This is a genomic window from Psychrobacter piscatorii (assembly GCF_043641605.1).
Lineage (GTDB): Bacteria > Pseudomonadota > Gammaproteobacteria > Pseudomonadales > Moraxellaceae > Psychrobacter > Psychrobacter piscatorii_C.
The window spans coordinates 1-115,343 of record NZ_JBHZRK010000008.1 but is presented as its reverse complement, the minus strand read 5'-3'; the positions used below and the strand labels follow the sequence as shown (position 1 = coordinate 115,343).

Annotated in this window: 102 protein-coding genes, 3 tRNA genes and 1 other RNA gene (1 of these 106 running past the window's edge); 53 read left to right on the top strand and 53 right to left on the bottom strand. The window is 43.7% G+C overall.

Annotation, left to right across the window (positions count from 1 at the left end; all coding sequences use genetic code 11):
- Positions 1 to 101, bottom strand: partial view of a crossover junction endodeoxyribonuclease RuvC gene (ruvC, locus tag ACHUET_RS09130; RefSeq protein WP_071001968.1) — the 5' portion only. 484 nt of this gene lie to the left of the window's left edge; 101 of the gene's 585 nt are visible here — the first part of the coding sequence; the start codon lies at positions 99 to 101; its stop codon lies beyond the left edge, outside the window.
- A 153-nt stretch (positions 102 to 254) separates the two neighbouring features.
- Here ruvC and ACHUET_RS09125 point away from each other — a divergent pair, with 153 nt between their 5' ends.
- Positions 255 to 878 (top strand): FxsA family protein, encoded by a 624-nt coding sequence (locus tag ACHUET_RS09125; RefSeq protein WP_394212302.1) that lies wholly within the window; start codon positions 255 to 257, stop codon positions 876 to 878.
- A gap of 113 nt (positions 879 to 991) precedes the next feature.
- Here the strand turns inward: ACHUET_RS09125 and ssrS are convergent.
- A non-coding RNA gene (ssrS, locus tag ACHUET_RS09120) (6S RNA) lies at positions 992 to 1,187 on the bottom strand.
- A gap of 234 nt (positions 1,188 to 1,421) precedes the next feature.
- Here ssrS and gpmI point away from each other — a divergent pair.
- The gene (gene gpmI / locus ACHUET_RS09115) at positions 1,422 to 3,086 is read left to right on the top strand and encodes a 2,3-bisphosphoglycerate-independent phosphoglycerate mutase (RefSeq protein WP_394212301.1); all 1,665 of its coding nucleotides are present in this window, start codon (positions 1,422 to 1,424) and stop codon (positions 3,084 to 3,086) included.
- A gap of 232 nt (positions 3,087 to 3,318) precedes the next feature.
- Positions 3,319 to 4,794: a S41 family peptidase gene (locus ACHUET_RS09110; protein ID WP_394212299.1), complete on the top strand. Its 1,476-nt coding sequence runs from the start codon at positions 3,319 to 3,321 to the stop codon at positions 4,792 to 4,794.
- Positions 4,795 to 4,879: 85 nt separating this feature from the next.
- Here ACHUET_RS09110 and ACHUET_RS09105 read toward each other — a convergent pair whose 3' ends face one another.
- The 3 genes from ACHUET_RS09105 to ACHUET_RS09095 all read right to left on the bottom strand — a co-directional run bounded on the left by ACHUET_RS09105 (position 4,880) and on the right by ACHUET_RS09095 (position 9,133).
- The gene (locus ACHUET_RS09105) at positions 4,880 to 6,541 is read right to left on the bottom strand and encodes a sigma-54-dependent transcriptional regulator (RefSeq protein ID WP_394212298.1); all 1,662 of its coding nucleotides are present in this window, start codon (positions 6,539 to 6,541) and stop codon (positions 4,880 to 4,882) included.
- 171 nt (positions 6,542 to 6,712) lie between these two features.
- Positions 6,713 to 8,461 (bottom strand): sensor histidine kinase, encoded by a 1,749-nt coding sequence (locus ACHUET_RS09100; RefSeq protein WP_394212297.1) that lies wholly within the window; start codon positions 8,459 to 8,461, stop codon positions 6,713 to 6,715.
- A gap of 36 nt (positions 8,462 to 8,497) precedes the next feature.
- The gene (locus ACHUET_RS09095; RefSeq protein ID WP_058025905.1) at positions 8,498 to 9,133 is read right to left on the bottom strand and encodes a response regulator; all 636 of its coding nucleotides are present in this window, start codon (positions 9,131 to 9,133) and stop codon (positions 8,498 to 8,500) included.
- 435 nt (positions 9,134 to 9,568) lie between these two features.
- Here ACHUET_RS09095 and ACHUET_RS09090 point away from each other — a divergent pair, with 435 nt between their 5' ends.
- Positions 9,569 to 10,645, top strand: a complete 1,077-nt coding sequence (locus ACHUET_RS09090; RefSeq protein WP_394212294.1) for a serine hydrolase — start codon at positions 9,569 to 9,571, stop codon at positions 10,643 to 10,645.
- A gap of 87 nt (positions 10,646 to 10,732) precedes the next feature.
- Positions 10,733 to 11,404, top strand: coding sequence for a thiamine phosphate synthase (locus ACHUET_RS09085; protein WP_394212292.1), 672 nt, complete (start codon positions 10,733 to 10,735; stop codon positions 11,402 to 11,404).
- Between the two features lie 26 nt (positions 11,405 to 11,430).
- Here ACHUET_RS09085 and ACHUET_RS09080 read toward each other — a convergent pair whose 3' ends face one another.
- The gene (locus ACHUET_RS09080) at positions 11,431 to 11,760 is read right to left on the bottom strand and encodes a TraR/DksA family transcriptional regulator (protein ID WP_160020822.1); all 330 of its coding nucleotides are present in this window, start codon (positions 11,758 to 11,760) and stop codon (positions 11,431 to 11,433) included.
- Positions 11,761 to 12,202: 442 nt separating this feature from the next.
- On the opposite strand from ACHUET_RS09080, the gene ACHUET_RS09075 reads away from it, so the two are divergent.
- The 5 genes from ACHUET_RS09075 (at position 12,203) to ruvB (ending at position 17,374) form a co-directional block, all read left to right on the top strand.
- Positions 12,203 to 13,417 (top strand): phosphoglycerate kinase, encoded by a 1,215-nt coding sequence (locus ACHUET_RS09075; protein WP_394212290.1) that lies wholly within the window; start codon positions 12,203 to 12,205, stop codon positions 13,415 to 13,417.
- Between the two features lie 254 nt (positions 13,418 to 13,671).
- A complete protein-coding gene (locus ACHUET_RS09070; protein ID WP_058025900.1) occupies positions 13,672 to 14,058 on the top strand; it encodes a hypothetical protein in 387 nt (128 codons plus the stop codon).
- A 399-nt stretch (positions 14,059 to 14,457) separates the two neighbouring features.
- Positions 14,458 to 15,495 (top strand): class II fructose-bisphosphate aldolase, encoded by a 1,038-nt coding sequence (gene fba / locus ACHUET_RS09065; protein WP_071001960.1) that lies wholly within the window; start codon positions 14,458 to 14,460, stop codon positions 15,493 to 15,495.
- A gap of 98 nt (positions 15,496 to 15,593) precedes the next feature.
- Complete coding sequence (gene ruvA / locus ACHUET_RS09060) at positions 15,594 to 16,214, top strand: Holliday junction branch migration protein RuvA (RefSeq protein WP_394212287.1); 621 nt, start codon at positions 15,594 to 15,596, stop codon at positions 16,212 to 16,214.
- 179 nt (positions 16,215 to 16,393) lie between these two features.
- On the top strand, positions 16,394 to 17,374 hold the full coding sequence (gene ruvB / locus ACHUET_RS09055) for a Holliday junction branch migration DNA helicase RuvB (protein WP_394212358.1): 981 nt from the start codon (positions 16,394 to 16,396) through the stop codon (positions 17,372 to 17,374).
- Between the two features lie 75 nt (positions 17,375 to 17,449).
- Here ruvB and ACHUET_RS09050 read toward each other — a convergent pair whose 3' ends face one another.
- The 5 genes from ACHUET_RS09050 to ACHUET_RS09030 all read right to left on the bottom strand — a co-directional run bounded on the left by ACHUET_RS09050 (position 17,450) and on the right by ACHUET_RS09030 (position 23,400).
- Positions 17,450 to 18,877, bottom strand: coding sequence for an FAD-binding oxidoreductase (locus ACHUET_RS09050; protein ID WP_394212285.1), 1,428 nt, complete (start codon positions 18,875 to 18,877; stop codon positions 17,450 to 17,452).
- A 96-nt stretch (positions 18,878 to 18,973) separates the two neighbouring features.
- Positions 18,974 to 20,632 carry an ABC1 kinase family protein gene (locus ACHUET_RS09045; RefSeq protein ID WP_394212283.1) on the bottom strand — a complete coding sequence of 553 codons (1,659 nt, stop codon included), beginning with the start codon at positions 20,630 to 20,632 and terminating at the stop codon, positions 18,974 to 18,976.
- A 118-nt stretch (positions 20,633 to 20,750) separates the two neighbouring features.
- On the bottom strand, positions 20,751 to 21,455 hold the full coding sequence (locus ACHUET_RS09040; protein ID WP_394212281.1) for a ubiquinone biosynthesis accessory factor UbiJ: 705 nt from the start codon (positions 21,453 to 21,455) through the stop codon (positions 20,751 to 20,753).
- A gap of 86 nt (positions 21,456 to 21,541) precedes the next feature.
- A complete protein-coding gene (ubiE, locus tag ACHUET_RS09035; RefSeq protein ID WP_394212279.1) occupies positions 21,542 to 22,591 on the bottom strand; it encodes a bifunctional demethylmenaquinone methyltransferase/2-methoxy-6-polyprenyl-1,4-benzoquinol methylase UbiE in 1,050 nt (349 codons plus the stop codon).
- Positions 22,592 to 22,686: 95 nt separating this feature from the next.
- Complete coding sequence (locus ACHUET_RS09030) at positions 22,687 to 23,400, bottom strand: FFLEELY motif protein (RefSeq protein WP_201598444.1); 714 nt, start codon at positions 23,398 to 23,400, stop codon at positions 22,687 to 22,689.
- A 357-nt stretch (positions 23,401 to 23,757) separates the two neighbouring features.
- On the opposite strand from ACHUET_RS09030, the gene ACHUET_RS09025 reads away from it, so the two are divergent.
- Together ACHUET_RS09025 and ACHUET_RS09020 are read left to right on the top strand one after the other, a co-directional pair.
- A complete protein-coding gene (locus tag ACHUET_RS09025; protein ID WP_394212276.1) occupies positions 23,758 to 25,440 on the top strand; it encodes an ATPase in 1,683 nt (560 codons plus the stop codon).
- A 624-nt stretch (positions 25,441 to 26,064) separates the two neighbouring features.
- Positions 26,065 to 27,672 (top strand): inorganic phosphate transporter, encoded by a 1,608-nt coding sequence (locus tag ACHUET_RS09020; protein ID WP_394212275.1) that lies wholly within the window; start codon positions 26,065 to 26,067, stop codon positions 27,670 to 27,672.
- Between the two features lie 100 nt (positions 27,673 to 27,772).
- Here the strand turns inward: ACHUET_RS09020 and ACHUET_RS09015 are convergent, their stop codons facing one another.
- Entirely contained in the window at positions 27,773 to 29,314 is a 1,542-nt protein-coding gene (locus tag ACHUET_RS09015; RefSeq protein ID WP_394212356.1) for an aminotransferase class I/II-fold pyridoxal phosphate-dependent enzyme, read from the bottom strand.
- Between the two features lie 484 nt (positions 29,315 to 29,798).
- On the opposite strand from ACHUET_RS09015, the gene msrB reads away from it, so the two are divergent.
- The 12 genes from msrB (at position 29,799) to ACHUET_RS08955 (ending at position 36,737) form a co-directional block, all read left to right on the top strand.
- Positions 29,799 to 30,224, top strand: a complete 426-nt coding sequence (gene msrB, locus ACHUET_RS09010; protein ID WP_201598436.1) for a peptide-methionine (R)-S-oxide reductase MsrB — start codon at positions 29,799 to 29,801, stop codon at positions 30,222 to 30,224.
- A gap of 143 nt (positions 30,225 to 30,367) precedes the next feature.
- Positions 30,368 to 30,853, top strand: a complete 486-nt coding sequence (locus tag ACHUET_RS09005) for a glutathione peroxidase (RefSeq protein ID WP_394212273.1) — start codon at positions 30,368 to 30,370, stop codon at positions 30,851 to 30,853.
- Positions 30,854 to 31,217: 364 nt separating this feature from the next.
- A tRNA-Val gene (locus ACHUET_RS09000) sits at positions 31,218 to 31,293 on the top strand.
- Positions 31,294 to 31,330: 37 nt separating this feature from the next.
- Positions 31,331 to 31,407: transfer RNA gene (locus tag ACHUET_RS08995), tRNA-Asp, on the top strand.
- Between the two features lie 348 nt (positions 31,408 to 31,755).
- On the top strand, positions 31,756 to 32,025 hold the full coding sequence (locus ACHUET_RS08990; protein WP_394212271.1) for a YrhK family protein: 270 nt from the start codon (positions 31,756 to 31,758) through the stop codon (positions 32,023 to 32,025).
- 50 nt (positions 32,026 to 32,075) lie between these two features.
- Positions 32,076 to 32,603 carry a hypothetical protein gene (locus tag ACHUET_RS08985; RefSeq protein WP_394212269.1) on the top strand — a complete coding sequence of 176 codons (528 nt, stop codon included), beginning with the start codon at positions 32,076 to 32,078 and terminating at the stop codon, positions 32,601 to 32,603.
- A 12-nt stretch (positions 32,604 to 32,615) separates the two neighbouring features.
- Positions 32,616 to 32,837 carry a hypothetical protein gene (locus ACHUET_RS08980; RefSeq protein WP_394212268.1) on the top strand — a complete coding sequence of 74 codons (222 nt, stop codon included), beginning with the start codon at positions 32,616 to 32,618 and terminating at the stop codon, positions 32,835 to 32,837.
- Positions 32,838 to 33,039: 202 nt separating this feature from the next.
- The gene (locus tag ACHUET_RS08975; RefSeq protein WP_394212266.1) at positions 33,040 to 33,402 is read left to right on the top strand and encodes an ArsR/SmtB family transcription factor; all 363 of its coding nucleotides are present in this window, start codon (positions 33,040 to 33,042) and stop codon (positions 33,400 to 33,402) included.
- A 47-nt stretch (positions 33,403 to 33,449) separates the two neighbouring features.
- Complete coding sequence (gene arsC / locus ACHUET_RS08970) at positions 33,450 to 33,857, top strand: arsenate reductase (glutaredoxin) (protein ID WP_394212265.1); 408 nt, start codon at positions 33,450 to 33,452, stop codon at positions 33,855 to 33,857.
- Positions 33,844 to 34,617, top strand: coding sequence for an arsenical resistance protein ArsH (gene arsH / locus ACHUET_RS08965; RefSeq protein ID WP_394212263.1), 774 nt, complete (start codon positions 33,844 to 33,846; stop codon positions 34,615 to 34,617). The genes arsC and arsH overlap by 14 nt, the downstream gene beginning before the upstream one ends.
- 68 nt (positions 34,618 to 34,685) lie before the next feature.
- A complete protein-coding gene (locus ACHUET_RS08960) occupies positions 34,686 to 35,993 on the top strand; it encodes an arsenic transporter (protein ID WP_394212261.1) in 1,308 nt (435 codons plus the stop codon).
- Between the two features lie 123 nt (positions 35,994 to 36,116).
- Entirely contained in the window at positions 36,117 to 36,737 is a 621-nt protein-coding gene (locus ACHUET_RS08955; protein WP_394212260.1) for a DUF411 domain-containing protein, read from the top strand.
- A 189-nt stretch (positions 36,738 to 36,926) separates the two neighbouring features.
- On the opposite strand, the gene ACHUET_RS08950 is transcribed toward ACHUET_RS08955, so the two are convergent.
- A tRNA-Asn gene (locus ACHUET_RS08950) sits at positions 36,927 to 37,002 on the bottom strand.
- A gap of 258 nt (positions 37,003 to 37,260) precedes the next feature.
- Positions 37,261 to 38,463: a pyridoxal phosphate-dependent aminotransferase gene (locus ACHUET_RS08945; RefSeq protein ID WP_394212259.1), complete on the bottom strand. Its 1,203-nt coding sequence runs from the start codon at positions 38,461 to 38,463 to the stop codon at positions 37,261 to 37,263.
- 523 nt (positions 38,464 to 38,986) lie between these two features.
- Here ACHUET_RS08945 and ACHUET_RS08940 point away from each other — a divergent pair.
- From ACHUET_RS08940 to ACHUET_RS08925, 4 genes are all read left to right on the top strand, one after another.
- Positions 38,987 to 39,724 (top strand): SDR family NAD(P)-dependent oxidoreductase, encoded by a 738-nt coding sequence (locus ACHUET_RS08940; RefSeq protein ID WP_394212257.1) that lies wholly within the window; start codon positions 38,987 to 38,989, stop codon positions 39,722 to 39,724.
- A 66-nt stretch (positions 39,725 to 39,790) separates the two neighbouring features.
- A complete protein-coding gene (locus tag ACHUET_RS08935) occupies positions 39,791 to 41,518 on the top strand; it encodes an NAD(P)/FAD-dependent oxidoreductase (RefSeq protein ID WP_394212255.1) in 1,728 nt (575 codons plus the stop codon).
- Between the two features lie 60 nt (positions 41,519 to 41,578).
- Positions 41,579 to 42,667, top strand: coding sequence for a DUF1365 domain-containing protein (locus ACHUET_RS08930; protein WP_394212253.1), 1,089 nt, complete (start codon positions 41,579 to 41,581; stop codon positions 42,665 to 42,667).
- An 82-nt stretch (positions 42,668 to 42,749) separates the two neighbouring features.
- Positions 42,750 to 44,204, top strand: a complete 1,455-nt coding sequence (locus tag ACHUET_RS08925) for a class I SAM-dependent methyltransferase (protein WP_394212251.1) — start codon at positions 42,750 to 42,752, stop codon at positions 44,202 to 44,204.
- A gap of 116 nt (positions 44,205 to 44,320) precedes the next feature.
- On the opposite strand, the gene ACHUET_RS08920 is transcribed toward ACHUET_RS08925, so the two are convergent.
- The gene (locus ACHUET_RS08920; RefSeq protein WP_463556411.1) at positions 44,321 to 45,613 is read right to left on the bottom strand and encodes an MFS transporter; all 1,293 of its coding nucleotides are present in this window, start codon (positions 45,611 to 45,613) and stop codon (positions 44,321 to 44,323) included.
- On the opposite strand from ACHUET_RS08920, the gene ACHUET_RS08915 reads away from it, so the two are divergent.
- The 4 genes from ACHUET_RS08915 to ACHUET_RS08900 all read left to right on the top strand — a co-directional run bounded on the left by ACHUET_RS08915 (position 45,599) and on the right by ACHUET_RS08900 (position 48,901).
- Complete coding sequence (locus ACHUET_RS08915; RefSeq protein WP_394212249.1) at positions 45,599 to 46,489, top strand: LysR family transcriptional regulator; 891 nt, start codon at positions 45,599 to 45,601, stop codon at positions 46,487 to 46,489. The genes ACHUET_RS08920 and ACHUET_RS08915 overlap by 15 nt on opposite strands.
- 39 nt (positions 46,490 to 46,528) lie before the next feature.
- A complete protein-coding gene (locus ACHUET_RS08910; RefSeq protein WP_071001940.1) occupies positions 46,529 to 46,939 on the top strand; it encodes a DUF2177 family protein in 411 nt (136 codons plus the stop codon).
- Between the two features lie 154 nt (positions 46,940 to 47,093).
- Positions 47,094 to 47,639, top strand: coding sequence for an acyl-CoA thioesterase (locus tag ACHUET_RS08905; protein ID WP_394212247.1), 546 nt, complete (start codon positions 47,094 to 47,096; stop codon positions 47,637 to 47,639).
- 173 nt (positions 47,640 to 47,812) lie between these two features.
- On the top strand, positions 47,813 to 48,901 hold the full coding sequence (locus ACHUET_RS08900; protein ID WP_394212245.1) for a cation diffusion facilitator family transporter: 1,089 nt from the start codon (positions 47,813 to 47,815) through the stop codon (positions 48,899 to 48,901).
- A 171-nt stretch (positions 48,902 to 49,072) separates the two neighbouring features.
- Here ACHUET_RS08900 and dps read toward each other — a convergent pair whose 3' ends face one another.
- Positions 49,073 to 49,555 (bottom strand): DNA starvation/stationary phase protection protein Dps, encoded by a 483-nt coding sequence (gene dps / locus ACHUET_RS08895; RefSeq protein ID WP_201598413.1) that lies wholly within the window; start codon positions 49,553 to 49,555, stop codon positions 49,073 to 49,075.
- Between the two features lie 457 nt (positions 49,556 to 50,012).
- Between dps and uvrB the strand changes: the two genes are divergently transcribed.
- The 3 genes from uvrB (at position 50,013) to ACHUET_RS08880 (ending at position 53,018) form a co-directional block, all read left to right on the top strand.
- Positions 50,013 to 52,124: an excinuclease ABC subunit UvrB gene (gene uvrB / locus ACHUET_RS08890; protein ID WP_238036877.1), complete on the top strand. Its 2,112-nt coding sequence runs from the start codon at positions 50,013 to 50,015 to the stop codon at positions 52,122 to 52,124.
- A 92-nt stretch (positions 52,125 to 52,216) separates the two neighbouring features.
- Positions 52,217 to 52,378, top strand: a complete 162-nt coding sequence (locus ACHUET_RS08885; protein ID WP_394212242.1) for a hypothetical protein — start codon at positions 52,217 to 52,219, stop codon at positions 52,376 to 52,378.
- A 262-nt stretch (positions 52,379 to 52,640) separates the two neighbouring features.
- Entirely contained in the window at positions 52,641 to 53,018 is a 378-nt protein-coding gene (locus tag ACHUET_RS08880) for a hypothetical protein (RefSeq protein WP_394212241.1), read from the top strand.
- 155 nt (positions 53,019 to 53,173) lie between these two features.
- Here ACHUET_RS08880 and ACHUET_RS08875 read toward each other — a convergent pair whose 3' ends face one another.
- On the bottom strand, positions 53,174 to 53,563 hold the full coding sequence (locus tag ACHUET_RS08875; protein WP_394212239.1) for a hypothetical protein: 390 nt from the start codon (positions 53,561 to 53,563) through the stop codon (positions 53,174 to 53,176).
- Between the two features lie 173 nt (positions 53,564 to 53,736).
- Positions 53,737 to 54,252, bottom strand: coding sequence for a hypothetical protein (locus tag ACHUET_RS08870; RefSeq protein ID WP_394212237.1), 516 nt, complete (start codon positions 54,250 to 54,252; stop codon positions 53,737 to 53,739).
- A gap of 313 nt (positions 54,253 to 54,565) precedes the next feature.
- On the opposite strand from ACHUET_RS08870, the gene recJ reads away from it, so the two are divergent.
- Positions 54,566 to 56,407 (top strand): single-stranded-DNA-specific exonuclease RecJ, encoded by a 1,842-nt coding sequence (gene recJ / locus ACHUET_RS08865; RefSeq protein ID WP_394212235.1) that lies wholly within the window; start codon positions 54,566 to 54,568, stop codon positions 56,405 to 56,407.
- Positions 56,408 to 56,485: 78 nt separating this feature from the next.
- Here recJ and ACHUET_RS08860 read toward each other — a convergent pair whose 3' ends face one another.
- The 6 genes from ACHUET_RS08860 to ACHUET_RS08835 form a co-directional block, all read right to left on the bottom strand.
- Positions 56,486 to 57,151, bottom strand: a complete 666-nt coding sequence (locus ACHUET_RS08860; RefSeq protein ID WP_394212234.1) for a trimeric intracellular cation channel family protein — start codon at positions 57,149 to 57,151, stop codon at positions 56,486 to 56,488.
- A 67-nt stretch (positions 57,152 to 57,218) separates the two neighbouring features.
- The gene (locus ACHUET_RS08855) at positions 57,219 to 57,854 is read right to left on the bottom strand and encodes a trimeric intracellular cation channel family protein (protein WP_201598401.1); all 636 of its coding nucleotides are present in this window, start codon (positions 57,852 to 57,854) and stop codon (positions 57,219 to 57,221) included.
- Positions 57,855 to 57,959: 105 nt separating this feature from the next.
- A complete protein-coding gene (locus tag ACHUET_RS08850) occupies positions 57,960 to 59,072 on the bottom strand; it encodes a multidrug resistance efflux transporter family protein (RefSeq protein ID WP_394212232.1) in 1,113 nt (370 codons plus the stop codon).
- An 86-nt stretch (positions 59,073 to 59,158) separates the two neighbouring features.
- Entirely contained in the window at positions 59,159 to 59,890 is a 732-nt protein-coding gene (gene queE, locus ACHUET_RS08845) for a 7-carboxy-7-deazaguanine synthase QueE (protein WP_394212230.1), read from the bottom strand.
- A 245-nt stretch (positions 59,891 to 60,135) separates the two neighbouring features.
- Positions 60,136 to 60,957, bottom strand: coding sequence for a 2,3,4,5-tetrahydropyridine-2,6-dicarboxylate N-succinyltransferase (gene dapD, locus ACHUET_RS08840; RefSeq protein ID WP_394212229.1), 822 nt, complete (start codon positions 60,955 to 60,957; stop codon positions 60,136 to 60,138).
- A 224-nt stretch (positions 60,958 to 61,181) separates the two neighbouring features.
- Positions 61,182 to 62,138 (bottom strand): alpha/beta fold hydrolase, encoded by a 957-nt coding sequence (locus ACHUET_RS08835; protein ID WP_394212227.1) that lies wholly within the window; start codon positions 62,136 to 62,138, stop codon positions 61,182 to 61,184.
- A gap of 411 nt (positions 62,139 to 62,549) precedes the next feature.
- Here ACHUET_RS08835 and ACHUET_RS08830 point away from each other — a divergent pair, with 411 nt between their 5' ends.
- The 6 genes from ACHUET_RS08830 to ACHUET_RS08805 all read left to right on the top strand — a co-directional run bounded on the left by ACHUET_RS08830 (position 62,550) and on the right by ACHUET_RS08805 (position 68,441).
- On the top strand, positions 62,550 to 63,713 hold the full coding sequence (locus ACHUET_RS08830; protein ID WP_394212225.1) for an FAD-dependent oxidoreductase: 1,164 nt from the start codon (positions 62,550 to 62,552) through the stop codon (positions 63,711 to 63,713).
- Between the two features lie 207 nt (positions 63,714 to 63,920).
- On the top strand, positions 63,921 to 64,916 hold the full coding sequence (gene arsS, locus ACHUET_RS08825; protein WP_394212224.1) for an arsenosugar biosynthesis radical SAM (seleno)protein ArsS: 996 nt from the start codon (positions 63,921 to 63,923) through the stop codon (positions 64,914 to 64,916).
- Between the two features lie 106 nt (positions 64,917 to 65,022).
- Positions 65,023 to 65,844 (top strand): DUF547 domain-containing protein, encoded by an 822-nt coding sequence (locus ACHUET_RS08820; protein ID WP_394212222.1) that lies wholly within the window; start codon positions 65,023 to 65,025, stop codon positions 65,842 to 65,844.
- 42 nt (positions 65,845 to 65,886) lie between these two features.
- Positions 65,887 to 66,594 (top strand): TIGR04283 family arsenosugar biosynthesis glycosyltransferase, encoded by a 708-nt coding sequence (locus ACHUET_RS08815; protein ID WP_394212221.1) that lies wholly within the window; start codon positions 65,887 to 65,889, stop codon positions 66,592 to 66,594.
- Between the two features lie 53 nt (positions 66,595 to 66,647).
- The gene (locus ACHUET_RS08810; RefSeq protein WP_394212219.1) at positions 66,648 to 67,325 is read left to right on the top strand and encodes a TIGR04282 family arsenosugar biosynthesis glycosyltransferase; all 678 of its coding nucleotides are present in this window, start codon (positions 66,648 to 66,650) and stop codon (positions 67,323 to 67,325) included.
- A gap of 72 nt (positions 67,326 to 67,397) precedes the next feature.
- Positions 67,398 to 68,441, top strand: a complete 1,044-nt coding sequence (locus ACHUET_RS08805; RefSeq protein ID WP_394212218.1) for a methyltransferase domain-containing protein — start codon at positions 67,398 to 67,400, stop codon at positions 68,439 to 68,441.
- A 167-nt stretch (positions 68,442 to 68,608) separates the two neighbouring features.
- Here the strand turns inward: ACHUET_RS08805 and mtnP are convergent, their stop codons facing one another.
- On the bottom strand, positions 68,609 to 69,502 hold the full coding sequence (gene mtnP / locus ACHUET_RS08800; protein WP_394212216.1) for an S-methyl-5'-thioadenosine phosphorylase: 894 nt from the start codon (positions 69,500 to 69,502) through the stop codon (positions 68,609 to 68,611).
- Between the two features lie 453 nt (positions 69,503 to 69,955).
- On the opposite strand from mtnP, the gene ACHUET_RS08795 reads away from it, so the two are divergent.
- Genes ACHUET_RS08795 through ACHUET_RS08785 form a run of 3 tightly spaced genes read left to right on the top strand, consistent with a single transcriptional unit; the run spans position 69,956 to position 73,527 of the window.
- Entirely contained in the window at positions 69,956 to 70,975 is a 1,020-nt protein-coding gene (locus ACHUET_RS08795) for a TAXI family TRAP transporter solute-binding subunit (protein WP_075106641.1), read from the top strand.
- Complete coding sequence (locus tag ACHUET_RS08790) at positions 70,953 to 71,513, top strand: DUF1850 domain-containing protein (protein ID WP_394212214.1); 561 nt, start codon at positions 70,953 to 70,955, stop codon at positions 71,511 to 71,513. Before ACHUET_RS08795 ends, ACHUET_RS08790 begins: the two co-directional genes overlap by 23 nt.
- On the top strand, positions 71,485 to 73,527 hold the full coding sequence (locus tag ACHUET_RS08785) for a TRAP transporter permease (protein ID WP_394212213.1): 2,043 nt from the start codon (positions 71,485 to 71,487) through the stop codon (positions 73,525 to 73,527). Before ACHUET_RS08790 ends, ACHUET_RS08785 begins: the two co-directional genes overlap by 29 nt.
- 126 nt (positions 73,528 to 73,653) lie before the next feature.
- Here ACHUET_RS08785 and lipA read toward each other — a convergent pair whose 3' ends face one another.
- Together lipA and ACHUET_RS08775 are read right to left on the bottom strand one after the other, a co-directional pair.
- On the bottom strand, positions 73,654 to 74,697 hold the full coding sequence (gene lipA / locus ACHUET_RS08780) for a lipoyl synthase (protein WP_394212211.1): 1,044 nt from the start codon (positions 74,695 to 74,697) through the stop codon (positions 73,654 to 73,656).
- A 148-nt stretch (positions 74,698 to 74,845) separates the two neighbouring features.
- Entirely contained in the window at positions 74,846 to 75,241 is a 396-nt protein-coding gene (locus ACHUET_RS08775) for a carboxymuconolactone decarboxylase family protein (RefSeq protein ID WP_201598380.1), read from the bottom strand.
- A gap of 335 nt (positions 75,242 to 75,576) precedes the next feature.
- On the opposite strand from ACHUET_RS08775, the gene acnB reads away from it, so the two are divergent.
- The 3 genes from acnB to ACHUET_RS08760 all read left to right on the top strand — a co-directional run bounded on the left by acnB (position 75,577) and on the right by ACHUET_RS08760 (position 79,465).
- The gene (gene acnB, locus ACHUET_RS08770; RefSeq protein ID WP_371532429.1) at positions 75,577 to 78,180 is read left to right on the top strand and encodes a bifunctional aconitate hydratase 2/2-methylisocitrate dehydratase; all 2,604 of its coding nucleotides are present in this window, start codon (positions 75,577 to 75,579) and stop codon (positions 78,178 to 78,180) included.
- A gap of 206 nt (positions 78,181 to 78,386) precedes the next feature.
- The gene (locus ACHUET_RS08765; protein WP_394212209.1) at positions 78,387 to 78,815 is read left to right on the top strand and encodes a DUF805 domain-containing protein; all 429 of its coding nucleotides are present in this window, start codon (positions 78,387 to 78,389) and stop codon (positions 78,813 to 78,815) included.
- 206 nt (positions 78,816 to 79,021) lie between these two features.
- Positions 79,022 to 79,465, top strand: coding sequence for a PACE efflux transporter (locus ACHUET_RS08760; protein ID WP_394212207.1), 444 nt, complete (start codon positions 79,022 to 79,024; stop codon positions 79,463 to 79,465).
- Positions 79,466 to 79,584: 119 nt separating this feature from the next.
- Here ACHUET_RS08760 and ACHUET_RS08755 read toward each other — a convergent pair whose 3' ends face one another.
- A complete protein-coding gene (locus ACHUET_RS08755; RefSeq protein WP_394212205.1) occupies positions 79,585 to 80,382 on the bottom strand; it encodes an enoyl-CoA hydratase/isomerase family protein in 798 nt (265 codons plus the stop codon).
- Between the two features lie 372 nt (positions 80,383 to 80,754).
- On the opposite strand from ACHUET_RS08755, the gene ACHUET_RS08750 reads away from it, so the two are divergent.
- On the top strand, positions 80,755 to 81,567 hold the full coding sequence (locus ACHUET_RS08750) for an alpha/beta fold hydrolase (protein WP_394212203.1): 813 nt from the start codon (positions 80,755 to 80,757) through the stop codon (positions 81,565 to 81,567).
- 134 nt (positions 81,568 to 81,701) lie between these two features.
- Here ACHUET_RS08750 and ACHUET_RS08745 read toward each other — a convergent pair whose 3' ends face one another.
- From ACHUET_RS08745 to ACHUET_RS08735, 3 genes are all read right to left on the bottom strand, one after another.
- Positions 81,702 to 82,766, bottom strand: coding sequence for an HpcH/HpaI aldolase/citrate lyase family protein (locus ACHUET_RS08745; RefSeq protein ID WP_394212202.1), 1,065 nt, complete (start codon positions 82,764 to 82,766; stop codon positions 81,702 to 81,704).
- A gap of 69 nt (positions 82,767 to 82,835) precedes the next feature.
- Entirely contained in the window at positions 82,836 to 84,017 is a 1,182-nt protein-coding gene (locus ACHUET_RS08740) for a cysteine protease StiP domain-containing protein (protein WP_394212200.1), read from the bottom strand.
- A 142-nt stretch (positions 84,018 to 84,159) separates the two neighbouring features.
- Positions 84,160 to 84,990: an HAD hydrolase family protein gene (locus tag ACHUET_RS08735; protein WP_394212198.1), complete on the bottom strand. Its 831-nt coding sequence runs from the start codon at positions 84,988 to 84,990 to the stop codon at positions 84,160 to 84,162.
- 112 nt (positions 84,991 to 85,102) lie between these two features.
- Between ACHUET_RS08735 and ACHUET_RS08730 the strand changes: the two genes are divergently transcribed.
- The gene (locus ACHUET_RS08730) at positions 85,103 to 86,125 is read left to right on the top strand and encodes a leucine-rich repeat domain-containing protein (RefSeq protein WP_394212196.1); all 1,023 of its coding nucleotides are present in this window, start codon (positions 85,103 to 85,105) and stop codon (positions 86,123 to 86,125) included.
- A gap of 4 nt (positions 86,126 to 86,129) precedes the next feature.
- On the opposite strand, the gene ACHUET_RS08725 is transcribed toward ACHUET_RS08730, so the two are convergent.
- The 4 genes from ACHUET_RS08725 to ACHUET_RS08710 all read right to left on the bottom strand — a co-directional run bounded on the left by ACHUET_RS08725 (position 86,130) and on the right by ACHUET_RS08710 (position 91,106).
- Positions 86,130 to 87,464 carry a phosphoribosyltransferase domain-containing protein gene (locus tag ACHUET_RS08725; protein WP_394212194.1) on the bottom strand — a complete coding sequence of 445 codons (1,335 nt, stop codon included), beginning with the start codon at positions 87,462 to 87,464 and terminating at the stop codon, positions 86,130 to 86,132.
- Between the two features lie 57 nt (positions 87,465 to 87,521).
- Positions 87,522 to 88,610 carry an NYN domain-containing protein gene (locus ACHUET_RS08720; protein ID WP_394212192.1) on the bottom strand — a complete coding sequence of 363 codons (1,089 nt, stop codon included), beginning with the start codon at positions 88,608 to 88,610 and terminating at the stop codon, positions 87,522 to 87,524.
- 60 nt (positions 88,611 to 88,670) lie between these two features.
- Positions 88,671 to 89,894: a S1 family peptidase gene (locus ACHUET_RS08715; RefSeq protein ID WP_394212190.1), complete on the bottom strand. Its 1,224-nt coding sequence runs from the start codon at positions 89,892 to 89,894 to the stop codon at positions 88,671 to 88,673.
- A 66-nt stretch (positions 89,895 to 89,960) separates the two neighbouring features.
- Positions 89,961 to 91,106 (bottom strand): ATP-grasp domain-containing protein, encoded by a 1,146-nt coding sequence (locus ACHUET_RS08710; RefSeq protein WP_394212188.1) that lies wholly within the window; start codon positions 91,104 to 91,106, stop codon positions 89,961 to 89,963.
- Positions 91,107 to 91,399: 293 nt separating this feature from the next.
- On the opposite strand from ACHUET_RS08710, the gene ACHUET_RS08705 reads away from it, so the two are divergent.
- A complete protein-coding gene (locus ACHUET_RS08705; RefSeq protein WP_394212352.1) occupies positions 91,400 to 92,668 on the top strand; it encodes a TerD family protein in 1,269 nt (422 codons plus the stop codon).
- A gap of 151 nt (positions 92,669 to 92,819) precedes the next feature.
- Here the strand turns inward: ACHUET_RS08705 and ACHUET_RS08700 are convergent, their stop codons facing one another.
- The 12 genes from ACHUET_RS08700 to queC all read right to left on the bottom strand — a co-directional run bounded on the left by ACHUET_RS08700 (position 92,820) and on the right by queC (position 106,197).
- Positions 92,820 to 93,428 (bottom strand): TerD family protein, encoded by a 609-nt coding sequence (locus ACHUET_RS08700; protein ID WP_371532441.1) that lies wholly within the window; start codon positions 93,426 to 93,428, stop codon positions 92,820 to 92,822.
- Positions 93,429 to 93,485: 57 nt separating this feature from the next.
- Positions 93,486 to 94,238, bottom strand: coding sequence for a TIGR00266 family protein (locus tag ACHUET_RS08695; RefSeq protein ID WP_394212186.1), 753 nt, complete (start codon positions 94,236 to 94,238; stop codon positions 93,486 to 93,488).
- Positions 94,239 to 94,446: 208 nt separating this feature from the next.
- Complete coding sequence (locus ACHUET_RS08690; RefSeq protein WP_394212184.1) at positions 94,447 to 95,022, bottom strand: TerD family protein; 576 nt, start codon at positions 95,020 to 95,022, stop codon at positions 94,447 to 94,449.
- 472 nt (positions 95,023 to 95,494) lie between these two features.
- Positions 95,495 to 96,415 (bottom strand): glutaminase, encoded by a 921-nt coding sequence (locus tag ACHUET_RS08685; protein ID WP_394212182.1) that lies wholly within the window; start codon positions 96,413 to 96,415, stop codon positions 95,495 to 95,497.
- A 229-nt stretch (positions 96,416 to 96,644) separates the two neighbouring features.
- On the bottom strand, positions 96,645 to 97,706 hold the full coding sequence (locus tag ACHUET_RS08680) for a DUF475 domain-containing protein (protein ID WP_371532443.1): 1,062 nt from the start codon (positions 97,704 to 97,706) through the stop codon (positions 96,645 to 96,647).
- 222 nt (positions 97,707 to 97,928) lie between these two features.
- Complete coding sequence (locus tag ACHUET_RS08675; RefSeq protein WP_058024753.1) at positions 97,929 to 98,504, bottom strand: TerD family protein; 576 nt, start codon at positions 98,502 to 98,504, stop codon at positions 97,929 to 97,931.
- 267 nt (positions 98,505 to 98,771) lie between these two features.
- Entirely contained in the window at positions 98,772 to 101,057 is a 2,286-nt protein-coding gene (gene rlmKL / locus ACHUET_RS08670) for a bifunctional 23S rRNA (guanine(2069)-N(7))-methyltransferase RlmK/23S rRNA (guanine(2445)-N(2))-methyltransferase RlmL (protein WP_394212180.1), read from the bottom strand.
- A gap of 159 nt (positions 101,058 to 101,216) precedes the next feature.
- The gene (locus tag ACHUET_RS08665) at positions 101,217 to 102,401 is read right to left on the bottom strand and encodes a mechanosensitive ion channel family protein (RefSeq protein ID WP_394212178.1); all 1,185 of its coding nucleotides are present in this window, start codon (positions 102,399 to 102,401) and stop codon (positions 101,217 to 101,219) included.
- A gap of 147 nt (positions 102,402 to 102,548) precedes the next feature.
- Positions 102,549 to 104,039, bottom strand: coding sequence for a dihydrolipoyl dehydrogenase (locus ACHUET_RS08660; protein ID WP_394212176.1), 1,491 nt, complete (start codon positions 104,037 to 104,039; stop codon positions 102,549 to 102,551).
- 115 nt (positions 104,040 to 104,154) lie between these two features.
- On the bottom strand, positions 104,155 to 104,652 hold the full coding sequence (locus ACHUET_RS08655) for a peroxiredoxin (protein WP_238036973.1): 498 nt from the start codon (positions 104,650 to 104,652) through the stop codon (positions 104,155 to 104,157).
- A gap of 187 nt (positions 104,653 to 104,839) precedes the next feature.
- Positions 104,840 to 105,169, bottom strand: a complete 330-nt coding sequence (locus ACHUET_RS08650) for a hypothetical protein (RefSeq protein ID WP_201598334.1) — start codon at positions 105,167 to 105,169, stop codon at positions 104,840 to 104,842.
- 245 nt (positions 105,170 to 105,414) lie between these two features.
- On the bottom strand, positions 105,415 to 106,197 hold the full coding sequence (gene queC / locus ACHUET_RS08645; RefSeq protein WP_394212174.1) for a 7-cyano-7-deazaguanine synthase QueC: 783 nt from the start codon (positions 106,195 to 106,197) through the stop codon (positions 105,415 to 105,417).
- Between the two features lie 279 nt (positions 106,198 to 106,476).
- Between queC and ttcA the strand changes: the two genes are divergently transcribed.
- The gene (gene ttcA / locus ACHUET_RS08640) at positions 106,477 to 107,619 is read left to right on the top strand and encodes a tRNA 2-thiocytidine(32) synthetase TtcA (protein WP_394212172.1); all 1,143 of its coding nucleotides are present in this window, start codon (positions 106,477 to 106,479) and stop codon (positions 107,617 to 107,619) included.
- Positions 107,620 to 107,744: 125 nt separating this feature from the next.
- Here ttcA and ACHUET_RS08635 read toward each other — a convergent pair whose 3' ends face one another.
- The 6 genes from ACHUET_RS08635 to ccoN form a co-directional block, all read right to left on the bottom strand.
- The gene (locus tag ACHUET_RS08635; RefSeq protein WP_057760810.1) at positions 107,745 to 108,326 is read right to left on the bottom strand and encodes a FixH family protein; all 582 of its coding nucleotides are present in this window, start codon (positions 108,324 to 108,326) and stop codon (positions 107,745 to 107,747) included.
- Between the two features lie 218 nt (positions 108,327 to 108,544).
- Positions 108,545 to 109,954 (bottom strand): cytochrome c oxidase accessory protein CcoG, encoded by a 1,410-nt coding sequence (ccoG, locus tag ACHUET_RS08630; protein ID WP_394212170.1) that lies wholly within the window; start codon positions 109,952 to 109,954, stop codon positions 108,545 to 108,547.
- Between the two features lie 526 nt (positions 109,955 to 110,480).
- Complete coding sequence (locus ACHUET_RS08625) at positions 110,481 to 111,626, bottom strand: c-type cytochrome (protein ID WP_394212350.1); 1,146 nt, start codon at positions 111,624 to 111,626, stop codon at positions 110,481 to 110,483.
- Entirely contained in the window at positions 111,626 to 111,805 is a 180-nt protein-coding gene (locus ACHUET_RS08620) for a CcoQ/FixQ family Cbb3-type cytochrome c oxidase assembly chaperone (protein ID WP_057760804.1), read from the bottom strand. Before ACHUET_RS08620 ends, ACHUET_RS08625 begins: the two co-directional genes overlap by 1 nt.
- Complete coding sequence (ccoO, locus tag ACHUET_RS08615; RefSeq protein WP_296211607.1) at positions 111,805 to 112,443, bottom strand: cytochrome-c oxidase, cbb3-type subunit II; 639 nt, start codon at positions 112,441 to 112,443, stop codon at positions 111,805 to 111,807. The genes ACHUET_RS08620 and ccoO overlap by 1 nt, the downstream gene beginning before the upstream one ends.
- A 9-nt stretch (positions 112,444 to 112,452) precedes the next feature.
- Positions 112,453 to 113,934: a cytochrome-c oxidase, cbb3-type subunit I gene (ccoN, locus tag ACHUET_RS08610; protein ID WP_394212168.1), complete on the bottom strand. Its 1,482-nt coding sequence runs from the start codon at positions 113,932 to 113,934 to the stop codon at positions 112,453 to 112,455.
- Positions 113,935 to 114,800: 866 nt separating this feature from the next.
- On the opposite strand from ccoN, the gene ACHUET_RS08605 reads away from it, so the two are divergent.
- Positions 114,801 to 115,190 (top strand): SCP-2 sterol transfer family protein, encoded by a 390-nt coding sequence (locus ACHUET_RS08605; RefSeq protein WP_394212166.1) that lies wholly within the window; start codon positions 114,801 to 114,803, stop codon positions 115,188 to 115,190.
- Positions 115,191 to 115,343 lie beyond the last annotated feature (153 nt).

Here is a 115,343-nt window from a genome sequence, read left to right as displayed (position 1 = left end):
ATCGTGCCTGCATCGATATAAGTGAGCTTATCACCCGTCTGCTGGACTATTCCATAACCCGTCATGCGTGACCCTGGGTCGATCCCGATAATAATTGCCATAGTATTCCGTCTTGCTTACATTTTGTTTTATGGCTTAAAAATCAGCCGTAAGTTTGATAGTATAGCAACCAATCCCCATATACATCATATGTTAGCCATTTTAATTTGCATGGCGCTCAATTTATTGGTTTTTATTTTATAGGACGACACTTTATGGGTCAGATAGTTGGTATAGCCATCGTTTGGTTTATTATCGAGATGCTACTGTGGTATTTGCTTGCTCAATTCATGAGCGGCTGGTGGGTGTTCATGTGGTTTATTGTCGCAGCAGTGATCGGTATTTCTCTTGTGCGTAAAGGTATGGCTTCTTTGAATCCAATGGCTCAGCAGATGAAAGCAGGTGGTATGATGAACCCTGCAATGCGTCCACCAGAGTCCACCATGATTAAGAGCATTGCCATGGCAGTCGCTGGTATTTTGCTACTTATTCCAGGTGTGCTGAGTGATGTGCTCGCGCTACTCGTGATCTTGCCACCAGTACAAAAGAAACTCAAAGACTTTGCCAATAACTATGTCATGAATAATCAGCAAAAAATGATGGAAATGATGGCAAAACAGATGGGTGGTCAAATGGGCGGCGGCCAAAATCCGTTTGGTGGTATGGGTAGACAGAATCCATTCGGTGGCGCAGGTGGTATGAATAACCAAAATCCATTTGGTCAACAACAGCAAAACCCGTTTGGTGACGTGTTTAAACAACATACGACTGTTGATGGTACGGCCAAAAACATCCCTAAAGATGTGAAAAAAATTACCAAATCTGCTAATGATGAGTAACAGTGATTTAGTCATTCATTAGGCATAGAAAAAGCCCCTTCCGTCATTAACGAAAGGGGCTTTTTAGTGGCAGTAAATATATTAATTATAAAGAACATATTTACAAACCGAATAAAACAACCGAAGTGCCGCTGTAAGATGGTGACCCATGAACCGTGAAGTTCAGGGCGGATGCGTCATCATCTCTGCAGGTTTCCTGATACACCGCAAGCGGTGCAGGCATACACAATGAGACGATAGGTACCACATCCTGGTAAAGCATTATCGGCTCAGGGAATAAACATCTACTAGCCAACACTTCAGAATAGATTCATCTTAACCAATGAGATGAATGATTGCAAGTATGATTTACAGATTGATACGCAGTATTGTTACCTGATATATGTGGTAGGTTTTGGGCTTTTGATAACGATACAAACCTCATCATTTTTTAGTGAAAAATTGTCAGTTTTTCAGCTATTTTAAGATATGTGTTAATATAGAGGGCTTTCCATACCCTAACATAGCATTAAAGGCGTTCATTCACTCGAGGAGCGGTAATATATGACCAGTACCCAGCAAGCATCAGAATCTATTGACGAAAATCAGGCGCAGCAGCTCAGCAGTAAAAAAGAAGGCGGCGCACAGAATAAAAAAACGCCGCATGTCTTAATGATATTAGATGGCTTCGGTCATCGTGAAGAAGATAAAGATAACGCCATTGCTGCGGCAAATATGCCAAATCTAGATAGAATTTACCAAAAATACCCTCATGGACTGATTTCTGCTTCAGGAGAAGATGTGGGTCTGCCAGATGGCCAGTTTGGTAATTCAGAAGTCGGGCACATGAATTTGGGTGCTGGCCGTGTTCTTTATCAAGACTCGACTCGCATCTCAAGTGAACTTGCCAATCGCGAATTTTACAAAAATGAAGCATTGGTTGACGCAGTGAAAGCGGCTAATGAGCTTGGCGGTAATGTACATATTATGGGTCTGCTCTCTGATGGCGGTGTTCACTCACATCAAGACCATATCGAGGGCATGTGCCATTCAGCATTGGTTCATGGTGCCAAGAACGTCTTTATCCATTGCTTCTTAGACGGCCGTGATACTCCGCCTAAATCCGCTGATAAATACATCAATCGTTTGCGTGATTACATTGATAAGCTTAATGCTCATTATGAAGGCGGGCGCGTACAGATTGCCAGCATCATCGGTCGCTACTATGCGATGGACCGAGACAACCGCTGGGATCGCGTACAAAAAGCTTATGAGTTGATTACTGAAGGCAAGGCAGATCGCTTGTCGACACGTGCGGACGGTGCTGTCCAAGCCGCTTACAAAGCACGTGAAACTGACGAATTTATCAGCCCGACGACTGTCATTGGACGTGATGAAGTGCCTTATACCGTCGAAGACAATGATGCGCTGATCTTTATGAATTTCCGTGCCGACCGTGCTCGTGAGCTTGCTCAAGCGTTTGTTTTACCTGATCATGAGTTTTCAGGATTTGCCCGTCAAAAGCAGCCAAAACTTGCTGCCTTTGTGATGTTGACCAAGTACTCAGACGTTTTAGCGGACAATGCAAAAACCAGCATCGCTTACTATCCAACGTCTTTGGCCAATACCTTGGGAGAGTACCTGCAGGATCAAGGTAAAACCCAGCTACGTATCGCGGAAACTGAGAAGTATGCGCATGTGACGTTTTTCTTTAGCGGTGGCCGTGAAGAAGAGTATGAAGGCGAGACGCGTATTTTGGTACCATCTCCAGATGTCGCAACTTATGACTTGAAGCCTGAAATGAGCGCGCCTGAAGTGACGGATAAGTTAGTCGAAGCGATTGAATCTGGCAAATATGACGTGCTAGTAGTCAATTATGCCAATGGGGACATGGTAGGGCATACAGGTATCTTTGACGCTGCGGTCCAAGCCGTAGAAGCCTTGGATGTCTGTGTGGGCCGTGTCGAGTCGGCAGTAAAAGCTGCTGGCGGTGATATGCTTATTACAGCTGATCACGGTAACTGTGAGCAAATGCAAGACTACGAAAGTGGTCAAGTACATACTCAGCATACGACAGAGCATGTACCGCTGATTTATGTAGGCGCACAAAAACTACAGGTACGTCGTGGCGGTAAGCTCAGTGATGTCGCACCGACTATTTTGGCACTAATGAATGTTGATGCACCTACTGAAATGACTGGTGAGAGTTTATTGGTTTCAGCATCGTAAGCCAGTTGTCTCAAGTTATCCATACATCGGATAATCTGTAAAGACATGGCTCATTAGATGAATGATATAAACTAGAAAAGGGAAGGGTAGCTATTACCTTTCCCTTTTTTTATGATGTATTTTGCTTGATGATTTGCAAAACTGCCCTAGTTTGAGAGAGGCCTTTGGTGTTAACTTATACGGTAATACATAACAATAACTTTATACATCCTATTATTTAAATGAGTTTTTTATGCATCCTATCTCTTTTGTGCGCTCATCTTTGTCTAAACAATTAGACCAACGAGTGATGAATTCGTCGCTAGCGACGATTGTGTCTAAATCTGCATTTTTTAAATCTTTATGCTTCAAGCCCACTCTAGCAATGGGTTTACTTGGATTATGTGTTGTCAGTATGGACGCGCAAGCAGCAGTGACCTCAGCCGATGATGCTAGTCCGACATCAAGCCTACAGCTTATCAGTTTGAATGCCGATGATATAGTGGCTGAAGATGACACTGAGATGTTGAATGCGGCAGACGAATCAGATGATTCAATAGATAGTATTCCAGACGAGAGTGCGTTAATAGACGATGATGATAATATCGATACCAGTATTCCATCAGAGGTTTCGCAAGTATCATTGAATGCAATTTCTCCTGAGACATTAAAGACCTTTGTTGCTGTTGTTGATTTAGTGCGCCGTCAGTATGTTGACGCGGTCAATGATGAGGAGTTATTTAATAATGCAATGAGCGGTATGCTAACTAAGCTTGATAGCCATGCCGAGTTTTTGGATGCTGAAGCCTATGAAAATCTACGCGCTTTTACCGAAGGGGACGTAGGTGATATCGGTATCCAAGTGACTTATCAGCCAGAGGTGGGCTATTGGGTCATCACAGAAGTTATCGATGATTCGCCTGCAGATAAAAAAGGCATCGCAGTGGGCGATTATTTACACCAAGTTGGTGAATTCAAACTTGACGAAAATCGGCAAAGTAATGACGTTGAGCAGCTATTAACAGGGATTGCTGGTACCCAAGTAGATATCATCACTTCTAAAGCGGGACGCCGCAAGCATACGACGACATTACAGCGGAATAATAGTCACCCTCAAATTGTTGAGACAAAACTCGTCGATGGCATTGCGATTGTTAAACTACCTGCATTCCAGAACAATAGCCGTGAAAAGCTGTTAGAGGGTTTGATTAATTTAGATGCACCTATCTCAGGCATTCTACTAGATATGCGTGACAATCCGGGCGGTGTACTTACATCAGCGGTGAGCGTTGCCAGTTTATTTATGAATGATACTGATGTGGTACAAGTACAGGCACGTCAAGACAAATCGCGTGTACTAACCACCCAAGGGGATGCGATACTCAAACCTCTACCTATGGTTGTTCTACAAAATCGCTACTCGGCATCCGCGGCCGAGGTTTTGGCCAGTAGTTTACAGGCACAAAAACGCGCTACTATCATCGGCGAAGTGAGCTATGGTAAAGGCTCAGTACAGTCAGTCATACCACTCAATGACGAGCAAGCAGTCAAGCTGACGGTAGCTAACTATATGACAGCATCAGGCAGACAGATCGACGGCATCGGCGTTGAGCCTGACATTGCTTTGTCAGGAATTGAGAGCTCATGGGAGCAGCAGGCGCTGGATTTACTAAAACCCCGTGCTCTCGATTCTGGCATCCGCTTCATTCGAAAGGCGACTGCAAATTAGTATACTGTTGATAGACTAAGACTTAATAATATACCGCCAGACAGCCATTGAATCTCTGAAATAAAAATTCAATGCTCTGATAGACCTACTCAGATTGGTCTTCTGCAATTTCTAGCTTTTTCATACGATAACGTAATGAGCGAAAAGTCGTCCCAAGTAGTTCTGCTGCTTGGGTTTTATTCCAGCCAGTTTGTTTGAGGGCTGTGATGATTAATTGCTTTTCTTGTTCCTGTAGATAATGCTCCAACCCTTGGGCTGGCAATTGACCATTAAGCGGTTCTTGCAGGTTTGCAGGCTCATTCTTTTCTGGTTGAATAGAACGATTGAGCGGTGCTTCCTGATTCGTATCACTTGGACTAATGGATGATTCTGTATGATTAGGCACTGAGCGCTGTGTCATTGAAGGGTAGTGTTGGGTATTAGTACGATAAGGGTGCAAGTTAGTTGTTTCTTGCTTGTGCTTTACAGCCGTTATCTCACTGTCGGATTGAAGCGCCTGTTCACGGTTTTCTGGGGTTTTAGATATTGTTTGGGTGGTTGGTTGAGATTGGCTTTGCTCATCTTCAAAGTCGAGATTAACATCAGGTAGGCCTAAATGACTGATATCAATGTCCGAAGTCTCTGCCAACGTCACTGCACGCTCAAGTAAATTACGTAGTTCACGAACGTTACCGGCAAAGTCATGACGCTGCAAACGTTCGCTGGCTTCGCGCGTTAGAGATGGGGGTGTCTCTAGCTGCCATTCAGCAGAAATCATGGCTAAAAAGTGCTCTGCTAACACAGGGATGTCATCACGTCGATCATTCAGTGTCGGCAGCTTAAGCTCAATCACATTGATACGATAATACAAGTCTTGTCGAAACGCACCATCCTGTACCAAGCGGCTCAAATCTTTATGAGTGGCGGATAAAATGCGGATGTCTACTGGTACTTCTTTGGTGTCACCAATGGCTCTCACAGTCTTTTCTTGGATGGCACGCAATAGCTTCACCTGCATGGCTAATGGTAAATCTGCCACCTCATCCAAAAATAAAGTACCGCCATTGGCTTGCTGAAACAATCCTTGCTTGTCAGCCACAGCCCCTGTAAAACTGCCTTTTTTGTGACCAAAAAACTCTGACTCCATCAGCTCAGAAGGTATTGCGCCGCAGTTCACTGGTACAAAGCTGCCATCTCGCCGTGGACTTAAATCATGAATCAGTCTAGCGACGACCTCTTTACCTGTACCAGATGCGCCAGATAAAAAAACAGGTGCTTGTGAGCGTGCCAATTTTAATATGGTGTTTTTAAGAGGGTGCATGACCGCAGAATCGCCGATTAGCCTAGCGTCCAGCATCTTTTGCTCAGGTGAGGATTCAGGAGTGGCCTGTGCCTCATTATCCTGATGAATAACCTTTAGCGCGTTTTCTACCAATTGACGTAATCTTGGTAGCTCAAGTGGTTTATTGACAAAATCAAAAGCACCAAGCTTCAGTGCTTCAATGGCCAGATCCATACTTCCATGAGCAGTGATGACGGCTATCGGCGTATTCGAGCTGTTGCTGATTTCTTTGACCAGCTCCAACCCTGAGCCATCAGGTAGTTTCAAGTCAGTGAGGCAAAAATCATAAGTATTGTCTTGCCAGTATGATCTTGCTTGCGCCAAAGTATAGGCCACATCACTTTTGATGCCCATCTTAGTCAAAGTGATTTGCATCAATCGGCATAGATCCACTTCGTCATCAACGACTAGCGCGCTTGTTGTCATACATTATCTCGTCAAGTTCAATGGCTACAAAGTATTAATAGCTAGGTCTAAATAGGGGTAAACTTCTTTTACAAAGAAATGTGTAAATCAATCAGGTATGGTGGCTATTAGCTACCAATATATAATGTTCAAAAATTTGTGATTAAGTAGTATCTTGATTCATGACTGGGATTAATAAAGCTTTTCTTCAACGGCTTGAAAAATATTGTCAGAGTCAATAGCAGGCGAAATTAAACGAAAACACGTTTTTTCATGTTCAGGAATATAGAGCAGACGTGCCTGATTGGCTTCACAAAAGGCTTGCGATAAATATAGTCCTAAGCCGGTGCCAGCTTTGTCTGTTGTAAAAAATGGATTAAACAAATGTTTTAAATCTTCAGTCTTGATACCATCACCATTATCCAATATGTCAATTATAACATCGTTGTCTGCGCAGTAAATCTCGATTTCTACATAAGCATGAGGGTGGCTATAACTGCTATAACGCAAGCCATTGTTGATCAAATTAATCAAAATTTGCTCTAACTGGTGAGGATCAAATGATATGGTCGGTTGGGTTTTTACATGTAGAAAAATGTCGTGCCCTTGAAAATAGTTATCCAAAAATGCTGGCATCCATTCAGCCAAAACAATGGCTTGTTGAGAGGCCGCTTGCTGGCGAGACAGTTTTAAAATATCTTCAATAATACGGTTGACGCGTTTGGTTTGTGAAAATATCATCTCATAGAGTTCATGATTGCCACTCATGTCGACGTTTGATGCATTTGCCTCAATTTCGGTCAAGTCTTCCATCAGTAGTTGGCTGGCTTGTGAGATAGCGGCTAGAGGATTTCTAATTTCATGAGCAATACTGGCAGTGAGTTGTCCTAACGACGCCAGTTTTAATTGTTGGGCGCTGGCCTGCTCACGGCGTAAGTCTTCTAATAGGACTAATTTGCTCTCATCTTTTAGCGGGATGATTTGTACGCGTAGCTTACCAAATATCGAAGCGTTTGCCACCTCAGGCACATCGTACGTAAACGTACGCGTTTGTCCTGCAGCCACTGACAAGCAAGCTTGGAGTAGCTGAGAATGCTGTTTACTAAGTTGGTGTTTAAAGTTAAAGAGAGTGGCATGAGGCGTATCGCCTCTCATCTTTTCTGTATCAGTTGAAGTGCTAGATGCACGCAATGATGAGTCCTGTGTGACACTAAGCAGTTGGTGGGCTGCTAGATTTGCAAGGACGATATCCTGTTTATCGATGACAATCACACCATTGACCATTTGTGTAATCACTTCTTGATTGATGACATTGAGTCGTTCAACCTCTTTGGCATGACTTTGTGCAACTTTCTCAAGCTGTACCAAGCGTTGTGAGATAGACCAACTCAAACCACCTACTGCCAAGAAGCTTGCTGACATCAGCAAAGCATCCCCTAGATTGGCCAAATTCATACTATTGGCAATGGCATAAAAAAACTGCTGATAGATAACAAAGATAATAGCCAGTAAGGTGATAACTAGCGCTTGTGAACCATGCAATAGCATAAAGCTGGCGGCGACAACGACCATATAGAGCATGGTCAGTTGTAAGTCCGGCTCACCTGCTGTATACAGCAATAAGCTTAATATAATGACGTCTAATACTAGCCCAAACGCTAACTGTCGGCGCATCTGCTTTGTGACAACATAAAACAACCCAAGCAAAATTAAGCTTAGCATCACATAAAAGCTCAGGGCTGTCTGCTGCAAAAAACTGGGGAGAGAGGCGCTATCACCGGTGCGTGCAGATATATATATCATCAGCATAGAAAATATACTGACGACAAAACGATAACTGCTATAAATAATGCCTAGTCTGCGCAGCTGCGGCAAAGGAAGCGTATCATCGTGGTGTATATAGCGACTAATAGCAGAAATGATGGTGGTAGCAGGTTTCATAAATTGACCGTGATGACAAATGAGATACTAAGCAACTTATGGTTGAATCAAACCATGGCGAATGGCCAAATGGGTTAATTTTACATCACTATCAACCCCGACTTTTTCATAAATACGGTAGCGATAGGTATTGATGGTTTTGACGCTGACAAATAACTGATCAGCAATCTGCTGCGGGCTTTGGCAATTGACCACCATCATAGCCACTTGCTTTTCTCTATCACTCAATAAATCAAAAGGCGAGCTGGCATTATCAGACAATAAGACGTCCGCCAATTGTTCAGCAACGTCTTGGCTAAAGTAACGACCACCTTGATAGATTTTTTTGACCGCGCGTATCATCTCATCAAGTGGCGTGCCTTTCGTGATATAACCATTGACACCAGCTTTGATGAGCATTGAGGGATAGGGCTGTGCAGACATACTACTAACCGCTAAAATCTTGATACCCATATCGAGTTGAATCAAGCGTTTGGTCGCTTCAAGACCACCAATATTAGGCATGTTGACATCTAGCAATACCACGTCAGGACGTAACTGCTTGGCTTGCTTGATAGCCATATCACCACTATCTGCTTCGCCCACTACTTCGATATCGGGGCTGTCTGACAACATACGGCTAATACCCATCCGTACTAAATCATGATCATCGACCACCAACACTTTAATCATAACCATACTCTTTATCGTTTGTCAGAATGAATGTTTTTATAAGGGTTAAATAATAGAAAAAACAAAGTTAACATAAGCCATTTTTTGATTCTAAATACAGTTTTTTGATTTTAAATGCATAGGATACGGCTAATGTGCTGTATCAATATCTTCATTTAATATAATAAAGTACAAAGAATCATAACATTCTAAGTTAAGTTATATTGCTGTATTGTTAATCAGTGTTTCTAAAATATAAATCAGTTGTATCAAAGTTTGAATGAAGCCAAAAAAAACCATTAAATCAGTTTGATAGATTAGACTTAAATGTAAACCATGATACACTAAAAATACAAAAGCTCTATGTGAGTACTTACAAACACATCTATAAACGCTACGTACGTTCTTGACGTCAGGCAGTATGTAACTGGCGTGATAGCGACAGCAGGAGGCATAATGAAGCAACTACCATTAACCAAACAGCAATTGATCGCTGCTATGATTTCATTGAGTTTGGGCAGTGTTGCACAAGCCGCACTTACGATTAATGGTAGCACTGAGACAGCTTCTAGTGCACGCTTGAGTTGGGGCGGTGCGGATAGCTTGTCTGAAGCGCGTAACATCATGTACAAGTCCAATGGCTCTGCTATCAAAAAAGTCGACAATGGCTATGGTACGACCAATATCACGAATAGCAACAGTTTTGCTAGCAGTAACAATACTGCTCGATACAATACGACTTATCGCGGTGCGTTTGGTAGCAGTGATATGATCCCAATCAGTACTGACTCGCGCAGTGTCGCGGTGATTGATGCTGAAACGGGCGAATCTATCTACGAAAAAGACGCCGATATTGCACGTCCTATGGCCAGTATTACCAAAATAATGACAGCCATGGTTGTGCTAGATGCAGGTCTTGATATGCGTGAAGAAATCACGCTTGATCCAGAAGACTTTGTTGGACCGAAACGTGCAAGTTCACGCTTGAAAGCAGGCGATCGCATGAACCGTGCCGAAATCCTATTGATGGCTTTGATGAAGTCTGAAAACCCAGCCGCAAAGAGCTTGGCGCGTAACTATCCAGGTGGCTACAATGCCTTTATCCGTGCCATGAATAGAAAAGCTCAGGATTTAGGTATGACCACGGCGTTTTTCGGTGATCCAACGGGTCTTGATAAGCGTAACGTCGCCTCATCGAATGATCTTGTTAAAATGGTTCGTGCGGCTGGCAACTACGATGTCATTCGTCGCTTCTCTACTACCAAGAGCTATGACTTCTTTGTTTCAAACTACTCAAGTGGCAACCGCACTTATAAAGCCAACAACACTAGTAGCTTGGTTCGTGCAGGTGATTACCCAATCGGCATCTCAAAAACAGGTTTTATTAATGAAGCTGGGCGCTGTGTTGTGATGGAAACGCGAGTTAATAATCGTCCTGCAATTATCGTTATCCTAGGGGCAAACAGCTCAGCCACGCGTTGGGGCGATGCTAAAAACATTCTAAACAGCTTGGCGACACGTCGTACCGTATAAACACGCTGTTCTAAATATATAAAGAAGGCTGTTATATCATATAACAGCCTTTTTATTGTGTTGAGTTTAAGATTAAGGATTTGCCTTATGAACCAGTCACCAATCTCATCTGCGATACCCAAGCTATATTTGCTGACTAATGATGATGAATTTGAATTGTTATATCAAAAGTTAGATGCCGCCTTATCGACAGGACTGATCGCACTATTACAGATTCGGCGCAAGCAAACGCTTAGTCTGCCAGACGGCAAGGTAGCGCTTTATGAAGAAGCCAAACGGATTGTTGATCTGGCCAAAGCGTATAACGTTGCAGTCGTTATGAATGATGATATCGCACTAGCAGCCAAGCTTGGTATTGGTGTGCACCTTGGGCAAGGAGATGGCAAAATTGGTGATGCCTTGCAGTCTCTTGAATCGACTCAAATCATTGGTCGAACTTGCCATGGAAATGTTGAATTGGTTAAAGAGGCGAAGGTTGATGGCGCAAGCTATGCTGCGATGGGTGCCATATTTACATCTACCACAAAACCGAGTGCTGACATTATCTCACGTCAGAACCTAATTGAAGGCTGTCAGCAAGACATACCTATATGTGTGATAGGCGGATTGACCGCAGAAAATATTTCAGAGCTGGCAGACATACCAATTGCGCTTGTGGCGGTAGTAGGCGATATTATGGACTTGCCTGTAGAAAAAATCGCCGAGCGTTGCTATGAATGGCAACAGGCATTTTCTAAATGGAAAACACCTGCTGTATAAAATGTGTTTTAAACAAGGTCTATTAGCTATTCAGCATGTTCCATACATAAAGTAGCGTAGGGCAGCGCTTCTAAACGTTGCTCTTCGATTGGCTCACCGCAGACCTCGCACTCGCCATAAGTACCGTTTTCAATCCGACTTAAGGCATTTTCGACATAGATTAGGCTCTGACGTGCTTCGCTCATTAAATTTTTGCGCATATCATTTTGACGATAGGATATAGCCTGATCTTCCCAGTGCTCATTGAGATCATCTTGTGGGTTTTGGATATGATCTTCGATTTTGTCAATGCGAGACTCGTACTCATCTTTTAGTTTTAATAGATTTTGCTTGGCAGTGTCTAAGTTGATACTCATTGTGTTCTCCTAAAAAGTTATTGTTATTGTCAACGCTTCTATCATAAAGAGCCTGACTGCTGAGTACCACCACGAAATGTTACTGTTTATTGAATGAGTTCAAAGCTAGCAGTTACAACCGTTCCTTATCAATGCTGGGATAAAATTACCCACTCAATATTTTCATGTTTTTAAGAATCGTGAAAGTTTGCTTGTGAGCATCTCATAGAAAACTGATAGAATACACCGCCACTGATTTCTACTCACTTATCTGTTCCAGTAGCTTGGTGTGATAGTTAGTATAAAGGCTCAGTGATAAAGACATAGAAAGATAGCAAGTGTGCAGTCTAATAAGGCTCATTGTTAGAGCGCATATAGTAGATGATTGTTAAAAAATTATTCGTCATATCAATCATGATAGTAATCGTAAATTAATAGATATATTGATGCATAGGAGCAGGTAATGAATTTTTTGCGTATGAGCGAGCTGAACTTAACCGACAAAGTAGTATTGATCCGAGAAGATTTAAATGTTCCTATTAAAGACGGTAAAGTCACGAGTGATGCCCGCTTACAAGCAAGTCTACCTACTATTGAGATGGCGCTAGAGAAGGGTGCCGCTGTTATTGTTTGTTCACATCTGGGACGCCCAACAGAAGGCAATCCTGAGTCTATTTATTCATTGGCACCAGTTGCTGATTATTTGACAGACAAATTGGGCTCGCAATTAGCGTCACCAGTGCGCCTCAATAATGATTACCTAACTCAAGGCGCTTCTGTAAAATCTGGCGAAGTCGTACTACTAGAGAATGTGCGTTTTAACGATGGTGAAAAGAAAAACGATGCGACGTTAGCAAAAAAATACGCGGATTTATGTGATGTCTTTGTCATGGATGCATTTGGTACCGCGCACCGTGCGCAAGCATCAACAGAAGGCGTGACCCAATTGATGCGTCAAGCAGACAAAACTGTTTGTGCAGGGCCTTTATTGGCAGCGGAGCTTGATGCCTTGAGTCTAGCGCTCGAAACACCAGCTCAGCCTATGCTTGCCATCGTTGGTGGCTCAAAAGTGTCTACCAAGTTGGAAGTTTTACATAGCTTGGCTGAAGTCTGTACACAGATTATCGTTGGTGGTGGTATTGCCAATACTTTCTTAGCGGCGCAGGGGCATAGTGTGGGCGCGTCGCTATACGAAGCAGATTTAATCGATACTGCGCGCGATATCATGACCAAGACTGAGATACTACTGCCTGAGTATGTGGTTGTTGCTGATAAGAATGATATCGATTTTGCTGACTTTACTGGCTCGTTGCAAAGGGCAGTTGCGACAATCAAGTCTGTTGATGCCATTGGTGATAATGACATGATATTGGATATCGCGCCACAAAGTGCAAAGCAACTTGCTGATGCCGTTATTCATGCAAAAACGATCTTGTGGAATGGTCCAGTGGGTGTTTTTGAAGTTGATGCTTTTGGTCAAGGGACGCAAATACTGGCAACAGCCGTAAGAGACAGCGACGGTTTTTCAATTGCGGGTGGCGGTGATACATTGGCTGCTATTGATAAATACCAAGTCGCTGATGGTGTCAGTTATATGTCAACGGGCGGCGGTGCATTTTTAGAGTTTGTAGAAGGTAAGGTGCTCCCAGCAGTTGCTGCGTTGCAAATTAATGCTTAACTACTTAACGTTACTCAGTATTTTCGTAACATTAGACGTACAACTAATAGTAAACATCTAAGGTAGTCTGTGAAAATAATATTTTGACTTTTATTTGGCCTATTTATATTGGTATAGCTAAAGTTTATAGTCATTGATTATTAAGCAGTAATTATTTGTTTCTACACTGAAAATTATTATTGCATGTCTCATTCGTACTCTATAAAATAGCGCGACCATGTATCTTGACATGCATTATTTACGAGAGGTTTATTATGTTAAAACGTCATTTGTTACTTGCTAGCATACTTGCTGGTACTTTTGCAGTTACTGCATGTAGCCAACAAACAGAAGAGAACACTGAAGCTGCTGTTGAATCAGCTGGCGATGATGCTGCTGCAAATGCTGATGCCGCTGCTGCTGAAACGGATGCTGCTGCTGCTGAAGCTGAAGCTGCTGCTCAAAACGCTGGTGCTGAAGTTGCTGAAAGTGCAGACACTGCTGGTGCAGCTGCAACAGACGCTCTAGAAAACACTGGTGATGCTATCGCTGAAGGTACTAATACAGCAGTTGAAAATACTGCTGAAGCAGTTGCTGACGGTGCCAATGCTGTTGCTGATGGTGCTAACGATGTTGCAGTTGATGCAGAGCAACAGTACTAAGCTACGCAATAACTATGCGATATAATGGCTGAAATTTTTGAATGCTTTACATTGTAAGTCATTCATTATAATAGCCATTGCTTTATAAGCCTCGAAATATTAAAAAAGCCTTGGTGATTGCCAAGGCTTTTTGCGTTCTATATTATGAGTATAAGAGATAAAACGGTTCAGTTGTCGTAGACACCAATAAGAGAAAGAGACTGATTAGACTGACAAATAGTCAGGCAACCGCTACGAAGACAGCACAATTTTTGCTATAATCACCGCGTGATAATCATATCCCAAATGAGTCAGACTTTGACTGTTATATACATAGTCAGTATGGTCGAGCAGATAGTGGAATGATTGTTACAAAGCTGCATTTAAAATACTATTCAAAATCCAATCAGAGAGCGTCTTATGGCCCTAATATCCTTACGTCAACTTCTAGATCATGCCGCTGAACACAACTACGGTGTTCCTGCCTTTAACGTCAATAACTTAGAGCAAATGCGCGCAATCATGATGGCTGCGGATGCTTGTGATTCACCTGTTATTGTCCAAGCCAGTGCGGGCGCACGTAATTATGCAGGGTCGGCATTTTTGCGTCATTTGATTATTGCTGCTATTGAAGAATGGCCACATATTCCAGTGGTTATGCATCAAGATCACGGTATGTCACCAGCTATCTGCCAGCGCTCGATTCAGCTTGGTTTCTCATCAGTCATGATGGACGGCTCGCTCGGTGAAGATGGCAAAACGCCAATGGATTATGATTACAATGCTAGCGTCACTCGTGAAGTGGTCAAAATGGCACACGCGTGCGGTGTTTCTGTAGAAGGCGAAATCGGTTGCCTAGGTAGCCTTGAGACCGGTATGGCAGGCGAAGAAGATGGTTCTGGCGCAGAAGGCGTATTAGATCATGAGCAGCTTTTGACCAGTGCTGATGAAGCTGAGCAATTTGTCAAAGACACTAATGTTGATGCGCTAGCAATCGCTATCGGTACGAGCCACGGTGCTTACAAATTCACGCGTCCACCGACAGGCGATATTTTATCGATTGAGCGAGTGAAAGAGATTCATGCTCGTATTCCTAACACCCATCTTGTCATGCATGGCTCTTCATCAGTGCCGCAAGAATGGCTAAAAGTCATCAATGAAAATGGCGGTGATATTGGCGAAACTTATGGTGTGCCTGTCGAGCAGATCGTCGAAGCGATCAAGCATGGTGTGCGTAAAGTAAATATCGATACCGATTTGCGTCTAGCATCAACAGGCGCTATCCGTGAGTTTTTGGCAAATAATCCAAGCGAATTTGACCCACGTAAATACTTTAAAGCGTCTATGGTCGCGATGTCAGATATCTGCACCAATCGTTTTGAAGCGTTTGGTTCTGCTGGTCAAGCGCATAAAATTCGTCCAATTAGCCTCGAAGGCATGGTCGATTTTTATCAGTAAGGCTAGGCCAATATTAGCATGAGGCTGTATTGGTACAGGCGTTCTTGTGCAATAAATGGCAGCAGATTTAACTTTATAATAACCGACAGAGGTGAGTGATGATTGGATTGATTACCGGACAGGTGCAATACTTAATGGCGCCAACAGCCTGTATCATGACAACCTCTGGTGTGGGTTATGATATCGAGCTGCCATTGCCGTCATTTTGTCAATTGCATCTCAACGAGCAGGCGAGTATTTGGACACATTTTCATGTACGTGAAGATGCGCAACTGCTCTACGGTTTTATTGACCGTAAAGAGCGCGATGTCTTTCGCCAATTGATTAAGATCAATGGCGTTGGGGCAAAAATGGCATTGGCGATGCTGTCTGCAATGTCAGCGGCTGAGTTAAAAATGCATGTTGAGCAAGAGTCGGAAACGGCATTAACTCGCATCCCCGGTATTGGTAAGAAGACGGCTCAGCGCTTATTGATTGAGCTAAAAGACAAGCTAAAAAATATCGAAGTAGATAACGGCTCGTTTGAGCTTATGCCTCAGCAAACCGCCGTTTCTCACGAAGGCAGTATCATTGCTGAAGTAGAAGGTGCGCTGATCAGCTTGGGCTACAAAGAAAAAGAAGCTCAGCTAGCCATCAAAGCGGCTAAAAGTAAAGGTGATACCTTTGTAGACACTCAGGGCTTGTTAAAAGCAACCTTACAGCAGTTGTCTGGTTTCTAAGATCACGTTCCAAAGTCATCTATCGATAATAACAAAATAGTGCATTTAACAGATAAGCGACATTGAGTGTCGCTTATTTTCGTTTTGGTGCCTGTTTAATGAGGTTTTGCATGACTTATGCGCAGCGTTTGGTTATGCTATTTATTACCTAATTTTTTAATATAATGATAAATTCTATGATGCAAGATCGCTTAATTAATCCGCTAGAAGGCGCGAACGATGCTCCTGACGCCAGTATCCGACCAGCATTATTGGCTGAGTATATTGGTCAGCCAGTGGTGCGTGAGCAAATGGAGGTGTTCATCGGTGCTGCCCGTGGCCGTGATGAAGCGTTAGATCATACGCTCATATTTGGTCCCCCAGGACTGGGTAAGACGACCCTTGCCAATATTATCGCGCGCGAAATGGGTGGTAACCTGCGCTCCACTTCAGGGCCTGTGCTTGAGCGTCCAGGTGATCTAGCTGCTATGCTGACCAATCTAGAAGCGGGTGACGTGCTGTTTATTGATGAGATTCACCGTTTGAGCTCGGTCATTGAGGAGATACTCTATCCAGCGATGGAAGATTTTCAGCTGGATATTATGATTGGTGAAGGGCCCGCTGCGCGCTCTATTAAGCTTGATCTACCGCCTTTCACATTGGTGGCAGCAACGACGAGAGCAGGGCTATTGACCTCACCGTTGCGTGATCGTTTTGGTATCGTACAGCGACTCGAATTTTATAATATTGCTGATCTCACAACAATTGTAAGCCGAGCAGCGCGCTTAATGCGCGTGCCTATGAGCGAGGATGGCGCTATTGAGATTGCTCGCCGTGCACGCGGTACACCAAGGATTGCTAACCGCCTGTTACGCCGTGTGCGTGATTATGCTGAGGTAAAAGGCGATGGTAGTATCAATGGTGCGATTGCAGGTAGTGCGCTAGACATGTTGGCAGTGGATAGACGTGGTCTCGATCATCTAGACAGGCGCTATATAGAGATATTACACGAGCGCTTCGATGGTGGTCCTGCTGGGGTGGAAGCCGTGGCAGCGGCAATGGCAGAGGATAGAGGTACGTTAGAGGACGTGATTGAACCTTATCTTATTCAACAAGGATATGTCCTGCGTACCGCTCGTGGACGGGTACTGACACAGATGGCCATTGATCAAATGTTATAACAATAAATATTGAAAAATCGCCTACTTTCAATCAAAAGTAGGCGATTTTTTTCGGCTATCGCTTTAATAAGGCTATTAGGAAGGAGATAAAGCCTCAGGCCATATTTTTCCTGGGTTGAAAATATTTTTGGGATCAAGGGCTGACTTGATAGCTTGCATCAGCATTAGCGCGTTACCATGCTCTTGCTGCATGTATTTTTGTTTGCCTTGCCCGATGCCGTGCTCGCCCGTACAAGTACCATCCATCTCGATAGCGCGCGTGGCTAAGCGTCCGATAATGCCCTCAGCGGTGGCGACTTCCTCAGGGTTGCCCGCATCGACCAATAACAAGACATGAAAATTGCCATCACCAACGTGACCGACGATAGGACCAATCATACCAGCATCTTCAATATCTTTTGCGGTGGCGCTAACGCACTCAGCTAGACGTGAAATAGGCACACAGGCGTCAGTAGATAACGCGCTAGCTTCAGGTCTCAGAGCAGAACTGGCATAATAAGCATTGTGCCTTGCTTGCCAAAGGCGCTTGCGCTCAGCTTCATTGGTATCCCAAGCAAAATCACGACCACCAAACTCTTCGATGATATCGCTAAAGAGCTTGGCTTGCTCAGCAACGCCTGCTTCTGTACCATGAAATTCGACAAACAACGTCGGTGTTTCGGTTAAATCAAGATTATCATATTGGTTACATGCTTTGATTTGCATGGCGTCAAGCAGCTCGATACGAGCAATAGGTAAGCACATCTGAATGGTCAGCATCACTGCCTGACAGGCATCTTCGATGGTCGAAAAATGACAAATACCACTACCTATACATTCGCTAATGCCAGACAGTTTCAGCGTGATTTCAGTGACAATTCCCAGTGTCCCTTCCGAACCAATCATCAAGCGCGTCAGATCATAGCCTGCGGCAGATTTTTTGGCGCGCGTACCTGTACGTACGATATCGCCGTTCGCAGTCACCACCTCAAGCGCGAGTACCACATCTTTCATGGTGCCATAACGCACCGCATTGGTACCTGAGGCGCGAGTGGCGACCATGCCACCGATACTAGCATTAGCGCCGGGGTCTATCGGAAAAAACAGCCCTGTATCACGTAAGTAGTGATTTAACTGCTCACGCGTCACACCAGGTTGTATCGTAACGGTCAAATCTTCGTTATGAACCTGCAAAATGGCATCCATTGCGTGCATGTCTATGCATAACCCACCATAAGGTGCATTGAGCTGGCCTTCCAAAGACGAACCGATACCAAATGCGATTACTGGCATCTCATACTGATTACAAATCTCGACCGCCGCTGCTACTTCCTGTTTATCCTGTACCGTTAATACTGCATCTGGGGGCTGATTAGTCAGCCACGTCATTGTATGGCCATGCTGCTCACGTACTGTCGAATTCACACTCAGTTTTTTGCCAAAACGTTCCTGTAAGGCTGTAATAGCCTTACTATAGTCTGGCTTGATAGTGTTATGAGTCTGTGACAATGGTAGTGATGACATGATGAATCCTATAGATAATGCGAGTATTTGGCATTAAGTTAGCATATTCAATATCCATTTAATATACTTTAATGACAGGCATTTGTTCTATTTTAACTAAGCTAGGATACGCCATACAACGGCTAAAACAGCTAACAAATAAAACAATGGCGCAAACCAGCCTACTTGAGTTGCAATACCAATATTTATTCCGAATCCAGCCAATGCCAGCCAATCGCGGCGACGGTCGTTGAGCATATCAGCACGAATTTGTTGTATTTCACGCAGTTGGCTGTCTTGCCGTGATCCTTGTGAGGCGAGGCTTTGTAGCCCTTGATCCAGTAGCTTGGGAATATCAGTGGTAGACAAGAGTAGCTCAGGTAACTGTTGGCGTAGCTGTTGTAGATTGCGCATCGGGTCTAACTGTTCTTTAATCCAGCTACTTAGGATTGGTTTGGCAAGTGACCAGATATCAAGATCAGGATACAAGTCACGACCGAGACCCTCTACATGTACCAAGGTTTTGAGTAATAGCATCAGCTGCGGCGGGATACTCATATGATGGCGACGAGCAATGTCTAAAATCTGCATCAGTACACCAGCAAAATCGATATCATTAATTGATTTTTGTAGCATAGGGCCAACAGTGCGCTTCATATCACGCATTAGGGCATGTTTATCAGCATTTGGTGGTATCCAACCTGCACGGCTAACGATGTCAACGACCGCAGTAAAGTTGTTATTCATGACCGCAAGTAGCATACGTGCCACGATAAGCTGATCATCTTTTGACAGGGTACCCATGATGGCGCAATCAAGCCCGATATAGCGTGGCTGATGACCCAAATCAACCGCTGCCATATCTGCATGCAATGTTTTGACAGGCGGTGTTTCTACGAAGACATTACCTGGATGCATATCGGCATGAAAAAAGTTATCACGAAAGACTTGGGTAAAAAATATCGTCAAGCCTTTCTCTGCCAGTGCGGCACGGTCATAACCCAGCTGATCAAACACCTCAACTTGTGAGATAGGAACGCCTTGAATACGTTCCATGACCATCACGTTTTTGGCAGCATCATACACTTCAGGCACATACATCAATGCAGAACCCAAAAAGTTGTTGCGCATCTGCGTAGTATTGTCCGCCTCAAGCGTCAAATCCAGCTCATTGAGCATCACTTGTCGATAGTCTTCGACAATATCGATAATATGGACGGCACGTGCCGCTTCGATACGAGCTGATGCCCAACTTGCCAATTCCCGCAGTAACTCAAAGTCAGAGACAATCACAGTACGAATATCGGGACGCACGACTTTAACCACGACTTCACGCCCATCATGCAAGGCCGCAGTATGGACTTGGGCGATAGAAGCGGCTGCCAGTGGTTTAATATCAAATCGTGCAAACAATGTATCGACGGACTGACCGAGACCATGTTTGGGATGCTCAATTTGGGCGACAGCAATATCAGCGTCAAAAGGTTTAACTTTATCCTGTAGCTGTACTAATTGAGCGATGATCTCAGGCGGTACCAAGTCTCGACGCGTTGATAGCAGTTGGCCTAATTTGAGAAACAGCGTACCCATATCTTCAAGCGCGTACTTGAACCCATTCGGCTGATGCTTTTTACCCCATGCTGCTGGATGCGTACGAATTAATCGTGCTAAAGGTTGCAGCTGCGGCGCTTCTTCGACAGATAAATGGGTATCAAGGCGATAAGTTGCGGCGATACGCCAAAGTTCAAGTAGACGGGCGCGGTGAGATAGTAGCATGGGATTGGGTACTCTGGACAAAAACGAAAATAGGGTAGGCGCTGTGCGTCATTATAGACAATGCTATAAATAATAGCGTGTGCTCATCATTGATAAGATGAGCTACTAGTAAAACAAACTATTGATGAAAAGAATTGTTAAGGAAACGTGCTTGCTCTTCTTTGATAGCCGCAAGCTTGGCCTCTTCACGTTCGACATCAGCACGCAACTTTAGAATCTGCTGTTTGAGATCGTTTACTTCAGCGACTTCGATAGGGTCAGGCGCGCTATTGCCTGCCACATCATTGGCCCAATCGCTGACATCGTCAAATGCACGTTTGGCACTATGACGCCAGCTACCTTTAAGCTGAGAGATAAGAAGATGTAATTGGCTGGCCATTGGTTTGCCGATTAATGGCTCAAGCTGCCCAGCCAAATCAGGATCAAAGCCAGCCACCAGCTGTTTGAGCTGCATCAGTACTTTGTAATCGCCTGCGATTGGTAGGTTACCCTCGGCGCCGCGCATCAGATTGAGAAGTTGAGCTGGATTATCGACAGTAATGGTACAGTCCGGACGGCTATGACCCAAACGGGCACGCTCCATACTGGCTTTTTGGCGCTCACTCATCTGACCACTTGGCTCAAATACGCTGTCTGTCGTGACTGGCTCAAAACGCAAACGTTCATGAGTGAACAATATGTCCAAATGAATGTCAGGCATGCCCATGTTGAGACGCAATACTTTACCAGCAAGCGGCGCTAACCCTGCCTTGGTAATCTCGTCGCTAGCAATGGCAATGTTAATCAGCTTTTCGGCACCAGCCAATAGTAAGACAGTCAGCATAAGGCTCTCGCATCATTAAGTGAGCGCCTTTTCATCAGCGCATAAGTGGTTATCATCAATATGGTTTCACCAAGTGTACTTTGATTTTAAGCTTTAAAACCGCGGTGTACAGCGACAATGCCAGCAGTCAGGTTATGATAATCACAGTTCTCAAATCCTGCTTGTTGCATCATCTGTTTCAGTGTTTGCTGATCAGGATGCATACGAATCGACTCAGCCAAGTATTGATAGCTTTCAGAATCATTCGCAATCAGCTTACCCATGACTGGCAAAGCAGTGAATGAATACAGATCATAGGCTTTAGATAGTGGCTCAAACACGGGTTTTGAAAATTCCAAAATTAATAAGCGACCACCTGGTTTTAGGACACGGTACATCGCACGCAGCGCTGCATCTTTGTCGGTGACATTACGTAAGCCAAAGCTGATGGTGACCAAATCAAAGCTGTTGTCATCAAATGGTGCCAAGGTTTCAGCATTTGCTAATACAAAATCAACGTTATTGCAGCCAGCATTGATTAAGCGCTCGCGGCCCACTTCTAGCATGGCAGCATTGATATCAGATAATACAACATGACCATTTCTACCGACTTCACGGCTGAATACTTTGGCTAAGTCGCCCGTACCGCCAGCGATATCTAATACATGCTGACCCGCACGAACGCCTGATAGACTAATAGCATAGCGCTTCCATAGACGATGAATACCAAATGACATGAGATCATTCATGATATCGTATTTTTTGGCGACAGAGGTGAATACATCAGCCACACGTGCTTGTTTTTCGGCTTTGTTGACCGTCTTATAGCCAAAGTGGGTTTGCTCATTGCCATCAGTTTCAGGCGTATGTGGGTTATTGATATCATCACGCTGATTGAAAAGCGCTTGCCTTTCTGTCCGTACTGAAGTATCCGTGCTGGTTGGTCTTTCGGTATTTGGCATAGTCGTTTGTTGGCCTTGTGGCGTTCCAGTTGGTAGGTCTTGGACTTTAGTAAAGTCATTATTGCTATCATCTTTATTAGATGCAGCTGTCTGCGCGCGTAATATTTGTGCGCTGATATTTTGGTTGTGATCGATACTGTCTTTTACCAATTTGTCTTGCAAATGAGCGTTGTTATTACTTGAAGTGTCGGTCATCACATTGTCCTAGGATTTGTTTTTATGATTGTCTTTATTGAGTGGTTTATAAACTGATTTATCAAAAATTTGATTATTTATCGAAAGTATTAGCCCTATGATACATCAAATGCTACTGGCTTACCGCCATTATGAGTATCGTGAACCTGATCAATAATTGACAGCTCACGCTCACAAAACGGTTCGATAAAATCGCTGACACTACTCAGAGGTTTCATAGCCTTAAAGCCTGTATCAATAAAGTCATACAGCGGTTGATAACCATGACGATAGGCAGTGTTTTTTGCTAGTGAAAAAGCTTTTTTGAGCATGAATGAGTTTAGGTGTTTATCAGTACGATAGCAGACATCTTTTAGGTTGGCTATCTGTAGGCGGCGCTCACCCTCTTCATTGACAGCGCGGTAAGCGACTAGCATATTATCTTCATTTACGGGTAAATTTTTAGCAAGTAGCCACTCAGCCAAATGTAGATCCAGCTCAATCGCAAAAATCGCTGCCTGAATACCCATGCTGCCCGCCTCTAATGCAGACTCCTTAGCAAGACGTTCTAGCTTCTTAGCTTTCGGCAGGATACGGGCCAACTGTTCTGCCAATAGTTTGAACTCTTCGCCTCCATATAGTTGCGTCAAAAAATAATCTGCCATCAACTGGTTTTTGGGTTGTTCAAATAACGCACGATGAGTTTGCTGAAGACGTGCCTGTTGCCATGATTGTACTGCTTTGAGACTAGTGTTTAAAGCTTCATCTTGGTGATGCGGCAATGCCCAAAAGCGAGTCAAATGCTGTTGCAAGTCAGCTAAAGCGGTCATGGTGGTTAGTCCTATAGAAATAGATATCTTTTTGAATTGAATATGAAATAGCTAAACTTACTCAACATACTGGACATTGTAATAGAATTTTAGTTATCTATCTTGGTAAGTGTGCAAAATGGTCCTCACCATAAAAGAAAATAAATGAGAATACAAATGTCAAACTGTTACATAGCAATATTATTTACTCGATTATCGCAATGCTATGATGAAATAGCGTCAAGATTTCTGACGAAATCACTCTAGCATAAAACGCAGTGTCAAAAAGAGTCTGCCAAGCCAGAGTATCTAATATCGTTCAATGGCAAAGCAGTGTAATAACAATATCATTCAATAACAATAAAAGTGAGTCCAATCATGTCCCAGAAAAATGATACTACTGAACCAGAGGCACCACAAGCGGTCAGTTCGCAGTTTAGTGAGCAAGTCGTCGAGGAGCGCCTAACGCCCAATCCTTTGAGTCAGTTTTCTATGGACAAGGATGCACTTAGGCTCGCCTTGGTTACAGCACAGTACGCACTAAGAGCCACCCGGCAACAGACACCGCCAACGCTTAATAAACCAACAGGGCTGCTGGTACTCGTCAATGGGATGGAGCAGGCAGGCAAGGGTACTGCCGTTAAGCAATTGAGGCAATGGGTTGATCCAAGATTGCTTAAAGTTGAGGCAACCGTTGGTCATGCGCCGCTAAGCTATCAGCCTATTTGGCAAGTTCATACTGGCGCAATGCCGCGCCATGGTGATGTGATGGTTTATTTTGGTAATTGGTATGCTGACTTGTTATACAACGTCATGCGCATAGCAACATCAAATACTGAAGATAAAAAGAAGCAATCGAAAAATCAAAAACATATCGATAAAAATGCGCTTCCTATTGCGAAATGGCAAGCTTATTTACAGCAGCAATTAGCTGAGCTCAAAGCATTTGAGCAGGACCTTGTAGCCAATCACACTAGGCTACTGAAATGCTGGTTCCATGTGGATATAGAAACACTGCATAGCCGCCTACAAGATAGTGAGGCTGATCCGCAGTTTTTGTATCAAATTGACTGGAACAGCAAAAAAGTGATCGAAAAGTTTAATGAGGTTGCAGCCACTCTTTTACGGCAACAAGATGACTGGATCATCATTGATGGTGATGATAAATCGGCAGCGGCTGATAATTTTTGTCATGAAGTCCTACATGCGATGCAAATGGCGCTCGTTAGTAGTCGTACCAGTACAACCGAATCTACAGGAAAAAAACCACCGTCCAAGACAAAAAAATCCAAACTAAAAGTTGAACAGGCGCCGTTTGAACCGGTAAAGATACCGAAAAGCTTGACCAATATTGATGATTCAAAGATCAGTAAGTCTGAATATAATGACGCTTTGGCAAAGAAGCAAACACGTCTCGCTGAATTACTACGGGCGCGTCAAGGTCGTCACGTTGTCTTTGCCTTTGAAGGTATGGACGCGGCTGGGAAAGGAGGCGCAATTAAAAGGTTAGTTGCCGCACTCGATCCACGTGAGTATCAAATTTACAATATCGGCGCACCGATGTTATACGAGACTCAGCACCCTTATTTATGGCGTTTTTGGACAAAGTTACCTAATGAGCAAACAAACCATGTTAGCCGTATCGCTATCTTCGATCGCACTTGGTATGGCCGCGTGCTGGTTGAACGTATTGAAGGGTTTGCCACCGATGAAGAGTGGCAGCGTGCCTATGATGAAATCAATCGTTTTGAATCAGACTTAGTGGAGGCTGGGACACTGGTCATCAAATATTGGTTAGCTATTGATAAAAAAGAGCAGCTAAAACGCTTCGAAGCCCGCCAAGAGACGCCGCACAAGCAATTCAAACTCACTGATGATGATTGGCGCAACCGTGATAAATGGTCAGATTATGTGCAATCTGCAGCAGATATGTTGGCACGCACCGATACAAAAACAGCGCCATGGTGTATTATCGCGACCAATGAAAAGCGACAAGCGCGTTTAGATGTCTTAGATCATGCTATACAGCAGTTATCAGAGGCATCTGACAGCAACAAATAGCTATCAGAAAATAATGAAGGTTTACAGGTTATTCATAATTTTAAAAAACCATCTTTTCCCAATTTTGCTTAGGGAAACATACGAAATCTAATCTGTCATTGATAAACAATGAATTCTGTGGACACGCTCACAGTTACAAATCTTGCAATATCATTATGCATTATGTGATTATATTTAATATAATAGGGCCGCAATTGTCTTTACCCTGTCATAAAATGTGCTGACAGATGCATATTTTATGATGAGTACAGATATTTAAAAGACATTATCGCCGTATCTAAGTATTGATAAACACTGTATTGATAAAGACCGTAACATCACCAGAAAGATAAGCCGCAAGATGCTGTAATCAAATGATTGGGCAATATACTTTGCGGCTTTTTGATATGTGATGTGTTTTTACAGAGAAGCGTATCAACGCCCGAATCAAGCGTAGATGAATGATTCTAAGGTACGGCAGCAAAATCCGCTAAAGATTATTGTTTAGCATTCATTGTTTAAAAAGCACGTTGCGCATTTATCATCATGCTGCTTTATTGTGTGATCTTAAAACTCACATGTATAGCTGCGCAATGTTACTAATTGCATATAATTTCAATCAGCTTACGCAGGACGTATCAACGTATGGGTATTAGCAACAGTTCTACAGGGCCAACCCAATCAGTCGGCTCTATGAAAGTAAATCTATTTTTTGCCATTTTATTGATTGCGATGACCATCTACTTTTTGTGGTGGGGTTTAGATTACACCATGCGTCAGCAAACGACGCTGTTTATTGTAGCGACCGCGTTTGGTGTCTTTATGGCATTCAATATCGGTGGTAACGATGTCGCCAACTCCTTTGGTACTTCAGTGGGTGCAGGGACGTTGACTATCCCGCAAGCATTGGGTATTGCAGCGATATTTGAGGTATCGGGAGCTGTATTGGCAGGTGGTGAAGTAACCGATACTATCCGAAGCGGCATTGTCGATTTAGATGGCCTCTCAGTCGAGCCCAACCAGTTTATTTATGTCATGCTCTCAGCGCTGATTGCTGCTGCGTTTTGGTTGTTATTTGCTACCAAAAAAGGTCTGCCAGTGTCTACCACCCACGCGATTATTGGCGGTGTGGTTGGTAGTTCCATCGTATTGGGTATCACGTTAGGTGGTACTGAAATGGCGTTATCGACGGTAAATTGGGGTAAGATTGGTACTATCGCTATCTCTTGGGTTCTATCACCGTTACTAGGCGGCGTTTTGTCTTATATACTATACGGACAAATTAAGAAAAATATTATTGAATATAACGATAGAACAGAAGCGCATATTGGTGAGCTAAAAGCCAATAAAAAAGTATTAAAGCAAAATCATAAAGAGTTTTTGGATGGCTTGACAGAGTCAGAGCAGTTGGCTTACACGTCAGCGATGCTACGTGATCAAGAAATCTATAAAGATGATGATTGCTTGGTTGAAGATTTAGAGACGGATTATTACAAAGAACTTTATAAGCTTGAAAACGAGCGTAGCAACCTCGATACCTTAAAAGCATTGAAGCAATGGGTGCCTATTATTGCGGCTGCGGGCGGTGCAGTCATGGCCTCACTGGTTATCTTTAAAGGTTTGAAAAACGTCAATAACGGTATGACGACGTTGCAAGGCTTTTTAATCATGGGGATGATAGCAGCGTTAGTATGGCTTGCGACTTATATTTATACTAAGAGTATCCGCGGTAAGCACAAAGAAGATCTGACTAAAGCCACCTTTATTATGTTTAGCTGGATGCAGGTCTTTACCGCGTCAGCATTTGCTTTTAGTCACGGCTCAAACGATATTGCCAATGCAGTTGGTCCTTTTGCTGCGATTATGGATGTCATTCGTACCAATAGCATCTCTACGGAGGCGGCTGTACCACCAGCTGTCATGTTGACTTTTGGTGTGGCGCTGATTGTTGGTCTTTGGTTTATTGGTAAAGAAGTGATTCAAACCGTCGGTACCAATCTAGCTAAAATGCATCCAGCTTCTGGATTCTCAGCTGAGCTGGCCGCTGCTGCTGTCGTTATGGGCGCATCAACGATGGGTCTACCTGTATCAAGTACGCATACCTTGGTTGGGGCTGTACTGGGTATTGGTATGGTCAATAAAGATACCAATTGGGCGCTCATGAAGCCAATCGGTTTGGCATGGGTCATCACCTTGCCAGTCGCTGCTGGTTTATCAGCGATCAGCTATATTATATTGAGCAATATTTTTTAATCCTAAGGCGATAGAGTTCTGCACTAAAGCCTATTCTAGAGCCATAAAAAACGCTTATCAGCATCATGCCGATAAGCGTTTTTTAATGTCATATGAGAATTTACTCAGTACCAAACTGCTGGCGTTTTTTTGCAAAAAATCGGTCTAATCTATCCATCGCATTTTCTAAATCAAGCAAGTTAGGTAAAAAGACCAAACGAAAATGATCGGGTTTGTCCCAATTAAAGCCTGTACCTTGTACCATCAGCACGTTTTCTTCGACGAGTAAGTCCATCATAAAGTCCATATCATCCGTGATGGGGTAAACCTCTGGATCCATTTTTGGAAAACAGTAAAACGCACCTTGTGGCATGGTACAAGAAATGCCTTTAATCGCATTGAGACGTGACACCGCCATTTCGCGCTGTTTATATAGGCGACCTGATTCAGAGGTCAAGTCTTGCATACTCTGATGACCGCCCATTGCTGTTTGAATAGCGTATTGTCCTTGAACATTAGAGCATAGGCGCATGGATGCCAGCATATCCAAGCCTTCAATAAAGTCAGCCGCGTGTTGTTTGCGTCCAGACACCATCATCCAACCTGAGCGAAATCCGGCAATACGGTGCGATTTTGACAAGCCGTTGTACGAGAGTACCAATACTTCATCGGTCAAGGTGCTCATCGGGGTATGTACATTATCATCATAGAGAATACGATCGTAAATCTCGTCCGCCATGATGATTAAGTTGTGCTCTTTCGCGACTTCGATAATTTGTTTTAGTAACTCGTCGCTATAAAGGGAGCCTGTCGGGTTATTGGGGTTGATAACGACGATGCCTTTTGTTTTACTGGTAATCTTAGATTTGATGTCCTCAATATCAGGATGCCAGTTGTCTTCCTCATTACAGCGATAGTGCACAGCTGTACCACCAGCGAGGTTAGCCGCTGCTGTCCAAAGCGGATAATCTGGCATCGGGATCAGCACTTCGTCACCATCGTTCATCAGTGCTTGCATAGTCATAACAATCAGCTCAGACACACCGTTGCCCAGATAGACGTCACGTACATCAACTGCTGATAACAAACCTTTGGACTGGTAATATTGCAAAATGGCTTTACGCGCTGAAAAAATCCCTTGTGAGTCTGAATAACCCGTTGCCTCAGATAAATTCATCGCCACGTCACGTAAGATTTCATGAGGCGCTTCTAAACCAAACGGCGCTGGATTGCCGACGTTTAGTTTTAATATACGCTTACCCTCTGCTTCCATTTTATTGGCAGTTTGTAGTAGGGGGCCGCGAATGTCATAGCAGACGTTTTGTAATTTATCGGATTTTTTTATGGTGTTCATAGCGTGACCATTTATCGAGTGGTTGTGTGAAGTTTTATCATGATTAAAAGATGTCGTATTAGGAGATAAAATCGGTTGAGCCGTAGTTGCTTTAGGGCTCGTCGAACTGAGCTCGCTTTGCTTTGTAGATGATGCTAAATCATCGGAATCAGCAGCAGCTTCATTTTTAAGCTCACCGCGCAATAGGTAGCCTTCGCTACAACCCAAAATGCGTGCGAGTGTGGGCAGCTTCGATGAGACGATACCATTAGTGCCGCGCTCCCAGTTGGAGATAGCGCCGCGACTCACCTTTGCACCAGCGGCTGTCATTGCTTGTGCTAGCTGCTCAGCAGTAAATCCTTTGTCTCGGCGCAACTGCACCAGTCGCTGCGCTTGTGTGCTTTTACTATCGTCATCAGACATTGTTATTTGAGCCTTTATCAATCAGTGAACGTGTAGTAGATGATGCAAAATTGAGTATTGTTTTTATAATTTATCAATGCAAGATATTATTGCATTGCAAGTCATATTGCAAGAGATAGAAACGGTTTTTATAAAATGCAAGAATAACTTGCAATATTGTGTCTTTTTCCCTTTCCCTTGATGCTCATATCTATAGATAAGCGAATATTATTGGCTGTATTCTATTCAAAAGGTGCTGCTCAAAGCACTACAAATCACATAGCATTGGCAGTACTCTTTTTGAACATGCCTTGAATAGTGAGTTGTGAACCTTCACATATAACCCATCGTTTTTACAATAATATGGCGATAAAATAGTTATCAATAATAAATAATCGAATGAGGGTAAATTATGCAAGACAATCAATTAAGTAAAGAAGAAATCAGCCAATTGACCGAAGCTGACTGGAAAGAGCGTTTGAGCGCTGACGAGTATCATGTGATGCGTGAAAAGGGCACAGAGCGTCCGTTTACAGGCGTTTATAACGATGCAACTGATGATGGTGTTTATCGCTGCAAAGGCTGCGGAGCCAGTTTGTTTGATTCAAGCAATAAGTTTGATGCGGGTTGTGGTTGGCCAAGTTTCGATCAAGGGGTTGATAACAGTGCGATAGACGAGCATGTCGATAACTCATTGGGTATGACTCGTACCGAAGTCACCTGTAGCAACTGCGGCGCACATTTAGGCCATGTATTCCCTGATGGGCCACGTGAGACAACAGGCATGCGCTATTGCATCAACTCAGTATCTATTGATTTAGATAAATCTGAGAAGTAAGTTCTTTGTCTGATTTTAGAAGTGTGAGAGGGGAAGTACAGAGTGCTTCCTTTTGAAAGGCTTCTAATATTCATATGATAAAGAAAACAGCGTTATTGAAACAGATAATCAAAATAATAAAATTCTCAATTTAAGGATAGATGATGAGTACTATTTATGACTTCACCGCTGAGCGTATGGATGGCAGCTCGCAAGCGTTTTCTGAGTATAAAGATAAAGTATTGCTAATCGTTAACACGGCAAGCAAATGTGGCTTTACCCCGCAGTTCGAAGGATTAGAGTCGCTATATCAACAATATAAGGATCAAGGGCTGGTCGTTGTTGGTTTTCCTTGTAATCAATTTGGTGGTCAAGATCCCGGTAGCAATGATGAGATAGGGGCGTTTTGCCAAAAGAACTATGGTGTCAGCTTTCCTATGATGGCAAAGATTGATGTCAATGGCCCAGACGCTCATCCTATCTATGACTGGCTTAAAGACCAAAAAGGCGGTCTATTGACAGATGGTATCAAATGGAATTTTACTAAGTTTTTAATTGATAGCCAAGGTCAAGTTATCGATCGTTATGCGCCAACGACAAAACCAGAAGCCATCAAAAAAGACATTGAACAAGCATTAACTAATAAGTAAGTATCGAGTCTGAAAAAAATTGATTTTTTATGAAAGTATAAAATCAATAAAAACATATGCTTGCTAAAAATTTCGATATAAAAGTGAAAAATATTCAAAAAAGTGGAAAATAGCGTTTGACAGCCAAGTGTAAATCTATATAATACACACCCACAGCAAGGGGACTTACTTAAATAAGCCCAGCTGATTAAATTAACATTGAGTGTGACAGCTGATGTTAATGAAGCAATACAGAAATTCTATTTAAAGAATTTCTCTTGTAGTAGAAGTTATACCTTATATTGGGTACTGAGCTTCTAGAATTTACGAAAATGTAAATTCTCTTGCGCTCGGACGAAGCAGTGCTTCGTTTGCTCCTCGCTCAGGGTGATTAGCTCAGTTGGTAGAGCGTCTGCCTTACACGCAGAATGTCGGCGGTTCGAATCCGTCATCACCCACCACTTCTTAGCAAGTGGCTAAACAAGCTAAGAGACCTAAGCAGCGGTAGTTCAGTTGGTTAGAATACCGGCCTGTCACGCCGGGGGTCGCGGGTTCGAGTCCCGTCCGCTGCGCCATATTTAAAACGAATTTAGACCTTTGGGTTTAAGCAAGTTTCGCCTCAAACATTAGATTGTTTGGGGTTTTTTTGTGTCTGTAGTTTTTGCTCAATACCATCATGTTTTAGTATATTGCAGATGAGCCCGCCACGATAGCACGATCATCAATCGAAAATCCTTTTTGCCACTATTTTCAATGATATAAAATATAAGTAAAAATTAGTCGTAAAATTATTGGATGAATAAGTCATAGCAGGCATAAATCTCTTTATTTTCGTACGCCTTACACCGCCCATTGTTGACAGTAGTGCTGGCTGACTGATATATCTAATGGCCTAATATACATAGGTAAGTGAGGAATAAGTTTTGGGTGATAGTAAAAAATTGGATATTGATATTGGACAAGATCATATTGTGATACAGCGACGCTACGATGCGTTGGGCGCAGTAAATGACTTACTTATCGCTATTTGGTTTTTGATCGGTAGCTTTTTCTTTTTAAAGGAATCACTGACAACGGACGGTACTTGGCTATTTATCCTTGGTAGTGCGCAGCTACTTATAAAGCCACTGATCAAGCTGGTCAGCTTGATTCATGTCGGTAGGGTATACAAACGATCACAAAATAACAAATAGTAATGCATACATAATCATTTTAGTCAGTGATAGAAAATGAGAAATATAATATGGAAAAAGAAAAGGTTTGGTTATGTGATTCGGTATTGGATTGGTCTGCAAAGATAGAGAGCTATAGTTATACAAACGAGGTAGATCATCTAAGGGCATGCGATCTTTGGAAACATGCTGAGCTAATTTCGACAGGGGGTACAAATGAGTTTGATCGGGTTGATGTCATTTCTAATTTAAAACGCTGCCTCAATCAAAGGCTGAAGTTTATAGAACACGTATATTCGCTCAAGAAAATTGCTGTATCTGATTCACCAAAAGGATATTTAGAATACTTAGAGTCTTTGGGCTTAGTTCGACCTTACATGTTAAAACAGTTAATGCTTATCAGGAACGATATTGAACATAATGATGCTCCACCGCCTAATATTGAGCGTTGTCGAGAATTGTTGGATTTGACTTGGTATTTCTTAAAATCCACGGATAGTTTTATTCTTTGGTATAAAAATAATTTTACATTGAGTTATTTAACAAATAAGGGCGAGGAAACTCAATATTGGTTAAATTTCGATATCGACTTTGAGTAAGGTCATACAACTATGGTTAACGGTTGGGTTCCTGAAGCACTACTCAGCAAAGAGGAAAAGCAAGGCTTTACGTTAATTGAATTAAAGGATTTTGGTTCTAAAGAATCACGCTGGGGAAGCTCTGAAAAACATACAGATAAGCTAGATAACGAATTTTGGATAAATGGTAGCCTCAAACCATCAGAAAAAGTCAGACTCAAAATTGTTAAGCGCTGTCTGCACGCAAACATGTAAGGTACCTACTTGAGAATACGCAATAGTTAATATCATATCGGTAAGAAGGTCAATTACTAAGCATATATTTGGCAGATATGAGTGTTAACTATTTAGATATTCTACTTATCGTCGCATTTTGAGTAAGCTCTGGCACTCCCAAAAGAAAAAAATTCATCCAAAAACCATTGAATTATTTCCATATGTCTGTATTATTGGACATATGGAAATAACTACTGCTACTGCAAGCTTTGCTGCACTCTCTCAAGACACTCGTTTAAAGGCTTTTAGATTGCTAGTCAGCCACGAGCCTGACGGTCTCCCTGCGGGTGAAATAGCTCGTCAGCTCGGTGTGCCACACAACACGATGTCAGCGCATCTAGCGGTGCTGGCACGAGCAGGGTGGGTGGTCTCACAACGACAAAGCCGGCAAATTATCTATCGGGCATCGCTCTCACATATGGATAGTGTCATTCAGTTCTTACTACAAGACTGTTGTGCAGGACATCCAGAATTGTGTGCTTCACTCATCGATAGCTTAAGTGGATGCAGGGTAAATGAATCTGCTGAGCAAAGTAATGATTAACCAATGCTCGATTCAATAAACATACTTATAAAATAGGTAAAATGACGATGAAACCTTTAATTTTTCATAACCCTAACTGCGGCACTTCTCGTAATACCCTTGCCATTATGAAAGCCTCAGGGGAGATGCCTGAAATAGTGGAATATCTAAAAACGCCACCAACGCGAGCGCGTTTAGTTGAATTGTTAGCCCAAATGCAAATCTCTCCAAGAGAATTATTAAGAAGTAAAGAGGCGATCAATGATGAGCTTGGTCTAGACAACCCTGAACTCTCTGATGATCACATTATCGATGCGATGATTGCACACCCTATTTTGATCAATCGTCCGATCGTGGTGACTAATAAAGGTACGGCCTTATGTCGTCCTTCAGAGCGAGTGTTTGAACTGCTGGCAAATCCAGTCAACAGCTTTACCAAAGAAGATGGAGAGGTCATTTATCATGACAAGCACTAAGGCTGAACAAGCAGATGCGCAGGAGTCTACTGTTTCAGCAGCCGCTAGCTTTGCTGATCTATCCAATATCGATGTAGACCAAATTCAACCTATTGATGTTGAGTCGTTGATTGCCCCCAATGATCCACGTCATGCGCCCAAAATACTGGTGTTGTATGGCTCTGTCCGCGCGCGCTCATTCTCCAGATTGGCCGCGGAAGAGTCGAGCCGACTGTTACGTTGGTATGGTTGTGAGGTGCGGATGTTTGATCCCTCAGGCTTGCCATTGCCTGACGATGTAGACTCAGACCATCCCAAAGTACAAGAGCTACGACAGTTGGCACAGTGGTCAGAAGGGATGCTTTGGGTGAGTCCAGAGCGTCATGGCAGTATTACCAGTATTATGAAAGCGCAAATCGATTGGATTCCGCTGTCTTTAGGTGGCGTCCGTCCGACACAGGGTAAAACCTTAGCACTGATGCAAGTCAGTGGCGGTAGTCAGAGCTTTAATACGGTCAATCAAATGCGTATTCTTGGACGTTGGATGCGGATGATTACTATCCCCAATCAGTCCTCTATCCCCAAAGCTTTTTTGGAATTCAATGACGACAATCGCATGGATATGTCTCCGTTATATCTGCGTCTTGTCGATGTCTGCGAGGAGCTGGTGAAGTTTACTTGGCTCACCCGCGGGCGCTCAGCGTATCTCACCGATCGTTATTCAGAACGCGTCGAGAGCGCTGAAGAACTATCCAACCGCGTCAATCAAAAGTCGCTTTGATACGGTTACGCTAATACTGTCCCCCTAATACAATTACATTAACATTATTATATCAGTAAGGCTGTGCCATGCTTGCGTTCGCTATTTTTGTTGTCACTCTGGTGCTGGTCATATGGCAACCGAAAGGGTTGGGTATCGGCTGGAGTGCGCTGGGCGGCGCGTTGGTCGCGTTGGTGCTTGGTGTGGTGCAGCTCTCAGATGTCGGCATCGTTTGGGATATTGTCTGGGATGCGACCTTTACTTTTGTGGCGCTGATTATCATCTCGCTTATCTTAGACAGAGCAGGATTTTTTGGCTGGGCAGCGCTGCATGTAGCAAGGCTTGGTAATGGGCAAGGGCGACTGCTTTTTCCGATGATTGTCGTATTGGGTGCGTTTATTTCTGCCTTTTTTGCCAATGATGGGGCGGCGCTATTACTGACGCCTATTGTGATTGCGATCTTGTTGCGCCTTAATTTTTCGCCGCCATCCGCTTTAGCCTTTATCATCGCGACGGGTTTTATCGCTGATACGGCAAGTCTGCCCTTGGTCACCTCAAACTTAGTCAACATCGTCAGTGCCAATTATTTTGATATTGGTTTTGGTCGTTATGCGGCGGTCATGGTGCCTGTGAATATCGTGTCCGTATTGGCGACGCTACTGGTATTGTGGATGGTCTATGCCCGTCATATTCCCAAGCACTATCCAGTCGATAATCTAAGCGTCCCAGCGTCCGCTATTACCGATCCATTGGTCTTTCGTGCCGCTTTTCCATTGTTGGGTTTGCTATTGGTTGCTTATTTTGCGACCGAGCCGCTAGGGTTGCCTATTTCCCTTGTCACTGGTGCGGCGGCTCTCTTACTGATGGTCATCGCTGGACGCTTGTGGCAAGGCGGACGCGGCGCGGTGATATCTGTCAGTGAGGTCGTACGCAAAGCCCCTTGGCAAATCGTCCTGTTTTCGATCGGCATGTATCTGGTGGTATATGGTTTGGGCAATGCAGGTCTTACCGCCTATGGCGCGCGCGTGCTTAACTGGCTAGGAGGGCAGGGCGCAGTCATTGCCACAGTAGGGACTGGGTTTTTATCTGCCATTGTCGCGTCTATTATGAATAATATGCCAGCCACCCTAGTCGGCGCGCTCGCGATTGATCAGGCACAAGTGCCTGCCGCGACGCGAGAGCTGATGATTTACGCCAATGTGATCGGCAATGATTTGGGGCCTAAGTTTACACCGATTGGCAGTCTTGCGACTTTATTGTGGTTGCATGTGTTGGCAGAAAAAGACTATAAAATCAGTTGGGGACAATATATAAAAATAGGCCTGCTGATTACGCCTCCTGTGTTATTGGTGACGCTTTTGGCCTTGGTTGTTTGGCTGCCTATGCTGCCAAGCTAATCAAAGCATTAGCAAGCTTGATTTGCTAGGACGGCAATTTGATAATAGTATTGATGTTCAGCTTTATTCTGACATGATAAGGTCTAAATGCGATCAGTGTTTTACCAAAAATGAGGCCATAAAATGACAATGCTAACTGTAAAACCTACCGGTAGACCTCGTAATTATCTACTCATGCCAACACGAGGGGCAGCCGTATTAGTGGCTGCGCTCCTATTATCAGCGTGTGCACAGTCTGATAATACTGATGACTTAAGTGTCAACACCAATGCTAAAGAGGCAAACGTTGAAGCGGTGTCAGAATCTACAGCCCAGACGCAAGCGAGCCAAACTGGTATCTTGAAAAATGTATCCGCAACCGTCTACAAAGATGCCAATTGTGGTTGCTGCAAAGAGTGGATAGATCATGCACAGACACATGGCCTAAGCTCGACAGTAAAGCACCCAGCTGATTTATCATTGATTAAAGACCATCATAGCGTGCCTGATGAGCTACGCTCTTGCCACACGGCAGTGACGAGCGATGGCTATGTGTTTGAAGGTCATGTCCCTGCTAAGTATGTGGCAGAGTTTTTGCAGAATCCACCAGAGCAAGCCATTGGTCTCGCTGTACCGGGCATGCCAGTTGGTAGTCCAGGCATGGAGTATCAAGACAAGTTCATGCCGTATCAGATTATGCAAATAAACAAAGACGGGACAAACCAAGTATATGCGGAGGTTGAGTCTATGGCTCAGCAGCTATAATTTGCCAATGATATTATTAAAGCCCAAAAACGCGAGATAAAAGAAATGCAGGCACTTATCAAAGAATTAGAGTAAGTGTAGAGTTTTCTTCAAATCTAAGCCATAAAAAAACCCCCATCAAACTGATGAGGGTTTTGGCAAATGCCATAATTGAATCTATAGTGACTCAAAAGGTTTACTACTAAAATGTGGCTCTCCAACCTGGGCTCGAACCAGGGACACACGGATTAACAGTCCGTTGCTCTACCAACTGAGCTATTGGAGAATAGGTTGTAAGTAACTAATTGCTTACAACGAGCCTTAGAAGTCTCTAACGAGTTCTTGCTAAGTGGGGCGTATTCTAGCAAAGATAAAAAATACGTCAAGCATTTTTTTTGATAATTCGTAAAAAATATCACTTTAATGATGAGACAGAGGGCTTTTGGGGATAAATAGCGAGAATGGGTACAAAAAAGACGCCACATAGCAACTACGCGGCGTCTTTTTTATTAAAGCACTTATAAAACTAACGATGCTGTGTGACTTACTCAGCAACGTCCAAGTCCGCAACGGCTTTTTCGATACGTGACAAGGCATCTTTCAATGTGGCTTCATCAGTCGCGTAAGAGATACGCATATAACCACCAAGACCGAAAGCATCACCAGGTACGACTGCGACACCGACTTTTTCTAGCAACCATTCTGAAAATTCAGTACATGATGATAGGCCAGCGGCTTTGATGAGTGGCACGATATTCGGATAAACATAAAAAGCACCATCAGGGCGCAAGCAAGTGATACCTTTGATGGCGTTTAGGCCATCAACAACTAGGTCGCAGCGCTTCTCAAACGCCGCTACCATTGGCTCTAGTACGCTCTGATCGCCGCTGATTGCTGCTGTCGCAGCCACTTGACTGATGGATGTTGGGCATGAAGTAGACTGTGACTGTACTTTTTTCATTGCGCCGATGAGTTTGGCAGGGCCACCAGCATAGCCAATACGCCAGCCTGTCATCGCATAGGCTTTAGACACACCGTTTAGGATAATGGCACGCTCTTTTAGCTCAGGCGCGGCATTTAGAATATTGTAGAACTTATCACCCGTCCAGCGAATGTGCTCGTACATGTCGTCTGATGCCACATAAACGTGTGGATGCTTTTTCAATACTTCAGCGATGGCTTTTAGCTCGTCCAGTGTATAAATCATACCTGTTGGGTTAGATGGGCTATTTAATACCAACAGTTTGGTTTTTTCAGTGATGGCGTCTTCTAGCTGCTCAGCGGTAATTTTGAAGTCTTGCTCAGCTGGGCACTTTACGATAACTGGTACGCCTTCTGCGATGATAACCATATCAGGATAGCTCACCCAGTATGGTGCTGGGATGATGACTTCGTCGCCAGGGTTGATAAATGCTTGGGCTAGGTTAAAGAATGACTGCTTACCACCGACCGACACTAGGATTTCGTTTGGCTCGTAGCTGATGTCATTGTCACGCTTGAATTTCTCTATGATGGCGGTTTTTAGCTCTGGCGTACCATCAACAGCGGTGTATTTGGTGAAGCCGTCATTAATGGCATCGATTGCAGCTTTTTTGATGTGGTCAGGGGTATCAAAATCAGGCTCGCCTGCGCCCAAACCGATAATGTCTTTGCCAGCGGCTTTTAGTTCTTTTGCTTTATTAGTAATCGCTAGCGTAGGAGAGGGTTTGATGCTATTGACGCGGTCAGACAGTTGCAACTCGCTCATGAGAGATCCTTTTTTATATGGGAGTGGGATTGGTGAAAATCTAATATTAATTATATAACGCTTTTATCACTATCAGGACAAGATATCAGGCAGTTTAGATAATCGCCTCATTTTATCGTGAAGATAGCCACAATTCGATCATAAATGAGACGCTCATCCATGTCTGCGCGGCTATTTTAATATTGTAGCATGCTGATATAGCGCTGTCTTATTACCCCGATAACAAAACATTGCGGACTGTCTTGCAGCATGACTCACTGTAGTAATATGAAAACCACAGTAAAGATAAGATGCTTTTGCTGTGGCAATTGCGAAGTCACAACAATAAACCTATAGCCGACCACTATAATTATTTAGGTTTGTTAAATAAGATGGCGTATAGGTTAATAAAAACAAGCCATATAACAGAGCACAAATACGCTCAGATGAAAGCTTGCATCCGAATTTAAAGACAGATCTATTCAGCTCTTTGTTGAGCGATACGCTTTTCATATTATAAGAACATTTAAAAAGGATATTTACGATGACAGACGCTACTAAAAAACGACATATTCTCATTACTGGTGCGACCTCTGGTATTGGCAATCAATTGACCAAGGATTATCTGCTAGAGGGTCACACGGTTTATGCTGTTGGGCGTGATGATGACGCGCTGGCTGAGCTCAAGTCGCTCGGCGCAGAAACGATTGATTTGGATCTCATGGATCGGGATAAAGTTATTGAAGCTTTTGAAAAGGTCGACAACGTTGATTTGGCGATTTGCGGTGCTGGCATGTGTGAGTATTTAGATATGCCAAACTTTGATAGCGAAGTATTTATGAAAGTGATGTCAGTCAATATGGGCACGTTGTCTCATGCCATCGAAGGCATATTGCCAAAGCTCATTGCGTCTAAAGGTCGCTTAGTCGGTATCGGTTCAGCGTCTGCTTATGTGCCGTTTGCCCGTGCTGAAGCTTATGGTAGCTCAAAAGCTGCGATTCATTATCTGATGAAAACACTACAGATTAGCCTTGCACCACACGATGTGTCGGTGAGCTTGGTCGTACCGGGTTTTGTTGAAACGCCTATGACCAAACAGAATGATTTCCCTATGCCGTTTATCCAGACGCCAAAGCAGGCCAGTCAAGCCATCCGTGATGGCATAGAAAGCGGTCATGAGGTTATCGAGTTCCCCAAAAAACTAACGATGCCTTTGAAAGCATTGGGCACACTACCTGACTTGGTCTGGCAGCAAGTCAGTGAAAAGCTCAATAAAAAGTAATTTATCATTATTAACAAACCTATTGTCCACTATAAAAACAGCAAAAATATAGAAGGGAATGCTTTTATGCCGTTTATTCGTTTCAAGCGTGTAAATAACCAAAAAACTGCAGATAGCAATGATGCCAAAAATGCTGACCATCAGGCAGCACAAAAACGTATCGCTATCATCGGCTCAGGTGTATCAGGACTGACATGCGCGCATTATCTAGGTACGCAACATGAGGTAACCGTCTTTGAGGCCAATGATTATATCGGCGGGCATGTAAACACCATTGATGTGGCACTACAGGACGGCAAAAAAGCAAAGAGTAGTAACGTAGAGAGCAGCGCCATAGACACCGGTTTTATTGTTTTTAATGAACGTACTTATCCCAATTTCTTCCGTTTGCTCCACGATCTGCAAGTGCCATTTCAGGCGACAGATATGAGCTTTTCTGTCAAAAATACCGCACGTCATTTTGAATATAATGGTCATACCCTAAACACCTTATTATCGCAGCGCAAAAACGTACTCAATCCGAAGTTCTGGCAATTTATCAAAGATGTCTTGCAGTTTAATAAGCACATCAAGCAGCTACGTCAAGATTATGATAGTGCGCGTGCTGCGGGGCAAGACATTAGCGGACTTACTGAGCAGACACTCGGTGGTTATCTAGCACAAAAAAACTATGGTCAGCTATTTACCAATAATTATCTGCTACCGATGGTCTCAGCTATTTGGTCAACCAGTCTGGATGAAGTGCAAGATTTCCCATTGGTGTTTTTTGCGCAATTCTTTGACAATCATGGCTTGCTCGATGTGGTCAATCGTCCGCAATGGTTTACGATCAAAGGTGGCTCAAAGCAATACGTTAATAAACTGATTCCACGCTTTATCAAAGCGGGTGGCAAAGTGCGAGTCAACAGCCCAGTACAGTCTGTAACGCGTGATGGTGAGCAAGTGATTTTGACGGTGAAGAATGCTTTGACAGTGCAGGATAAAGGTAACGCTGACAACCGTAGCGAGAACCTTGTATTCGATGAAGTCATTTTTGCCTGTCATGCAGACACCGCACTGAAGATTCTAAAAGATGCCAGTACCGATGAGTCTGAGGTGCTGAGTCACTTCCGCTTTACCAAGAATACGGCTGTATTGCACACCGATACGAGCGTCTTGCCTAAGAAACCACTGGCATGGGCAAGTTGGAATTACCTTATCGATGAAAAAATTTCAGGCAATGTGACAGACAAGAAGCAAGCTGGCGTAAATACACAATCACCTGAAAAACCGGTGCTAACATATCATATGAACATCTTGCAGCGCCTGACCAAGAAGCACAATTATTTGGTGACGCTTAACCATGAAGTCGATGATAAGCAAATCGTCAAAAGCATTGATTATAGCCATCCAGTGTTCGATCTAAAAATGATTGAGGCGCAAACCAAATGGTCAAGCATCTCTGGCGCTGGTTTGCACACGCATTTTTGCGGGGCATATTGGTTTAATGGCTTTCATGAAGATGGTGTACGTAGCGGTCTACGTGTGTGTCAGGCGCTCGGTCATGACATCGATATAAAAGATGAGGTTGATCCTACTCATTTGCCTAATGCGGATAGCGCACATACGCCGTTTCGTTATAAAGACTTACCGATAAAGGCTGACATAAAGGCGCGCAAACTTGAGAAGCGTCAAATTATCACTGCGATCACCAATCAGGAGCTGGTTGAGTATGCTGAGCGCTTACAGAGTGCGACTGATGATAGTAACCAAAGCAAAAAACGTGGTTTATTTGGTCGCCGTAAAGCCAAATAGCCTTGCGAGCAATATTGCAAATTGTTCTATCATCATGTGCCGTTACCGAAGAGAGTGTCTATGACCGTGTCCACCAAACCTACTAATGATATGTCACGTCATGAGTTAGCTTGTGATAATACTGCTTTACCGCATCAATTGCTTGAGGGCACGACATGGCATAGTCGGTTGCTTCCTAGTGTGAATAAATTTGTCTATCCGTATCGTTACTGGGGTATCAATATCAGTGCGTTGGCCGCAGGACAGGATATTCCAGAGGTAGACACGGCAGCTTTGGGGGATCATAAGGTTTTAGGCGTATCACACCTGAGCAAGATATTACCAAAGAAGTTATTAGCAAAAGGGTTGCCTCTATTTTCAGCCAAGACAAAGGCGCTACAACGATTCTGCCCTGATGATTATCTAGAGAGTTTCAATAGCCTAAGTAATAACGAAAGCCTAAATGACAATGAGAACATAAGTGACAATGAGAGCATAAGTGACAATAAAGGTATTGATAGCAATTTACGGTCTAATCAAGCGCTAAAGCAGCGTCTGAGCCAAGCATTTATTAAACATGCAGGAAGTGCACCTGAAGGCGATATGGTGGGATTACTTGTCTGCCGTAATGCAGGTATGTATTTTAGCCCAGTCAATTTTTACCTAGGGTTTGATGAGCAGCAGATGCCTACGCACTTACTGGCTGAAGTTTCCAATACACCTTGGGACAAGCGTCATTACTATGGGTTTTTGTTAGAGGGAGAGAACACTGAGTTTTGTCATGATAAAGACTTTCATGTGTCACCCTTTAATCCTATCGATCAGCTATACCGTTGGCAGGTGACGGTAAAACGTACACAACAAGATACGGCAGATAAGCAATCAAGTACGGGCTTGCAAGTTCGTATTGCTATTGATATCAGTGATGAGCGTGGTGACGTCCTAAAAACGGGTATAAAGATATCAGGAGTGCCGCTGACAAAAACTACTGTTCGCAATAGCTTACGAAAAAACCCACTGATGAACATGACATCGTTAGCGCGTATTTATGGGCAAGCCTTTAAGCTCTATGCGATCAAAAAAGTGCCTTATGTCAATTATGATGAAAAGCTAGCCGACAGTAATCAGAAAACACCTGCCTCTTTAAAAAGCGAAGCTTTAAACGATTGATAATCTAGAAATGCAAAAACCAGCAACACATTTTATATAGTCAATTTCAAAATAAAAGAACCTAAACAAGGACAACCATACGATGTCAGTACGACCGACCGACCGAGCACCAGTGACAAGATTAGAGAAGTTAACCGCTCGCATGAGTAAAGTAGTTAACGAAAGTGCCGTACTACAACCAGTGAGTGATGGCGTGAATCATTTAGCCAGAAAGCTTATATTTCGTGCACTGCAGCATATCCAGTTTGGCAGCCTTACTTTGATTGAGACCTTTGGTAAACAAGAATCTAAGACAACTCGCTTTGGTATTGTCGCCCCTAGCGCAGCAAGTAGTTCAGCGGTTGGTCGTCACCCTCTGCATGTCACACTGCGTATTCATGATAATGCTGTCTATCGTCAACTGCTGTTGGGTGGCTCTATCGCTTTAGCAGACAGTTATATCGATGGCGAGTGGGAGACGGATGATTTGACGGGCTTGATTCGCTTGGCGGCGCGTAATTTAGCAGTGCTCAATAAACTAGAAAATCGTTTTGCTGGTATTAGTAAAGCATTTGAAAAAGCGAAGCATCAGCTACGTAGCAATGATAAATCTGGTTCTAAATCTAATATCCTAGCGCATTATGACTTGGGCAACGATATGTATCAGCGTTTTTTGGACGATACGATGATGTACTCGTCAGCCGTATATCCGACGCCTGATGTGACGCTTAGCGATGCTCAGCAGCACAAGCTGTCGCTAATCTGCCAACGCCTGCAACTCGATGCAGACGATCGTGTGATTGAAATTGGTACAGGGTGGGGCGGATTCGCTATCTATGCAGCTACTCATTATGGCTGCCATGTGACCACCACGACTATCTCTGATGCTCAGTATGATGAGGCGCAGAGACGAGTCGAAGCGGCAGGATTGTCTGATAAGATCACGCTACTCAAACAAGATTACCGCGAGTTGACGGGGCAATACGACAAGCTGGTCAGTATCGAGATGATTGAAGCGGTGGGACATGAGTACTTACCAACATTCTTTGCCAAGTGCAATAGCTTGCTAAAACCGACGGGTCTTATGGTATTGCAGGCCATCACTTTTAATGATCAGAATTATCAAGACTATATCGACTCGGTTGATTTTATCCAAACGCATATTTTCCCAGGTGGCTGTTTGCTTTCCAACCAAGAGCTGACGACACAGTTTACTGAGCAGACTGACATGGTCGTCAAGCAATTACATGATTATGGCTTTGATTATGCATACACGCTGCGTGATTGGCGTGCTGCGTTTATGGCACAGCGTGCAGAGATTCAAGCGCTTGGCTATGACGATGCCTTTATCCGCCTATGGGAGTTTTATTTCTGTTACTGCGAAGGGGGATTCTTGGAGCGTACGATTGGTGTGGTCCAAGTCACTGCGGTGAAGCCTAACAATATCGACACGCTACATTTTTCTGATTTGCCAAGTGCAGTCTTGAAGAACGAAACGGTTTCGAACGATGAGACGGCCTTTCATGACGCAGATATGGCAGACACCGTGTCGGTATAAGTCTGATGATATAGATATGGTTTGTTCATAACATTCATAGGGTCTCATACTGCATAAACAGTTTGAGACCCATATATTGAGAGGTTGTACGTTGAAAGGTTGTATATTTAAAAGTTCTAGGATGTTTTCAGGGCACGCTTATCACGCAGACCGGAATAGCGTGTCACCGCTAATGCCATTAAAGAGATGACAGCACCGATCCAAGCTGTGTCTTGTAATGACATATTTTCAACCACGCTACCACCGATGATTGAGCCTAGTGCAATACCGATATTGAATGCAGCAATGTTCAATCCAGAGGCGACATCGACGGCGTTTGGCGTATACTTTTCAGCTTGTTTGACCACGTAGATTTGTAGGCCCGGTACATTACCAAAGGCGAAAGCACCCCATGCCAAAATAGTGAGTACAGCAGCAATTTTGGATTGCATGGTAAAGGTGAACAGTAAAAGAATGACACTTAAGGTGCTAAATATAATGCTAAGCGCACTAATAGGGCCACGTTTATCTGCAAGTTTGCCGCCCCAGATATTACCGATCGCAACGGACACGCCATATACGAGCATGATAAGACCAATGGCTGATGGCGCAAATTTGGTTTGCTGCTCTAAGATAGGTGCTAGATAAGTAAATGCCGTAAACGTACCACCATAGCCAAGGATAGTCATTAGATAAACCAGTAGTAATTGTGGTTTTACAATGACTTGTAATTGCTCTTTGAAGGTTGCAGGGATAGATTTTTTTAGGTTTTTTGGTACTAATATGGCGCTACCGATTAAAGCGAGTAAACCCAGTGCTGAGACGACTAAAAACGTAGCGTGCCAACCGAAATGCTGTCCAATCCATGTACCAAGGGGTACACCAGTGACGAGTGCCACGGTAAGTCCGGTAAACATAATGGCAATTGCGCTGGCTTCTTTTTCTTTACTGACAAGGCTGGTAGCAATCATGGAACCAATAGAGAAAAATACGCCATGCGCCAGACCGGTCAAGATACGGGCAAGTATTAAGGTTTTATAACTGGGTGCTTGCCAAGCCAGCAAGTTGCCGATGACAAATAAACCCATTAGGCTCATCAGTACTATTTTACGATTCCAGCGGCCAGTGAGTGCGGTAAGTATAGGGGCACCGATAGCGACACCAACGGCATATAGGCTGACGAGCAACCCTGCTGAAGGCAGGCTCACGCCCAGATCGGCGGCAATAGTTGGTACCAATCCAACGATGACAAATTCGGTTGTCCCAATTGCAAATGCGCTTAGAGTAAGCGCCCATAAAGCGAGTGGCATAACGACATCCTGATAATTAAATGATGCACGTAGTTTGACCGATTTATAGTTTGCAAAAAACAGCACAAATGACAAAATACCTTTGTCGATTTTGTAAAGGTCATCATGATGATGGGACATGCTAAAACAGAAGACATAGAGATATTTTTGACCGTATTGGATACGGGCAGCTTTACTGGCGCGGCCAACGTGCTGAATCAGCAAGTCGCTAAAGTATCTCGTGCTGTGTCCAGACTCGAAGATACGCTGCAATGCACGCTGCTAAACAGAACAACACGGCGCTTGGAGCTGACGGAGGAAGGGCATGTCTTTATTAGATATGCGCGTGAGAGTTTAAATACGTTATATACTGGTGAAGAGGCGCTTAAGCTGTTAAAACAAGCGCCGAGTGGGCATCTACGAATTGACGCTGCGAGTCCGTTTGTATTGCATCAGCTGACGCCTTTGGTTGGTGAGTTTGTGCAGCAGTATGCGCATATCACGCTGGATTTGACCTCGCATGACAACATCATCGACTTACTCGAGCACAAGACGGATCTGGCCATCAGAATTGGCGATTTAAAAGACTCAAATTTGCATGCGCGTTTATTGGGTAAAAGTAAGCTGCGGCTAGTAGTCAGTCCTGAATATTTACATCAGCATAATGAGGTAACTCATATTGATGACTTGAGCACTCATAAATTAATTGGCTTTAACGATGCGTCGAAGCTAAATAGCTGGCCACTAAAAACACCAGTGAAACTGAACTTTCATATGACTGGCAGTAGCGGCGAGACCTTGCGTCAGCTGTGTTTAAATCATCAAGGTATCGCTTTACTGTCACATTTTATGATTGGTGAAGACTTGAAATCTGGACGATTGGTTGAGGTGTTGCCTGAGGCGATAGTAACACCAAACAATCGCGAAGCCATACAGGCGGTCTATTACAAAAACAGCGCGGTATCATCGCGTATTTTAGTATTTTTAGACTTTATTCAGCCACGACTGACATTATAAGTTTTATCCGTTTTTATTCATTTTATAAGGGGTATTATCATGGGTTATGTTTTTATTTATCTCGCTGCTGTGGTCATCTTTTTGGGCGTGGACGCTGTTTGGCTAACGACCATGAAAGGGGCTTTTTATGAGTCGCGTATCGGTCATCTATTGGCGGATGAACCAAATATGATGGCCGCTGGTATCTTTTATATGTTTTATATCTTGGCACTCTGCATATTGATTCTATATCCACAAATCAAAGCAGGCGCATCGGTGGGTCATATTTTCTTACTCGGTGGACTGATTGGCCTGATGGCTTACGGTACATATGACTTTACTAACTTGGCACTATACAAGGGCTTTACGTTAGATACAGCGCTCGTTGACTTTGTATGGGGCGGTGTTTTAACGGGTTCGGTTAGCGCGATTGTCGCTTGGCTGGCTTATCGTTTTCACTGGTTAAGCTAACCAAGATCGCCCTTTTTCATAAAAGCTGGCCCTATATAACTCTGATTTACAGAACCCAGACCGATTAGAGACACAGGGCTGTTTGCGCTATTTGGTGTCCTACTGTATAAATGGTAGGCACAACAAATAAGTGTCAAACCATTTAAGGAACGTTATGCCGCAATACAATACCAGCTCGACTGCCAAAAAAGCCCCATTGAACCATGAGCTGTACATGTCGATTTTGATGACGCCTGATATGGCAAACTTCATTGGTAACGTACATGGTGGTGACTTGCTCAAGATGCTCGATCAGGTCGCTTACGCTTGTGCCAGTCGCTATAGTGGCAACTATGTGGTGACATTATCGGTGGATCAGGTCATGTTCCGTGAGCCAATATATGTGGGTGAGCTGGTTACCTTTGCGGCTAGTGTCAACTATGTCGGCACTACGTCAATGGAGATAGGCATTCGCGTCGAAGCAGAAGACGTACGTGCTCGAAAAGTCCGCCACACCAATAGCTGTTACTTTACGATGGTTGCTATCGATGATAATGGTAAGCCAACCGCTGTGCCGCCACTTGATATAAAAAATAATCTACAGCAGTGCCGTGCCGATGCTGCAAAAGAGCGAAAAAAACTGCGGATAGATAGCTCACATCGCCCCAGTTGTGACCTCGAAACAATGAATGGCAAGTTTGATGAAGATAATGCTAAATAAGCTAGCAATTTTGATTATCAAATGCTAGCTGGTTAATAACCAATACCTGATGCAACGACTCACTAAAAAGACACTGATATTGTAAAGCGCTTACTTTAAGCTAATGGGTATTTCAAGCCATTCTTCTATGGTGAATATATTCACTATTAACGTGTTATTCCAGTGAGTTCAGTATGAGTCTAAAGCCATCCGTTGGTAATCCCCAACATCATTCGTCAGCTTCTTCTAAAGTGCCGAGTCATCGTGCGCGTGGAGCTGGCAACCTGACAACCTTCAATGATCCTGAATTAAAGCATACCCTTAACCAAAGTCCCGAAACCAACGATGAGCACTCAGGCTCGCTCATTACGGTGTTGATTGCCGTTGGTGCCAATCTCATTATCGCCATTGCAAAAACAGTGGCCGCTTTTATGACAGGATCTGCTTCCATGATTGCTGAAGCAGCTCATTCATGGGCGGATGCGGGCAATGGTACGTTGCTGATTGTCGCAGAAAAAAAATCTGTTAAACCTGCTGATAAGAGCCATCCATTAGGCTATGGCAAAGAGTCATACGTCTGGTCAATGATTGCTGCTTTTGGTGTATTTACGGCAGGCTCGATTGTGTCTATTTATACGGGTATTAAAGAGTGGAATGCTACTGAATCTGAGACCAATTATACGATTGCTTTTATCGTTTTAGCGGTAGCGTTTATACTTGAAGGATTTTCATTGATTCAAGCATATAGACAAAGTAAAAAGCATGGTGAGGCGCTCGATATTAGCGCGCTTGGCTATGTGGTAGATACCTCTAATCCTACCTTGCGCGGTGTGTTTTTTGAGGATTTAGCTGCCGTTATTGGCTTGGTGGTTGCCGCCGCCGCTATGGGCATGCATGCCTATACTGGAGAGGCATACTGGGATGCGCTTGGTTCTATCATTGTAGGCTTATTACTGGGGGTGGTCGCGATATTTTTGATTAGCCGTAACCGTGATTTTTTGGTGGGGTATAGAGTCACTGACCGTATGCACGAATACGTCTTGAGCGAATTACTCAATCATCCAGATATCGATAGTGTGTCCTATCTACACTTAGAGTGGGTTGGTCCTAAAAAGATCTTTATGGTCGCCGCAGTGGATATCGCAGGCAATCAGAAAGAAGAGCATATCGCTCAAAAGTTTGAAGAGATTGAAAACTTGTTCCGTGATAATGCTGTTTTTCAGGAAGCTATCTTGACATTATCGGTGCCAAATGCTGATATTCTGAAATTAGAAGATATTTGATCTATAAAGCCAGTCAATAAAAGAAAATACAGTAAACGGATTCATTGACAGTAAGCAAATTGTTAGAGATTCAATACGTCATTCGTTGTGTTAGACACAAAAAAGCCGTCAACAATGACGGCTTTTTCTGTTCGTAATTATGAATCTAAAAATCCACTAATTTACGGATACTTATTTCTTTGGCGCATTCGCACCGATGAACCAAGCATCTTTATCGATGATACGGCTAGCTTCTGTAAATAGGTCAGCGGTATCTTCATCACCAGCGTCGCCAGCAGTAGCGATAGCTTCTCTTAATGCTTCTGCTACTTTTTTGTAGCGGCTAGTTAGCTCGCGTACATGCTGATCTACCTCAGTAATATCAGTTGGGTAATCATCTAAGATAGACTCTTTTACCACACGACTTGCTAAGCCGTTTGGTTGGCCGCCCAAAATCACAATACGCTCAGCGATAGTATCTGATACTTCAAGGATACGATCTGACGTTTCGTCTAATAACTGATGTACACCGATGAAACCAGTACCTTGTAGGTTCCAATGGCACTGTTTGCCATCTAAGGTTAGATCAATAACGTTTGCTAGGTTAGCATTTAGCAAATCAATCATTTTTTTGGCGGTATCGTCTGAAATTCCACTTGCGTAACGTTCTCTCATGTTTTACTCCGTTATTTATTTAAAATTATTATATTGAATGAAATGTTCAATGTATTGTTATTAGTCTTTTACTCTTATCTGATGACAATCAATCCAAAATAAACGATATAAAAAATATCTCTATCAATCGGCTGATAATCACCTGCTTGTTAATTCATGATCGATAATAGCAGCTTAAATCAATGTTGGAACCCCTGAGTGTTAGGCTTTGTTAGGTGGTCGTGTAACGGGTTTGTTAACCGTGAAAATCTTTGTAAATTTATCAAAGTCTGTGTGCGTTTTTTATAACAACAGCAGGTTTATTTATCGATAAATAGTATCTTTACGGACTTATATTTTGCGTAGCGCGATATGGCAATATGTATGAGATAAGACTCGTCATTATCCGTTAAAAAGCCTTTAAAAACCGCTGCTCAGACCCCATATTGTTATAAACTTTAATAAGAAGAAAATCATTATGAGAATGCCTGAACCGCGCTCATCGCGTCAGTTAAACCAATTGGCCACTCAGCTCCAAGGCGAAGCTGAAATCAGTGGTGTTAATGCATCGGGGACGCAAATCTCAAGCCGTGCCTTTGAGATGGTCACAGATTTTGAGCCAGCAGGCGATCAGCCGCAAGCCATTGAAAAGCTGGTCAAAGGTATTGATTCTGGGATGGATGAACAGCTATTGCTAGGTGTGACTGGCTCTGGTAAGACTTATACCATGGCCAAGGTCATCTCTGAGTGTCAGCGCCCAACCATCATTATGGCACACAACAAGACGCTTGCTGCTCAGCTATATGGTGAGTTTAAGTCGTTTTTCCCGAACAATGCGGTTGAATACTTCGTTAGCTATTATGACTATTATCAGCCGGAAGCCTATGTCGCCGCCAGTGATACCTTTATCGAAAAAGACAGCGCCATTAACGATCACATTGATCAGATGCGTCTGTCTGCCACTCGTGCACTACTTGAGCGTCGTGATGCGATTATCGTTGCATCGGTATCGTGTATTTATGGTCTGGGTGATCCGGAAAGCTATCTAAAAATGCTGCTACATGTAGTTGTTGGTGATCAGATAGACCGTACGGCAACTATTAAGCGTTTGGTTGAGATGCAGTACACCCGTAATGAGTTAGATTTCGGCCGTGGTACCTATCGTTTGCGTGGTGAGCTGTTAGACATCTATCCTGCTGAGTCGGAGCAGTTGGCGGTACGCGTGCATTTGTTTGACAATGAAGTGGAGAAAATTACTTGGTTTGATCCATTGACGGGCAAAACTGTACGCAGCGTGCCACGTATTACCATTTATCCAAAATCGCATTATGTAACGCCGCGCAATAAGTTAGAAGCGGCCAGTGAAACCATACGCGCTGAGCTGGAGCCGCGTTTGGAGTATTTCCGTGAAAACAATAAGCTGATTGAGGCACAGCGTCTCAAAGAGCGTACCCAGTATGATCTTGAGATGATTCAGCAGCTTGGCTACTGTAATGGTATCGAAAACTACTCACAGCATCTATCTGGTCGTCCATCAGGGGAAGCGCCACCGACGTTGTTTGATTATATTCCAGAAGATGCGTTACTGTTCCTCGATGAATCACACGTTACGGTCTCTCAGATTGGCGCGATGTACAAAGGAGATAGATCACGCAAAGAAAACTTGGTCAACTATGGCTTTCGTCTGCCAAGTGCGATGAATAATCGCCCAATGAAGTTTGAAGAGTGGGAGCGCATCAAACCCAAAACCATTTACGTCAGTGCCACGCCAGCGTTGTATGAGCTGGAACACAGCGAGCAGGTGGTTGAGCAGGTCGTACGTCCAACGGGTTTGATTGACCCTGAGATCGAGATACGTCCGGTCTTGACACAGGTCGATGATGTGCTGTCTGAGATTACCAAACGCCGTGAAAAAGACGAGCGTGTACTGATTACCACATTGACTAAGCGTATGTCAGAAGACTTGACCAGCTATCTAAAAGAGTATGGTGTCAAGGTCGCCTATCTGCATTCGGATATCGACACGGTAGAACGCATGGAGATCATTCATGAGCTACGTACTGGCGTGCATGACGTGCTAGTCGGTATCAACTTGCTGCGTGAAGGTTTGGATATGCCTGAGGTCTCATTGGTGGCGATATTTGACGCTGATAAAGAAGGCTTCTTGCGCTCTGAGCGTTCACTTATTCAGACCATTGGTCGTGCCGCACGTCACTTGAACGGTAAAGCCATTCTCTATGCTGATCGTATTACACCAAGTATGCAAAAGGCGATAGATGAGACCGACCGTCGCCGTGATAAGCAAATCGCCTTTAACCTTGAGCATAACATCACGCCAAAAGGCGCACGCCGTAGTATCACGGATAAAATTGATACGGGTGATGACCACGATGCCAATGACAATCAAGTGATACCAATCAAGAGCAATTTGCCTGATGTGGATATCAATATCTTGCGTAGTCCGGATTTACTTGCCAAAGAAATCAAACGCCTTGAGAAACAAATGCAGCAAATGTCGCGTGACTTGAAGTTTGAGGAAGCAGCAAAGACTCGTGATAAGGTGCTAGAGCTAAAAGCGCATTTGATCTGATAGGTTGGGTATAGCAAAGGTGAGGTGCTTAGGAAGTGCTTCACCTTTTTTCATGGTTGACTCTATAGTAGAGCGTCTAAAAAGATTACGATGTGAAAACCTATATCCACAGAATGCGCGAGCATGGTATTGCTGTTGATTGTGAGTTTGTGTCTATCACGGGCTTTAATCGCTTAACACTGGGCAGGCCTGATGAGATGGCAATATTCGTGGAGGTGCTCAAGTTGTTTCGTGAGAAAGGTTGGTTTAATTAAGTCAGCTAGTATTCAAGACAAGAAAAAATGACGTTGCTCATTGGTCGCTTTTTTTGTTACCTCTATATTGAATATAAAGCCAACCTGCCTTCTTACCAACATCAAACGCAGTTTTACATATCGCACCTTAAAAAACCGCTCTATATCTTATAAAATACTTGTGTAAAGCATGACCCACTAAGCATTTATATAAATGCTGTGCAATAACTATAAAGTTAGGCATGCTCACGTATCTGATAATTATAAAGTTAGGGATGTACTTATGTTTGATATCAAGTCGTTTTTTAAGAGAGAAGTAGAAAAAAAGCTCATCAACGTAGATGATTATATTTTTATGCCTGAGCGCGTAGAGATGGAGCTCGAAGGTGGTCAACTGAACTGTGTATTGAATAGTGATGGTCGAGTAGATATTTTTTATAGTAAAGAAGGCGTGACTGAGGTCGGTTCAGCATCGCGTAAGCATCCGTTTACTGCATTCGAAAAAGAGCTATACCACGGTATCTATGACGACGTTATCAGTGATTTGGTTAAGGAAGTGGATAAAATCATCGACGGCTCTTCTAAGTATTTCCGCCGTGGCCAGTTATTGCCTTTTACCGCTGCTTTGTCACAGAATCCATCGGACTCCAATAAGTTCTAGGCTGCTGAGCTGAACTAGACTGAAAGTATGGTAAAAAAAGGTATGGTAAAAAAGCAAGCGAATAAAAAAGGTGCGTTATAAACAACGCACCTTTTTTATTCGCTTGCTTTGACGTGTAACGATAGAGTGATGCATATCGTTATATAGGTTACGGCTTATTTGACAAAACTGGCATAGCAGCTTTGTAGAGATTTTGCGACAACTCTAGTGACCAGTTGGGTACGATACTGTGAGTCGATAGCGGCGTTGCCCAGTTCAACGATAGTCACTTGCTGCGGCGCTTGCTCACTCACGCAACCACAAACGTTACTTTTGACAGACTCTTGCTGCGCTTCCGTCATGGCGACGCTTGCAACACGCCAAGCGGTTTGTTTTTCAATTTGGCTACGGCATTGGTTGTCGATCGCAGCTCTGAAGACATTCATGCCAATTTCATTTGCGGTACCGATTGCTGTGCCTGTGCCGTTATTTGTAGCACCTGTCGTGGTGCAGCCTGCTAGCGCAAAAGTAGCCAACATAACTGTCGAAGCCAAAAGTTTTTTCATAAATGAATCCTGTAAGGTATTTGATAATCTCTAAAGCTGTATATTATCAGTAAAACATAGCAATGGCATCATTAACCAGTCGCTTGAGACAGTCTGCAATACTGTCACTCACAAAAAAGCCAGCTAAAAAAACTCATAGCTGGCTTTATAGATATGGCATTGCCTAATTTTTATTAGACATTTTTACCATGTTCTTTTTGCTGGATGTCTTTTGCTAGCTTGTAGCATTCGTTGATATGATCAGTAGCGATTTTCTTAAAAATCGTATAACCCATCGTTGCAGCAACCAGTTGACCGCCTAATGGGATAAATTTGGTGACTTGTTTTGCCGCGATACGACCACCAAAGCCTTGAATGGTTTTCTTAACGATACCACGTGTCGCCATCAGCCCTGCAAAATCGACGGTACGGTCTTTGACAGCGCTCCAATGCACTTCGCGTGATTGTAGGTTAATGGCTGATTGACGGTCTTCGATCAGACCAAAACGTTCGCTAATCTCAGGAATCAATTGCGTCAGCATACCAGCATCAACCGCCACATCAAAGAACGGTACAGGAACGATGGCAACACCAGCAGAGACTCTGGCACGTTTTTTTACCATGCCAAGGCATTCTTTTTTAACTTGATCAAGATCCAAGCTAGGATCAATCGTATTTGGTAGTTTTTCAGCAGCTGGTGTGGTTTTCATAAAGTATCCTTATAAATAATTAAAACATTAATAATGTAAAACTCAATAATTAGCAAGTCTCTCAGTTGCTTACTATTCTATGGATTTATAAGCGCCATACAATCATTGCTTTGTAGCAAAATGCAGAAAAATACGGTCACTATGCATCCTTTTTGTAAATAAAGAGCCGTATGCGATGAGTGCCCACTGAACATATTCCTTCAAAGTATTATTTCAGCCAATCCCTTTGGTAAATAAATGCAATATTAGCTAGTGTACAGATACACTATAAATTGTCGTTGTGACCCCGCTTTAAAGGCAGTAAAATACGCTCATGCTAAATTTAACCCCCCGTAATACCAGCACTCGCATTGACGAGTTGCCCGCCGCGTTGCAACCACTGGCCGCCCAATCATTGACGCTCGCTCGCTTATATGCGGGTCGAGGTATCACTACGCCTGATGAGCTGGAGACTGGCTTGTCTGGCCTGTTGCCTGCTGACATGCTGCACGGTATCGCTGAAGCCGTGCGTCTATTGGACATCGCTATCGATGACGGTCAGCGCATCCTGATCGTTGGTGACTTTGACTGTGATGGCGCAACCAGTACCGCGCTGATGATGCGCGCACTCACAAAGATGGGTGCAGTCGTCGATTTTTTAGTGCCCGATCGTTTTAAATACGGTTATGGGCTAACGCCAGAGATCGTCGAATTGGGCATCGCAACCTTTCAGCCAGACATGATAGTGACGGTCGATAACGGTATCTCCAGTCATGAAGGTGTGGCGCGCGCCCAAGCGGATGGTATTACGGTAATTATCACGGACCATCATCTCACGACCAAAGAGACGCCACCCGCTGAAGCCGTTGTCAATCCCAATCAGCTTGCTTGTAATTTCACCAGTAAAGCACTGGTCGGGGTAGGGGTCGCGTTTTATGTGCTCGGACGATTGGCAAAGCTGCGCCGTGACGCTGGTAAGTCTACGGTACAGGTTAGTCAGTATTTAGATTTGGTCGCGCTTGGGACGATTGCTGACGTTGGCGTGCTCGATAAAAACAATCGTATCTTAGTGCATCATGGGCTATCTGCTATTCGTCAAGGTCGCTGCTGTATGGGTATTTTGGCGTTGCTTGAGCAAGCAGGCCGTGACCCCAAGCAATTACACGCGCAGGATTTTGGCTTTGTCTTAGGGCCACGTATCAATGCAGCTGGACGTATGGATAATATGCGTATCGGAATTGAGTGCCTATTGACTGAAGATTGGAGCACCGCCCAGCGTTTGGCGCAAGAGCTTGAGCAACTAAACCGTACACGCCGTCATGTAGAAGGCGAGATGCGTGCGCAGGCAGATAGTATCGTACAGGCATTGGCTACTGAAACTGATATTGAGATCGATGAAAATACAAGTGACAGTGGCGATGACCTCATTACTCAGGAAGTTAATACTCAATTCGCCACTACTCATAAAACAATCCATACAGACACTCGTAGTATCGTTCTGTATCAGGATGATTGGCATCAAGGCGTGATTGGTATTGTCGCTGGACGTTTAAAAGAAAGTCATTACCTACCTAGCATTGTCTTTGCGCCAGCGGATACGGAGCAGACTGGTGAAGACGATGCGATTAAAGGATCAGCCCGGTCGATTGCTGGTGTGCATATTCGTGATGCGATTGAGCAAGTCGCCGAGCGCAATCCTGATCTAATCAGTCATTTTGGTGGTCATGCGATGGCAGCAGGTCTGACCCTAAAGCGTCGTAATTTTGAGGCATTTGTCGCGGCGTTTAATGAAGTTATGGCACAAATGGATGATGACGTATTTGCAGAGCAGAAATTCACTGATGGACCTCTGCAAGCGGGAGATTTTAGCTTGTGTTTCGCTGAACATTTAGCAGATGCTAGCATTTGGGGTCATGGATTTGCACCGCCGATATTTGATGGTGTCTTTGAAGTATTGAGTTTTAAGATATTAAAAGACAAGCACCTTAAACTATCGCTGCGTTATCCAGACGTTCAATATCCGATTGAGGCAATCTGTTTTAACTTTGACAATGATGCTTGGGATTATCGTGCCAAAAAAGTGCATTTATTGTTTCAGCTAGATATCAATGAATGGAACGGCAAACAAAGCTTGCAGCTGATGGTAAAAGACTTGGCTGTGGTAGAGCAGGGTTAAGGCTAGAATATTAAGTGCGGTCAGATTGGAGCGCACTTATACCATTTATTTTATTGCCAGTAGCCTTTTGATTTAGGCTCAGTACTTCCACTCAAGAGTGGGGAACTGCCAATCATAACGAATAGCCAGCATACGCAAGGTAAAAATCGTACTCATCGCAGAGACATCAGCAACCCAATCGGCAACGCCTAAGTTTTTTAGAGCAAAATATAGAATACCCCCAGTTAACGCCGCAGTGATATAAATCTCTTGCTGCAATACCAGTGGAATCTCATTACAAATCATATCGCGAATAATGCCACCAACGATGATGGTGATCACGCCCAATAACAGTGCCACTGGCACATTGGTACCCATGCTATCAGCGACCTTGATACCTATAAGCGTAAAGGCTGATAGACCGATGGTATCGGACAGTTTGAGGAACTTGTCGACTCGTCTTGAGTTTGGATGAAAAAATATCTGCATGGCTAGGGAAGAGATCGTAATGAGCGTCAGATAGCTCATATCTACCATCCAAAACAGCGGATGACGATCCAAAATCACATCGCGTACGGTGCCGCCACCGATGGCTGTGACGATAGAGACTAGTAGGCAACCAAAGACATCAAAGTTCTTATGCTTTGCTAGTATCGTCCCTGAAACGCTACAGGCGATAATCCCAATCATATCAAAAAAATAGATCAAAGAGCGCGGATCAAAAGTAGTGATTAGAGCTGCAGGATCCAACGCGATAGCCAACATAAGCCATTCTCACTATTTTTAATTATCATTTGTCATGTCTAGAGTAATCAATTTACCAAGTAGCTGATTAAGCAACCAGACGAATAGAGGGCAGATGCCAGTCGAACCTAAGCGCCAGCATGCGTACCGCGAAGATCACAAACAGCATAATAAACTCATTGATGCCAGCGCTGACACCGACATACTGTAGGCATAAATACGTCACAGATCCTGCGATACTGGCCGTGATATAAATCTCACGCTGTAATACGAGCGGTATCTCATTACAGATAATATCACGGAGCATCCCACCAATAATGGCTGTCCAGACGCCCATCATAATAGCAACAAGAGGTGACATACCTTGGGTCAATGCGACCTTAAAGCCAATCACGCTAAATGCCGCGAGACCAATGGCATCAAACAGCTTAAGCGCATTATCAATCTTGTGATATAGATGAAAGAATATTTGTAAGATAAGGGATGTCACGGTAATGACGATCACATAGTTGAGATCCGTCATCCAAAACAATGGATGACGATCTAGTGCCATGTCACGTAGCGTACCGCCGCCGATGGCATTGACCATCGAAACCAGGATGCAGCCAGCAATATCAAAGCCTTTGTGCTGAGCGAGCAATGTCCCTGCAATCGCGCAAGCGATGATACCCACCATGTCCAATAAATATAATAGAATATCAGGAAAAATTAAATCATTAACCATGGTTATATTGCCAACTCTTGATCATAAAAAATGATGGGTATTCTCGTTTTAAATGGGTGTTTTGTAGATGAGCCAAACAAAATCAGCGCATCGTTAGAGCGTCATTTAGCCGTCTTTTGCAAAAAATATCAAGCCGATGATAATCAGTACAATACCAACTAGACCTAAGGCTGACGGTAGTGGATTTCCTAGCAGGATCATACCACCAATTAAGGCAAAAATGATTTCGCTGGCTTGGGTCGAGTCAACGCCAGCGACCTCACTTGAGGTCACCGCTTGCTCACGCGCATATAAAAACAGACTGGTCGCGGCCACCCCTGATAACAAGGCGACCAGTAGCGTGTTAAACACCTGCGCGCTACCCGGTAACTCAGGGCGCACTATGATGCCTAAAACGAGCCAAAATGGCAAACTCCCTACGGTCATCAACCACACTTTGTTAAAGGCGTTTTGTAACAGATCCGTCTCGATAACAGGAATACGTCCGATCAAGGTTTGTAGCCTGGAGCTATTCACAGTGTCACGGTCAGCGCCATGCGTATCAGTAGCATCGTGGGCACTGGCCAATAGCGCTGTTTCTGCACGCATCGGCTGCGAGTGGTGCTCACTATCTTGATGCTTATCTTGGTGCCTAGCTTTATGCTGTTTCGCATTGTAAGAGGCCTGCCAAACCAACTGATTGCCAACAGGGTAACTAAACGCCGCGATCAACGCTGGTAGCGCGCCATACAGTAGCATTTGCGTCAGCGGTATGGCATTGGCGTCACTAGGTGCGTGCAAACCTTCACTGACGTTGACCAGTACCACGCCAACAAAGACAATCAACGCATAAAAAATGAATTTTTTATCAAAGCGTTGTCCGAATGCCAGTAAGACAAGCAAACTGGTCACGACGGTAAACATAAAGGTCGCCGCTACGACCCAGCCACTGGCATGATCGCCTGCATAACAGATACCGGTATAAAACACGCCGAAGCCAATACTACCAGTAATGCACCAAAACCCTATATGTTGGCGAAAAATCGCCCATAGCTCACCGATCCGTCCCACGCCATGCTGAACACCAATCATCGCTGTCAATAGCAATAGCATAAAGACATAGCGCAGACTTGCTGACCAAAACCAATGCCCACCAGCAGCGCTCATCAGCTCATTTAATACAAAGGTTGAGCTAAAAAACGCACCTGACAGTAGCCCCAGTAAGATCAGCCGAATCATGTTTCCTCCTTGAAAATATGTGCTTGTATATGAGTTTTTAGTTATCTTTATAAGGGTGGGCAGATATTATGTGCGTGATTGTCGCGTTATTTGCCTTTGGCATCTGCCCAAATGATTTTATGCAATTGCAACTGGAAGCGAACGGGTAAGGCATCTGCCAGCATCCATTCAGCAAGCTCTCTTGCCAATACAGGCACTTCAGGGCTAAGCGCTTCATCAATATCATCGGCAACGTTAAACATCGGAGAAAACCAAACCGTACCGACCAATTCATTTAACTTATGCTCGACTAATTGGTCTTTTGCCCAGTCATAGTCCTTGCGGTTCATGATTACAAACTTGATTTGGTCGTGCTCGGTTAAATGGTCAAGATTTGACCATAAGTTTTTATCGACTTCGCCTGAGCTTGGGGTTTTGAGATCCATCACTTTACTGACGGCTGGCGGTACGTTTTGCACCGAGAGCGCGCCCGCTGTCTCAAGGGATATCTCATAGCCATCGCTGAGCAAGCGTTTCATCAACTCAATCGCGTTTGGCTGTGCTAATGGCTCACCGCCAGTCAAGCAGATACGCTTACATGGGTAGCTTTTGATAATGTCTATGATGGTTTCTAATGACTGACGCTCGCCGCCCGTAAAGGCATATTCGGTATCACAGTAGACGCAGCGCAGCGGACAGCCCGTTAGGCGTACAAATATTGTCGGCAAGCCAGACGTCAGTGCCTCACCCTGTAAGGAATAGAAAATCTCAGTCAAACGTAACCCTGCTTCAGGGTCAGTGACGGGGATAGCGGCTGTGCGCAATAGTGATTCACTCATAATATGTCAAATACAGTTAAAGGTTGATAAGGCGATGAAGCGGTTATCAATCGTAATAAAGAAGAAGGCAGGCTGTGATATTTGTCGTTTTATGTTTGGATAAAACAAAACCAAAAAACGGATTATAACGCAACGCTCTGCATTAGGGTGCAAAAAAGACGCTGAAGTTTTCTTCAGCGTCTTTAGTAAATATAGTTTATCGCCGTCCGTACCGTTCGGGTACGAGGCCATAAATATTAAAAATACTAGGCTAAACGTAATAGCTCATTTACTGATGTTTTAGCACGAGTTTGCGCGTCTACTTTTTTCACGATGATAGCAGCATACAAGCTGTGTGTGCCGTCTTCTGATGGCAAGCTGCCTGGTACGACAACAGAGCCTGCTGGTACACGGCCGCGATGAATCTCGCCAGTCTCACGGTCATAGATACGTGTAGATTGACCAATATAGACGCCCATAGAGATGACAGCGCCTTCTTCGACGATCACGCCTTCAACGATCTCAGAGCGCGCACCGATAAAGCAGTTGTCTTCGATGATAGTTGGGTTGGCTTGTAATGGCTCTAAGACACCGCCGATGCCAACACCGCCTGATAGATGTACATTTTTACCGATTTGCGCACATGAGCCAACGGTTGCCCATGTATCAACCATCGCGCCTTGATCGACATACGCACCGATGTTGACGTATGATGGCATCAATACCGCACCCGCTGCGATATATGAACCTTTGCGAGCAACGGCTGGTGGTACAACGCGAACACCTGCTTCTTTGAACTGAGCTTCGGTCCAGTTGGCAAATTTCGTTGGCACTTTGTCATAGAACTGCACATGTTCGCCAGCTGCTTGAACGTAGTTGTCGTTCAAACGGAAAGATAGTAGTACCGCTTTTTTGGCCCACTGATTGACGATCCATTCGCCATCCTTCTTTTCGGCAACGCGTAGGCTGCCATTATCTAGCTGCTCAAGTACTTGCTCAATCGCTTCGCGCACGTCTTGTGGCATGTTGCTTGGGCTATATTCGTTGCGGTTTTCAAAAGCTTGTTCGATGGTTTGTTGTAATGACATAAAGGTTCCTAAAATGAATGAAAGGGAGGGTGATCTTAATGTTATGGTTAAAGACTTATATGACCCGGCCTAAAGAAAATTCAAGGTATGGCTTGGTCCAAAAACTTGCTTGCCGTATTGTCGCTAATTTGACCACTTTTAGCAAACAAGTTCAGTATTTCATTATGGCAGTGCTCGAGAAAAAGCGCTCAAAAAACTGCTCAAGATGAATTGTTTATCGTGCTTTAAGCGTCTGGTGCAGTGTTTTTTATCCACGCTAAAATGTCTTGATAAACCGTTTGATGATCTGTTTCGTGTAATACTTCATGGCGCATATTGGGATACAGCTGAATATCAACATGGCTAAATTTTTGTTTATGTAGGCGTTTGACCACGCGGCGAATACCGCGTCCCATGTTACCAATAGGATCATCTTCACCGCTGATAAACAGCATTGGGAAGTGTTTAGCAATGGTGGTGGCCCAGCCTTTATTTAGTCCGGTATCCATCAAAGTAAATAATGTCATAAAGCCGTTATTGGTAAAGTCAAAACCAGTCTTTGGATCAGCTTCATAGGCTTCAATATTTGCAGTATTCTCACTCAACCAAGCAAACTTCGATGATGCAGTGCGATCTTTTAGTTGACTGTTCAATACCTTATTCATGGTATTGGCAAGTACTGAGTTCGGCTGTCTAGGTGCCACTTTTGCCAATACTTTATTGATAGGCAGCAAAACTTTGGTCAATGGATTGACGTCCGCCGAGCCCATCAGTATCGCGCCAGTGAAATTATGCGCATGATGCTTAAGTACGTTACGCACGATAAATGAGCCCATGGAATGGCCCATCACAAAATGCGGTACATCAGGATGACGTGCTTTTAGGCTATCTGCCATAACAATCACATCTTTTAGCAGCGACTGCACGGGATGCTCTTCACCAAAAAACCCCAAATCCGCTTCGGTTTTGATGGTCTGTCCATGCCCAAGATGATCATAGGTTGCTACAGCGATGCCATTGTCCGCCAAGAACTGCGCAAAATCTGCATAGCGACCACTGTGCTCTGCCATCCCATGCACAATCAATAGCGTCGCACTGATGGCAACATTTTTGTCACTTGGCTCAAAAAAGTGATGGTGCAAGTAGTGAGTGTTGTCGGAGGAGAGAATGTTATCATTACTGGTATCGAGCGTGTTACTCATATAAGCTTCCTTGACAGGTTTTAATGGTCTGTATTTTTTATGGATCGTCATTTCAAAAACAGTGATCAGTTAGGCGTCGTCATTATGATTTTATTTTACTAGGCGCTGATTGGTCGACCATTTTACCTTATTTTTTTGTGTTACGTGACAGGGTAATGAAATCTATACTTGGTAGCAGCATTTAATGACAAAAATGAGTATGGACAATATTATCTAAGCCATTTATACCATCCACCCGATCATCAGGGTCGTCTATCAGACATATCTTATCTGTAAGCTGCTTTTGTGCTACTTATATGACAGGCACTAGGGCGTCTCCCTAATCCAAACGTTTATCACCATTTTTAAAATAGGGACACGCCCTAGAACTCGCTCGTCAACAACCTATCCATCACTTTGATTGGGATGCCTATGAAACCGCTGTCGCCAAAAAAACTATTATTAGCAGGGGCAGGTCATGCTCATATTGGACTGTTACGTCGGTTTGTTGCTGGGCAGCTAGATAGTACGGATTTCAAGGGAACGGCTATAGACATTGCTTTAATTAGCGAGCATCCGCAGACTATATATTCAGGAATGCTACCTGGTTGGATGGCAGGACATTACTCGCTTGACGATATCAGCATCGATATAAAATCACTTTGTAGGCGGGCGGGTGTACGCTTTATTCAGCAGTCGATCGTGCAGGTCAATGCGGCATCCAATATGGTCGCGACAACGAGTGATGAGCCATTGGCACTTGATTATGATGTGTTGTCATTGAATACTGGTGCAGAGACCGATATGCGATGGTTAGATAAACGAGACAGCTATGCTAAGACGGATACTCACGCCAGCACGGACGTAATCGCTATTCGTCCCTTATCAGAATTTATCACGCATTGGCAGCAGATTTTGGCTGAGGCGCGGCAAGCTAGTCAATACCAATTGGCTATCGTTGGTGCTGGGGCCGCCGCGGCCGAATTGGTCATGGCAGCTCAAGTCGCGCTACAGCATATCAATCCAAATCATCAAGTGACACTGGTGTGCGGTGAGCATCTGTTATCAGGATTTAATCTGCGTTTTCAGCAGCGCGTTATTAGGCAGCTGCATCGCCATGATATTAAGATAGTCCATGAGCGAGCGACTGGTTATCATGATGGTCATTTATTGACCGCACATGACACGCTGCCTATGAATACTGTGATCGCTGCGACGGGAGTGGTAGGATCAGCATGGACCGCTGTCACTGATTTACAGACGGTAGGTAATGGTTTTATGGCCGTTAATGCCATGCAGCAGAGTGTCTCTCACCCTAATGTATTTGCCGTTGGTGACGTAGCCACGCGAGTAGATGCAGATATGGCACATTCAGGCGTTCATGCGGTACATGGCGGCGCGATAGAGGCAGATAACCTATTGGCCTATCTCAAAGACAAACCCATGCAAGACTATCAACCCAAAAAAAACACGCTGTATTTATTGTCTTGCGGGGACAAGTACGCGATTGCCAGTTGGGGAGCGCTCAGTCTGCAAGGTCGCGGGCTTTGGTATCTAAAACGGTATATCGATCAGCGCTTTGTGAAGGCTAAATAGAGCAGTAATGGTTAGCATAAATAACAAAATTGATCTTACAAAACTGATATTACCAGTGATTCACAATCAGGTATGATTGATTAAACAAAATGTAAAATGAAAGGTCAATAAATAAGGTGTGATGTTTATCAAATAGCAAATAAAAGCAATTACTTATATGTAAACATATCTTTTTTGAGTTGTGTTATTAACGGGGTCTATACGATTATGAAATCGACTATCGAACTACTTGAGCACACCGACTTTCCGGCGATCAAACGTCGCGAACTAACGATACTACAAGTCAACATGGGCTACTTATGCAATATGTCTTGCGTCCATTGCCATGTGGCGGCCAGTCCTTATCGAACAGAGATGATGTCACGTGAGTTGGTTGAGCTGATCCCCAAAGTATTGCAAGCGCAAAATATCGATACGCTCGATTTGACGGGCGGTGCGCCTGAGATGCATGAGGACTTCAAATATTTGGTCACAGCGGCGCGTGCTCTGGGCGTCAAAGTGATAGACCGTTGTAACCTGACCATTCTTATGGAAGAGGGCTATGAGGACATGGCGCAGTTTTTAGCAGACAATCAAGTCGAAGTGGTGGCTTCCCTGCCGTGTTACTCCTTAGAAAACGTAGATAAGCAGCGCGGCAAAGGGGCATTTGACGATAGTATATTAGGACTGCAAAAACTCAACCAGTTAGGATATGGTAGGACTGATTCAGGGCTGACCTTAAATTTGGTCTATAATCCGCAAGGCGCGAGCTTACCGCCCAATCAGCAGCAGCTTGAAGCGGACTATAAGCGGGAGCTAAAAGAATATTTTGATATCGAGTTCAACCATCTATTTGCCCTCACTAATATGCCGATTCAGCGTTTTGGCGCGGTACTATTGGCCAAAAATGAATTCCACCCGTACATGGATTTACTCAAAGAAAACTACGTGGCGGACAACTTGAGTGAAGTGATGTGCCGCTCGACAATCAGTGTTAATTGGCTGGGCGAATTGTTCGACTGTGACTTTAATCAGCAATTAGAGATGCCTGTACCCAATAAATTGCGACGTCATCTCAGCGATTTGCTCACCCAAAATCCCTCTGGTGATGCCATTGCTATTGCGGATCACTGCTACGGCTGTACGGCAGGACAAGGCAGCAGCTGCGGCGGCGCGTTAGAAGAAGAGACCGTAGAGCAGACGATAGCAGATACGACCGTTTAGACGCCCATATCTACCATTAAGGGTCGTTGATAATAAACGGTTGTTAGACTATCGAGCTGGACGCCTGCGACAGACAAACATCACCAATTCAAGTGGAGTTAAGTTCATGTCAAGATTAAATGTTTCAACAAAAACCTTGGTTGTGCAACCCATCATTGCGCTTGCGATTTTATCATCAAGCGCGGCTGCCTATGCAGATTTCAACCATCAAAGTTGGGATAGCTTATTAAATAAGCATGTGACCATGACTAATGGCGGTAAGGCTTCCGTGGTGAATTATGCGGGCATGCAAGCGGATAAGAGCAAACTGGCAAGCTATCTTGATGCGACGAGCAAAGTCTCTCAAGCAGAGTTTAATCGGTGGAATAAAAACGAGCAGTTGGCGTTTTTGATCAACGTCTACAACGCTGGCACAGTCGACTTGGTATTGACAAAATATCCTAACATGAAGTCCATCAAAGACATTGGTGGGCTATTTGGATCGCCATGGAAGCAAGAGTTTATTCCATTATTGGGTAAAACGCGCTCGCTTGACGATATCGAGCACAACCTCATTCGTGGTTCCAAACGCTACAACGATCCGCGTATTCACTTCGCTGTTAATTGCGCGAGTATTGGTTGTCCTGCACTGCAAGATGACGCCTTTAGTGGTAAAGGTTTGGATGGTCAATTAGAGCAGGCAACCGCTAAGTTTTTGGCAGATGGTAGTCGCAACAATCTTAAGGGCAATACACTAAGGGTGTCGCCGATTTTTAAATGGTATAAGTCAGATTTTGAGAGTAATTGGCGTGGTACAAAAGATTTAGAAGGGTTTTTGGGTCGTTATAGCTCATCACTAGGGCTAAACAAAGCCCAGACAGCAGAGCTAAACCAAGGCAAAATAAAAATCAGCTATACCGACTACAATTGGAATTTGAACAAAAAATAAGTCAATGCTCGCGAGTTTATTCTTATTAAAACTGGACGTACCTTGAACCTCTCCATCATTATTCCATTGTTAAATGAAGTGGATAATCTGCCCAACCTTATTGCTCATATTAATGCGCTCAGCCCCGCGCCGCAGCAAGTGATAGTGGTAGATGGGGGGTCAACGGATGGCTCGATTACCGCCGTCCATAATTTGCTAAAAGCGTTGCCAAAAACGAGACAGTCATCGATTGACTGGCATGTTATCGAGTCTGTTGCTGGACGCGCTCGGCAGATGAATGCTGGTGCTAAGCGAGCAACTGGAGATGTGCTGCTGTTTCTACATGCTGATACTCGGTTGCCGACTGATGCAATACATCAGGTACAGCGAGCAATGGCAGAACATGACTGGGGGCGCTTTGATGTGCGCTTGGACAGTTCTCATCCGTTATTAAAAATTGTTGGTATGATGATTAATAAGCGCTCACGTTTGGTCAGTATTGCAACGGGCGATCAAGCTATTTTTATCGAAAAATCTCTATTTGAACGACTGGATGGCTATCCTGATCAGCCATTGATGGAAGATGTCGAGCTATGTAAGCGCCTAAAAACCATTAGTAGGCCCGCTTGTTTAAAAAGCACAGTGACGACGTCCGCACGGCGTTGGCAGCAACATGGATATTTCCGCACCATATTTTTGATGTGGCATTTGCGCTTTGATTATTGGCGCGGGATATCGCCTGACAGCTTAAAACAGCGTTATTATAAGTAGGAATGATCCAGCCATATTGGACTAATAACAATAACAAAAAGGGCTTCGTATTGATGCATGCGACCAGCGACCGAACCACTACCATAGATGTCAACTCACAGATAAAAGAGCAACCTACCTGCGTCATCTTATTTGCCAAATATCCAGCACGTGATAAAGCAAAGACTCGTCTGCAACCTGCATTGGGTATCGATGGTGCTGCGGATATGGCAAGGCAGTTGTTATTACATAGTGTCGAGCAAGCTGTGGCGAGCGACTTTGCCATTGAGCTATGCGTGAGTCCAGCGCAAACTGATGCCTGCTGGCAAGCGCTTGATTTACCGGAGTCACTGCAATGGTCTGCTCAGGCAGAAGGTGACTTGGGTAGGCGCATGTTGATAGCCAGTCAGAACGCATTGGAAAAATATGAAAAAGTTGTCTTAATTGGGACGGATTGTCCTAGCCTCACGGCAGAGCGTATACAGACCGCCGTACAGCAGCTAGATGAAGATAACGCGGTGATGATTCCTGCAATCGATGGGGGATATGTGTTGCTCGGATTTAATCAAGTCGATGAAAGCCTTTTTTCAAACATCAGCTGGAGTACGTCTAGCGTCGCTGAAATCACTAAGCAACGTATCGCGGCATTAGGGTGGACACTGGCGCTATTGCCAGCGTTGCATGACATTGATGAGCCTAAAGATTTAGAGCATTTACCATCAGATTGGCGCAATACGCTCAACAAAATCTAAAAATTAAACATGATTTTCTATAGTTATTTACTTAACTTTTAATTGGATTTTACTATTAATAAGGACATTGTTATGCATGACGTTGTGCAAAATTACTATGGCAAAGAGCTGCAAGGTACCGATGATCTAAAAACCTCAGCGTGTTGTGATATTAGCAATATGCCTGAGTGGCTCAAGCCGTTATTGGCAAATATTCATGATGAGGTATTGAGCCGCTATTATGGCTGCGGACTGGTGTGTCCTGCATTGCTTGAGGGTTGCCGGATTTTAGACTTGGGCAGTGGTTCAGGTCGAGATGTCTATGCACTCGCGCAGTTGGTAGGTGAGAGCGGGCATGTGGTTGGTGTGGATATGACGGATGAGCAACTAGCCGTTGCAAAGGAACATCAAGCTTATCATGTTGAGAAGTTTGGCTATGACAATGTGACGTTTTTGCATGGTTATATCGAAAAGCTCGATGAGCTAGATCTGGCTGATGGTAGCTTCGATATTATCGTCTCAAACTGTGTTATCAATTTATCACCAGATAAAGCCGCCGTGATGGCGAGCGTGCAGAGACTACTCAAGCCTGGCGGCGAATTTTATTTTTCTGATGTTTATGCTGATCGCCGTATTCCGCAACACTTGATCGATGATCCTGTATTGTATGGAGAGTGCTTGAGTGGCGCGTTGTATTGGAAAGACTTTATCCGTTTATCAAGAGACGCAGGGTTTTTAGACCCACGTCTGGTCGAAGATCGTCCGCTTGAGATTACAGATCCTGTATTGGCTGCCAAAATTGGTGATATACAGTTTTTTTCGGCCACTTATCGCTTGTTCAAAATTGCAGCGCTAGAAGATGCCTGTGAAGATCATGGACAAGCAGTGATATACAAAGGATCTATCGAGCAATCCCCGCATCGGTTTGATCTAGACAAGCATCATGCGATTGAGGCAGGTCGAGTATTCCCTGTCTGCGGTAATACCTTTCGAATGCTACAAGAATCTCGCTTTGCGCTGCATTTTGAATTTATCGGTGATGACAGCCGCCATTATGGTATCTTTGCAGGGTGCGGTGAGCTGATGCCATTTAGTCAGTCTATAGTGCCATCATCTGGTGCGGGCGGTTGCTGTTAAGAGTGGTGCTGTTAAGAGTAAAGGCATCTGGTTAGCTTTTATCCCAAACAGACTGATTAGAATCATAAAAAGGCCATTAAGTATATTAATGGCCTTTTTGCATGTGCGTAGGATTTGGGTTGTTGTCTTCGTCTCAAACAAGCACTTATCTAAATATGTTTAAATATTTAGTATAACAATGCAGCAAGTCTGATTTTGGTATGTTCGTCCATCATGTCTATAGGCGTGACCAAGGCCTGTGCAAGGGCATTGTGGGCGATGGATTCGGGTAATTCAGCAGCAATCAAAGCAACGGCTTCTTGAATCACCTTTTGAGCGTTTTCAGCATTTTTCATCAGGTTTTTTATCGCATAGTCTGCACTGACGGCTTCTTCGCTAGGATGCCAACAATCAAAATCTGTCACCAAGGCCAATGTCGCATAAGCCATGCTGGCTTCACGTGCCAATTTGGCTTCTGGCATATTGGTCATTCCGATGATATCCGCTTGCATTTGACGATACCACTCCGACTCTGCACGGGTTGAGAACTGCGGCCCTTCGATACAGACATAGGTCGCCTTTTTGTGACAGCTGCCCTCAGCTATATCTGCCTTATTATAGGCACGTGTTAGGATATCTGATAGGGCAGGACAGAGTGGGTCTGCCATCGATACATGAGCGACTGCACCCTCACCAAAAAACGTACTTGCTCGCTGCTTGGTCATATCAATCATTTGATTTGGCACGACCATATCTAGCGGTTTGAGGTGTGCTTGCAACGAGCCGACCGCGGATACTGAGACGATGTAACGTATGCCTAATGTTTTTAGGGCGTATATATTGGCGCGATAGGGTACTTCAGATGGAGTCAGTTTATGACCTTGACCATGCCGCGTCAGAAAAGCAACCGTTACTCCTTCTAATTCACCCAAAACAATGTCATCGGATGGACTGCCATAAGGGGTCTGTATCGTCACGCTGCGCTTATTAGTCAGTGCTTGGATCTGATACAAACCACTGCCACCAATGATGGCAATGTCAGCAGACAATGATTCCAGCGCTTCTGTTGTAGATATTGTCATAAAAATTATCCAAGTTGAGTCATAAAAAATAATGGTTTCGGTTCATATAATGAAGCATTTATCGGCTTACGTAAAAGGTACTCTAGACAAAGCCAATGAATAAAGATTCAGTCAAAATATAGCAGAATCAGAGTGGTAATAAAAATAAATCAAAATATACAGCGCAATACATGTAGATAAACCGCGATAAAGGTTTACAACAGCATCGAAATTTGGTTAAATAAAGATGAAACATTGTTTCACATAGCGGAACAATGTAAGTTTTGGCTATTATATATAATGAAAATATTTTCTCAAAAAGCTTGAAATATAAGGCATCTAAAGCAAAAGAGAAAACAGTCTTTAGTTTATTTATAACAAAAATTGCTATATCATTACTCAGGTGTAACGGATTAATACCTATATATTAATGCCGTTTATTGTATTAAATCGATTATTTCAAGGATGAACTCAATGCTCACTTCTCTAAAATCTCCCTTACTTTTTTCAGCGATATTAAGCGCCATGCTAGGTTTAACCGCCTGCTCATCGCCAAGCTCAGAAGGCAATGAGACGGCTGCTGCGGATAGTACGTCAGCTGATGCGGCTACCGATACACTCGATACTAAGTTCCTAACCATTGCCACAGGCGGTGCGTCTGGCCCTTATAACATCATCGGCACTGCATTGTCCGAAGTCTATGTAAAAAACTTTGGGGTCAACTCAAAGACACAAACCACGGGCGCATCGGTCGAAAACGTCAATCTATTGACCCAAGGCAAAGTCGATATGGTCTTGGCGCTCAGTGATGTGGTCACGGACGCGGTCGAAGGCAAAAATAACTTTGATAAGCCCATTACCAACATTCAGCAGATTGCAGTCTTGTACCCGAACGTGGTGCAAATCGTGACGACAAAAGACTCTGGTATCAAAAATATTGAAGATTTGAGAGGCAAGCGTATTGCCGTTGGCGATCAAGGCTCTGGTACGGAAGTCAATGCTCGAACGCTACTAGAAGGCTTTGGTATCACCTATGATGACATCACTGTTGATTACTTGGGCTTTGCTGAAGCAGCTGATGGTATGAAAGCGGGCAAGATTGAAGCCGCATTCTTTAGTAGTGGTCTGCCAAACTCATCGCTTATGGAGCTAGAGCAAGGTTTAGATTTGCAGTTGGTTACTATCGATCAAGACAAGCTAAAAGAAATCATTGCAACCAAGCCTTACTTCAAAACCTTTGAAATCCCTGCTGGCACGTATGGCAATGATGCTGCGATTCCAACTGCCGCAATCATGAATGCGCTATTGGTGAGCTCTGATCTGTCTGAATCTGATGGCTACAAATTGACTAAGGCGTTATTTGATAATCTGGACGGTCTAAAAACAGCACACCAAGCAGCCAACGACATCAGTCTAGAGACGGCTAGTGAAGGTATGGTCGCTCCAATTCATCCTGGCGCTAAAAAGTACTATGACGAACAAGCAGCCAAATAATTTATTATGGTTATCGACTGGCGCAGCATGTATTGCAGCGCTGGTTTTTTTGACCCTATGGATAGGTGTCGCGCGTCAGTCTGTGGTCGAGGTTCGCGTTGCAATAGAGGGTAGCGACGACAAGGTATGTTATTTCACTGACCCTGACTTTCAGCTGCGCTGGATACATTCTGTAGAAAAGCAGTGGTGGGAAGAGCAGTACCAACGCATAGAAAAAAGCAGCACAGAAGACGCTATGCTACTCCTCACCACCACATACTTTGAAGCATTTGGTGCTGGTACGCCTTCGACCGAACCCCTTGCACCCATACAAAAACCTGGCTATCTGGGTTATCAAGTCAATGAAAAACTACCTAGCCTAAATTGGGTAGTCTCTAGACTGACCAAAGGCGAGATCGATTATACTGGTCACCGTTTTTTGATTCATCATTGGGTGCCAGATTATTCTGAAGTGGTGATCATGCCTAAGACGTATGGTTTAATTGATAGATTTAAAAAGGACTTGTGTCATGAACTCCCAAGTGACGGATCACGGTAGCGTGAATACCACGCCAGATGCCAATGTTGATAAAGATGCTGATGCAGATGCGATCAACAAAGCAGTACTGGAAAAATATGACCGAGAGTCAATCACACGTCATATTACGCAAGGACCAGTAAAGTATTTCATTGCTGGTATTTGTATACTCTATTCACTTTTTCATCTTTATATTACCTTTAACCCGATGCCTGCATTGCTACAGCGCTCTGTACACGTCGGTGTTGGTTTTGCCTTAATTTTCTTGATTTTCCCCGCCAGTAAAAATAGCAGTCGCAGTCGAGTCGCTTGGTATGACTGGATTTGGTTTTTATTGTCTTTGTCCGGTATGAGCTATTTGATCTACGAATATCAAAACATTGTGACCTCACGTGGTGGTATGGCCAATCCGCTTGACGTGATATTTTCGCTGATCACTGTGGTCTGTGTGCTAGAAGGCAGTCGCCGTATCACCGGTTGGATTTTGCCAATATTGGCAGGGATATTTTTGGCCTATCCGTTTGTCAGTCACATGGATTTCATGCCTGATAGATTGCTGACTCGCCCTTATGACATGGGCGATATTTTTGGTCAATTATTCCTAAAAACCGAAGGTCTTTATTCTGTTGCGATTGGCGCGTCAGTGACCTTTATCTTTTTGTTCATTCTCTTTGGTGCATTCTTGGCACGCTCAGGAATGGGACAGCTGTTTAATGATTTGGCATTAGCCATCGCAGGCCATAAAAAAGGCGGACCCGCAAAAGTAGCGGTGATTTCTAGTGGCTTTATGGGTAGTATTAATGGTTCCGCATTATCAAACGTGGTGAGTACCGGAGCCTTTACCATTCCATTGATGAAAAAGGTCGGTTATCACAAAGACTTTGCGGGCGCGGTTGAGGCGAGTGCCTCGGTTGGCGGACAGATTTTGCCACCGATCATGGGAGCCAGTGCGTTCATTATGGCAGAGACCACTGGTCTGCCGTATAGCACGATCGCGCTTGCCGCTTTGTTACCTGCGATATTATACTATTTAGGCGTGATCGCGCAGGTACATTTCCGCGCTGGACGTCGTGATCTAAAAGGTATCGCCAAAGAGAGCTTACCCGCGGTCAAAGAAGTATTGAAAGCCCGCGGTCATATGCTATTACCTATTGTCTTCTTGATTTTCTTATTAATCAGAAACGTACCTGTGGGATATGCAGCAGCTTATACCATTGGTTTCACCGTTGTGATCAGTATGCTACGCGCTGAGACGCGCATGAGCTTTTCTGATATTTTAGGTGCATTAGAAGATGGTGCGCGCCAGTCGCTCGCGGTTATGGCTGCTTGTGCGGTCGTCGGTATTATTATTGGGGTTGTGAGTCTGACCAGTTTTGGTACGGTGATGACGTCATCTATTGTCACGCTAGGCGCAGGATCGCTATTCTTGACCCTTATCTTAACGATGTTGGCATCAATGGTTTTGGGCATGGGATTACCCTCTATTCCTGCCTATATCATTACGGCGACGATGGCTGCACCAGCATTGGCCGGTTTTGATATTCCAATCTTGTCAGCGCACATGTTTGTTTTCTATTTTGGTATCTTTGCCAATATTACACCGCCTGTATGTCTTGCAGCCTTTGCAGGTGCAGGTATATCCGGTGGTGATCCGATGAAAACAGGGTTCTTGTCGCTCAAACTGGCACTTGCCGGATTTATCGTGCCATTTATGTTTATTTATAGTCCGACGATGCTCATGATAGATCCAACTGGTCTGGCAGTTACGGCGAAAGACTTCCCGCTACCGCCTATTTTGGATATTATCACAGTCGTTGTGACCTCAGTGACAGGTGTGATTGCATTAAGCTCAGCGCTTGAGGGGTACTTCAGAGGTGAGATGAATACCATAACCCGTATCATCTTAGCCATTGGCGCTTTATTGCTCATTTATCCTGAAATTACGACTGGTATTGCAGGTGGCGTGATTGTCCTTGGTATTGCTGCATGGAATATGAAAACAAGTAAAGCACCGACACCAACGGTGAGTGTCTAGTCGCTAATATTAGTAGATTTTTGAACCAAAAAAAGGGTGAATAACAGATTTGTTATTCACCCTTTTATATTTTTAGCTATTATCTTTAGTACTTTGATATTGGTTTAACAATAATCAAATCAGCAATTAGCAGCCAAGTTTGCCTTCCGCTTCTAAGGCTTTTTTGCTACGGATAGGCGCTGGGCAATCTTCGCCATAATACTGACGATCAGCAAAGTAGCTTGAGCGTACCATTGGGCCTGCCCAAATGCTAAAGAAGCCAATCTTTTTGCCGTAGTCCATATAGCGTTGGAACTCGTCTGGATGGACATAACGGTCAACAGGGGCATGGTTCTTACTAGGCTGTAGATACTGACCAATCGTGATCATATCTACGTCATGCGCTTTGAGATCATCAAGTAGGGCATAGATCTCTTCTTCTGTCTCGCCAAGACCAACCATAAAGCCGCATTTGGTCGCGATATCAGGACGGCGCTCTTTATAAATCTTGAGCAAGTCGAGTGAATGCTGATAATCAGAACCTGGACGGAAGGCTTTGTATAGACGTGGCACGGTTTCGATGTTGTGGTTAAACACATCAGGCGCAGTCTCTGTCAGTAAGTCCAACGCAATATCCATACGACCACGGAAATCTGGTACTAGGATTTCAATCAAGCAGTTTGGGCTAAGCGCTTTTGACTCTTGGATGACTTCAACGAAATGACCTGCACCGCCGTCTTTTAAATCATCACGGTCAACGGAGGTGATGACAGCATATTTAAGCTGTAAGCCTAAAATGGTCTCCGCAGTATGACGCGGCTCGTCAGCATCGAGCTTGTTTGGGCGACCGTGTGCCACATCACAAAATGGACAGCGACGGGTACAAATATCACCCATGATCATAAAGGTTGCTGTACCGTCACCAAAGCACTGCGGCAAGTTAGGGCAGGCGGCCTCTTCACAGACGGTATAGAGCTTTTGCTCACGCAAAGTCGCTTTGATACGCGCCACTTCAGCAGGCGATGACATTTTTACCCGAATCCAGTCAGGCTTTTTCTTTGCCTCAACGGTCGGGATGACTTTAATTGGGATACGGGCAACTTTATCGTAACCACGTAGTTTTTCGCCTTGGATGGCTTTTTTTGGTTTGACCTTAGCAGCAGGTACATGGGTTTGTACGGCAGTTGTCATAATAGAATTATCTCTTAACCCTTTATAGTATAAGGGTTTATGGAATGATCAGAATGTTTTATGAGTGGCGATATTATAGCAGAAATTTAATAGGCAGTTTTTACACAATATCGCTAAGGTTACTATGATTGTTCTAGCGACCATAGTTTTAAATATCTATATCGATTTCCATCTCATTTAGGGTATCTATGGCGGCACGAAACGCTTCTTGCGTGGCAGGCGCTCCGCAGTATGGGAGGCTATGCATCAGCACTTCTCTTATTTCAGCGACACTTGCCCCGTTATTGATGGCACCGCGGATATGTCCTTTTAACTCGTTTGGGCTTTTTTGCGCAATCAAAAAGGCAATAGTGATTAATGAGCGGTATTTGCGCGGCAATACTGAGTCATCTTGCCATGTGCTACCCCAAGCGTGTTCAATGATCCAGTCTTGTAATGGCTGAGTAAAACCAGTAGCAGCATCAAGCGAGCGTTTGACATGCGCTTCACCCATCACTTCTGTGCGTACCTTGAGGCCATTATCATAGTTGGTGTTGCTATCCATATTGGCTCGTCCTTTAATGTTCTATAAAATGTCTTATAAAATCGTATAACTGTCATATGGTGTCTGCGCACTCATAAAGCAAGCATTTATTGATGACATTCAGCGGTTTAATAGACGCTTCAATAGGCTATCTGGTCGTCTCATTGATACTACTATTTTTATAATAAATGTTCAATATGGCCTTGCTATGAGGCTTTTCCGGGCTGAGCCATTAACATTTATGGCGTTTTGAGCTATGATTGCACGGATAATTATTCCCTATAGTATATAGACGCAGGCGGTCATGCTGACTACCCACGTAATGTGCTAAACCCCAACTGACGAGGACGACTATTGTGTTAGAAGCTTATCGTAAACATGTCGAAGAACGTGCTGAGCTAGGAACGGTTCCGCTACCATTGAATGAAAAACAAGTAGCAGAGTTGGTTGAATTACTAAAGAACCCGCCAGCAGGCGAAGATGCATTTTTGATGAACTTGTTAGAAAACCGTATCCCTGCTGGTGTTGACCAAGCAGCCTACGTGAAAGCGGCATTTTTGGCAGCGATCTTAAAAGGTGAGACGTCATCACCATTGATCAGCAAGCAAAAAGCGGTTCAAATTTTAGGTACGATGCAAGGTGGTTATAACGTTCAGCCATTGGTTGCTGCACTAGATGACAGCGAAGTCGCACAAGACGCTGCTGAAGCATTGAAGAAAACTTTACTAGTATTTGACGCATTCAATGACGTCACTGAAAAAGCTGAAGCGGGCAACACCATTGCTAAAGAAGTCGTTCAATCTTGGGCTGACGCAGAATGGTTCTTGAACCGCCCTGAAGTACCAAAGAAAACCACTTACACGACGTTTAAAGTCACTGGCGAAACCAACACGGATGACTTGTCACCTGCGCAAGACGCATGGAGCCGTCCTGATATCCCATTGCATTCATTAGCCATGCACAAAAACTCTCGCGACGGCATCAATGCTGACGAAGAGGGTGTTGTTGGTCCAATGAAGCAAATAGAAGAATTGAAAGAAAAAGGCCATCCATTAGCTTATGTTGGTGACGTGGTTGGTACGGGTTCTAGCCGTAAGTCTGCCACCAACTCCGTATTGTGGCTCATGGGTGAGGACATCCCGAACGTGCCAAACAAACGTGGTGGCGGTCTAGTACTAGGTAATAATATCGCTCCGATCTTCTTCAACACGATGGAAGATTCTGGCGCATTGCCAATCGAAAAAGTCGCGGTTGATAACCTAAATATGGGTGATGTGTTTGACATCTACCCACATGACGGCAAAATTACCAAGCATGACTCTGATGAAGTGCTATCAACGTTTACGCTGAGCTCACCTACTTTGCTTGACGAAGTGCGTGCTGGTGGCCGTATTCCATTGATCGTTGGTCGTGGTTTGACCAACCGTGCGCGTGAGTACATGGGTCTTGGTCACTCAGACGTGTTTGCTAAGCCAGAAGAGCCAGCCGATACGGGTAAAGGCTTTACGCTAGCGCAGAAAATGGTTGGTAAAGCATGTGGCCTAGAAGGTGTACGTCCAGGTATGTACTGTGAGCCTAAAATGACCACTGTCGGCTCTCAGGATACGACTGGTCCAATGACCCGTGACGAGCTGAAAGACTTGGCATGTTTGGGTTTCCAAGCAGATCTCGTCATGCAGTCATTCTGTCATACGGCGGCTTATCCAAAGCCAGTTGATGTTGAGACTCAGCACACACTACCTGACTTTATCATGAACCGTGGCGGCGTCAGCTTACGTCCAGGTGATGGTATCATTCACTCATGGTTGAACCGCATGCTACTTCCAGATACCGTTGGTACTGGCGGTGACTCGCATACTCGTTTCCCAATGGGTATCTCGTTCCCAGCGGGTTCTGGTTTGGTCGCGTTCGCAGCTGCAACTGGTGTGATGCCACTTGATATGCCTGAATCTGTTCGTGTTCGTTTTGTTGGTGAGCGTCAGCCTGGTATCACCTTGCGTGATCTAGTACATGCGATTCCTTATCAAGCCATCAAAGAAGGTTACTTGACCGTTGATAAGAAAGGTAAAATCAACGAGTTTAACGGCCGTATTCTTGAGATCGAAGGTCTAGAAGATTTGACCGCTGAGCAAGCGTTTGAATTGTCCGATGCCTCAGCTGAGCGTAGTGCTGCTGGTTGTACCATCACTTTATCTGAAGCATCAGTGACTGAGTACCTGAACTCAAACATCACGCTGCTTAAGTGGATGATTTCAGAAGGCTATGGCGATGCACGTACGATCAGCCGCCGTGTTGAGCAAATGCAAGAGTGGTTGGCTAACCCAAGCCTTATGCGCGCTGATGACGATGCTGAATACGCGATCGACATCACCATTGATATGTCAGACATCAAAGAGCCGATCCTTTGCTGCCCGAACGATCCAGATGATGCAAAAACGCTGGCAGACGTGGCTGGCGATACCATTGATGAAGTATTCATTGGTTCATGTATGACTAACATCGGTCATTTCCGTGCCGCTGGTAAATTGCTACAAGACGTACCAGCAGGTAGCCTGAAGACTCGTCTATGGATTGCACCACCTACTAAGATGGATGCACGCCAGTTGATGGAAGAAGGTTACTACAACATCTATGCACAAGCCGGCGCTCGTACTGAAATGCCAGGTTGTTCACTATGTATGGGTAACCAAGCACGTATCGCACCAAAATCGACTGCGGTATCGACCTCAACTCGTAACTTCCCGAACCGTCTGGGTCAAGGCGCTAACGTATACCTAGCTTCTGCAGAGCTTGCAGCCGTCGCAGCGGTACTTGGTAAATTGCCGACTAACGATGAGTATCAGCAGTATGCTGGCATGCTAAACAGCATGGGTGATGAAGTGTATCAATATATGAATTTCGACCGTATGGAAGACTATACGGAAGAAGCAGACAAGATCAACGTTGCTCAGTTGAGCTAAACTTGGTTGACACTTAAGTCAAACGTTTCTAAATAAAGAAAACCCCGTATCGTAATGATGCGGGGTTTTTTGTTATAAAATAAAAATATGAATAAGCATTTGAAAACTTTTATCGAGTGTTATAATCAATTTTACTAATAGAGAAATTTAACTGGCAATTGCTACGTCTAGATATTGTTAGCGATAGCATTTATGGAAGATAAAATATGCTGAATAAAACGACCCCGCCACCATTACCAAAAAATATGACTACGGGCAATCACAATGCTGAAGAAAACTATGGAATCATTGATTGGTTCAAAAAATGCATGAGAAATTATGTCAATTTCTCTGGTCGTGCTCGCCGTAAAGAGTTTTGGTACTTTGCGCTGGTACAAGTGGGTTTGACAGTTCTTGCAATGATAATGGATGCCATAATTTTTAGTGCAGAAACGGGGCTTTTCTATATAGTTGTAGCACTTGGACTATTTTTGCCTAGCCTAGCAGTTACCATTCGCAGGCTGCACGACACAAGTCACTCAGGATGGTGGTTTTTGATATCATTTATACCGCTAGTAGGTTCTATCCTTTTATTAGTATATCTTGTAAGAGATACAACGCCTGAAACCAATCAATGGGGCCCACCAGCAAAATAGTCTGGCCTAGGATAAGGTCGGTTTTTGATAAATCTGTTTGCGTCTGTATAAATGTACTGGCTGATTTTCTAAGTCATCTTATGTATAATATAAGGGCAGGCGGAAACCGTGGCTCTGCACTTCCTTTATCTTTTCTATCTCGGGACGGACCGATACTTTGATACGCACTTTTTTTCTTAAGAATAGGTGCTTTGGAGTCTTGGTTGATGATTACGCTATCACCTCTCAAACGTCGTATTGTCTACGTAACTGTGTTCGAGATTGTCGCAATTATCTCTTCTACCTTTGTATTAATGAAACTCAGCAATAGCGATGCATCGGATTCTCTACCTGTCGCGATGATGGTATCGCTGGCTGCAATCATTTGGAACTTTGTATACAACACCGCTTTTGAGACTTGGGAGGAGCGCAGGCAAATAGCAGAGCGTACGCTGCTTATTCGTAGTGTTCATGCCTTTATATTTGAAGTCGGTTTGGTTTTGATTTGCTTACCGCTATATATGGTTTGGTATCACGTTGGCTTGCTCCAAGCGTTTATGATGGAAGCCGCCTTACTGGTATTCTTCTTGATTTATAATTTCGTGTTCACCTTTATTTTTGACAAGATATTTACCTTACCGTATCACTATAAGTCAGCGTCTGCTTCTTAACCGTAGACATAAACGAAAAGAGGGCTACCGTATTGGCAGCCCTCTTTTTGATACTATAAATAGCGAATTATTTGGTTAGGAATACATTTAGCCGTCAAATCAACCAGACTACTACCCAATTATTTACCTTGATAAACAGGCTTACGCTTTTCGATAAAGGCGCTAACACCTTCGATAAAGTCATCGGTTTTTGCCATAACCGTTTGCTGTTCTACTTCCGTATCTAGCGCATCGCTTAACCCAGCAAACGCATGTACATTGAAGCTCTCTTTCATAGCGGCTAGGGCTTTACCTGGTAATTGGCTTAATCGTAGCGCCAATGCTTGTACGGTGGCATCTAGCTCGTCAGCACTGACTACGTTATTCACCAGATTTAAGCGAGCCATATCTTCTGCTCTTAGCTTATCACCCAGCATCACAAGCTCAGTAGCTTTTGCTGTACCAACTAATTGATTCAATAAATAAATACCGCCTGCATCTGGTACTAAACCTATATTAACAAAGGCTTGGACAAACTTTGCATTGTCTGCCGCAACACGGAAATCACAGGTAAGCGCTAAGTTCATGCCAGCCCCTGCCACGGCACCTTCTAATTTGGCAATGATTGGTTTATGGACATTACGTAGCTTTAAGCTGACTTCGCCTGCACCTTCTACCATACCTCTCAATTTAGTTGAGATAACGTCTTTGTCCAGTCCTTCAGATAGCATCTCTTTAATATCGCCGCCACTTGAAAAATTACCACCAGTGCCTTGCAAGATAATGACTCGTACTTGATCATCAACTGCTGCTTTATCTAGTGCTATTAACACGTTATTTTTTAATGGTGTGCCAAACGCATTTAGGCTTTTTGGATCATTAAACGTGATGGTGGCAATGTGATTATTCACTTGATAATCAACGATAGACTGTGACATCTGAGAGTTCCTTATTTTAAATGATTGTTTTAAGCAGTTATTTTGATTACCTGCATAAGAGTTAGTGATACAAAATAGTGGTAAAAAATAACGCAATGCCGATTACTATAGCAGCTTGCGCGCATTATAAAAGCGGGTTTTGTGGGCGCTTAAGACACATCTACATGGCGGTTAGCTCTTTGAGTTACTCGTACAAACTGTCATGTCTGTATGAACAAAAAGAGTGTATGAATAAGATATAGATAAGACGCATGGTTCATAAAAAGGTGACTTCCTGACTTATTAATAGATTATGCTACTATGCAGGTAGCGCGTTAGGTCATGCGCCGCTCAAATGATTAATCAAAGTTTTCACCAAACAAGGAAGTGATTATGCCAACGATAAAAGTCAACGATGTCGATATCTATTATGAAGACAGTGCGCCAAATGACACGCAAAAACCCGTTATCGTGTTTGCCCATGGTCTGCTGTGGAGCTCGCAGATGTATGATAAGCAGGTAGAATATTTTCAAACGGATTATCGCTGCATTGCGTTTGATTTTCGAGGGCAGGGTCAGTCACAGATTACCAAATCAGGCTATGATATGGAGACATTGACCGAAGATACGCTAGGGTTACTTGACGCACTCGCTATTGCTAAATGTCATTTTGTTGGTTTATCCATGGGCGGATTTGTCGCTCAACGTATTGCGCTTAAGCGACCGGATTTGCTGTTATCATTAACGCTGCTTGAGACGTCAGCCGACCCTGAAGATCCAAAAAACGTCCCTCAGTATCGTAAGTTAGTCAAAGCCATTCGTTGGCTTGGTATGAAGCGCGTGAGTAATAAAGTCATGCCGATTATGTTTGGCAGTACTTTTTTGGCCGACAAGCTGCGCAAATCTGATCGCAAACAGTGGCTGACGATGCTACAAAGCAATCGCAAGGACGGCGTCGTTAAGGCAACAATGGGTGTCATCGATCGCACTGGCACTTATGAGCAATTGGGTAATATCACGACACCGACACTTATCGTCGTGGGTGATGAAGATGCCGCAACGCCTTACGCAAAATCTGAGCGCATGCATTTTGCTATTGCTGGATCTAAGCTTGCCGTTATCAAAGGCGCTGGCCATACGTCGACAGTAGAAGAGCCTGATCAAGTGAACCAAGTGCTCAGTCAGTTTTTGGAAAACTGCGTGTAATGTTTAGCGGTTAATGAGAGGTTTTGTATTGTCAGGTTGTTTAAGCAGTAGTCTATAAAGATGTACAAAAAAAGCCGCTACCAATGGAAGGTAGCGGCTTTTTGCATTGCATTGATGTATCACATAGCTAACGATTACATCCGTGAGCTGTATTGACTGTGGCCATCATCGATAGTGCCAAATGCTTCTGCACGATTGACGATTTCGGTTGCCCATGCACGATGAGTCGCAGGTTCTAGCATAGTGTTATTGTACTTAAACACAGCCTTGGCCTCAGAGTGCAGGATCGCTTGCGCTTCATCCAATTTGCTTAACGGTACACAGTAGGCTTGCTGCACTAATGCAATTTGGCTTGGGTGAATGACGGTTTTGCCTACCAGTCCCAAACTGACATCGCGGTTTAGCTCCTGCATAAAGAGGGTTGGCTGGTCCAAGTACTCAAATACTGGCGCTGTTAGATAAAAACCATGCGGTACAAAGCAGCCAAGCATTTGATAGGCAAGGGTGCCGATAGGCGTATCATAGACAATGCTATTCTTTGGACGACGCAGGCGCAGCGCGGCAAATAAGTCATTACCACCGATACGTAGTGCAAACACTGGCTGACTAAAGGCTTCTTTAAAAGCAATGGCCAGCTCTTGATTATGATGCGGATTGAATAAGGCAGCTGTTTCAAGCGTTGGCATCAGCAGATGGTCAACACTGAGATTCTGACAAGCCATGCGCCAATTGGATAAGCTATACATATCGACTTTTGGCATGACAAAACCATCGATGAGATCAATATGCGCATAGTCAGCCAATTGCTGTAGCATCATCGGGCTACGCGGACGTATAAAGACCAGTGGACGCGTTGGATGCTGTGCGTGAATAGCAGCGGCTCGGGATGGATCATTGATGCTATTGACGTGCTCAGCCCACGTACCCAGCAGCGTGCGCAAACGCTCAAGCGCCAACTCCACATCCTCATGACTGACGGCATCTTCTAAACAAATAATAATACTATTGATCGTTGGTAGCTTGTCGCGCTTAATCACTTGCCAGATGTCTTGGCGAGTGGCAGGCATATATAGGCTAGCACCCAGCTGGTATGGGTGATGTGTGTGCGGTCTGACCATCGCATGACGCTCAGTAATCAGATGCGCATAAGACTGAGTATCCTGATAAAGCTCTGATTCGTTGTGTTGTATATCTGACATAATTGGCATCATAAATAGAGTGTAAAGGGCAAGCGTTCAATCGCGCTAGTGGTGCTCATGCCAAAAGCATTAACTGTCTTTGGCTCGTTGCTTGATAAGGGTGATGGCTTGATAAGGCAGTATTTTATCACCTAATACATCAATAGTGATGCCTCGTTGCGCACATAAATGACGCAGTAGTATGGTATCGGGATGCGCCGCGGTCGCGAGCAATATACGCTCGGGATCACGGCGCAAGATAGCGCGCGTCGCCTCGGCGATAGTTGGCTTGATACGGTTGCGATTGGTAATGTCATAGTCTGCTGCGAGCATATCTATTAATGCTGCCGTCTGGTAGCGCGGCTGCTGATAGGTTGGCAAACGCTCTGGTAGCGTGGTCAGTGAGCGTCTGGCTGCATCAACATGATCGATAAATGCCAAACTATGATCTGCTTCAATCAAATCCTCATAAAAAACACTACGGTGTAGCCCTGATGATGGCTCCGTATATAAGCTGCGTGAAATCAGCCCTGATACGGTGCTATTTAATAAACCCGACGGAATTAACCAATCTTCCTCACTAGCGGCGAGCCAAGCAACACCCGCTGGATCGGCAAGAGTCAGTAGCGGAATGACATCAGCACCTTGATGAAAAATATTGGCAAAGTTAGCGTGAGTGGGATCGCTAAATGTCTCTAAGCTACGAGCCAGCTCCTTATAAATGGCACCTTTACCTGTCCAGCCATCGACGAATACAATCGGACTGTTTGGGTACGCGTCCAGTAGCATTTGTAATGCCACAGTATCCAGCCCGCGATCACGAATGATGCTGATGCCATAATGCTTGCTTGATAAGTGATAGCTACTATCTGAGTCTGACAGTGCGCGCTGCAATAGCACGCCAATTGGTAGCCCTGCCCGTACCAAACTGACCAAGACTAGCGGATGCTCATCACTTACTTTATGCTGAAAGATATCATGCAGGGTATGCGCTAAGCGTGTGGTATCAGTTGCGGCTCTCTCACCACCTTGCTCCAAAGCTTGACGGTATAGCTGCTCATGCATCGCGGTAGGCGCTTGCTCTAAGGTCAACATATCAGAATAGTGACGTTGCCCACTTTGGATAAGTGCCTCTTTTTGACTGACAGGCACATCGGCAACAGCATCTTTATCGACGATATCGAGTAGGACTGTCACATCACTGGCAAGGTAGCTACCTGAGCCATAATTTTTTAGATTGGCTCTGTTGGCCTGTATGTTAGGTAAAGTCATAGTATGAATAATGGCACTCGTGATGATAAAAGGAGGTTCTGTGACTGTTTTTTGGACTAATTTTCTGGGCTGATTTTCTAGGCTAATGATTTAAACGGGTGCTCTAAACTGATCGTTTAGCCTGACGATCTAGCCCGAACAATTAGACAGATAGCTGAGACTGATATTGCTCGTGCATCTGACCGCGGCTTGGCATACCGTACCAGTCAAGTAGTTGCAGAAAAGGCAAATCTGCCAAGCTATCACCAAAGCCAAAACTGGGACGTTGATGGTCTAAATGATGGTCTAATAAAAACTGTACGGCATGACGCTTGTGTACCGAGTGCGGTAATATCGCTAGATTATTGGCATTCACATGCACATAAAAATCTTGCTCAAAATCGCGTATTAACGTGGGCAGTTTTTTAGCCAAATCTATTAACGCTTGATGGTCTTTTTGCGCGTGTTTAATCGCCAGATAAATCTTTAATTCTTCATTTACAGACCCATTGTCAAAGCTATCGACATGCGGCGTAAATACCAAATGACTCTGCTCACTTTTGCTATGACTAGCAAACAGCTCGCTTAGTTGGTTTAACTTATCTTGCAACGGTGCAAGCTTGCTATACATATGTTGCTGCCACGCGCTTAGTAGCTGCCCATCAGCTGTTAAAATAATGGCACCATGAGTCAATACTTGCCAACTATCGAATGGCAGTTTTACACGCTTAATTTCACTACGGTCACGTGCCGTTACTACGATTAATTCAGTACTATTAAGTAGCCAATTAAAGAAGGTCGCTTGGCGCTGACTCATAAAGCTTAGTGGCTCGTTTTGCTTATTGACCGTCGCACAAACCAAGTGTTCTGGCTCTGCAGTCGGCACTTGCCAAGTATTAATTTTACGCTGGGTTTGAAATAATGTGTCGTCCAAATCCATTAGAGAGTAGGGTTTGGTAAGGATTGAATCGGATTGAAAAAATGGTGTGGTCATTGGATTTTCCGTAAGTGCTAAGTTCTAATAATCAGTAGCCTAAATAAGTTATTAATTACTCAAACTTTGGATTGAGTTAGTATAACGATAATCATATTGGAGCGTTAAACAAATGAGCAATAACTATAAAACTTTATTTGGTAACAATGATTGGATTAAGCGAATATGGGAATGGGCAGATGAGTTTGAACTATCTGAAGAGGAAATACCGCGTGATAAATCTTCACTTACAGCCATGACTGAACTAACAATAAATCGAAGTTTATATTCAAAAGATAGAAGCCCATGTTCAAAGAATCCTAGTTTGCCTAAAATTAGCTACCTACCTGATGAGATAGGTTATCTCAATGCATTAACCGCAATGACTATTTCTGACAATCATTTGACCATACTACCTAAAACTATAGGATTGCTAACAGGTTTAAAGAGTTTAAGTCTCTGTGATAATCATCTAACGACTTTACCTGAAACTATTGGCAATTTGACAAACCTAATCTACCTGTCATTCAATAATAACTTACTAGTAGAATTACCGTGTTCTATTTGCCAGCTGACAAGTTTGGAGATATTTGAGTGTTGGAATAATAAGATAAGCATGTTACCTAAAGATATTCATAAATTGAAAAACCTTCAAGAGCTGGATTTCGATAATAATCAACTAACTTCTCTACCACAGACTATAGCCAAGTTAAGCAATTTAACGGATTTAAGTATCGGCGGGAACCAATTTAAGCAATTACCCGAGGTTATCGAACAGTTGCCGCACCTAACCTCGCTAGTGATTGAAAATAATCAACTAAGAGAGTTACCAGAGTGGTTTGGCGAGATGATTAATCTAACTAAGCTTCTTATTGGTGACAATCAGTTGACCACACTGCCAAAGTTTCTTGGGAACTTAAAAAATTTAGACACGCTCTTTATTGAAAACAATCAGCTGACAGTATTGCCTGAATGGATTGGCAAGTTGAGTCAACTGACTGAACTTAATATCAGCTATAACAAAATTAAAGATTTACCTATTAGTATTGGAGACTGTAAAAGTTTAGACACTTTAGATATGAGAGGAAATCCATTAGGTGAATTAAGCATAGCTGTTAAGAAGTGTCTATATAAAATAGAGTTAGTTAGAGAGTAAAAATTTAATTATCAGCACCCACCACCACCACATTATCCAAGTCTTCCCACATCGCATCCACACTATTAGCTGATGTCTCTACACACAACACAATCAAGTCCCACTCGTTAGGATCAACATTATAAGCAAAGTTGGTCATACCCAATCCGTAATTATCATGAAAGCTCAGCATGGTAGTGATAGCTCCGCCAAGCGCAATCGGCGAGCGAGTCAGTGCACTAAATTTAACGATAGCATTTGTGTCAGCTTTGAGGTTTTGAGACGTTGTCTCAAGCCATTCAGCCAATAAAAATGGCAACCAAACAAACTCGTTACTGCCCAATACCAAGATTTTTTTGGGTAATTGAGCGATATCAAAGCTGTCTTGATTATGAAATCCTGCAAATGCTTTTTGAAAGCGCAGCAGATAGCTATCAAACCCATCTGTGCTATTTAATGTAGGAAAGCGTCCCCAGTTGCCCGTAAATCCAAGCGCTTGGCTACCAGCGGCGGTAGTATCAACCGATGGCATGGTGATAGGCTCTGGATTAGGCGCGTCTGTCCATTGCCATGCACCAGACAGTAAATGATGGCGATGAAACTCGATACCAGTCAAACGATCTGCCATGCGCGCAGGCTGAGCGCTATCTGTCTGCTGGTTCGTGTTTTCTTGATCTAATGACCAATCAACCAAAGTCGTTAGATGCACTTGCTCTAATTGTGTCAGCCCTGCATTGCGTAAAGCCGTGACGACATTGACACAAGTATTGCCCGTTGATGCTTCGTCATCGACCATAATTAGCGTTTTGCTGGCGAGTAGCTGTGCTTGCGTGGCAGTATCTGCGCTTTGATAAATCAAGTGCTGGCTGGCATGACTGTGGTCTTCACAAAAAGTCGTTAGTAACGAATCAGCACCATTAGTATCGCTTTGTTCACCCAGTTCAATGCTTTCATCATGCTGAGCATGACGAGTAGAGTTCAGTAGCAATGCCTGCGGATAGCGTACTTGTAGCGCTTGATGGACACCAGCAGATAGACCCACTGCTGTCTCTGCCATACCGATGACTAGAACGGGCTTAGGTAAATCATTAGGAACTAAGTTGGCTAAATCAGTAAAGGCATTCCGCATGGTGCTGGGTACCACGGGGATATGACGACCCAAAACTTTTGAAACAAACAAAAACGCACGTTTTGGGTTAATGCGCTGGGCAAACCCAAGCAGATCTTCTAATTGATAACTGTCGTTTCTTTCTAAACTATTATTAGTTGCTGAGTTGGTCTGATAGGTCAGATCAAGAGTGCCGCGAGGTAGGGTAACTCTGCACTCATAAGTCTTGTTAGATGTTATATTTTGATTCATATCATTCATTGTTTCTTATTGTCCCACGTATTGTCAGATGTCGTTTATTGCTAGTGTTCACTTGGCTTTATGACGTACATAGAGCGTAGAGTTTATCGTTTTGGTTTCGAATATCCCGATATTTTTAATTATGTCAGAGAGTCTGGCATAGCCGTATTTTTTAGGATTTAAGGTTGGGTAGTGTGTCTTCATAGCATTACCAATTAACCCAAAGTTTACCCATCGCTCGTTGTCGGCTCTAGGGTGATCGATAATTGAAGCACGCAGACTATTTAATAATTTTGTATCACATTTTAGGCGACCCTCGTTCCATACTGATATAGCATTGTCATTTGGCGCTACACTTGAAGGTGGCAGTGTATTGTTTTTTAGTTTAATAGAAATTACTTTGTTCACAGTGCGGATGTCATATAACGCCATTGCGGTAATTAACTCTGAAAACTTTGCATAGCCGTATCTATCTAACTTGATATTTGTATGGTGTTGTTTAATCTGGCTAGCAAGATAAGATAAATTTGACCAGCCTTTGGCAGAATTTGGGTCTTCTTTTATCAGCTTGTTTAATATGCTAATAAGATGTGTCTGCTTTTGAAGTGCTTTGGTTGTCCATTTTTCGGGTGATGTTTTGGATTCGGCGACAGGCAGCAATGGTTTTGTCTTAATATCAAAGCTAGGCGTGTCTTTGTGCTCGCTAATGGGTAGTGCTTTTGGTAAAGGTACTAGATCCTCCACGTAGTAAAAACTGTCACAGGCTTGTGTGAATGCTTTAACGGTCTGCTTTTTACCGAAACCAAAGACTTTGATACCATTTCTTCTGATGCGTAGCGCCAAAGCGGTGAAGTCACTATCACTAGATACTAAGCAAAAGCCGTCATAATGACCACTATGTAATAAGTCCATAGCTTCAATAACTAGACCAATATCAGTCGTATTTTTACCTTTAGCATAGGCGAAATGTTGTATTGGGTCGATAGCATGTTTTAGCAGTGCTTCTTGCCAACCTTGAATATGTACATTGCCCCAGTCACCATAGACTTTTTTGCAAGTAACATGACCGATACTCTCTATCTTACGTAAAATATAATTAATGTTATTAGCTGAAGCATTATCGGCATCGATAAGAACGGCTATGTTGTTGAGTTTCATTGATATAACAGTCCTTGATTAATACCGTTTTTCTTTTGATCTTATCATTGTAGTATGTCGTTAACCCTGACAGCCAACCAGCCATAATGCACTGCGACTTTGCTTGCTCAGTTGCGGTGTGGTCAGAGGCGTGGCGCTTGACGAATCAGCCTTACTTTCCAAACTGATCCCAGCGCTCGCAATTAAGGCAGATAATAACTGAAATTTCACCGCATAGTTCATGTTTTGTGCGTGTTCATGAACGAGACTGGCAGTCACCATGCCGACGACCTCACCAGTTGGTAGTAATAAAGGACTACCACTAGAGCCAGGCTGAATGGGCGCGGTAAACTGAAGGTAACGAATATCATCGTTTAAGCCCGTTAGCCCTGAGATACAGCCTTGTGTGACTTGTAGTTGACTGCTTAGCCCTGATAATGGAAATCCTAATGTAGTAATGGTCTCACCCAATATGTCACTGCATTGCTGTGCCAATGGTATATGGCTGGGCAGGGGGTCGCTGACTCTTATAATAGCGGAGTCGCTACCGATATCACTGAGCACGACTTTTGCCTCGCGATCAGGCTGACCCTGCTGACGTATGCCAATCATTTGAGCGGACTCAATCACATGATAGCAGGTAAGCAGGTGGTACGGATCAATGGCAAACGCCGTCCCTGTCCATGTCTCACCTGCCTGCACGTGACGAGGCGGACGCATTTCATTGTGAGGGCAGGCTTGCTGTTGCTGTGCTGCTTGGATACGTGCATGTGTGTTGGGTGGACGAACATCAAGACTGACTTGTACTCGCTGCTCAAGACTCGTCAAACCTTGGGTCGAAGCTTCGCCAAGCGCCCGACATTTGAGTTGTCCATTACGCTGATATACCTCTAATATAATCGCAGCTTTGACGTGGCGTTCGCGCGCTGTAAAGTCGTAGCGAAGTGCACCATCATTCAGTGTTAAGCAAACATTGCTTAGCTCAACCGCAGGCAAGTTCAGGCTAGGCTCATCGTAAGCATAAGCAATCAGCTGTAAAAAATGCACACCTTGTTGCTCAAACAATTTGGGTAGATTAAGCTGCCATTTGCTTGGGTTATTGGTATCATCTATCGTTGCCCAGTCTTTGGGCTCATGTAAATAAGCAGGGCTACAAACAGCCTGACGATTGGCATCTAATGGCAACCAAAGTAGCCCAAGCTGCTGTCCAAACCTAAGCGGAGAAGCGCTAGAAAATGCGACCGAACAGCGCACGTCTGCGATAACAGCATTGGCGCCTAACACGAGTGTGGTCTGTGCTGTCATCGTCTACCTCTTATTGGATATATACTCGGTTGTCAGTCGTTCTTTATGTTGCCTGCTTATTTTTACTTATTCAGCAGTATCTTCAATTTTTACGCATACCATAATGGAGCGTACTTGACAGGGTGTTATTTGCTTTGCGATATCAGCCAGTGTTGGCTTATCAGTTAGACCAAGCCAATAGCCAAAGCCGACTTGTGTCAAATCCACACCGCTATGCGTCGTGTAACCAATACCACCAGACGGGCGGCTATTGATCTCAAGCACACGGTGCTGACCGTCATCATCAGCTTTGGTCTGCACACTGACGATACCATCACAGCCAAAGGCTTTAATCAATGGAATCACCACATCCATGACGGATTGCTCATAGCCGATATGCTGGATTTTGCCTGTTTTATAACGCGTGACAGCTGCCAAGACCTCACCGTATTCGCAGACCACATCGATAGAGTATTCCTGCCCTGATAGATAAGGCATAAGCAGCATAGGAATAGGGCGCTCACGTACCATTAGACTGTTGGTATACGCATTGATAAACTGCGCGCTATTGATTTTTTTCTCTTCGGTAAAGTACAAGTGCTCAAAGCTATCGTAGTGCTCATCAGGTTCTTTGCCTAAATCCAATCGCCAAAACCCTTGAGCAAAAATACCAACAACTGGTTTGACACATAGGGGCTGATGACCATGATCTGCAAGTAAAGCTTCCAGCTCTGTCACATTATCAAAGCGCCAAGCATCAGCGACAGGAATATTGTGCTGGTGACACTGCTGCATAAAGGAAAACTTATCCTCGATCGACTCTAGTGCGGCTACGCTGGTTGCCCCTGTTAGCAAACGAATACCAGCGGCATCAAACGCCTCACGATGCGCTTCGTAATCAACTCCATTGCGGCCCGTCAATAAGACTTTAACGTTGTTCTCTTTTGCGTGTTCCAAGACGAATTGCCAGCGAGGTATAACAGGCTCAGTTGTCTCTTGCGCCTCATCCTCTATGGCTGCTTTTTCTGGATATGGTTCGCGATAGACCCTATCAGCAAATTCAAAAATCTCAGGTCGGTTATGACGGTGTGAGGCAATAATATTAAAAGGGGCGCTAGATTTGCTTTTTAAGTTCTGTAAGCTCTCTAACATATCGCGCTGGCTGGATTGACCTTCAGCTAACCAAGCAGCTATTGATGTGGAGTGGACGCTATCGTTAGCAAGGTTAGTCATAATTCTCTCAGCGTTATTATCATATGTATGGAGTTGGATGAGTGGATACAGTTATTGAAAACTGGCGGCAGTATAGTCAAAATTTGATCATTCAGCAGCATATATTATATACAAATGGCACAGGTTATAAATGCCCCTGATGAAATAGGCAAAAGGATTTGTAAGAGTGATTTTGTAGCTAGTAGCGCGATTGCTCGGTTTAAAATGTTCATAATATTCATGCTACTATATGACGATAGTGAGCATGCCAATTACAACGACGACAACATAATAAAGAATCTAAAGGACGTATGATGAATCAACCTCAACAACTGATCGCAGGTGCCAATGCGCCATTACCAACTGATAATATTAGTGTTCGCATCTTAAGCCAAAACGCCATTGATTGCGCCGCTTATCGTCTGACGACTGATGGTAAAGTACGCGGCGATGGTGACATGATATTTTATGGTCAGAAACGTAGCGATGATGGCAATGTTAGTTTTCGTGGTCATGACAGCGACGGATTTTTTGATATCAACTTATCTGCGCAGCCTGCGAGTATTGAAAAAATTGCCTTGGCATTCTCTAGCGCACAGACGCTGGCACAAGTTGGTGATGTGGATATTCAAGTACTACAAGGCGCTCAGGTATTGATGACTTGTCAGCTGAGCAGTACTGGGCGTAACGAAAAAGCCATTATTTTGGCGGAGTGCTATCGTCGGCAAGGCAGCTGGAAGTTTCGTTTTATCGCCCAAGGATTTGAGGGAGGGTTAAAACCGTTGTCTGAACACTTCGGAGTCGAGATTGCATATGAAGCGCCAGCGCAACATCAGAACGCATCGCAGAATCAGGCTCAGCCGATTAATACGCAGCGACCCATCAATACGCAAAAAGCAGGCAGCACCTCTCAAGCGAGCACCCCGCCACCGATTCCTGCGACTCCTTCGATTAATCTTAGTAAAATCACCTTAACCAAGAACCAATCGAGCATCAATCTGAAAAAGCGTGACGACTTTGGCAAGATTTCAGTGAACTTAGACTGGAACCAACGTCCAGAGAGTAATAAATCAGCACCCAAAAAAGGCCTATTAGGCGATCTGTTTAAACAGCACCAATCAAGTGGTATTGATTTGGATGTTGGCGCGATGATCCATCTAAAAAACGGTGAAAAAACCCTCATTCAAGCATTGGGTGACCGTTTTGGTAGTCTACAATCAGCGCCGTATGTGTGCTTGCGAGCGGATGATAGAACGGGGCAGGTAAGTGGCGGTGAATGGCTCGATATCAACGGTCAGCAGTGGTCACAGATTGAAGAGGTATTTATCTTTGCCTTTATTTATGAGGGCGCGCCCAACTGGGAAAAAACCGATGGGGTCGTGACCATTCATGTGCCCGATCAGTCACCGATTGAGACGCGACTAACAGAAGGGGCTGGTAACTTGCCGATGTGTGCCATCGCACGTTTGGTCAATCAGCAAGGCAGTATCAATATTGAACGTATTAACCAATACTTTAAAGGACATCAAGAGATGGATAAGGCCTTTAATTGGGGCTTTAGCTGGAAGCGTGGTCGTAAATAACAGTGTTAATAATAATCTTTTAGTGTAAAAACCCATTGATAAAAAGAGCGGCCCATCTATCAATAGATGGGCCGCTCTTTTTTGAAACAAAGTATTTAGCTGGATTATTAATTAACTAAGTTATTAATACTCCAGTTAAGGTTCAACTCGATTAAGCATGTGGCGTAATCGCAGGCATTAAGTCATGGAAGGTGCGACCAGACGCAGTCTCGCCAATAGCGTGCATTTTCCATTCGTTGTTATGACGATAGACTTTTGCCATCACCATGGCAGTGTGTCCACCTTGTGCCGACAAGTTGTAGCGAGCTACTTCGCTGTTGTTATTGGCATTAACGATACGGCAAAATGCGTTTTCTACCGTCTCAAACGTCTGACCCGTAAAGCTATTGACCGTAAATACTAGTGAAGTCACGTTGGCTGGGACTTTTGAGAGATCAACATTGATGACTTCATCGTCGCCATCGCCGTCGCCGGTACGGTTATCGCCAGTATGAACGATACTGCCATCTTTTGATTTAAGCTGACTGAACCAGATAGCATCGACCGCTTGTTTGTTTGCGTCAAACATGATGCATGAAGCATCCAAATCGATAGAATCACCGCCGCTACCGCCGCCGAATAATTTACCTAAAAAGCCACCTTTTTTGTCTTGTGGACCTTGAGCGACATCCCAACCTAGACCCAATTTAACTTGAGTCAGCTCGCCGCCTGCTTCTTTGCTTAGGGATATTTTCTGCCCTTTTTGTAGACTAACTGCCATGTGAGTATCCTTATAGTAATTGTGAGTAAAACTGCTTAAACATAGTTCTAAAAGACGCTATAAGATATTATCTAAAAAACCACCGTTGCCGCCGCGTCCACCTGAGCTCGTTCCTAAGACACTTTGCAGCCAACCTTGATAACTGTCACGATTGCGCGAGCAAATAATGACTTTGCCACTGCCTGAGAAGTTCAAAACCATACCTTCGCCACTGGTGACGGAATTGATGATATTGCTCATGATGCCTTTTTTCTTACTGGTCGAGACGGACAGTTTATAATCGAGGTTCGAATCCCAGCAAACCACATGACCATTATCAATGATGACATCTTTGTCTGGTGTGACCTCAATCTCAAACAATGAGCCAAAACCAGATACCACAACCTGACCTTTTCCTTGAGTCTGCATGACCATAAAGCCACCAGTATCACCGAATACCGCGCCGCCTAGATTACGCTGAATATTGGCTCTAATGTCGACACCTGTTTGTGCCGCGACAAAAGCACCATCACTCAAGGTATATTGCTGTAACCCCACCTCGATGATTTGCATATCGCCATCTAGTGTGGGGGCAAGCAAGCAATCACCTTCACCATTGACCGCTTCAATTTGCTGTTGAAACAACGATTCATCATTGGCAAAACGGCGCATAAGCGATTGCATCAGTCCGCCTTGTAGCTTACCTTTTAGCTCAAGGTTAGACTCCATCATCACCATTGCATTGGCTTCACAATAAATTGAATCGCCTTTTTTGAGATTACAATGCAAAAAAGGCTCAATAGTACCGATTAAACTGAATGTTGCGGCCATGGGGTGCAAATCCTTATTCTAATATCTTTGATAGGTGCTCTTAATGTGCGGGTATAGACCTATGTGTTTTAGCGTTCTTATATTGATGGGCCTATTAAATTTAAAGCCATCAAATGCGTTAAAAGAGCACACTTGATGGCTTATGGGCGTCGCCATCAATAAATTGATAGCAACGCTTGGCTCGCTAGATATTTACGTCGATTTAACGTTACACATTTACGCCATAAGACGCTGCTAATGGTCCCAGACCACCGCTGAAACCTTGACCGACGGCACGGAATTTCCAGTCGCCGTTATGACGATATAGCTCACCAAAGATCATAGCCGTTTCAGTGCTGCCATCTTCTGACAAGTCGTAACGGGCAATTTCAGCTGCGCCATTATCGTTTACAACACGGATATACGCATCACCAACTTGACCGAAGTTTTGGTTACGTGATTGGCCTTCATAGATGATGGCACAGATTGCAACTTTGCTGACATCAGATGGGATGCTCGCAAGATTGATTTTGATTTTTTCGTCATCACCATCGCCTTCGCCAGTACGGTTATCGCCAGTGTGCTCAACGGCGCCATTGTCTGATTTTAGGTTGTTAAAAAAGATAAAATCTTGGTCGTTACGAACTTTGCCTGCTTCGTTGACCAAGAAGCCAATAGCATCCAAGTCAAACTCTTGACCGTCAGTTGCGCGTGGATCCCAGCCTAGACCAACTGTGATGTTGGTTAAACCTGGTGCTTCTTTTGATAAGTTTACGTTGCCGCCTTTTGTTAAGCTAATAGCCATACAAATATCCTTTGGATTAATAATTAAGTGGATTGGGTTTAAAAAATAAACTAAAAGTTGTGCAGTGACTGATATGAAAGGACAACTGGTAAAGAACCTGGCTGTACACCACGTCCTGCATATCATTACGTTTTACTATACTAAGCGTTTGCTCACTAAGCAAGGCGTATTTTGTGCGCTTACTATATGCTTACTAAGCGACATAATAACCCTGCATTTTTGATACTTTTTAATCATCTTAGCAATAGTGGTTAACGTATTGTTATGCAAAGGTAAATTATTTAATGGCTGTTTTCTTTGGCTTAAGTCATAGAATGAAGAGAAAAATATCTCAGGTTGCAAAGACATAACCAAAAAAAGCGGGTCGTACCAGATATGTTGGTACGACCCGCTATGAGCTTGACAACTCAATGAAATTTAAACGTAATATGGTGCTGAATAATCCATTGACAAAAGTATTTGGATAAAGCTTTTATTCGGCAAAAACAGACCAGCCCGTTTCTTGTACAAACAGCTCTAATGCTTTTAACCCAAGCTTGGAGTTTCCGATATGGTCCAGCCCTGGCGACCAGACAGCGATAGAGCCTTTGCCGGGGGCTATGGTCAAAATACCGCCACCAACCCCACTTTTACCGGGCAGGCCGACGCGATAGGCAAACTCACCAGACCCATCATAATGACCGCACATCATCATTAGTGAGTTAATCCTTCTGGCTCGGTGCTCGTTGATGACACGTACCCCTGAGTGCTTGTCAACCCCGTTAGAGACCAAATACAGACCGGCGCTGGCTAATTGCTGGCAATTCATCGCAATCGAGCATTGATGAAAGTAAGTACCCAACACCTTATCCACATCGTGCTTGAGACGACCAAAGGATTTCATAAAGTGCGCAAGCGAGGCGTTGCGGTCTTTGTGCTCCATCTCAGACGCTGCCACTTTGTGATCAAAACGGATGGATTCATCGTCCGTAATAAAATGCACAAACTGTAAAATCTCAGCCAATATTTCTCTAGGTTCGTGACCCATCATGATCGCATCCACCACCGCAATGGCACCAGCATTGATAAATGGGTTGCGCGGTCGACCAGTTTCATGTTCTAGCATGACGATTGAGTTAAAAGGGTCACCTGAGGGTTCACGACCAACGTGTGTCCAAAGCCCATCGCCCAACTTGCCAAGACCGATGGTTAGGGTGAAGATCTTAGAGATACTTTGGATCGAAAACAGAGTGCTTGCATCACCTGCTGTATACATTTTTCCGTCAGGTGTCGCGACTGCAATACCAAACTGGTTTGGATCTACATGGGCCAGTTGCGGGATATAGTCCGCTACTTTTCCACGATCGGTTTCAAGTGCCATCTGTGCGGCAATATCATCAAGAATCTGTTGCATAGTGGTTGAAGGGTCTCATTTTTGGTGAGTGATTAAAGGACGAGGATTCTAACCGAATAACGCATGATAGTGATGAAAAAATTGTATGTGAAGCAAAATATGCACCTATTTTGGCGATAGGTAAGGGTTCGCCGTGTGACTAACGCCTGCCATTATAACGCAAAAAAGCAGGCCATATCTGATGATACGACCTGCTCAAAGCTATACAGCATCATGTGGACAACAGATACTAATTAAGCCTTGCTGCTTCAGCTTTACGATGTTTCAGCGATGCCCATAAGGCAAAACCAATAAAGGCAATACCGATAAGACCAGTAATGATTTCTGGTACATGGAACTTCACTGACAACAGCATAATGATGGCCAAGGCACCGATGGCGTAATGCGCACCATGCTCAAGATAAATAAACTCATCAAGCGTACCTTTGTCTACCAAGAAGATAGTCATCGAACGTACGAACATCGCACCAATGGCAAGACCAAGCATGATAACGATGACATCATTGGTAATGGCAAATGCGCCAATCACACCATCGAAACTGAATGAAGCATCAAGAACTTCTAAGTATAAGAAACCAATGATACCGCCTTTCATGATAGCGCTGGTCGCAGCTGCACCACTTCCTTCGTTTTCTAAGTCTTCTTCGAGATCACCTTCTAGCATACCAGATACGACCTGTACACCAAGGTATACTAGAATGCCCCAAACGCCAGCAATGAGCACCGCACTTGACTGCTCTGCACTGGCCCATGATACGGCAATCATTAAGACGATAAGCGCCACAAATACGCTCATCGCATCGACTTTGCCTAGCTTGACCAAACGGCTCTCAAGCCATTCAAACCAATGGACATCTTTGTCATCAAAAATAAAGTTCAAGAAAACCAATAGTAAGAAAATACCACCAAATGCTGAGATTTCAGCATGATGTGCCATCAATCTGGCTGAGTATTCTTGAGGATTGTTCAATGCCAAATCGATCACTTGCATCATACCAAGGTCAGCGGTAACCGCAACGATGACAATAGGGAAGACCAAGCGCATACCGAATACCGCGATTAAAATACCCACGGTTAAAAATATCTTTTTCCAAAATTCGTCCCAGCCCTTAAGGACTGAAGCGTTGACCACCGCGTTATCAAAAGATAACGAAATCTCCATGACGGCCAAAATAGCGGTAATCGATAGTGTAGTGATTAAACCACCCATACCGCCATGTGAATATCCCCACCATGCCGCTATTGCTAAGGCAATGATTGTGAAGATAATGTCTAAATAAAAATGTCTCATGACACATCCTGTCTGGTTGCGTAAAGCTGGTCTAGTATAGACACAAGCCGCAAAAAAGTGGTTATTGCTAACCACTTTTTATGCATAATTTTAAACGAAACGTAAAGCATTACTAGTCATTGGGGCATTAAAAATTGTGACTATTTGCAACGATGGTCGCTTGATATTTTGGACGCGATAATCGGAATGGCTGATAACACAAATGCCAATAAAAATAAGGCTCTAGATATCAACGCCATACTGATGACACATTGCTTGCAAGCCACCTGAATAACCTTGACCTACCGCACGGAATTTCCATTCGCCATTGTGACGATATACTTCACCGAATACCATGGCGGTCTCAACAGAGTAATCTTCTGCTAGATCAAAACGTACCACTTCAGTGCCGGTCTCTTCATTGACAACGCGGATAAAGGCATTGGCTACCTGACCGAAGTTTTGGTTGCGAGTAGCAGCGTCATGGATAGTCACCGTCACGACTACTTTATCAACGTCAGCAGGTACTTGGGTTAAGTTTACTTTGATCACTTCATCATCACCATCGCCTTCGCCAGTACGGTTGTCACCCGTGTGCTCAACCGCGCCATTATCAGATTTGAGCTGATTATAGAAGATAAAGTCATGGTCGCCGCGCACTTTACCTGCACCATTTAGCAAAAATACACTGGCATCAAGATCGAACTCAGCACCAGAGGTGGCGCGCTCATCCCAGCCTAGACCGATCAGCAGCTTGGTCAAATTTGGATCAGTTTTTGTTAGCGATAAATTACCGCCTTTGTTAAGTGATAAAGCCATGGTGTTATCCTTGTTATTAGACGTTAGAGATTTAATGACATAAAAGGCGATGCTTACGCTATAACTGCGCAAATCCATCGCCTAGTAATGCTCTATCATAACAACAAAAAATGACCCAATCAAAGCCGATTGGGTCATGGTTATATTTCATATACATTGGGCAAAAAACCTAAGTTTCAGGTAGTTATACTGCCGCGATGAATTACTCTATTTATATACGAAATGCTTATTCATCAGCGCTTATTTATAAATACTCACTTATAAACTTTAGCGATGGCGAATCTCAAAGCTTTGATGAATAGGCTTTTTGATATTAAAATCAAAACCAATCGTTTTTTGCGTGATATTAACGATATCGTAGCGCTCAACTAACTGCTCATCTAGCTCAAAGCGCGTGAAGTTATTAGAAAAATACAAAACACCATCGGATGTTAAGCGGTTCATCGCACGATTGATAAGGGCAGCATGATCTCGCTGCACATCAAAGGTTCCTTGAAACTTTTTAGAGTTTGAGAATGTCGGTGGATCAATAAAGATAATATCAAACTGCTCGGTATTGTCTTTAATCCACTCAAAAATATCGGCGGCAACGAATTGATATTTATTACGGCTGACGTCTAGACCATTGAGCACAAAGTTTTGTTTGCCCCAGTCTAGATAGTTCTGTGACAAATCAACGCTCGTGACTTTTTTGGCACCAGCAAGCGCTGCATGCACACTGGCGGTACAAGTATAAGCAAACAGGTTAAGTACAGATTTGCCGCGGCTGTTGTCCTTAATACGAGCACGCATATTACGGTGATCGATGAACAGACCCGTATCTAGATAGTCCGTAAAGTTAACATAAAAATAGGCACCATCTTCGCGGGCGACATGAAACTTGCCGCGTTTTTCTGTGGTGTTCTGTTTACTGTACTGATCGTTACCAGACTGACGGGCACGCGTTTTGATAAAGATCTGTTCACGATTAATATCAAACACTTCACGAATACCCATGAGCGCCAAGTTAAAGCGTTTTTTGGCGGTCTCAGGTGGGATAGTCTTAGGCGGTGCATACTCTTGCACGTGGGCATAATCGCCATATAAATCGATAGCGACTTTGAAGTCAGGCAAGTCGGCATCGTAGACGCGAATGTTGCTGACATTGTCTTTTTTAGCCAGTTTCTTAAGCTTGGTCAGGTTTTTTTGTAGACGATTGATAAAGTCCTGTCCATCTTCTACTTCGATCTCACGCTTTTCAAAACGGCTGACAAGATTGCCTGTCTGCCCAGCGATAAGCGTTCCGTAGCGGAAGTACACAGTGATAGCGCCATTATGACAGCGTAACGTTTTTGGTTCTTTAATCGGTAGGATATCTACTTGCTCGACACGAGCAGCTAGTATGCCAAGCATTGGATCGATACCGCTGCCCGCAAAGCTGTCTTGCACAATCAGGCCAATGGCTTGATATAGTGGCTTAATCATTTCTTCATCACCCAAACGCTCACCATAAGGCGGGTTGGTAATGATTAAAGGATTACTCAATCGACCATCATCCACGAGCGGTTTTAGAGCGCTACCAAGTTGATCAAGCGCACGCTGTTCGATGTCGAGTAGCGGGAGTAAATCTTGAAGGCCTGCCGCGATTAGGTTTTTTTCGGTTGCGATGATCGCGCCATTATCAGCATCAAAACCCAACACAAGCGGCAGCTTATCTGGTTGCTCATTGGCAATCTCTAATGCTTCGCGAAAACGTGTCTGTGCATCCTCAATCATCTCCTGCCATAGCGTCTCGTCATGATGCTGCCACTCATAGAATCCAAATTGATTGGCAGCTTTGTCGATACCTACAGCATAATCACAGTGCATGAGTAGCGCTTCGATAAGGAAAGTACCAGAGCCACACATTGGGTCTATTAACGCATTGTAGTAAGGCGCATCGCCTGCGTCGTTTTTCTTGTGCCAACCAGCGCTATAGAGTAGGGCAGCTGCCAAGTTTTCTTTTAATGGGGCTTCTGTCATAGCCACGCGATAACCACGGCGATGCAAACTGGTCCCTGATAAATCTAAATACAACTCGGCTTGTTTGTCATTGACGGTCGCAAAGATAGAGAAGTCTGGATTTTTGCTATCGACATTCGGACGGCTGTCGTACACTTCATTGAAGGTATCCGCAATGGCGTCTTTGACACGTAGCATGGCAAACTGCTGACTGACGGCAACGCGTTTATCAACAGATAGACGAATAGCAAAAGTTTGCTCCAAATTAAACTGCTCTGTCCAATTGACGGATTTTGCCAAACCATATAGCTGCTCTGCAACATCGTATTCTGCATTGATGTTTTTGCGTTTGATGAGCATTAATACCCGCGAAGCCACACGTGACCAAAGGCAGATAGTATACAAGTCGCGTAAATTACCCGTGACGGCAAGACGACCAGTACTTTTGATTTCGCTATCAATACCGAAACTTGTCAGCTCAGTCTGCAGCGGTGCCTCAAGCCCATCGGCACAAGTAATGATAAGATCAAGCGACAATGTAGAAGAGGGTGCAGCTGCGGTTTGTTCGGTCATACGGGTACCTGTGGGCTAAATTGACAAAAGAGGCAAACAATAAAATAAATGTTTTAACCGGTAATTTTACCATAATTCACGGTAGGATGGTTCAAAGTGGCAATGTTTAAGGTGCGATAGGTTTAAGGTGCGATAGCTAAATACATGAAAATAAGTCAGCTACTCACCTTTTGCCAATGATGATTCTCCTGATACAACTTGAGTGGTGGTTGCAAAAGGTTTAGTAGCGATAGGATAGTCGACGTCTTTTGGCATGAGCAGGCGCATATGTGGATAGGGCGTCGAGATATTGGCCGCATCAAAAGCAATTTTTATCTCTTCTTGTAGCACTTCTTTGATTTTGGGTATACGTGCCACGGCTGCTGGTTTGACCCAAAAACGCACGATAAAAAATACGCCATACTCCCCAATTTCTGCTACGGTCGCTGAAGTCTCAGGACGATTGAGTACTGCATCGGTATTGCTGAGTACTTGCAAAATCTCTTTGCGCGCCGTTTCGATATCATCTTCAAAGGCAATACGGACACGAATATCAAAACGTATAAAGTTTTTGGAGGTTAAGTTAATCACTTCTGAGGAGGCGACATTAGAGTTTGGAATAATAACAGTAATATTGTCTCGAGTTAGGATATGGGTAGTGCGTAAAGCAATAAGCACCACGCGCCCCTCATTATCGTTGATATGAATCCAGTCCCCAACCTGAAACGACTGCTCTAGCAAAATGGTGATACCGGCGATAAAGTTGGCAAGCGTCGATTGAGCAGCGAAACCGACGGCTAAGCCGACAATACCCAAACCTGCAACTAACGATACGATATCAAAACCAAATTGTGCCATCACGCTGGCAAGCCCAAGTACCAATAGGAGCACCGACAAGATATTTTTGAGTAGCTGCTCTATTGAGGCATTGAGTCCATAATGCTGTAGGACTTTGTGAATAATTTGACCAGACGACGCCCACAGTACGTAGTAGATACCAGCCCACGTACTTGCTTTTGCTGTCGCCTTGATGGTTTCTGGTTCAAAATTTATCTGACTCATGATCGCTATCAGACTGGCGACAATCCAAACGTAACGTAGTGTTGAGCGGGCAATCTTGGTGCGGCGATCATTTAAACGAATTTTGGCTCTGCTCTGCTTGAGAATATAATTGGCTAACCAATAAAAAAATCCCAACACCGCAAGCAGTATTAGGATCTTTATGCCAGTGCTGGCAAGCTCTACTGCTTGAGAAGACCAATTGAGCGACTCTTCGTCTATAGATCCGCCAAGCGCAAGGTAGAGGCTAGTATGCAGGTCACGAATGATTTCTTTAAAAAAGTCGGTAACACTAGCGATTGGCATTTTTTCGTCCATGCAGGGTGTGTGTATACAAGGTTTGATAAATGAGGTGTCTGGTCACACGTCACATCAAGTTGTCTAGTCAATCAAATATAGCATGAGTGATGACTAAGCCTAACTCTATTTTTTAGAGCAAGGCTTAACTGTAAATTAAAAATTGTCTTCTTGCGCGTCCTGAGATTGGTAGGGTATCTCCATTTTGTCTTGCACATCACGTAATGCTGTACGCAGTCCTTCTAATATCGTAGGGTGATAAAAAGGCGTATCGAGCATGTCTTTAATACTTAAGTCATTGGTAATCGCTGTGGCTAATATATGACCGATGTATTCAGCATCAGGGCCCACCATGCTAGCACCTAATATTCTGTCAGTTTTTTTGCAGCCATAGATATGTAGCAGACCACAATTCACGCCCATCACACGGCTACGCCCTTGGTTGTCAAAACTTACGCTACCAATCACAAACTCTAACTCAGGGTCTTCTTGAATCTCGGGTAGAGACATACCGACATTGACGATTTGCGGCGAGCAAAATACGATAGAAAAAGGGGTAGCTGGCGGACGGATATAGGCATCTTCTGTATTTTCACAGACCATGTTGCCAGCACTATAGCCCTCATCACTTGCTACGTGCAGCAGAGGAATGTGAGCATTGGCGTCTCCAACGATATAAATATTTGAATCGCCAATTTGCCCCGTCTTTTTACTTAAGTTTTTCGGGCGGTTCTTGTCATCGAGTACAACGCCTAGATTTTCGATGCCAAGCTGTTTGATATTATTGCGGCGGCCAGTAGCGACTAACACACACTCACCTTGCCACTGCTGCGATGCACCAGCACTGTCTTCGTATTCAATAAATGCGCTATCGCTACCTACATCAGCCTTTGTGCCGACATCAGTGATTTTACTGCCCAAATGCATGGTTAGCTCACTACTTAAGCAGTCGATTGCTTTGTCGTTGATGTCATCATCTTTTAGGCCAGCCACTCGTTTGACTCGGTTAAATAGCGTCACCTCTACGCCCAAACGCGTAAATGCTTGCGCAAGCTCTAGTCCAATGGCTCCAGCGCCTACCACTGCCATAGAGTTGGGTAAATCTGTAAGCTCAAACACACTATCAGAGGTGAGCAGGGTGTCACCAAGCTTATCCGCCCAACCATCTGGTATAGACGGTGAGCTACCTGTCGCTACAATGATTTGCTCAGCCGCGATGCGCTCATCATTGACCTCGATCAACCCTTGCTCGTTAATATGAGCACGCCCATCGATTTTTTTGTGATCGGGCCAGCTATCTACTTGTTTTTTGATGTAGCTAGCAAAATGACTGCGCTCATCACGTACACGCTGCATCACCTGTTTGCCATCTATTTGCGCAGTTGCATGGATACCAAACTCAGCCGAATGATTGGCATCATGTGCACGATCTGCCGCTGCGATCAATAGTTTGCTCGGCATACAACCGACAGCGATACAAGTTGTTGTCCAAAACCCTTCGTTGATAATGACGACATCGTCTTTGATTTTACTTGCTTGGCGAAAGGCATTTTGACCTGCAGTACCTGCGCCAATAATGGCAACAGATACTTTGCGTGTGACTTCATGCGGTGCATTGTCAGCAATGGTACCAGACTGTTTATTCATATTATTCTCTAGTAAGGAAGGGTGGTAGTGATATTTCCAGTTATCAGCTCAGACTTGTGTATGCGCTCTTTTAGCATTTTTATGGTGAGCAATCTAACCTAGTCTATTGTATAGATTATGGTGCCAATATGGTGAGTAAGCGACTGGTGTAATCTTTGGCACGTAGGTTACGCTGTGCGTGAGTCAGCTCGCCCTCTTTATCAAACACAAATGCCGAGCGTACTAGCCCCAAAGTAATGTTGCCGTACATGTTTTTCTCTTTAATGACTTCAAAATACTGGCATAGCTTTTCATCGGCATCACTGACAAGTGGAATTTGTAGGTCATATTTATCGATGAATTTTTCGTGGGATTCAACGCCATCACGAGAGACGCCAACGATGTCATAGCCTAAGTCATCAAAGTCGTGGATATGCGCCGTGAACTCCGTCGCTTGCGTGGTGCAGCCTGGTGTGTTGTCTTTGGGATAAAAATAGAGAATAAGACCTTTATCGGTATTGGCAACCATTTCTTTGAGACTGATTTCATCATGGATAAAGTTTCCGGCAAGTTTGCGTACGATGGTAACTGGAAAGTCGGGTAGGTTGATGGTTTCTGTTGTTGGCTTTGCCATGGTAAAATCCTTATTAATTTTGGTTATGTATATTGGTTTTTTTGATGGTTGAGATAGGGTTCTATTTATCGTCTTCTTATTATAGGCAGATTGGTAGCAATAAATAATCAGTTTTACACTTTGCTCATTCATTGGCAACAAAAAAGACTGGCAATGGCCAGTCTTTTGTATATCACACGAATAGTAATTAAGCAGGCTTTTGCGGCTGCTTCAAGTCTAAGCCGACTGTGCACTGCTGCAAGTCTTTTTGCATGGTCTTGACGTATGGCAAGCTTGAAGGGTCTTTTTTGTCTTTTGCATAGCTTTCGATTTCCCACATCTGACCAATCGTCATATTGCTACGGACACCAATGGTACAATTACATAATTTGGTAGCGTCGCCCTTGTCAGCAACTTTATATTTGACTGCGCCATTGACACATGAGTTGATATTACTTTGCTTAATATCAGTAGCATTCGCTTGTGGCATTGCAAATACGGCCGCTAAGGCTAGGGGTAATAATGGCAATAACTTCATAAATTTCCTCTTACAGGTAGTGTCAATTTTGTAGATCTTGTAACCAATGCACAGCCAATTCATTAATATAGAGGTGACTGTTACGATTATTGATATCTAATGAAAAATATATCTGGTGGCAGAGATAATTGTCCATACCATAGCAAGTATATTGATTAAAATACAATGTCGACGTGCTGTGTTAATGCAAGCGAATGTTTCGCTAATGTTGATTGATGCCGCTGTTTGATAAAAAGTCAGTATGTCTATCCAGCTTGATAATGAGTAGGGTCAATGACGCCAGCTTGAGCAAAGCCCTGACGGCGCAATGCACAGCTATCACAAACACCGCAAGCGAGACCGTTTGCATCGGCACGATAACAAGAAATCGTCTGTCCATAGTCCACGCCTAATGACAGGCCAAGCTCAATAGTCTGTGCTTTAGACAGCTGTTGCAATGGCGTTTGGATTGATAGGCGGTGGCCGGTAACGCCCGCTTTTGTGGCAAGGTTGGCCATGTGCTCAAATGCTGCTATATATTCTGGACGGCAATCAGGATAGCCAGAGTAGTCAACTGAGCTGACCCCGATGACGATATGATTGGCATCGGCCACTTCTGCAACGGCTAGCGCATAAGACAAAAATATCGTATTGCGCGCAGGCACATAAGTATTTGGAATGGCATCGTTGTCGATTTCATCACGCTTCTTGCTAGGGAATTTGTCCGAATCACCGTCTGGTACAATCATGCTGTGGTCTGTCAATGAAGAGCCACCAAGCTGAGCGATATCAATATCAATGATTCTATGATTGACGCCTGCTGTCTCAGCGATAGTCTTTGCTGCAACAAGCTCACTATTGTGACGCTGACCATAATTGAAGCTGACGGCTGTCACAGAGGCATAGCGCGCTTTTGCCCAATACAGACACGTCACCGAATCGAGGCCACCTGATAAAAGTACAACGGCGTTTTGATTTTTGTTGAGAGTATCTAATTCAGTATCGGACGCTTGGTTGGCCGAGTTATTCTGCAAAGTAACGTTAGTCATAGTGGTATCTATTATTGGTTTACGAAAACGGCTATTTTAGCAAAAATACGGCTATTACAGAACCACGAAGCGACCAATCGCGCGTCACTAAGGTGACAAAGCCATGCTAAGCAGCATTGTAATAAAAATAAAGTGCGTATTACTGTCATCTTTTCAATCTGTTAGCAATATTTGTTATAATTGCCGCTTTTAAAGCATCGATAACCCTACCTCATTGATCGTGCTTTATCGTAAACCGCTTTATAGTAAAATCATCCTTATAAAGATATTGAGTAACTTATGACCGCAGCAACCTTATTTACGCCAAACATCCCTTCTCACTCTGACAATATATCTAATGAAGCGGACTTTAATCGTTATGTTTTAGAGGCTGATGCTGAAGAGGGTAGCAATGAGGATATCGTTGCTGATCAATCTACTGACTCACAATCACCTACTGAATCTGCGGCTTTTCGTAAGCTACAAAAAAAGCTTCGTCGCCAAGTCTCTTGGGCCATTCGTGATTTTAATATGATCGAAGACGGCGATGTGGTGATGGTCTGTGTCTCGGGCGGTAAAGACAGCTATACCTTGCTGGATATTTTGCTCCTACTAAAACGTATCGCCCCCATTCATTTCGATATCGTCGCAGTCAATCTTGATCAAAAGCAGCCCGGTTACCCTGAAGATATTTTGCCTGCTTATCTTAATGAGCAAGGCATTGCGCATTATATCTTGGAAAAAGACACGTACAGTATTGTCAAAAGTGTGGTGCCAGAAGGCAAGACCTATTGCTCAGCGTGCTCACGTCTGCGCCGTGGTTCGTTGTATGGTTTTGCTAAGCAGATTGGTGCGACCAAAATCGCCCTGGGTCATCATCGCGATGACATGCTGGCGACTTTCTTTTTGAATTTATTTCATGGCGGCGCACTCAAATCAATGCCGCCTAAACTGCTGAGTGATGACAAGCAAAACCTGCTGATTCGTCCATTGGCGTATGTCGAAGAAAAAGACATCATCGAATACGCCAAGTTAAAAGAATTTCCGATTATTCCTTGTAATCTATGTGGCAGTCAGACCAATCTACAGCGTGCCATTATCAATGACATGTTACGTGAATGGGATGACGCTCATCCGCAGCGTTTGGCGTCTATCTTTAAGGCAATGCAAAACGTAGCACCATCACAGTTAGCAGATCGTGAGTTGTTTGATTTTGAGACACTCAGTCTTGATCGTGATAATGATGAGCGTTTATTTGAAGGCGACAATATTCAAGCTGGGCAGACGGATAGTTTGGCTGAGATTGGTTTACCTGTATCACCAAGGACGCAAACGTTCAATCCTAAGTTCGCTAGTGATAAGCCTTATTCGACAGAGACGGATAAAGCCGCGCAAAACGAGCGTAAAGCACAGAAAATTCCAACGATTAACCCTGTAATTTAGTAATTGAAAAGTTAGTACGATATTAAATAGTGCTTACTAATTAACACGATATTGAATAGCTCAAAAAAGCCAGCCGATCTCTGACGAGCGGCTGGCTTTTTTATGTCTGGATGCTACTAACAGCATTAACTTTTAGCAAAAACTGGTAGCGGGTCAAAGCTGACCTTTGAACGAGGTAGTTTTGCGACGTCTTGCATACGCCAATCATCTTTACCGTCATTGCTAACCTGAAGGTAATACTTGGCTTTTACAGGATCAATATCGACTTGTGCGCTGTATTTATTGCCCTCAACATGCTTAAGGACAACGTCGCGGTCTTTTTTGATATCCGTTGCATGAGAAATAGAAAGCTCCAACGTATCAGGATAAGTAAGTGGCGTACCATTTAACAGCTTGCCTGACTGCACGCTTTGCTCAGGGTAGTTGAGATAAAACACAATATCGCCATTTTCTGCAAACTGCATTTGTCCATGCAAGTCTAAATCATACGTGAGCTTGTCACGAGACACATCATGATAGAGCGTTTTGCCATCCATATACCAGTCGTCACGTACCACGCTATCACGGATCTGGTAAGAGTAATAAACAAACCAAATACAAGCGATCACGACCGCAGCAGGCATGCCAATCACAAAGATAACGACCATGTAATTTTTATACCATGGCTGCTTATCTTGATGTTTAAAGTTCGGTGCTGGAGTAGACATAAAATACCTATGCATCAGATACGCATTTAATAGATAGCTGTTCATTAGACATCTATAAATGGTATCAACGGATAATTTGGCGGCTAAGCGCTACCAGTTTAATGGTAAAACATTTATTCGATAGCCTATCACTAGAACAATTAGCTATTTAACTACTTGCACTAGTTACAGACTACCGAATGACATACATGAAATTAAACAATGAACATATTAATTGTTTACTGACCTTGGGTCGTAAAGATATTTTGCTTACTTACCTTATACTTGCCATTTTCGCTGCTCACATTTAGCGTGACAGGCGTTTGGCCAAACTCTATTACATCAGGATCACCATAAATACTGACTGGCATATCAAAGCTTTCGCCAGCTTCTAATGGTACATCGTTAAAGCGTAGCTCTAAGCTCAGCCCTTTTTGCGGTGCTAGTGTTATCGTGTAGGTATGAGCATCCTGCGTCTTATTGGTTAGCTTAACGATATAGCTATTTTCAATCATGCCTTGATTGTTGATAGACGATAACTGATTACGGTCACGGCGGATATCAATTTCCAGTGGCACGCGATCGGTTAACGCATATATAACGCCGCCACATAGTACAGCCAACAATGTTAAGTAAGCAAATAGTCGTGGGCGCAGTACGCGGCTTGGCTCTTTTTCTGCCAGCTGACGTTCGGTCGTATAACGAATCAGTCCACGCGGATAGCCGACCTTGTCCATCACTTCATTACAGGCATCGATACAAGCCGCACACTGGATACAGGCAACTTGTAACCCATCACGAATATCGATACCAGTAGGGCAGACCTGCACGCACATGGTACATTCAATGCAGTCGCCTAAGTGCTCTGGATTTGTACCTTTTTTACGAGCGCCGCGCGGCTCACCGCGTTCATAATCATAAGATACGATCAATGTGTCTTTATCAAACATCACACTTTGAAAGCGGCCATAAGGACAAATCTGTACACACATCTGCTCACGCATGTAGCCTGCATTGGCATAAGTAGCGAAGGTGAAGATAAACATTGAAACCCATACCCACGTTGGCCAGTCAGGGAATGGAATCACTCCTATTGACTGCCAGCTATGATATAGAGAGTCTGTTCCCGCCACATAACTAACAAAGGTCGCTGCTGTAATCACAGAAAGCAAAAACCAAATTGAATAAACAACCGTACGCTTGAATACCTTGCTCGCACTTAATGGTGCTTTATCAAACTTGATGCGTTTATTACGATCGCCAATCACCCATTTTTCAACATACTGGTATAGATGCGTCCATATCGTTTGAGGACAAGCATAACCACACCAAACGCGCCCTGCATATACCGTCACCATAAACAGCGTAAACGCGGCAATAATGGCAAATGCAGCAATAAAATAGAAATCTTGCGTCAAAAATGTCATGCCAAAAATATAGTAATGCTGTGATGGCACATCAAACCATATCGCTTGTCTATCATTATAGCGCAGCCATGGCAAAAGTAAAAAAGCCGCCAAAAGAGCATACATCGTGATGACACGAATATTTTGATAAAAACCTGTGACAAACCTTGGGTGTACACGATGCTTGGTTGCATCAAGATCGACTTGTTGTACAGGAATTTTATTGGATTGTTGTGCTGACATAAACGTGCCTCTTTAAAAAAAGAATCAGTCTGCTGGCATGATGAACAAACACCTCTAGCGTCGAGGTATATGAGTGTATGATGTTATCAATGTCAGTAAATAGCGGATAGAAAATGCAATAAAAAATCTTCTAATCTGCTTACCAAATGATCGATTGTAAATATAGTCGGTTCAACATAATTTTGATGCAAGGAAAGGGGAGCAAAGGTACTACAAATAGTAGACTAAACAAGCCTGCATCTAATTTATGTGAAATTGACTATCGTGTTATGTGATTGAGTCAGAGCGATATAAAGCCATGACCAATAGACTATTTAAAAAATAGCTATTTTAGCATTCTCCTTACTAATAATGGGGTGATAATCATAAAAAGCAACGAATATATGAGAATGATTTCTAGTGTTTATAGCCGCTCATCATTGTCATTTCTAAATGAAAATCAATACCACTATACGCAAAAGGGAGAACTGCAATAACAGTTCTCCCTTCATTAAATCTCGTCCATATTCAGTACAGTAACAACGTCTTAGTTAGCAGTTGCTTCTTCAGTCGCAGCAGGCTGAGTAGCTGTAGCAGCCATTGCTACTTCAGGCGATTTGCCAGTCTTATCTGATAGTGAGTAGATATAAGCAGCAAGTAGCATGATACGCTCATTACCTAGCTTAGTTTCCCACTGAGGCATAACGCCAGCACGGCCATAACGTAATGTATTACGTACAGTCTCACGCTCACCGCCATATAACCAGATATTGTCAGTCAAGTTTGGTGCACCTGCTGAAATCATACCTTTACCGCTTTCAGAGTGACATAGTGCACACTGTTGCTTAAAGATTGCTTCGCCTTGATTAACCAAAGTTTGATCAAGTTCACCGTTACTCTTGCTACCGTTGTTTGGAGATAGTGATAATACATACTCAGATGCTGCACGTACACCGTCTTCGCCGATCTGATCGCGCCAAGCAGGCATACCACCGATACGACCATTATGTAGCGTGGTCAGAATGTTGCTAGCTTCGCCGCCATATAACCAATCATTATCGGTTAGGTTGGGGTAACCTGTCGCACCTTTAGCGTTAGAGCCATGACATACAGAACAGTTCTGTAGGAACAAACGGCTACCAACTTTTAACGCATTTGGATTTTCAGACAGTTTTTCGACATAAGGAGCAAGTTCTGCAACTTTTTCGTCAATTTTAGTCTGTAGATCTGCTGGCGGATTTTCACTACGACGCATGGTCGCTTGTAACTCGTTTAGCGTACCAAGTGTCGCAGTCGCACCTGCAGCGTCTGCTTTTACCAAAATGCTTTTTTCAAAGTTATCGGTAAATACTTTGTTGTTGCTTTCAAGCTCACTGAACAACTCGTTTTTAGAGGTCCACGGTACAGTTTCACCGTCAACTTCTACGGTGGCGATACCGTTCCAATGTGCCGGGAACATAGCTGGAAAGAATACCCAGTATGCGACACCCCAAACGATTGAACCAAAAAATATCACCAACCACCATTTAGGAAGTGGTTTGTCGTATTCTCGGATACCATCGTATTCATGACCAGTGGTACCGTCTTCCTCAACGTCTGGTTTGTATTTTAGTACAAACAGCAGAACGCCAAGAATAAAAAGCCAGCAACCGAAACTGATTAGTGTGATCCAAGAACTCCAAAAAAATGTCATCATTTATCCTTATTGCGCTGCTCTTCAGACAGAGATTTTATATCCTCATCATCAAGCGCAAGTTGTGCATCTTCTTCGAAGCGTTTTTTGTTTTTTGGCGAATACGCCCACCATGCAACGCCTACGAAGGCAATAAAGGCAGAAACGGTCGCAATTGTTTGTAATTCACCAATACCCATTAGCGCTGTCCTTCCATTGCGGTACCTAACTGCTGTAGATAGGCGACCAAAGCGTCAAGCTCAGTAGCGCCAAGCACTGCATCTGGAGCACCTTCGATATCTTCTTCAGTATAAGGAACACCGAAGCGATCGCGGAATAGACGCATTTTAGCTTGAACGTTTTCGCCATCTACTTCGTTAGTCGCCAACCAAGGGAAACCAGGCATAACTGACTCAGGCACTAGCGAACGTGGATTGATCAAATGTTGCTTTTGCCAATCTTCAGAATAACGGCCACCAACACGTGCTAAATCTGGTCCAGTACGTTTCGATCCCCATAAGAATGGATGATCCCACGTCGACTCAGCGGCACGTGAATATGGTCCATAACGTTCAACTTCTGCACGTAATGGGCGAACCATTTGAGTATGACAAACGTGACATCCTTCACGGATATAAATATCACGACCTTCAAATTCAAGCGCTGTCCAAGGCTCCATAGCGGGAAGGGGAGCGTTCACCCCACCTTCTTCAGGACCCTTGTTGTCATAGATCAATGGCACGATTTCAACTAGCGTTGCAAAACTAATAGCAATCACGATACCAATGACTAACAAGCCTGTATTTTTTTCAATAATTTCATGCGGTGAACCAGCCATGATCGCTCCTTATACTTTAGCTGTCGAAGGTTTTTCGACACTAGGTTCATGATCCGTTGGATCAGCGACATCTACAGGCTTACCTTCTGGCATTTTGAGTGTTTTATAGCAGTTATAAGCCATTACAAACATACCCGATACATATAAGAAGCCACCAAATGCACGGCCAATATATGGGAAATGCGAGAATTCAACAGTATCAACGAAGCTATATACCAAAGTACCGTCTGGGTTAGTAGCAAGCCACATCATGCCTTGGCCAATACCTGAGATCCACATAGACACGATATAGAAGATCGTTCCTGCAGTCGCAAGCCAGAAATGCGTGGTGATTAAGCTGATAGAGTACATCTTCGGTTTGTTATAAATACGTGGTAACAGTACGTATAGCGAACCAATCGTAATCATACCAACCCAGCCAAGTGCGCCTGAGTGTACGTGACCAACTGTCCAATCAGTGTTATGCGATAGCGCATTCACTGTTTTGATAGACATCATTGGGCCTTCGAACGTCGACATCGCGTAGAACGACAATGCAACAATCATAAAGCGAATGATTGGATCGGTACGCAGCTTATCCCAACTACCTGATAGCGTTAGTACACCGTTAATCATACCACCCCAAGATGGTGCAAACAGGATGATTGAGAAGACCATAGCAAGAGACTGCGTCCAATCAGGAAGCGCTGAATAATGCAAATGGTGACCACCAGCCCACATATATGAAGCAATCAATGCCCAAAAGTGAACGATAGACAAACGATAAGAATAGATAGGACGACCAATCTGTACAGGAACGAAATAATACATCATTCCAAGGAAGGCTGCCGTTAAGTAAAAACCTACCGCATTATGCCCGTACCACCACTGCACCATCGCATCAGTTGCACCGCCAAATAGCGAATAAGATTTGAACGCGCTAACTGGAATCGCCATGCTGTTTACGATGTGTAGTAATGCAATCGTAATGATGAAAGCGGCAAAGAACCAGTTAGCCACATAGATATGTGAGGTTTTACGTTTGATGAGCGTACCAAAAAATACAATGGCATAAGAGATCCATACCAAGGCAATTAGGATATCGATCGGCCACTCAAGCTCAGCGTATTCTTTAGTCGAGGTCAAACCTAGAGGAAGGGTAATAACAGCGGATACGATAACCGCTTGCCAACCCCAAAAGGTAAACCAAGCCAAATATGGCGCAAATAAACGCGTCTTACAGGTACGCTGAACGATGTAGTAAGACGTTGCGAACAGGGCAGAGCCACCGAACGCAAAAATCACCGCATTGGTATGCAGTGGTCTTAAACGACTAAAGGTCAGCCATGGAATGTCAAAGTTGAGTGCTGGCCATGCTAACTGTGAAGCAATGAACACACCAAGACTCATGCCGACGATGCCCCAAACGACAGCCATGATCGTAAAAAATCTTACGATAGTAATTTCATACTCACGGTCAACTGGGGCGACTGCTGTGTTTTGTAAACTCATTGGATGATTCCTTTACAGCCCGAATTATCAACAGAATTAACCAACAATCTATGTTGTCTGCACTATAAATACTCTCAAATTTGTATTTATACTAGCGCCAACACATGTTGTTTTTTGGCTTATTTAGCGCAATGACGTCATTAACTATCGATTTAGGCCCTTACTGTCTATTAGTTAATACTAATAAATAGAAATAGGCATTTCATACACCTTGCTCAAGGTCAATCGATAGTAGGATTGTTAATAGATCATCAAGGTAAATAAGAAGACGCGCCGTTTTGAGCATCAAACATCTCATAAGGCTAAATATGTATCTTAATTATTACGAAAAAATCTGTACTAATGAAGATAGATACCCATATCTATAGGGCTATTAAAACGCATTGACCATAGATGTATGCTAGCGGCGGCTGACAAAAAACACGATTATGTAATGTTTGGTTAAAACTCCCGACTCTGTTTAAGGGTATTGTAACGCAATCCTAATTAAATATCATCAGAACTATGCGCCAAAATACAAACTCTTTGGTATAAATGTTAGCGAGCAACTTATTATTGCTGTGCTACTCCTCTATTTTATACACAATTTTGTCACTATTCTAGATGCTCATTTTGATTGAATATGGGAAGCGCTCGCTAGACATAAGCGTAGGCTTGCAAAGAAGTTTTGTAACAATAACATTGCTGAGCCGATAAATAGGTTTTACTTCTTATCAAGTCGCCCTTTATAATGAGGCTGAACGTCATTAATGGCTATGTATCGCATAGGTCTATTGATAGCAATCATTTTAATAATTCTAATAGTTAGGCCAATAGTGCCTCAAGGGATATTGGTCTGACAGAATATCAATTAAGGATAATATAATATGGCAGTTTTTTTGACAGATGAATGGTTTGAGCAAGTAGAAAAAATGGGCAACGAAGCAGGTGAGTTAAACCTACCACCAGCGCTTGCTAACATGATCGTTAACCTAAAAGTATCTGATACTGAAAAAGACATCGAAGCCAACTTTGCCGATGGTTTATTACATCGTGGTCTAAATAGTAATGGCACGACAACTTTGTTATTAGATCGTAGCATTCTACAGTCTATCATCACTGATTTTGACACCAACCAAATTATGGGTGCCTTCATGAGCGGTAAAATTCGCGTTGAAGGCGATATGTCACAATTGATGGCAGTACAGACTGCTCGTCCAAGCGCTGAGCAAAAAGAGCTGTACAAGCGTATCAAATCAATGACGACGATGGCTTAACCGTTGGCTTAATCGTTTTTATTGAAGATTTGTAGATCATAAGCAATAGTAAGTTGTAAAAAAGCCCCTAATTCATACTGAACTGACCCCCATAAGTTGGACACAACTTATGGGGTATTTTTATGCGTTACGATCTGGACTTTAAGATGCAAG

Coding starts and splice junctions, on each gene's coding strand:
- ACHUET_RS08635 (WP_057760810.1), bottom strand. CDS start 108,326: ATGTCTACTCCAGCACCGAACTTTAAACATCAAGATAAGCAGCCATGG.
- ACHUET_RS08985 (WP_394212269.1), top strand. CDS start 32,076: ATGGAAAAAGAAAAGGTTTGGTTATGTGATTCGGTATTGGATTGGTCT.
- ACHUET_RS09110 (WP_394212299.1), top strand. CDS start 3,319: ATGCATCCTATCTCTTTTGTGCGCTCATCTTTGTCTAAACAATTAGAC.
- ACHUET_RS09080 (WP_160020822.1), bottom strand. CDS start 11,760: ATGAGTATCAACTTAGACACTGCCAAGCAAAATCTATTAAAACTAAAA.
- ACHUET_RS08955 (WP_394212260.1), top strand. CDS start 36,117: ATGACAATGCTAACTGTAAAACCTACCGGTAGACCTCGTAATTATCTA.
- lipA (WP_394212211.1), bottom strand. CDS start 74,697: ATGACAACTGCCGTACAAACCCATGTACCTGCTGCTAAGGTCAAACCA.
- ACHUET_RS09020 (WP_394212275.1), top strand. CDS start 26,065: ATGGGTATTAGCAACAGTTCTACAGGGCCAACCCAATCAGTCGGCTCT.
- queE (WP_394212230.1), bottom strand. CDS start 59,890: ATGAGTGAATCACTATTGCGCACAGCCGCTATCCCCGTCACTGACCCT.
- ACHUET_RS08850 (WP_394212232.1), bottom strand. CDS start 59,072: ATGATTCGGCTGATCTTACTGGGGCTACTGTCAGGTGCGTTTTTTAGC.
- ACHUET_RS08795 (WP_075106641.1), top strand. CDS start 69,956: ATGCTCACTTCTCTAAAATCTCCCTTACTTTTTTCAGCGATATTAAGC.
- uvrB (WP_238036877.1), top strand. CDS start 50,013: ATGAGAATGCCTGAACCGCGCTCATCGCGTCAGTTAAACCAATTGGCC.
- queC (WP_394212174.1), bottom strand. CDS start 106,197: ATGACTAACGTTACTTTGCAGAATAACTCGGCCAACCAAGCGTCCGAT.
- ACHUET_RS08745 (WP_394212202.1), bottom strand. CDS start 82,766: ATGTCAGATATACAACACAACGAATCAGAGCTTTATCAGGATACTCAG.
- ACHUET_RS08715 (WP_394212190.1), bottom strand. CDS start 89,894: ATGACAGCACAGACCACACTCGTGTTAGGCGCCAATGCTGTTATCGCA.
- ACHUET_RS08870 (WP_394212237.1), bottom strand. CDS start 54,252: ATGAAAACCACACCAGCTGCTGAAAAACTACCAAATACGATTGATCCT.
- ACHUET_RS08930 (WP_394212253.1), top strand. CDS start 41,579: ATGACCGTGTCCACCAAACCTACTAATGATATGTCACGTCATGAGTTA.
- ACHUET_RS08805 (WP_394212218.1), top strand. CDS start 67,398: ATGCATGACGTTGTGCAAAATTACTATGGCAAAGAGCTGCAAGGTACC.
- ccoG (WP_394212170.1), bottom strand. CDS start 109,954: ATGTCAGCACAACAATCCAATAAAATTCCTGTACAACAAGTCGATCTT.
- ruvA (WP_394212287.1), top strand. CDS start 15,594: ATGATTGGATTGATTACCGGACAGGTGCAATACTTAATGGCGCCAACA.
- ACHUET_RS09045 (WP_394212283.1), bottom strand. CDS start 20,632: ATGCTACTATCTCACCGCGCCCGTCTACTTGAACTTTGGCGTATCGCC.
- ACHUET_RS08905 (WP_394212247.1), top strand. CDS start 47,094: ATGCCGCAATACAATACCAGCTCGACTGCCAAAAAAGCCCCATTGAAC.
- ACHUET_RS08925 (WP_394212251.1), top strand. CDS start 42,750: ATGTCAGTACGACCGACCGACCGAGCACCAGTGACAAGATTAGAGAAG.
- dapD (WP_394212229.1), bottom strand. CDS start 60,957: ATGTCATTACAACAAACCATCGAACAAGCTTTTGAAAACCGCAACGAA.
- ACHUET_RS09040 (WP_394212281.1), bottom strand. CDS start 21,455: ATGCTGACTGTCTTACTATTGGCTGGTGCCGAAAAGCTGATTAACATT.
- ACHUET_RS08605 (WP_394212166.1), top strand. CDS start 114,801: ATGGCAGTTTTTTTGACAGATGAATGGTTTGAGCAAGTAGAAAAAATG.
- ACHUET_RS08880 (WP_394212241.1), top strand. CDS start 52,641: ATGTTTGATATCAAGTCGTTTTTTAAGAGAGAAGTAGAAAAAAAGCTC.
- ACHUET_RS09105 (WP_394212298.1), bottom strand. CDS start 6,541: ATGACAACAAGCGCGCTAGTCGTTGATGACGAAGTGGATCTATGCCGA.
- ubiE (WP_394212279.1), bottom strand. CDS start 22,591: ATGACCGACACTTCAAGTAATAACAACGCTCATTTGCAAGACAAATTG.
- ACHUET_RS08960 (WP_394212261.1), top strand. CDS start 34,686: ATGCTTGCGTTCGCTATTTTTGTTGTCACTCTGGTGCTGGTCATATGG.
- mtnP (WP_394212216.1), bottom strand. CDS start 69,502: ATGACAATATCTACAACAGAAGCGCTGGAATCATTGTCTGCTGACATT.
- ACHUET_RS08910 (WP_071001940.1), top strand. CDS start 46,529: ATGGGTTATGTTTTTATTTATCTCGCTGCTGTGGTCATCTTTTTGGGC.
- ACHUET_RS09025 (WP_394212276.1), top strand. CDS start 23,758: ATGTCCCAGAAAAATGATACTACTGAACCAGAGGCACCACAAGCGGTC.
- ACHUET_RS08620 (WP_057760804.1), bottom strand. CDS start 111,805: ATGGGTATTGGTGAATTACAAACAATTGCGACCGTTTCTGCCTTTATT.
- ACHUET_RS08650 (WP_201598334.1), bottom strand. CDS start 105,169: ATGAAGTTATTGCCATTATTACCCCTAGCCTTAGCGGCCGTATTTGCA.
- ACHUET_RS08710 (WP_394212188.1), bottom strand. CDS start 91,106: ATGACTAACCTTGCTAACGATAGCGTCCACTCCACATCAATAGCTGCT.
- ACHUET_RS08725 (WP_394212194.1), bottom strand. CDS start 87,464: ATGAATCAAAATATAACATCTAACAAGACTTATGAGTGCAGAGTTACC.
- ACHUET_RS08655 (WP_238036973.1), bottom strand. CDS start 104,652: ATGGCAAAGCCAACAACAGAAACCATCAACCTACCCGACTTTCCAGTT.
- ACHUET_RS09100 (WP_394212297.1), bottom strand. CDS start 8,461: ATGAAACCTGCTACCACCATCATTTCTGCTATTAGTCGCTATATACAC.
- arsC (WP_394212265.1), top strand. CDS start 33,450: ATGAAACCTTTAATTTTTCATAACCCTAACTGCGGCACTTCTCGTAAT.
- rlmKL (WP_394212180.1), bottom strand. CDS start 101,057: ATGACCGAACAAACCGCAGCTGCACCCTCTTCTACATTGTCGCTTGAT.
- dps (WP_201598413.1), bottom strand. CDS start 49,555: ATGAGAGAACGTTACGCAAGTGGAATTTCAGACGATACCGCCAAAAAA.
- ACHUET_RS08775 (WP_201598380.1), bottom strand. CDS start 75,241: ATGGATAGCAACACCAACTATGATAATGGCCTCAAGGTACGCACAGAA.
- ACHUET_RS08855 (WP_201598401.1), bottom strand. CDS start 57,854: ATGGTTAATGATTTAATTTTTCCTGATATTCTATTATATTTATTGGAC.
- ACHUET_RS09005 (WP_394212273.1), top strand. CDS start 30,368: ATGAGTACTATTTATGACTTCACCGCTGAGCGTATGGATGGCAGCTCG.
- ccoN (WP_394212168.1), bottom strand. CDS start 113,934: ATGAGTTTACAAAACACAGCAGTCGCCCCAGTTGACCGTGAGTATGAA.
- gpmI (WP_394212301.1), top strand. CDS start 1,422: ATGACCAGTACCCAGCAAGCATCAGAATCTATTGACGAAAATCAGGCG.
- ACHUET_RS08680 (WP_371532443.1), bottom strand. CDS start 97,706: ATGAGACATTTTTATTTAGACATTATCTTCACAATCATTGCCTTAGCA.
- arsH (WP_394212263.1), top strand. CDS start 33,844: ATGACAAGCACTAAGGCTGAACAAGCAGATGCGCAGGAGTCTACTGTT.
- ACHUET_RS09095 (WP_058025905.1), bottom strand. CDS start 9,133: ATGATTAAAGTGTTGGTGGTCGATGATCATGATTTAGTACGGATGGGT.
- fba (WP_071001960.1), top strand. CDS start 14,458: ATGGCCCTAATATCCTTACGTCAACTTCTAGATCATGCCGCTGAACAC.
- ACHUET_RS08735 (WP_394212198.1), bottom strand. CDS start 84,990: ATGACCACACCATTTTTTCAATCCGATTCAATCCTTACCAAACCCTAC.
- arsS (WP_394212224.1), top strand. CDS start 63,921: ATGAAATCGACTATCGAACTACTTGAGCACACCGACTTTCCGGCGATC.
- ACHUET_RS08860 (WP_394212234.1), bottom strand. CDS start 57,151: ATGTTGGCTATCGCGTTGGATCCTGCAGCTCTAATCACTACTTTTGAT.
- ACHUET_RS08700 (WP_371532441.1), bottom strand. CDS start 93,428: ATGGCAGTTAGTCTACAAAAAGGGCAGAAAATATCCCTAAGCAAAGAA.
- ACHUET_RS08695 (WP_394212186.1), bottom strand. CDS start 94,238: ATGGCCGCAACATTCAGTTTAATCGGTACTATTGAGCCTTTTTTGCAT.
- ACHUET_RS08760 (WP_394212207.1), top strand. CDS start 79,022: ATGATTACGCTATCACCTCTCAAACGTCGTATTGTCTACGTAACTGTG.
- msrB (WP_201598436.1), top strand. CDS start 29,799: ATGCAAGACAATCAATTAAGTAAAGAAGAAATCAGCCAATTGACCGAA.
- ACHUET_RS09050 (WP_394212285.1), bottom strand. CDS start 18,877: ATGTCATCACTACCATTGTCACAGACTCATAACACTATCAAGCCAGAC.
- ACHUET_RS08915 (WP_394212249.1), top strand. CDS start 45,599: ATGATGATGGGACATGCTAAAACAGAAGACATAGAGATATTTTTGACC.
- ACHUET_RS08665 (WP_394212178.1), bottom strand. CDS start 102,401: ATGCCAATCGCTAGTGTTACCGACTTTTTTAAAGAAATCATTCGTGAC.
- ACHUET_RS08740 (WP_394212200.1), bottom strand. CDS start 84,017: ATGACTTTACCTAACATACAGGCCAACAGAGCCAATCTAAAAAATTAT.
- ACHUET_RS09070 (WP_058025900.1), top strand. CDS start 13,672: ATGTTAAAACGTCATTTGTTACTTGCTAGCATACTTGCTGGTACTTTT.
- ACHUET_RS08690 (WP_394212184.1), bottom strand. CDS start 95,022: ATGGCTATTAGCTTAACAAAAGGCGGCAACGTAAACTTATCAAAAGAA.
- ACHUET_RS08785 (WP_394212213.1), top strand. CDS start 71,485: ATGAACTCCCAAGTGACGGATCACGGTAGCGTGAATACCACGCCAGAT.
- ACHUET_RS08830 (WP_394212225.1), top strand. CDS start 62,550: ATGAAACCGCTGTCGCCAAAAAAACTATTATTAGCAGGGGCAGGTCAT.
- ACHUET_RS08945 (WP_394212259.1), bottom strand. CDS start 38,463: ATGAGCGAGTTGCAACTGTCTGACCGCGTCAATAGCATCAAACCCTCT.
- ACHUET_RS08920 (WP_463556411.1), bottom strand. CDS start 45,613: ATGTCCCATCATCATGATGACCTTTACAAAATCGACAAAGGTATTTTG.
- ACHUET_RS09015 (WP_394212356.1), bottom strand. CDS start 29,314: ATGACAGCCGCTGGTGCAAAGGTGAGTCGCGGCGCTATCTCCAACTGG.
- ccoO (WP_296211607.1), bottom strand. CDS start 112,443: ATGGCTGGTTCACCGCATGAAATTATTGAAAAAAATACAGGCTTGTTA.
- ACHUET_RS08940 (WP_394212257.1), top strand. CDS start 38,987: ATGACAGACGCTACTAAAAAACGACATATTCTCATTACTGGTGCGACC.
- ACHUET_RS08765 (WP_394212209.1), top strand. CDS start 78,387: ATGCTGAATAAAACGACCCCGCCACCATTACCAAAAAATATGACTACG.
- ACHUET_RS08750 (WP_394212203.1), top strand. CDS start 80,755: ATGCCAACGATAAAAGTCAACGATGTCGATATCTATTATGAAGACAGT.
- recJ (WP_394212235.1), top strand. CDS start 54,566: ATGCTAAATTTAACCCCCCGTAATACCAGCACTCGCATTGACGAGTTG.
- ACHUET_RS09030 (WP_201598444.1), bottom strand. CDS start 23,400: ATGACCGCTTTAGCTGACTTGCAACAGCATTTGACTCGCTTTTGGGCA.
- ACHUET_RS08810 (WP_394212219.1), top strand. CDS start 66,648: ATGCATGCGACCAGCGACCGAACCACTACCATAGATGTCAACTCACAG.
- ACHUET_RS08935 (WP_394212255.1), top strand. CDS start 39,791: ATGCCGTTTATTCGTTTCAAGCGTGTAAATAACCAAAAAACTGCAGAT.
- ACHUET_RS08820 (WP_394212222.1), top strand. CDS start 65,023: ATGTCAAGATTAAATGTTTCAACAAAAACCTTGGTTGTGCAACCCATC.
- ACHUET_RS09125 (WP_394212302.1), top strand. CDS start 255: ATGGGTCAGATAGTTGGTATAGCCATCGTTTGGTTTATTATCGAGATG.
- ACHUET_RS08705 (WP_394212352.1), top strand. CDS start 91,400: ATGAATCAACCTCAACAACTGATCGCAGGTGCCAATGCGCCATTACCA.
- ruvB (WP_394212358.1), top strand. CDS start 16,394: ATGCAAGATCGCTTAATTAATCCGCTAGAAGGCGCGAACGATGCTCCT.
- ACHUET_RS09090 (WP_394212294.1), top strand. CDS start 9,569: ATGAAGCAACTACCATTAACCAAACAGCAATTGATCGCTGCTATGATT.
- ttcA (WP_394212172.1), top strand. CDS start 106,477: ATGACCGCAGCAACCTTATTTACGCCAAACATCCCTTCTCACTCTGAC.
- ACHUET_RS08685 (WP_394212182.1), bottom strand. CDS start 96,415: ATGCAACAGATTCTTGATGATATTGCCGCACAGATGGCACTTGAAACC.
- ACHUET_RS08755 (WP_394212205.1), bottom strand. CDS start 80,382: ATGTCACAGTCTATCGTTGATTATCAAGTGAATAATCACATTGCCACC.
- ACHUET_RS08900 (WP_394212245.1), top strand. CDS start 47,813: ATGAGTCTAAAGCCATCCGTTGGTAATCCCCAACATCATTCGTCAGCT.
- ACHUET_RS08790 (WP_394212214.1), top strand. CDS start 70,953: ATGACGAACAAGCAGCCAAATAATTTATTATGGTTATCGACTGGCGCA.
- ACHUET_RS09085 (WP_394212292.1), top strand. CDS start 10,733: ATGAACCAGTCACCAATCTCATCTGCGATACCCAAGCTATATTTGCTG.
- ACHUET_RS08625 (WP_394212350.1), bottom strand. CDS start 111,626: ATGACATTTTTTTGGAGTTCTTGGATCACACTAATCAGTTTCGGTTGC.
- ACHUET_RS08980 (WP_394212268.1), top strand. CDS start 32,616: ATGGTTAACGGTTGGGTTCCTGAAGCACTACTCAGCAAAGAGGAAAAG.
- ACHUET_RS08660 (WP_394212176.1), bottom strand. CDS start 104,039: ATGAATAAACAGTCTGGTACCATTGCTGACAATGCACCGCATGAAGTC.
- ACHUET_RS08720 (WP_394212192.1), bottom strand. CDS start 88,610: ATGAAACTCAACAACATAGCCGTTCTTATCGATGCCGATAATGCTTCA.
- ACHUET_RS08675 (WP_058024753.1), bottom strand. CDS start 98,504: ATGGCTTTATCACTTAACAAAGGCGGTAATTTATCGCTAACAAAAACT.
- ACHUET_RS09075 (WP_394212290.1), top strand. CDS start 12,203: ATGAATTTTTTGCGTATGAGCGAGCTGAACTTAACCGACAAAGTAGTA.
- ACHUET_RS08975 (WP_394212266.1), top strand. CDS start 33,040: ATGGAAATAACTACTGCTACTGCAAGCTTTGCTGCACTCTCTCAAGAC.
- ACHUET_RS08875 (WP_394212239.1), bottom strand. CDS start 53,563: ATGAAAAAACTTTTGGCTTCGACAGTTATGTTGGCTACTTTTGCGCTA.
- ACHUET_RS08835 (WP_394212227.1), bottom strand. CDS start 62,138: ATGAGTAACACGCTCGATACCAGTAATGATAACATTCTCTCCTCCGAC.
- ACHUET_RS08730 (WP_394212196.1), top strand. CDS start 85,103: ATGAGCAATAACTATAAAACTTTATTTGGTAACAATGATTGGATTAAG.